The organism is Mesorhizobium sp. WSM4844, assembly GCF_055811775.1.
On sequence record NZ_JBVVQB010000003.1, the window covers coordinates 163,149 to 263,278 of the forward strand.

Sequence of the window (100,130 nt, forward strand, 5' to 3'; positions counted from 1 at the left end):
TCGAGCATGGTCGCGCCGCAGGCGGCCTGTTCCAGCGCGTCCCTGATGACGGTATCGAAATTGCCTGCGATCATCTCGGCCGCGAGCTTCTTGCGCCCGGTTGGATTGATGCGCTCACCGATCACGCAGAAGGGCTGGTCGAAGCCGATGATGATTTCTCGTGTCGCCGAGGCGACGATCGTCCGGGTCATGCAATCTCTCCCTCGTGATATAAAGACTTCTTTATATCGTTTCTGTTTTCGATCAAGTGAATGGTGGCGTCCGCGCCATCAATGCGCGGTCTTGACCATGTCGACCTGCGTTTCGGTGATCTCGTCGTGCAAAATGTGGTCGAGCCGGTCGGCGACGAGCTGATCGTCGCGGCGGATTTCGCGTTTCCAGGGCTGGCGCCCCTTCAGCACGCCCGATTCATCGACGATCTCGGCGACATATTCCTCCTGGCGATAGGCCATCACATGGACGCCGCAGACGCCGGGAATTTCTTTCACCTCGTTGATGATATCGATGCAGAGCTGCTTGCCTTCCTTCTTCTGGTCCTGGGCGCCTTCCAGCCGCTTGACGATCGAATCGGGGATATGAATGCCCGGCACGTTTGAGCGGATCCATTTGGCGGTCTTGGCCGAGGCCAGCGGTCCGACGCCGCACAGGATGAAGCATTTTTCCGTAAAACCGAGATCGCGGACCTGCTGCATGTAGGTGCGGAACATCGGCACGTCGAAGCAGTACTGGCTCTGCACGAATTGCGCGCCGGCGGCGATTTTCTTGCCCAGCCGGTAGGGGCGGAAATCGATCGGCGGCGCGAAAGGGTTGATCGCCGCGCCAAGGAAAAGCTGCGGCGGCGTCGTCAGCTTGCGGCCGGACAGGAACTTGCCGTTGTCGCGCATGATGCGGCAGGTTTCCAGCAGTGACATGCAGTCGAGATCGAACACCGGCTTGGCGCCTGGCTGGTCGCCGGCCTGCACGCCGTCGCCGGTCAGGCACAGCATGTTGGCGACGCCCATCGCCGCCCCGCCCAGCACGTCGCCCTGGATGGCGATGCGGTTCCTGTCGCGGCAGGCGATTTGCATGATCGGGGCATAACCCATGCGGGTCAGCAGCGCACAGATGCCGACCGACGACATGTGGCAGTTGGCGCCCGAGGCGTCGACGGCGTTGATGGCGTCGACCCAGCCGTCGAAGATTTTGGCGCGGTTGTAGACGTCTTCCGGATCGGCGCTGTCCGGCGGGTTGAGCTCGGTGGTCACGGCGAATTCGCCGCGCCTCAGGACGCGCTCCAGCCGGCCGCGCGAGGTGTGGCCGGGCAGGGGGTCGAGCGGCAGATGGATGCCGGCCGGGTTCTCGTCGGGCTGGCGGCCGATCATGCCGGTGCCCCAGGTTTTGGAACGTTGCGCGCGGCTTCGCGGGCGGCGGCGGCCTGTGCGGTCACCCGCAGCCATGCCGAGGTCTCGCGCAGCGACTGGTCGACCGGCTTCTGCACGTCGAGGATCTTGTCGCCATGCACCATATTGCGTGAACCTTCCCAGGCCTTGACCCAGACGCACGGCATATCAGGCTCGACCTCGCAATTGCCGTTGGCGCGCACACCGCCGCAAGGGCCGTTGCGCAATTGCTTGGGGCAATTCATCGGGCACGACATGCCGGTAGAAGAAAGGACGCACTGGCCGCACATGCGGCAGTCGAACATAAAACCCTTGACGCGTTTTTCGACGAATTTGATCGGACCTTCGACGCGGCCGTAACCGATGCGCTTCCACAGCGGATGGAGGAGCAAAAACATGTCGGAGAACCTGGCGTAGAACCATTCGAGCAGTCGCGAGTGGCGGACGGACCACAGCCTGACAGCGAAGGAGCGCTGCACGCGCCGCTGCGGCGACACGTCGGCCGGCTTGTAGTCGGATTTCGGCGCTGCCTTCTTGACCAGAGTGGCCTGGGTAATCGCCGGGGTCGTTTCAGACATCTTCTTTTCCGCCCGCCTTGACCAGAGCGACCAGCCGCTCGCGGTCGTATTTCGCGTCGATGTCCTGAAAGGCTTTTTCCGCCTCGCCTTCAAGATCGTCGCTGACCGACACGGGGTCGGCCTTGCGCCATTCGGCAAGGTAGTCGTCGGTGCCGCCGGCGCCGGTGCGCATCGCGCACATGTCGATCGCCTCGGTGAAACGCAGCGGCAGTTCGCGCTTGGCGTTCTGCCGGCCTTTCTTGACGATGACCTGGGCGGGGATGTCGCGCCAGTAGACGACGATCAGATCGGCCATGAATTTCTTGCTCCTCGCGCATGACCCCGAAAATCGGCATCGATTTTGGAAAGGATCATGCGCCGACTTAAAGTGCTACAGCGTCCTTTGCGCGTCCAATGGGACGCGCGGCGCTGTAGTGAGTGCGAGCATTGCCGGAAGCGCTGTCGGGCTGCTTGTTATGGGACGACGCGCGCGCATTCAAAAGCGACGCAATTGGCAGCCGCAACGGAAACGCGAAAATATTCGATGCTTGGCCTGGTTTGGGTCAGCCGGCGCGCCGATCGAAGCTGCCGACAAGCTTCCTGTGGAAGCGGACATAGCCTCGCTCGGTCGTGCGCAGATGTTCGGCGACAATTTGGTGGAAACGCGGCAGGCGGTGAAAGGGAACGGCCGGATAAGCATGGTGCTCGGAGTGGTAAGGCATGTTCCACGCCACGAAGCGTACCAGCCTTGTGGTAAAGGTGGTGCGTGTGTTTTCGAGCATGTTGGCGACATGCGGGCAGAGCGCGTGCTCGGCCAGCAGATAGGCCCGAAAAAACGGCTGACCGACGAGCACCGGCACAATCCAGACCCACAACAGCAGCGCCGACTGCACGGCCAGGGAGGCTGCCAGCAGCACCGCATAGGCGATCAGAAACCAACGCGCTTGCGAAATCACCTTGTCGCGGCCCTTGTCCGGCACGAAGCCGTCGCGGTTGCGGCCAGCGGCGTTGACGACGATCACGCGCGCCATGCCGCTCCAATAGGGGATTCCGGAGAGATAGCGCACATACTGGCCGATGGTCTCCGGTTTCGGAGCCATCAGTTCGGGGTCATTGTCCGGATCGTGCGTGTGACGGTGGTGCGCGAAATGGAAATAACGGAACCATGCCGGCGGCAGCAGGATCAGGAAGCCGGTGACAGTGGCGATGGCGCGATTGAGCCACGGCGTCCTGAAGGCCGTTTCGTGAATCGTCTCGTGCAACAGCGTGAAGAAAAAGACGACCAGGATTCCCTGCGGCAGCACGAGAACCGGCCAGAACGGAATGCGGGCGGCGATCAGCGCACCCAGCACGACAACCAGCCCGCCGTGAACGGCCAGCCGGACAATCCCGGGCCTGTCCAGTTTGGCGGTGAGGTCGCGACGATCCACGACCGAAAGGCTGGCGATGATGGTGCGGTGATCGATTTCGCTCATAAGTGCCAAGCTTATCGCCAGGGCGCTGTCCGGTAAATCGGTGCTCGTTGCCAGACGCCGGTTTTTGCGAGCGATCATCGGGGCGTTTCCTGGTCGAAAGCTGGAACAGCCTGTTTTCTCGTTTGGCATACAACTTACCCGTTCGCGGCGGCCTGTCATCCGTGCTTAACAGCGGTCAGCTTAAAACTCTTGGGTTTCACCGATGCGGATCTTGCTTACGGGGTCGTCAGGCTGGCTGGGCAGCGCGCTCGCGCTGCGCCTGCGGGCGCTTGGCCATGACGTCATCGGGCTGGATCCGGTCCCGTCGGCGCCAACGCAGGTGATCGGCTCGGTCGCCGACCGTGATCTGGTGATGCGGACGGTCGGGGAAAACCGCATCGAGGCGATCGTCCACAGCGGCGCACTGCACAAGCCTGATATCGAACACCACCGCAATGAGGATTTCATCGAGACGAATGTGCGCGGCACGCTCAACCTGCTCGACGCGGCGGTGTTGTCAGGCGTTCAGCGCTTCGTCTTCACGTCGACGACCTCGCTGATGATCTCGAAAGCCATACGCGCCGGCCTCACCGGCGGTGCGCGCAAGGCCGCCTGGCTGACGGAAGACATGTCGCCCGAGCCGCGCAACATCTACGGCGTAACCAAGCTCTCGGCCGAACATCTTTGCCGCCTCTATCACATCCAGTCCGGACTGCCGGCGATCGTGCTGCGCACCGCCCGGTTCTTTCCCGAAGCAGACGACATGGCGCATGCGATCGACCAGTCGGACGCCAACACCAAGGCGAATGAGCTGTTGTTCCGTCGTCTGACCGTGGAAGATGCCGCCGAGGCCCATGTCGCGGCGCTGGAGAAGGCTCCACAGCTAGGCTTCGACGTCTTCATCATCTCGGCGCCAACGCCGTTCCGGCCTGATGATTGCGAGGCATTGATCGCTGACGCGCCGCCAGTCGTGGCGCGTTATTTTCCGGAGTTTCCGGCGCTTTATGCGCGAAAAGGCTGGACGATGTTTTCCTCGATCGACCGTGTCTACGACGCGTCGCGGGCGCGGGACAGGCTGGGCTTCGTCTGCAAGACGCGCTTTGCCGCTGTGCTTGCCGGGCTTGCAGTGGAAGAAGACCGCGCCTGCTCGAACGTCAGCCGTGTGCCGCGGCGCTGGCCAGCTCCGTCGTCAGGTCGCCATAGCCAGTGGAACGGCGCTCATAGGCGAGGCCGAGCATTTTCGCGGCTTTCTCGGCGACCTTGTCGAGTTCCGGATCGTCGGTCTGGGCGATATAGACTAGCTTCTCGTAATTGCCGAAATAGTCCTTGATCAGCTCCGGATGCCTGTCGAGGCCGAGCGGCTTCATGAAGAAGGCATCGAACTGCCGGCACAGGAAATCGGTCATGTAGAACGACATCATGTCGTCGTCGGCGATTTTCGCATAGGCTTCCATGCCCTGGTAGAAGGCAAAGCAATGCGGACCGGCCATGCGCTCGACCCCATGCTTCTCGCAGACGCGGTCGAGCAGGCCGCCGGTGCCGCAATCGGCATAGCCGACGAAAATATTGGTGTAGCCGTCCGCCTTGGCCTTCTCGATTGCCTTGTCCATGGCCGGCGCGATGCGGTCCGGGTAGAAATGGAACTCCGCCGGCAGGCAGGTCAGGTCGAGATGGTCGAGCCCCAGCTGCTCCGTAACGGCCAGAACTTCGCGCGCAATCATCCCGCAGGCGATGACAAGCAGCCTGTCACCTTGATCGGGTTGTAGTTTTCGCGCAATGCTCATGGAACCAGTCTAACCGATTTTCGTTGCTGTCCCACGAATCTATCTGTTGAGGGAGATACCATTCATGAAACCGCTACGCATTGCGCCGATCGCCATCCTGGCTTGCGCCCTGGCTCTTTCGGCCTGCGCCAACACCGTCCGCGGTGTCGGCAGGGATGTCAAATCGACAGCCAACGCGGTCGAGGATACGGTCCAAAATCCCTGATCCCGCGGATATCAACAAGGCGCACCGCTGTCGAGGAAGTTCAAGCGATGCGCGTTAAGCCCTTGTAATATATGGGAGCAACAAAGCCGCGCCGCAAGGCGTGGTTCGTTCTGTTGTCCATGCGAGTTCGCGGAGATGGGCCGAAGCGCAGGCTTGGTGTCCACCTCTCCGCAATTCCCTATCGTCACGGCAGGCACAAAAAGTTGACGTTTCGAATGCGGGACATGCCGGTAGTCTTTCCCTGTACCTCAACAACGAAGCTAGGAGCATAGAATGAAGACCGCTCTCTTGGTTGTCGCCGCTCTGGGCCTTTCGGTATCCGGCGCCGCAGCGGAATGTGTCGGCCACAACAAAACGACGGCTTCCGTAGATCAGCAGACCAAAGCTGCAAGCGTAGATCAGCAAACCACAGTCGCAAGCGTCGCGAATACAACCGCCGACACGCCGATCCTGAAAAAGGAAGAGGCGAAAGAGTCTGAATAGGCGATTCGATCCGCTGCGCGGATCGCTGTTGCTTGTTGAAGTCTTGACATGCCGGCGCTACGCGGCGCCTCGTCTGCAAGAGCATAAGTACGGGCTCCGTACTTATGGTCTTGTGTTCTCCTCGTCAGCTCAGGCCGAAGCGCGGACGTTGTGCTTGCGCTTCATAAAATCCTTGGCGGTTTCGACTGCCACGGCCGCGTCGCGGCAATAGGCGTCGGCGCCGACGGCCTTGCCGAATTCCTCGTTGAGCGGGGCACCGCCGACCAGCACGACGTAGTCGTCGCGGATGCCCTTTTCCTTCATCGTGTCGATGACGACCTTCATGTAGGGCATGGTCGTCGTCAGCAGCGCCGACATGCCGATGATGTCAGGCTGGTGCTGTTCGATGGCGTCGAGATATTTTTCCACCGCATTGTTGATGCCGAGGTCGATGACGTCGAAGCCGGCGCCCTCCATCATCATGCCGACAAGGTTCTTGCCGATGTCGTGGATGTCGCCCTTGACGGTGCCGATCACCATCTTGCCCTGCTTCGGCGCGCCGGTGGCGACGAGCAGCGGACGCAGGATGAACATGCCCGCCTTCATCGCGTTGGCCGACAACAGCACTTCCGGCACGAACAGGATGCCGTCGCGAAAATCCTCGCCGACGATGCGCATGCCTTCGACCAGTGCCTCGGTCAGCACCTTGTAAGGCGCCCAGCCGCGCTCGAGCAGGATGTTGGTGCCTTCCTCGATCTCTTCCTTCAGCCCGTCATAAAGGTCATCGTGCATCTGCTGCACCAGTTCGTCGTCGGAAAGCTCGGAAAGGATGATCTCGTCGTCGGCCATTTTTAATCCAGCTCCTTGCCGCACAGATGTAATTGCGGGGCCTCAAATATCACGTCAATACCTAACCCGCTACAGGCTTGCGTCCATAGCTGATTTGCGACTTCCCGCAAAAGGAAAGCGACTGCAAATCTATTGGAATTCTTGTCGATTTTGCGACAGGCGTTGGCGCTGGCGGGCCGTTTCGAATAGGGTGCATGACTACGATCCGGCCAGAAGCCGGGATATGCGGCCGTAATAATTGTGCCAGAACAAAAGTCAGGGAAGAACGATCATGAGTGAGAACGCGCCGGTCGACCAGGAAGCGTCAAACGCGCGGCGCGGACGCGCCGCCAGCGGTGGTGCCGCTGCCCGGCGGGCGGCGCGGTCGGGTGGCGGCCCCGGCACCCAGCTCACCTACATCAAGCGCAAGATCAACGTCTATGAGGTGCTGGACGAGGAAGGGCTGGCGCTGATCGAGAAGAACACCGACACGGTGCTTGAAGAGATCGGCATCATCTTTCGCGACGACGCCGAGGCGCTGCAGCTGTGGAAAGAGGCCGGCGCCGACGTCAAGGGCGAGCGCGTGCATTTTCCGAAGGGGCTCTGCCGCTCACTTTTGAAAACCGCGCCGTCCGTCTATACCCAGCACGCCCGCAAAGCCGAACGTTCGGTGCAGATCGGCGGCAACGCCACGGTGTTCGCACCGGTCTACGGCCCGCCCTTCGTGCGCGACCTCGACGGCGTCAGGCGCTATGCGACGATCGAGGATTTCCGGAATTTCGTGAAGCTCGCCTATATGGCGCCGTCGATCCACCATTCGGGCGGCACGGTGTGCGAGCCGGTCGACGTGCCGGTCAACAAGCGCCATCTCGACATGATCTACAGCCACATCAAATATTCGGACAAGCCGTTCATGGGCTCGGTCACCGCGCCGGAGCGCGCCGAAGATACGGTTGCGATGGCCAAGATCGTGTTCGGCGACGATTTCGTCGAGAACAACACGGTGCTGACCAGCCTGATCAACGCCAACTCGCCGATGGTGTTCGACGAGACCATGCTGGGGGCGCTGAAAGTCTATTCGCGCCACAACCAGGCCTGTATCGTCACGCCGTTCATCCTCGCCGGCGCAATGAGCCCGGTGACGGTCGCTGGCACGCTGACCCAGGTCCTGGCCGAAGTGCTGGCTGGCGCGTCGTTCACGCAGCTGATCCGGCCGGGCGCACCGGTGCTGTTCGGCACCTTCGCCTCGTCGATCTCGATGCAGTCTGGCGCGCCGACCTTCGGCACGCCGGAGCCGTCACTGGTTTCCTATGGCGCGGCGCAGCTCGCGCGCCGGCTTGGCCTGCCGTTCCGCACCGGCGGTTCGCTCTGCGCCTCCAAAATCCCGGACGCGCAGGCGGCCTATGAGAGCGCCAACACGCTGAACTCGACGATCCTCGCCGGCACCAATTTCGTGCTGCACTCGGCCGGCTGGCTCGAGGGCGGGCTCGCTTCCTGCTACGAAAAGTTCATGATGGACATCGACCAGCTCGGCATGACCCAGAAGTTCTCCGAAGGCGTCGACCTGTCGGAGAACGGCCAGGCGATGGATGCCATCCGCCAGGTCGGCCCGGGCAGCCACTATCTCGGCTGTGACCACACCCAGGCCAATTTCCAGACCGCCTTCTACCGTTCCAGCATCGCCGACAACAATTCCTACGAGCAGTGGCTGGCCGAAGGCGAAAAGTCGGCACCGCAGCGCGCCAACGAACTCGCCCGCCGCTGGCTGGAAAGCTACGAGGCGCCGCATCTCGATCAGGGCATCGACGATGGGCTGAAGGACTTCATCGCCAGCAAGAAGGCGTCGATGGCCGACGCCTTCACTTGAAAGGAGCCCGAGTCAGGCGGGGCTAAAGTCGCCAACATCATCCACAAGGAAGTCTGGCGGAGCGCCTTCTCCGAGCCGGACAGGAAGGGATGATCCTTGAGCGCAGCATGGTCGAAGATATAGCGGCGGCGCTTTCCGCCCACGGCCTCATCCTGCGCGGCGGCTTCAATTTTGCAGGCAGTGAGGAAACACCCTCCGGTCTCTCCGGCGCTGCCGCCAGATCCGTCCTGCTGGTGGGGCAGGCGGGCGCCGCGCCGTGGCCGCATTTTCTGCGCTGGCGGGAAGGCCAATCGCAAACTGTTGCCGATCCGCTCGATGCATGGTCGCGCGAAGTGATCGGCGCAGTGGCGAAGACATTCGGCGCGCGCGCCGTTTCGCCGTCCGACAGACCGTATCTGCCGTTCCAGCAATGGGCGATGCAGGCGGAGGGTCTGAAACCGTCGCCGCTCGGCATCCTCATGCATCCGCAATACGGGCTCTGGCACGCCTATCGCGGCGCGCTGCTGTTCGAGGACGAGATTGCGTTTGGGGAAACTCGCGAAGTGGTTCACCTTTGCGATGCATGTGTCGACAAACCGTGCCTGAAATCGTGTCCGGTCGACGCTTATTCTGCGGATGGTTTCGCGCATGGAACATGTCTGGCGCATGTGCGTGGGCACAACGGCGCGGCTTGCCGAACCGGCGGTTGTCTCGACCGCAACGCCTGTCCCTACGGCGCGGCCTATCGCTATCCGCCACAGGTTCAAGCCTTCCACATGGTCGCGTTCGCGGGCCTGTAGCGTCGCCGAATGCCGCACGAAACTTGAACACCGCATTGCGACCCCGATAGCCCGGTGGTCATCTGACCGCCCTGCAAAAAAATCCTTCCATCATCCCAAGGAATCGCCATTAGCCTTCGTCCAACAGGCAAATGATGGCGATGATGCTGGATGAAAGCGAAGCCTCCGACGCCGAGCTGATCGGTCGTGCGAAGGGCGGTGACAGGGGGGCTTTCGGCAAATTGCTCGAAAGGCATTATGATTTCGTCTATCGCGCCGCCTATCGCTGGTGCGGGAAAAAGGCCGATGCCGAGGATATCGCCCAGGAAGTCTGCGTCCGGCTCGGCCGGGCGATCCGCGACTATCATGGCAGCGGCGCCTTCACCACCTGGCTCTATACCATGACGCTGAATGCAGCACGCGACATGATGCGCAAGACCGTCCGCGAGGCGATCAAGACCGAAGCCTACGGGGCTTACGAGCTGATCTCGGGAGAGGCCCCGGCCGAGCCCGAAGATCCAGCCGAGGCGCTTTGGGCGGCGGTGCGGATGCTGCCGGACAAGCAGCGCGACGCGGTGCTGCTCGTCTATGGCGAAGGGCTGAGCCACGCACTCGCTTCCGAGGCGATGGGCATCTCGGAGACGACGGTTTCCTGGCACATCCATGAAGCGAAGAAACGGTTGAAGGCGCTCATGCTTTCAGCCGGGGAAGTGTGATCATGGTCGACGACAACCAACTCAACAGGCTGCGCGACATCGCAGCACCGGCACCCGGCAACGACGCGAAGGCGCGTGCCTTAGGGGCGGCCATGCGTGCCTACGACGTGGGCGAAAAAACTTCACCTGCCGCCCAAGGATCGGCGAAAGGGCTTCGTCTCACAGAGCGAGCACAAAAGCTCTGGAGCGAAATCATGCAAAAGAAACTCTTCGCCACCCCGGCCATTGCCGGGCTCGTCGCCCTGCCGATCGCCGGATACGCCACGATCTATATGCTGCAGGAGCAGCCGTTCTATTCCGGTGGGGACGAGAAGATCACCGAAACGCTGGCCGATAAACCAGCGGCTAAAGCGCCGGCAACGGTAAGGCCGCTCACCGTAGCCGAGGCCGACAAGCGGAAGAAAGCCGATGCCGACGCCGAAAACCGCGTCGTAGCCGAGGCGCTTGTCGCGCCGGCATCGCCGCCGAAGCCACAATCGGCTGCCGGCCTGGCGCAGCAGGACGCTCTGGCCCGCAATGCGGCGCCCGAGCCGGCACCTGCGCCGAAAGGTGAGTTCGCAAGGGATGGTGGAGCTGCGCCGTCTGGCAGAGTGATGATGTCTATATCTCCTCCGGAAGCCGACGGAGCCACGCGGGCTGGCCGCATGCCAGGCGCCGAATCCAAGCTGATGGTACAGCCGCAGGCCATGCCGGCCGACCAGATGCTGCCGGAGCAAAACCGCGACCGCGTCGGGGATTTCAAGAGCAATCCGGTACGTGCCGCGCTCGAAGACCGGGTCTCGACCTTCTCGATCGATGTCGACACGGCCTCCTATTCCTTCGTGCGGCGCTCGCTCAGGGAAGGTGCTTTGCCGCAGGCCGACACGGTCCGCGTCGAGGAGATGATCAACTACTTCCCCTATGACTGGAAAGGTCCGGACGTTGCCTCGACGCCGTTCAACTCGACCGTCAGCGTCATGCCGACGCCGTGGAACGAGCACACCAGGCTGATGCATGTCGCCATCAAGGGTTTCGACGCCAAGCCGGCCGAGCAGCCCAAGGCCAACCTGGTCTTCCTGATCGACGTGTCGGGCTCGATGAACGAGCAGGACAAGCTGCCGCTCCTGCAGTCGGCCTTCCGGCTTCTGGTCAACAAATTGAAGCCCGACGACACGGTTTCGATCGTCACCTATGCGGGCAATGCCGGCACTGTACTGGAGCCGACGAAGGTTTCGGAGAAGGACAAGATCCTCGATGCCATCGACACGTTGGCGCCCGGCGGCAGCACGGCCGGCGAGGCAGGTATCAAGGAAGCTTATCGGCTGGCGCAGAAATCCTTCGTCAACGACGGCATCAATCGCGTGATGCTGGCGACGGACGGCGACTTCAATGTCGGCCAGACCGACGACGACGATCTGAAGCGGTTGATCGAAAAGGAGCGCAAGACCGGGGTGTTCCTGTCGGTGTTCGGTTTCGGCCGCGGCAACCTGAACGATCAGATGATGCAGGCCATCGCCCAGAACGGCAACGGCACCGCCGCCTATATCGACACTTTGGCCGAGGCGGAGAAGGTGCTGGTCGAGGATGCGTCCTCGACATTGTTCACCATCGCCAAGGACGTGAAGATCCAGGTCGAGTTCAACCCGCAAAAAGTCTCGGAATACCGGCTGATCGGCTACGAGACCCGCGCCTTGAACCGCGAGGATTTCAACAACGACCGCGTCGATGCCGGCGAGATCGGCTCTGGCCATTCGGTCACTGCGATCTACGAGATCACGCCGAATGGCAGCGGCGGCCAGAAGATCGATCCGCTGCGCTACGGCCAGGCTGCGGTGAACAATGGCGGCGTCGCCAATGCCGACGAATATGCCTTCGTCAAGATCCGCTACAAGTTGCCGAACGGGGATGCCTCGAAGCTGATCACCACGCCGGTGACATCGGCCAACGAAGTTGCTGATTTCGACCAGGCCAGCATCGACCAGCGCTTCTCCGTTGCCGTCGCAGCTTTTGGCCAGAAGCTCCGCGACGAGGATGCGACCGCGAAGTTCGGCTACGACAAGATCATGGAGATTGCCACTGCCGCCCGGGGAGCCGACCCGTTCGGCTACCGGTCCGAGTTTCTCTCGCTGGTGCGCCTCGCCTCGGCACTCGGCGGTAACCGGTAATGGTGATGACGGCCGGTTTTCCTCAGATGGGATCGTTCTGATACGGAAAACCGCCGATGGGCGGTGAGGCAGGCCGGCAGGGAAACCTTGCCGGCCTTTTCAATTGCGTCAGGCGCGGCTGCGCCGGCGCTCGCGGCGGGCTTCGCTGCTCTCGACGGTGTTGACCGTCGCCTGCTTGTTGCGCATCGGGCCGATGCGCTCGACGATTTTTTCGACGGTCGGGCGATCCGACCTTGTGTGGGCATCGAGCGCCTTGCGCATGGCGGCGAGGTGGGCGAACGAGGTGCCGCAGCAACCGCCGACGATCTTTGCGCCGGCATCGACGGCGAGCCTGACATAGTCGGCCATCAATTCGGGCGTGCCGGAATAGTGGATTTCGGCGCCGCGAAATTCCGGAATGCCGCAATTGCCCTTGACGATCACCGTCGCCTCCGGCTTCGCCTCGGTCATGTCGAGCAGTGAGGCGAGGATGTCGGAGGCGCCGACGCCGCAATTGGCGCCGACACCGAGCGGCGCCTGCGACAAGCCATCGGCGACGCCGTGGATGTCCTTCGGCAACAGCCCCATCATGGTGCGGCCGGCGGTGTCGAAGGAACCGGTGTAGGTATAGGGCAGGCCGACGCGGATTGCGGCTTCGGCTGCGGCGCGGATTTCGTCCGGCGCCGACATGGTCTCGATCCAGGCGACTTCGGCGCCGCCGGCCTTCAGGCCCTCGATCTGTTCGGCAAAGGCCTCGACCGCCTCCTCATAGGTCATGGCGCCGAGCGGCACCAGCAACTCGCCGGTCGGGCCTACCGAGCCGGCGACGATGACCTTGCGGCCGGCCTTATCGGCGACGGCGCGGGCGATCTCGGCGGCGCGCTTGTTCAGCGCGTAAACCCGGTCCTGCGCATGGTGCAGCTTCAGCCGGTGGCGGGTGCCGCCGAAGGAATTGGTCAGGATGATGTCGGCGCCGGCCTCGACGAAGTTCTGGTGCAGACTGGTGATGGTGTCCGGCGCCGTTTCGTTCAGCAACTCTGGAGCCTCGCCGGCCTCGAGCCCCATGGCGAACAGATTGGTGCCGGTGGCGCCATCGGCGAGCAGGACGCCCTTTTCGGCAAGCAAAGCGTCGATTGGATTGGTCATTGGAAATCACGCCTTCCGGATTGTTTGTCGAGATAAGGATATAAAGAAATCTTTATATGACGTCAATGTCGGTGCAGGAAGCAAGCCGTCAAAATCGCATTTCCGCCAGCCTTTGGGTGAAGCTGGCGGCTTCGTGCGCATTGATGTCGGCGGCGCGGATCAGATTGTCGAAATGGCTGGTCAGCTTGCGGACCGGCTGGGTCGCGTTCAGCACCAGATACATGTCGCCGACATAGATGGCGGCGCGATAAGGCCCGAAGATGGTGTAGGGGATCGAATAGCGCATCCGCCCGTCATAGAGAAACAGGCGGAAGGTGGGATAAAGGTCGTCGAGCAGCGTCGCCATGTGAAGAAGCTGCTGGTGGCGGGCGGCCTCAGGGAAACGGTCCCAGACGCCCAGGCCGCGCGCAAAGATCTCCAGCGTGTGGCGCGGCATGCAGACTTCCATGTCGGTTTCCGGCCGCCGGTTGTAGTCGATGCGGTACTGCGTCTCGCCGGCCTGGGCCTCACGGCTCTTGTTGGCGATACCGGCCTCGTAATCGACGAGCGCTTCGGTGCGCAGAAGATCGGGAATGCCAGCCGGCACGTAACGGATTTTCGTGCCCGCGGCCTCGGCATGCCATCTGGCCAGCAGCGTGCGGTCGAAGCCGTCAGGCGCTTCCTCGATCTCCAGGCTCTCGCGGATTTCACCGGTGAGGCCTTCGTCCTGGCTGAGGCCGAGCAGCCAGTCGAGCGACACTTTGAATTCGGCGGCGATGTTGAGCAGCGTTTCGGCGCGGGGCAGGCGTGTCGAGGCACCGGATAGCAGCTGCGAAAGCGCCGAGCGGTCGATGCCCACCGCAGTCGCGAAGGCGGACTGGTTCAGATCCGATCGTGTCAGGAGCATTTTCAGGCGCTCCCGAAAGACCGTCGACAGGTCGCGTTTGTCCATATCGTCATTCCGGCCATTGGGAGAAAAAAAATTCGCCGAACCCGCCAACGTAGCACTTTGGGCGTAAATGAATCCTCAAGTCCGTTTACAATAGATAACACATGCGGCTGAAAATGCGCAATCGCAACATTTTGTGCGCTTTGTCGCGTTGCAGCATCACGAGGCTCCTGACACAATGCTGTCAGGAATCAAAACGGTTCCGGCGACTGGAAGGGCAGTGGTCGATCCATGACAAGCAACAGACGACGCAATGCACCGGCCATCGAATGGCCGACCGTCTTCCTCGCGTTTTTCTGCTACGGCACCTGGCTCGCAGCCGGCCTGTTCCTGTGGCCGTCCTATCCGCTGCTGGCGCTCGTCGTTCTGGCCCTGATGGCGGCGCTGCAATCCTCGCTGGCGCACGAAGTCCTGCACGGCCATCCAACCCGCAATACGCAGCTCAACGAAGCTTTCGTCTTCCTGCCGATTGGTCTTGTCTGGCCGTTCCGGCGGTTCAAGACCATTCATCTGCGCCATCATGCCGACGAACGGCTGACCGATCCGCTTGACGATCCTGAAAGCTACTACAAGGCGCTGTGGCACCATGACGAATTGCCGCCGGCGATGAAGTTCCTGCTGAAGATCAACAACACCATGATCGGCCGGCTCATTCTCGGCCCGTGGCTGTCGTGCACCGGCTTCTTCATCGACGATGCCAGGCAGATGCTTGCCGGCGACAAGGTGATCCGCAAGGCATGGCTGCTGCACGCCATCGGCCTCGCCGTGGTGCTGCCGGTCGTGCAGTTCGGCTTCGGCATCCCGCTATGGCTCTACATCCTGGTGCCGGTGTGGCTGGGCCAGTCGCTGATCTCGATCCGCACCTTCGCCGAGCATCAGTGGTCGGAGCATCCGGAAGGCCGTACGGTGATCGTCGAACGTTCGCCGCTGTCGTTCCTGTTCCTCAACAACAATCTGCATTTCGTTCATCACAAGAGCCCGACGGTGGCCTGGTACCGGCTGCCGAAGCTGTTTCGCGAGCGCCGTGACGAGTGGCTGCGGATGAACAATGGCTATGCCTATCCGAACTATTTCGCGCTGCTCAAGGCATATGCCTTCAAGGCCAAGGAGCCGATCGTCCACCCGGTGCTGCGGCGCACGCCGGAACCGGGCCGGGCGTTCAAGCCGCGCGTCAGGGCGCGCAGCCTCAATGGGCTTGGCAGTGCGCCGGTACCGGCCGAGCCGCCGAAAGAATGAATTTTTGGGTATTGCCGGCAGCGATGCCCAGGTGCGCGTCAATGGCCTCGTCAATTTTTCTCAGCGTAACGATCAAAGTCCCGGCATGAGCGATTTCGTTGCCGGCTTGCCGATGTACGACTGGTCTGAAATGCGGAGCGAGGTCGACGCCCAATGGGCGCGGCTGCGTGATGCCTTCCGGCAAAAAGGCATCGACGCGCCGCAGACCATCGCTCGCGTCAATGCCGATCTGCGGCCTGTGGAAGGCGGCATCCGCGACGCCGCCGGAAAGGTCATGGCGCCCGATCCGGCGACGCTGCCGCCGGACGAGTTGGATTTTTTCGGCCTCTGGCTGCATCCGGCGCTGCTGTTCGCACAGACCTGCTGGGGTCCGATGGAACTCGGGCTGGCGACGCATGTTCAACTGGTCGGCCAGCCGCGTTACGACGCGTTCGAGGGCGGGCAGGGTGAACTCTATTCGAGTGCGCTGGTGATGCGTGCAGGTGAAGCGCCAACGGTTGGCTCACCGTCCGACGGCAGCCCGCTCATCCCGCTCGATGTCCTGCGTGGCAAGCATTTTACCTTCAACAGCCTCGATTCCATGTCGGGCATTATCGCGCCGGCGCGTGACCTGGAGGCGCTGGGCGAAAGCTTGGACATTTTCTCCGAGCGCAGCGAAAGCGGTGGCCACCGCGCCTCGATCGTCGCCATTGCCGAGGGCAAGGCCGATGTCGCGGCCATCGACTGCCAGAGCTGGGCCAATGCGCGGCGCTTCGAGCCGGCAGCGGAAGCGGTCACAGTCGTCGGCTGGACAACGCGGCGCAAGGGCCTGCCGTTCATCACTGCCAGAACGACACCGGAAAAGATCGTGGAGGCGCTGCGCGAGGTGGTCGCGGCGACCGCATAAAAAATCAGTCGCCGAGCAGCCGCTCGTCGAGCGGATAGGTCGAAAGCTGCTCGTTGCCGGTTTCGGTGATCAGGATCTGCTCTTCGATCTTGACGCCCTCGCGTCCGCCAAGCCGGCCGATATAGCTCTCGACGCAAAGCACCATGCCCGACACAAGCACGCCGTCGGGCGTGTCTTCGGTCCAGTCGATGGCATGCGGCAGCGTCGGGTATTCGTCTGCCAGGCCGACGCCGTGATAGAGCACGCCGTAACGCGCCGGGAAACAATCTGCGGGCGGCACCGCCGAGCGTTCGACAAGATCGCGGAACGATGTGCCCGGCTGCATCAGGCCGATGTTGTGGGCGATCTGATCGGCGGCGATGCGAAACAGCTCGCGTTGCTCGTTGGATGGCTCGGTGTCGCCGCAGAGCCAGGTGCGCGACAGGTCGGCGCAGAAACCGTAAGGGCCGATCAAGTCGGTATCGAAAGCGACGAGATCGCCGGCTGCGATCGTTCGCGACGAGCATTCCTGGAACCAGGGATTGGTGCGCGGGCCGGACGTCAACAGCCGGGTTTCGACCCATTCGCCGCCACGCGCGATGTTGCCGCGGTGGAGTTCGGCCCACAGTTCGTTTTCGGAAATTCCTGGCCTCAATGCTGCTTCCATCTCACCCACCGCCGCCTCGCAGGCGACGATCGACCGGCGCATGGCCAGGATTTCGTCGGGCGATTTGATCAGGCGTGCATTTTCCATCAGCGCTTCGCCATTGCCGATCGAGATGCCGAGGCGGGCGAGCGCTTCGACGCCCTCGGGATTGATGTGATCGACGGCGATGCGGCCGATACCGCCGCCATGCTGCTTGACCAGATCGGCGATCCCGGCGGCCCAGCGGCGGACTTTTTGCTCGGTGAGTTCGCCGCTGTAGAGATACATCCACGACACTGCCGGCCGAACCTCGTCGACGACGCCGGAGTGGTCGGAAAGGTGCTCGCAGGAAAAATAGTCGAACAGCACCACCGGACCTTCGGTGGCAACGAAACAATGTCTTGTCGGATTGTGTGCGACCCAGAGCTGCATGTTGGTCGAGTCGGTCGCATAGCGGATGTTGATCGGATCGTAGAGCAAGGCTCCCGCATAGCCGCGGCGCTTCAGCTCGGCGCGGATGCGATCGAGCCGGTATTGGCGCATGGCGGGCAGGTCGGGAGCAGCAATGCCGGCGGCGTGCCACTCGGCTTCCGCCAGTGCGCCGTAGCCAAGCACATGCTGGTTGAGTTCAGCGGCCTTCTGCCGCGACTTCAGGCGCAACGCATCGATTGAGCCTGCTTCGTCTGGCTCGAACGGCGCGATCCTGCGATGACGACCGAACCGTCGCTCGACGCCCGGATCGCTCATTTTCCTATCCTCCCGATATCAATCGGCCGCGCGGGTCAGGCCCGAGGGCGGGCCTTTGGGTCCAATGCTTTCAGGCCCGCATCTTTTCGCCGCTCGGGTCGAAAGGCGGCTCGACATTGATGCGGGCTGGTCGTCGGCTTCCGAGGATCTCGATCTCGAACAGTCCGGCGCTCTCGTCCGCGGCCAAGGCCGCCGGCACATAGCCTTGCGCCATCGATTTCTTGATATAATGGGCATAGCCGCCGGAGGTCACCCAGCCGACCACGCGCCAGTCGCCGTCGACGATGCCGCGCACGGCCGAAGCGCCTTCCGCGGCGCTCGAGCCGCGCACTTCCTTGCCGTCCGTGTCGAAACGCGGCGCGCCATAGCCGTGCGGCTTCTCCACTGTGCCGTAGTCCTTGCCGACCTTGGCCCAGATTGGTTCGTCGCCCATGACGTCGGCGTCCGCGGCATCGACGATGAAGGAGACACGGCGCAGTTTTGGCCCTTCTGCCTGCTCCCCGGCTGCCGCGCCGCGTCCGATGAAGTCGTTCTTCTCCAGCTTGACGAAGCGGTCCATCGCCCCCTCGAACGGCCCGTAGATCGGGCGCAGTTCGCGGAACCAGGTCGGAAAATTCTTTTCCAGGCGCATCGAGAGCAGGGCGCGCATGCCGAAATCGACCAGGCCAAACTCTTCGCCGGCATCCTTGATCGCCTTGTAGACGAGACGCTGGTAGGCCGGCGCCATCCAGATCTCGTAGCCGAGGTCACCGGTATAGGTGATGCGATTGACCATGCAGGGCGCGCCGCCGACCGCCATCTCGCGGAAGTCCATGAAGCGGAAGGCCTTGGTCGAGATGTCGGCGTCAACCAGTTTCTGCAGCAGGTCGCGTGATTTCGGCCCGGCGATCGACAAGCCGACCAGCGTCTGGTCAAAGCGGTGAATGCGGACCTGTGACGCCCCTGGACCATCCTTCGGCAGGTGCTTCTCGAACCAGCGCATGTGATACTTCTGCGCCGCCGACGAACTCCAGATCATGAAGCGCTCTTCGCCCGCCTTGGCGATGGTGAAATCGCCGATCAGCCTGCCGAACTCGTTCAGCATCGGGGTCAGCACAATGCGGCCGGTCTTCGGCATGCGGTTGGTCATCAGCCGGTTGAGGAAATCTTCCGATCCCGGCCCGGAGACTTCGTATTTGGCGAAGTTGGCGATCTCGGTGACGCCGACCTTCTCGCGGGTGGCGCGCACTTCCTCGCCGATCGGCCCGAAATCGTTGGAGCGGTGGAAGGAAACGATGTCCTTCGGCTCGGTGCCTTTCGGGGCAAACCAGAGCGGGGTTTCGAGGCCCCAGCTGTCGCCCATGACGGCGTTGTTGGCCAGCATCGTGTCGTAAAGCGGGGTGGTCTGGGCCGGGCGTGCCGCCGGCAGTTCCTCGTTGGGAAAGCGGATGGAAAAACGGCGCGAATAGTTTTCGCGGACCTTGGCATTGGTGTAGCGCAGCGTCGCCCATTCGCCGAAGCGCGCGACGTCCATGCCCCAGACGTCGAAGCCGGGATCGCCATGGACCATCCAGTTCGACAATGCCAGCCCGACGCCGCCGCCCTGCGAGAAACCGGCCATGACGGCGCAGGCGCACCAGAAATTGGTCAGGCCCTGCACCGGGCCGACGAGCGGATTGCCGTCGAGCGCGAAGGTGAAGGGACCGTTGATGATCTGCTTTATGCCGGCCTTCTCGATGCCGGGAAAATGCTTGAAGCCGATTTCCAGCGACGGCGCGATGCGGTCGATGTCGGGCTGCAGCAATTCATGGCCGAAATCCCACGGCGTGTTGACCGGAGACCATGGCTTGCAGGCTTTTTCATAGGTGCCGAGCAGGATGCCGTTGCGTTCCTGGCGGGTGTAGATCTCGCCCTTGAAGTCCATAACGCCGATCATCTCGCGGCCGGTCGACTTGTTGAATTCCTCGACCTCCGGCATCGGCTCGGTCAACAGGTACATATGCTCCATGGCCAGCAGCGGCAGCTCGACGCCGACCATGCGGCCGATCTCGCGCGCCCACAGGCCGCCGCAGTTGACGACATGCTCGGCCTTGACCGTGCCTTGCTCGGTAACGACGTTCCAGGTGCCGTCGACCTCCTGCGTCAGCTCGACGACGCGGTTGCGCAGCACGATTTCGGCGCCGAGCTTCCTGGCCGCCTTGGCGTAGGCGTGGGTGGTGCCGGAAGGATCGAGATGGCCTTCGACCGGATCCCACATGGCGCCGACGAAATTGGTCTCGTCCATCAGCGGGAACATCGCCTTGGCCTCTGACGGCGTGATCAGCTCGGTGTCCATGCCGAGATAGCGGCCTTTGGCGTGAGCAAGGCGCAGGAAGTCCATGCGCTCCGGCGTGTCGGCCATCATCACGCCGCCGGTCAGGTGCAGCGAGCAGGACTGGCCGGAAAGCTCTTCGATCTCCCTGTAAAGCTGCACAGTATAGGCCTGCAGCTTGGCGACATTGGGATCGCCATTGAGCGTATGGAAGCCGCCCGCCGCATGCCAGGACGAACCGGAGGTGAGCTCCGAACGCTCGATCAGCATGATGTCGGTCCAGCCGGCCTTGGCCAGATGGTAAAGCACCGAGCAGCCGACGACACCGCCACCGATGACAACCGCTTTTGTATGAGATTTCATGAAGATAGTTCCGTTTTTGAAGAGATTGAATCGGGTGAGCGGGGCGTGAAAACAAAATGGAGAAGCGCTCCGGCTGGAATAATCTCACGCCCTTCCTCTACCCCGTCGATCGGGGGAGAGGTGTCGAGCGAAGCTCGACGGAGTGGGAGTCGCCTGTTCATCAAATCAATACAGATGATCAAAAATCAGTCGGCGCGCCGCCTTCGGACCGACGTTTGTCGACGAAGGCGTCGAGCTCCTCGCGGATAGCCGGGTCCATGTAGGGCTCTTCATAGGAGGCCAGCCGCTCCTTCCACACCCGATTGGCTTTTTCGATAGCTGTCGGCGATCCGGCTTCCGCCCAGGTCTCGAAATTGCGCCAGTCGGAGATGATAGGCGAATAGAATGCGGTCTTGTAGCGGTCCTGGGTATGCTGGGTGCCGAAGAAATGGCCGCCCGGACCGACGGACTGGATGGCGTCGAAGCCGAGGGCCTCCTCGGAGAGGTCGAGCGGTGTCAGGAACTCCGCCACCATCTGCAGCAGATCGATGTCCAGGATGGTCTTCTCGTAGGAGCAGCGCAGGCCGCCTTCCAGCCAGCCGGCCGCATGCATCATCAGATTGCCGCCGCCCTGGATGGCGCCCCACAGCGAGAACACGCTTTCATAGGCGGCCTGTGCGTCGACCGTGTTGGCGGCGCAGGTGTTGGAGGTGCGGTAGGGGATGTTGTAGCGGCGAGCGAGCTGGCCGCCGACCAATTGCGCCTTCATGTATTCCGGCGTGCCGAAGGCCGGCGCGCCGGACTTCATGTCGACGTTGGAGGTGAAACCGCCATAGCCGACGGGCGCGCCCTTGCGCACCATCTGGGCGAAGGCAATGCCGGACAGTGCCTCGGCATTCTGCTGCACCAGCGCACCGGCGATGGTCACCGGCGCCATGGCGCCCGACAGGGTGAACGGCGTCACGATGACGACCTGGCCCTTGCTCGACATCTGGATGATGCCTTCCATCATCGGCACGTCGAGCTTGAGCGGCGAATTGGTGTTGATGATGGTGAACACCGACGGCTGTTCGAGAAGCTGTTCGTCGCTGATGCCGCGCGCGATCCTGGTGATCTCGATGCCGTCGACATTGCGCTCCTGGCCGAGCGAGTAGATGTGGAACACCTTGTCGGTGAGCACGCTCAGATCGCGGATGCATTCGAGGTGGCGGACGGACGGATGGATATCGATCGGCTCGACCGGATAGCCGCCGGTGCAGTTGAGGATGTTGTGCATCTGCGCAAGTTTGAGGAAGTTGCGGTAGTCCTGCTGGTTGCCCGGCCGGCGGCCGCGATCGATGTCGGAACAATTGGGCGCCGATGCCATCATCGAGATGATCAGGTTGTCGCCGCCGAAGCGGACATTGTGCGCCGGATTGCGGGCATGGATGGTGAATTCCGACGGGCAGTGCGAAACCAGCTCGAGGATCATGTCGCTGTCGAAGCGCACCCGCTCGCTGCCTTCGCGGACATCCGCGCCATGCGCCTTCATGATGCGCCTTGCCTCGTCGTGCAGCACGTCGACGCCGATTTCCCTGAGAACGCGCAGCGAGGCGAGGTGGATCGATTCCAGCTCGTCGTCGGAGACCAGCCTGGTCGGCGTCAGCGGGATTTTCAGCTGACGGAAAGGCGGCTGCTCGAATGCCGCCGCTGCGCCGGCGCGCTTGCCCGCGCGGCCGCCGCGACGGGCGCGGTCGTTTGCCAATGCCGGTTCGGCGGGATGAAGGGCGGCGGTCATGATAGTCCTCGTGCGCTGCGACGGTGCGGCGGCATAATGGACCGACCGCCGTCCCGCCATTGCGGAGGCGGCGACCACTAGGACGAGGGAAGCGACATGGACGTTCGCCAGCCGGACGCACCAGGGCGAATCCAGATCTGCTGCCCGAACTGCGAAACATGTCACGTTGCGATCACGTCATATTGAGTAAGTACATTGAATACAAACCGTCCTGAGGGAGACTATTTCCGTGTCGGATGTTGTCAGCGTGCGTGCAGCGACCAACAACGAAGTCGCTTTCATTGCCTGGGATATTGACGGAATGATCGACGGCTGTCTCGGCTTCGAGATCGTCCGCATCTATCCCGGGACCGGCGAGGAACGCTGTCTGGCGTCCTGGGTGCCTTTCCGGGGGCAACGCAACAAGGACTGGATTCCGCAGGATACCGGCGTCTGGCCGGTGCAGAAGACATTCTGGCGCGATCTTACGGTGCGGCGGCGCCGCGACAGCGTCGAAATCAGGCCGGATGGCGAATTGGTCGCCTACCGGGTGCGTCCGGTCGGCGACATGCGGCCCGGCCTCGATCCGGTGCCGGTGCGGCCCGAGAAAGCCTATACCGGAGCGGCTCGGCCGCTCGGCTATCTCGGACAAGGCGCCGTCAGCCCGACCATCTTCCTGGGATCGATGTTTGGCAAGGCGCGGCTCGCCTTCACCAACGGCGTGCTCTCGACGCAATGGCTGTCGCGCGCCCTCGAAGATGCCGGCATCAAGGTCGGGCAGCGCGACAAGATCAGGGCCGAGCTTCAGCGTCCCGGCAGCAAGATACGCGCCTATCTTCACGGCGAGGTTCCGGATGTGCTCACCAGCCTGATGAAACGGGCCAAGGCCGAGGGCGGCACTGTCAGGCTTGCCCTCTACGAGCTTGGCGATGACGAGTTGTGCGACGCGATCATCGACGCCAAGGATGTCGTCGACGTCATTCTTTCGAATTCGGGCAGGGATGAACAAACCAAGGCGTGGGACGCGGGCAACGCGCCCTTCAGAAAGCGGCTGCGCGACGCCGGCGTCGTGCTGACGAACCGTCTGTTCAACAACAATCATATCGGCCACAACAAGTTTGCCGTCTACCGCGACGCCCAGGGCAATCCGCAAGCGGTCATGACCGGCAGCACCAATTGGACGTCGACGGGCATTTGCGGACAGTCCAACAACGCCTTCATCCGCGACGACCCTGCCATGGCCGAAGTGTTCGATGCCTATTGGGAAAGGATGAAGGCCGACGTGTTCCCGCCGCCGGCGAGCGATAGCGCCGCCGGACGTGTGGCGCAGAAGCAAGGCAGGCCGTTTCGCCTGAAGAATCGCACACCGAACCATGTCGATGGGACCACCATCTGGTTCTCGCCAAACGATCCCGACCGCAGCAAAAAGGACATCTCGGTGCGGCCTGTCGATCTCGAAGATGTTTTCGCACGGATCAAGGCGGCGAAGGAGGCGGTGCTCTTTCTCGTGTTCAATCCGTCGCGGCTTGGCAACAATTCGGTCATCGATCAGGCGGTCGCGGCGGCGACGGCGAATCCAAAGCTGATCGTGCAGGGCGCAATCAGCGATCACACCGCCATGCCCAACTATATTGCTCCGACCCGGGATTCAGTCACCAACAAATCGAACAAGGACGGCAAGTCGCCATTCGTCTTTCCGGAGAAGGTCTGGGAGGCGCCGAACGTCTCCATCGTCAGGGCGGCCAACCTGACGGGGGCCTCCGTTGCGCGGGATTTCCAGGCGGAAGTGCTGACCGTCGGCCATGCGATCGTGCACGACAAGATCGTCATCATCGATCCGATGGCCGACAACGCGACCGTCATCGCCGGCAGCCACAACCTTGGCTACAAGGCGTCCTATGAAAACGACGAGAACATGGTGATCGTCGAAGGCGACAAGACGTTCGCTGCGGCCTTTGCGGTGCATATGCTCGACGTGTTCGACCACTACAAGTTCCGCGCCTGGCGCAGAACGATTGGAGAAGGACCGTCGGACAATGACGGGCTCTCCATCGACGACAAGTGGCTGAAGCCTTACGCGGAGGGCAGGAAGGGGGCGATTGCCCGGTATTTTCCGTAGTGGCCTGAATGGCGCCGCGGAGTCCTTAACAAGGCATGCTCTGGCTGGCGCAAGCGGTTCCTGCCGCCGGTGCTTCCCGGCACGCCGCCGAAACGCTAATCGTGCAGGCTTCGTGGTGCGGATCATGGACCGGGCGGAACAGAACAGCGACCAGACAGTGCAGTGGGCGGCGATCACCGGCGTGATCGCCACCGTTTCGGTGTTCGCCATCGCGCAAGGGCTGAGCTACCCGCTGCTGAGCTTCATCCTGCAGCGCCAGGGCGTCTCGCCGGCCATGATCGGCCTGTCGGCGGCAATGACTCCGGTCGGCTTTATCGTCTCGTCGCCGCTCATCCCGGCGCTGGCGCGCCGGTTCGGGGCAGGGCGCACGGCGCTGACCTGCGCGGCCCTTTCCGCGATCATGCTGGCGCTGATCGGCTGGACGCAAAATGTCTATCTCTGGTTTCCACTGCGCTTCCTGATCGGCGTGGTGACCAATCCGCTCTATGTGCTGAGCGAGATCTGGGTGATCGCGCTAGCGCCTCCGGCGCGCCGCGGTCGCGTGATGGGCATCTATTCTACAGTCATTTCGGCAGGTTTCGCGGCCGGCCCGCTGTGCCTGCTTGCGGTCGGCACCGAAGGATGGCCGCCGTTTCTCGTCGGCATCGCCGCATTCGTCTTTTGCGGCGCCTGCCTGGCGCTGGTGCTGGGACGGCTGCCAAAGGTCGATGAAGCCGGGCACCAGGTTTCGGTGATGGGGTTCATGCCGATGGCATGGCTGCTGCTGTCGGCGGTGGTGGTGGCCGCCGGTTTCGAACAGGGGGTGCTGGCACTGCTGCCGGTCTACGGAGCGCATTATGGCATCGCGGAGGCGCGCATGTCGGCGCTGCTGTCTGTCATGATCGCCGGCAACATCGCCATGCAGGTGCCGCTCGGCCTGCTGGCGGAACGGCTGACGGCGCGTCTGGTGCGATTTATCTGTGTATCGCTAACGGTGCTTGGATGCGTGCTGTTGCCGGTTCTCATCGAGACGCCGCTGATCTGGCCGTGCGTGTTTGTCTGGGGTGCGGTTTCCTACGGCATCTACACGATGTCGATCATCGAGCTTGGCGAGCGGTTCACCGGCTCGGCACTGGTCGCCGGCAACGCTGCCTTCTCGCTAATGTGGGGCGTCGGCGGCATCGCCGTGCCGCCGCTGGCGGGCGGCGCCATGGATATTCTCGGTGCGGACGGTCTGCCGATCACGCTTGGCGCCATTTGTCTGGCGTTGGCGGTCACAACAGTATTGCGGGGGCGAGCGGTCTAAAGCGCGTGGCGTCTGATGCGACGCGCTTTAGGTTGTTGTTTTTGCATGTCGTTATCGCAAAACCGCTGCACACTTTTGCGCGACATGCATTAATACAATTGCGGGGTGCCTTCATTTCCTTGCCATCTGGAAATGGCCCATAAATCACATTCGGCATGGTGTTCAGAGGGATGCATCCTGCGTAGAAGGTCTCGAATTTCAACGGCGCGATCAAAATCGGGTATCAATCCAACATCGGACAGTTCCGTGTTCGCAAACACGTCAGGAAATCCTCCGCAGTTGGTCAGAGCGCTTATGGAGACGTCTTGATCCAACAAGTCGTAGCCCAGGAAGGTAAATCCGTTCCAGTCGAGTGAACGCACGTCAATCGATGGTCTTCGGATCACATTAAGGACATTCAAGTCGCCCGGATCGGCCAACTCCGAAAGGAGGAAGTCCAGGTCCACAAAGAAATCGAGCATGTAGTCCTCGTTAACAATATGGGGCCAGTAGCTGTCCTTTACCTCTCCCAGCGCGACCGGCCCGAGCATTCCATCGAGTGAGACGACCTCGCTTAATTGGGTGAGGCCGGACCAGTTGATGTACATGGTCCACGCAGTGCCGGTGAAAGGACCGAACTTCTCTTTGGCAATGTACAGATGTTGCATGGAGTTCCCTCGTGGCCTGCGGGTGGCAGGCGGCCCCACCTTAGGAGGCCAACAGCGCAATGGCTCCTTTTGCGTTCCAAGTTGAATACCGATAGTGGCAAGACGACGTTGCCGAGCCTTGACGAATTTATCGGAGACCACATGACCAGTTCGAACACAAAGACGCGTCCCAATTCGGCGACTGAGGATCCCTTTCTCTGGCTGGAGGACAGAACGGGCAAGGAAACGCTCGACTGGGTTCACCGTCAGAACGAGATCACGGTCGCCGAGTTGCAGGGCGATCCATCCTACCAGACCTGCTTCCAAACCGCACTGGACCTGATGACGGCAGAAGACAACATTGCGGTCGGGTCAGCCCTCAACGGCCACGTCTATAATTTCTGGCAGGACAAGACCAACGTGCTCGGCCTCTGGCGGCGCACTCCGGTCGCTTCCTACAAGACCGAGAAGCCGGAATGGGAGACGATCATCGACTTCGACAGTCTGTCAGCCAAGGAGGGTGTGAAATGGGTGTTCAGCGGCGCCAGCCGGCTTTACCCCGATTTCAGCCGCTGCCTGCTCAGCCTGTCGCCGGATGGCGGCGACGCCAGCGAAATGCGCGAATTCGACATCGACAGCAAGTCCTTTGTCGAGGGCGGCTTTCGTGCTCCTGCCTCGAAGTCGGGCTTCAACTGGCTGGACAAGGACACGGTCATCGTCTCGGCTGCCTTCGAAGAGGACGAAAAAACCCAGTCCGGTTATCCGCGCGTGGTCAAGCTTTGGCAGCGCGGCACCAGGCTGGAGGATGCGACGCCGATTTTCGAGGCGCAGAAGCAGGATCTCGCCGCCGGCGGTTCCCTCGAATTCGACGGTGACAAGCGGCATCTGTTGCTGACCCGGACGCTCGATTTCTTTGCCTCGCACAGTTTTCTGCGTCTGCCTTCCGGCGAAAACAGGCGTATCCCGTTGCCGGACGACGTTACCGACACGGTGCTGTTCAGGGATCAGTTCGTCTTTGGGGTGCGCAGCCCGTGGACGGCGCCGGACGGCACGCTGTGCAAGCCTGATGGCCTCTATTCACTGGACTTTGCGCGCTGGATCGAAACCAAAGCGCTCGGACCTGTCGAAACCGTGCTCGAACCGGCGGATCGTGTCTCGATTGCCGGCATTGCCCGCACGCGGGACCGGTTGTTCATCAATCTGATGGACAACGTGCGCGGCAAGGTCGTCGCCTGCGATCGCAGCGGCAGCGGCTGGTCGCTGCAGCCGGTGGCGCTGCCCGAAAACGGCAGTGTCGGCATCAGCCACGCCGAGCGTTTCGGCTCCAGCGTGTCCTTCTCCTTCACCGATTTCCTGACGCCGAGCTCGATCATCTGGTCGGACGACAATGCAGCGATGCTGACAACCGTGAAATCGCAGCCGGCGCGTTTCGATGCGTCGTCGCTGGTTTCGGAACAGTTCGAGGCACGCTCGAAGGACGGCACCAAAATCCCTTATTTCGTCGTCAGGCGGCGCGACCAGAACGGGCCGGTGCCGACGCTGCTTTACGGCTATGGCGGCTTCGAAGTGCCGCTGCTGCCCGGCTATGCCGGCGTGCGCGGCCGGCTGTGGCTGGAAAAGGGCAATGCCTATGTGCAGGCCAATATCCGCGGCGGCGGCGAGTTCGGTCCGAACTGGCATCAGGCCGCGCTCAAGGCTAATCGCCAGAACGCCTTCGACGATTTCGCCGCGGTCGCGCAAGACCTGGTGGAACGAGGCATCGCCATGCCGGCGACGCTCGGCATCCAGGGCGGCTCGAATGGCGGCTTGCTGACCGGCGTTTCGCTGACCCAGCATCCGGAGCTTTTCGGTGCGGTGATCATCGACGTGCCGCTGCTCGACATGCTGCGCTACACCGAGCTGCCGCCCGGCGCATCCTGGATGGCCGAGTATGGCGATCCGGCGAAGCCGGAAGAGGCCGCGTCGCTGGCGGCTTACTCGCCTTATCAGCATGTCGAGCCCGATGCCGCCTATCCGCCGGTGCTGCTGACCACATCGACGGCCGACGACCGCGTCCATCCCGGCCATGCGCGCAAGATGGCGGCGCGGCTGCAGGCTGCCGGCCACGCGAAGACGCTGTTTTTCGAGGAGACCGAGGGCGGCCATGGCGGGCGCGGCGATCGCCGGCCGCAAGCGGCACAGGCGGCGATGAAGTATGTCTTCCTGCAACGGGCGCTGACCGGAACGGCTTGACGGAACGGCTTGAACTGATCGCATCAGACCGCCTAAGATGCTGCATGGCTTGGATGAAGGCATCATGCGCGTTTGGGGTGGCGGTGACGCCGTCGCCGCGCACGCTTCGCGCCGAGCTTTTGCGGCTTTGCGCCCGCATCGGCTATTCGCCGCCCGCCTTCCTCTGACGGATCCGCCCCCGCTGCAATTGCCGGATTGTCTGCAATTGCCGGATTGGTTCAAGAGGAAGATCAGACATGACCTATCAGAATTATTCGCTGAAGCAGCTTCAGCAGATCGATGCTGCGCATCACCTTCATCCGTTCACCGACCACAAGGAGATGCGCGAGGCCGGCTCACGCATCATCACCCACGCCAACGGGCCGTTCATCTACGATTCCGAAGGCACGGAAATCCTCGACGGCATGGCCGGACTGTGGTGCGTCAACATTGGTTACGGCCGCGATGAGCTGGCCGACGCCGCTTACGCCCAGATGAAGGAACTGCCTTATTACAATTCCTTCTTCAAATGCTCGACCCCGACACCGGTGCTGCTGGCCAAAAAGCTGGCGGAACTGGCGCCGAAGCATGTCAACCAGGTGTTCTTCGGCTCGTCCGGTTCGGAGGCGAACGACACGGCGCTGCGCCTCGTGCGCCACTATTGGGCATTGGAAGGCAAGCCGGAGAAGAACCGCATCATCTCGCGCAAGAGCGCCTATCACGGCTCGACCATCGCCGGCACGTCGCTGGGCGGCATGGAGCCGATGCACAAGCAGCTCAACGGCGCGGTTCCCAACATCGTCCATGTGATGATGCCTTATGCCTATGAGCTGGCTCTGCCCGGCGAAAGCGACCATGATTTCGGCCTGCGCGCGGCCAAGGCCGTCGAGGATGCCATCCTCGAAGCCGGCGCCGACAAGGTCGCCGCCTTCATCGGCGAACCGGTGATGGGAGCAGGGGGCGTGAAGATACCGCCGATGAGCTATTGGCCGGAAGTGCAGCGCATCTGCCGCAAATACGATATCCTGCTGATGCTGGACGAGGTCATCACCGGCTATGGCCGCACCGGCGAGTGGTTCGCAGCTCAGACCTTCGACATCGAGCCCGATACCATCACCACCGCCAAGGCGCTGACCTCCGGTTATCAGCCGCTGTCGGCGCTGCTGGTCGGTGACCGCATCGCCGCGACGCTGGTCGAGAAGGGCGGCGAGTTCAATCACGGCTATACCTATGCCGGCCACCCCGTGGCCTGCGCCGTGGCGCTGAAGAACCTCGAGATCATCGAGCGGGAGGGTTTGGTCGATCGGGTCAAGAACGACACCGGACCCTATTTCGCCAAGGCGCTGCAGGAGCACGTCGGCGGTCACGATCTGGTCGGCGAGGTGCGCTCGATCGGCCTGATGGCGGCGATCGAGATCGTCAGCGACAAGGCGACCAAGGCGCGCTTCCTGCCGGCCGGGAGCGCGGCCGTGACCGTTCGCGAGCACGCAGTTGCCCAGGGCATGATGCTGCGCGCCACCGGCGATACGATGATCCTGTCGCCGCCGCTGATCTGGACGCGCGAGACGATCGACATGGCCTGCGGCCGCATCGCCAAGGCGCTTGATCTGGCGCAGGCCGATTTGCGCAAGCAATAAGATAGATCGATCGCCGGGCGTCCTGCGGCCGGACGCCCGGCGTTTGAATGCCGGATTCTGCCAGCCGGAGGAGCCGCTCACCAAGAACCGAGGCCCGATCGGCGGATTTCACTTTTTTGTCTCGGGCAGCGCCGCTTTGCTCGAGGTCGTGCTGCGCTTCGGTGCGGCGCGCCGGCGCCGCATAAATCGCTCAAGCAAGTTCCGTCTTCTCTTGCGCTGGACAAGATCGATATCGCTGACAAGCTTTGCGCCGCCCTCGCGCCGCTCCAAGGTGATCTTGCGGCTATGAAAGGCTTCCAGCTCGGCGCGATGCGCCACGCTTATGATGGTGACCTTCGGCAATTCGTGAACGATCATCTCCATCATCTTGTCCTGGCTCTTTTCATCGAGTGCTGACGTTGCTTCATCCAGCACGATGATATCGGGGCTGTGCAGCAGAAGACGCGCGAAGGCGAGCCGCTGCTTTTCGCCACCCGAGAGGGTCTGGTCCCATGGCGCGTCGTCCTCGATCTTGTCGTTCAGATAATCGAGCCCGACCTTGTCGAGGGCAGCCTTGATCTCGTCCAGCGTCCAGCGATCGGCGGCGCCTGGATAGGCGACTGCGCGGCGAAGCGTCCCTGTGGGGACATAGGGCCGTTGCGGCAACATGAACAGTCGTCTGTCGGCGTGGATGTTGACGCTGCCGCCACCCCACGGCCACAGACCTGCGACGGCCCGCACCAGCGTACTCTTGCCTGAGCCGGATTCGCCGGCGACGAGCACCCGCTCGCCTGATTCGATCACGACCTTGGTTTCCTTGACCACGGCGGTGCCGTCGTCGAGCGACACGGAGAGATTGTTCAGGCTGAGCATCGCATCGCCTGCAGCTTCGCCGCGCTTTATGCGTCCGAGCGTGTTGCTCTGCTCCGCGCGCTCGAGCCCGTCGAGCGACATCATCAGCGAGGCGATGCGCCGTGCACAGGCGTTCCAATTGGCGAGACGGGGGTAGTTGTCGACCAGCCATCCGAACGCGCCCTGCACAATGGCAAAGGCAGAGGCAGCCTGCATGACCTGTCCAAGTGTCATGCCGCCTTCGAGAAACTTTGGAGCGCAAAGCAAAACCGGCACGACAGGCGCAAACAGACTCGCCCCCTGCGATACCAGCGCTGTGCGCATGTGCTGACCTGTAAGGAGCGCCCATTGCCTGAGCACATAGGCGAACGTCTTGTCGATGCCGCTACGCTCTTCTTCCTCGCCGCCGAGCAATGCGATACTCTCGCCGTTTTCCCGCACGCGCGTCAGCGTGTAGCGGAATTCGGCTTCCGCCTGATTTTTTTCCTCGGAGAGGTGGACGAAATGGCGGCCAATGACCGCCATCGAGGTGGATGTGATCGCCGCATAGAGCACCGCGGTGATGACGAGAAAGCCGGGAATGGTCACCGTCGAACCTGCGATCGTCAGGGTCAAGGCCCCGCCGATCGTCCAGAGCACCACGATGAAGGTCGAGGCCGACAGAAACGCGTTGATGACACCGGCGATGAAATCGACCGGGGATTCGGTGGCGATCCGCAAATCCTCCGTGACGCGGGCTTCGGGGTTCTGGTGATCGCCGCCGACGAGGTTCAACTGAAAGTAGCGGCCGCTTGCAAGCCACCGCGCGATGACCGCGTTGGTGAGCCAGGAACGCCAGCGGCGCTGCATCGTCATGCGAAGGAAGACCTGTGCAACGACAAGGCTTCCGCTGCCGAGCACGAGCGGCACGAAAACGGCGCTCAGGACATAGACGGTGCGCGCATTGCGTTGCTCAAGGGCGTCGAAAATTGCGCGATTCCAGACATTGATCCCATACTGGAAGCCGACATTGATGACGATCAGGAGCAATAACCCGATCGTGTACGGCCAAGCCCGCCTATCGCCTCCGCGGCCCCAGTAACCGCGCGCGCTGATCCAGAAACGCCTCAGCAAATATCTCTTGCGCGCCTGCTCGGCCTCCTGAGGGGTCAGCTCCGGATCGGGTTCGACGAAATCCAGCGGCGGCGGAGCCGCGCTGGCGATCTCAGACGCGACTTCGACAGTCGATTGCTTCTCCTGGCGCGACTTCTCGGCATCGCGCGATTTGGAGACCGATTTCGGCTTGGATTTAGCCCCGGACATACCGGCGATAACGGCTTGGAAATCAGAAGGTTTCAATGATGTCCGCTCAAGCCGCTTGATCTCCACGTCAGCGCGGATGCGGTCGGCTTCGTTTCCTGGCGTCTTCCTTGATCTGCTGCCACTTCGTGAGCCTGTCGACAAGCATGCCGACAGGACCGATGAGCTTCAGGAGATCTCAGATCGCGCTCACCGAACCCCCGCGCTGGGGAGCGTTGCAGCGACCATCTGTGGATCGACGTCGGTCAGGACCGCCGCCACCAGGCCGACGACCGTCTGGAGACGCGCCAGGGCGATCATCTCACTGTCGTTGAAGAATGCGAAATGCAAAAACCGCGCTCCATCGGGAACGCGGCTTTGCCAGATACGCATGGCGCTTCGCTGACTGAACACTTGGCGAAACTTACGGGCTCCGGTACGCGAGACCTGATCCGGAGCGCCGGGCGGTTGCGATAGGCCGCCTCGCACTCCGTTCTACAGGGACATCGTTACCGGGTGGTTATCGATAGTTTAAGCAAATCTAAATTTCCGCGTTTCTTGCCGGAAACCGAAAGCCGGTCGAGTTCGAGGCTGAAAGCGCGTCGCGTCTGCTGCGCACGCTTTGCGCACCCTTGGGGGGGGTAAGCCCAAGCTTTTGGGCGACATGCATTTACGCCGGGGTGCCGCGCAGGAAATTTATGATGCCGGAGAAGTCGGCAGCGGCATGCCCCTGGGCGTTGAACAGCGCATAAAGCTGGGCGGCCTCGGCGCCCAGCGGCGTCACCGCACCGGCGCTGTGCGCGGCTTCCTGCGACAGTTTCAGGTCTTTCAGCATCAGTGCCGCGGCAAACCCCGGCCTGTAGCCATTGTTGGCCGGCGATGTCGGCACCGGACCGGGCACCGGGCAGTAGGTGGTCAGCGACCAGCATTGGCCCGACGAGTTCGAGGCGACGTCGAACAGCGCCTGGTCCGACAGGCCGAGCTTTTCCGCCAGAACGAAGGCTTCGGCGACGCCGATCATCGAAATGCCCAAGATCATGTTGTTGCAGATCTTTGCCGCCTGTCCGGCGCCGTCATCGCCGCAATGGACGATGCGGCCGGCCATCGGCTTGAGGATTGGTTCGGCCTTGGCAAAAGCTTCCTTCGCGCCGCCGGCCATGAAGGTCAGCGTGCCGGCGGCGGCGCCGCCGGTGCCGCCGGAAACCGGCGCGTCGATCGACAGCAGCTTGTGTCTGGCGGCAATGGCGTGGGCTTTTCGTGCCGATTCGACGTCGATGGTCGACGAATCGATGAACAGCGCGCCTTTTTTCGCCTTTGGCACGATGTCTTCATAGACCGACAGAACGTGTTTGCCGGCCGGCAGCATGGTGATGACCACATCGGCCTCCTTCACCGCGGCAACGGCATTGGCCATGACGACGACCCCATGCTCCTTGGCGTTGGCGAGATTTTCCGGGATCAGGTCGAAGCCGTGAACGGCATATCCAGCCTTGACCAGATTGGCTGCCATCGGATTGCCCATATTGCCGAGGCCGATGAAGGCGATGGTGGTCATGATGGCACTCCGTGGGTTGGGTTAAGTAGGGGAGTAGGGGAGTAGGCAACTATTCGGGCGCAAGTTTGCTGATAAGCTGGCGAAGCATTTTTCAGATCTCCTAGGTCGATAACAGCATCTGATAAGCTTGATCACACGCCAGATCCATCGCTTGCTGCCAGACGATAAGATCCTTGTGCGAATTGATCCTGCCGGTCATTTTTCTCCCCTACTCCCCTACTGCCTACTGCCTTACCGCCCAATCAGGGCGCGTGCGATGATGACGCGCATGATCTCGTTGGTGCCTTCGAGAATCTGGTGAACGCGCAAATCCCGCACCAGCTTCTCGATGCCGTAATCGTGCAGATAGCCATAGCCGCCATGCAGTTGCAGCGCGTCGTTGGCAACGTTGAAGCCGACGTCGGTGACGAAGCGCTTCGCCATCGCCGACCATTTCGAGGCGTCCGGGGCCTTGCGGTCGAGCTTCGAGGCAGCGGCGTAAAGGAATATCCGTGCTGCCTGCAACTCGGTCTCCATGTCGGCCAGCTTGAATTGCAGCGCCTGGAACTGGTTGATCTTGGCTCCGAAGGCCTTGCGTTCGGCGGTGTAGGACAGCGCCTTGTCGAGCGCCGATTGCGCCCCGCCCAGCGAACAGGCGGCGATGTTGAGCCGGCCGCCGTCGAGCCCGGCCATGGCGATGCCGAAGCCGGCGCCTTCGTTCGAGAGCAGGTTTTCAACCGGCACCTTGCAGTCCTCGAAGACGACCTGGCGGGTCGACTGCATGTGCCAGCCCATCTTGTGCTCGTTGGCGCCGAAAGACAGGCCGGGCGCATCCTTCGGCACGACGAAGGTCGAAATGCCCTTCGGACCGTCGGCGCCGGTGCGCGCCATGACGATGTAAAGGTCGCTGTCGCCGGCGCCCGAAATGAACTGCTTGACGCCGTTCAGCAGATAGTCGCCGCCGCTCCTCACCGCACGCGTCTTCAGCGCCGCAGCATCCGATCCCGAACCCGGCTCGGTCAGGCAATAGCTCGCCAGCCATTCCATCGAGGTCAGCTTCGGCAGGAAGTGCCGGCGCTGCTCGTCGCTGCCGAAGCGGTCGATCATCGAAGCCACCATATTGTGGATCGAGATGAAGGAGGAGAAGGCCGGATCGGCGCGCGAAAGCGCCTCGAAGATCAGCACCGCGTCGAGCCGGCCGAGCCCTGAGCCGCCGACATCGTCGCTGACATAGATGCCGCCAAGCCCGAGCGGGCCAGTCTCGCGGATCACGTCTGCCGGAAAATGCTTGTTGCGGTCCCAGTCGAGCGCGTTCGGCGCAACGCGGTCGGCGGCGAAGGCCTCGGCCATCTCCTGGATGGCGCGCTGGTCCTCGTTGAGTTCGAACTGGCTGGTGCCCGCATCGACAGCGGCGTCCATGGCGTGCTCCGTGATGTCTTCGGCCTCCTGGCCTGTCGTTTTTGGCTTTGCGCGCGGTTCAATCTAGACCAATGATGCCGCCGCGCAAGCCGACTAGCTCCATCCAACGATCTGGGGGCGGCTGTGTGATAATGCGTGTCTGGGGCAAGGCGTGACGACAAATTTCGATGAGCTGCTTGAACGGTTCCACGGCACGCTCGAAACATTCGATGATGCGCTGGTGCGCGATGCGGTGGCCCGGATCGGCTGGGCCATGCCGGCGCGTCCGCTCGAGCCGCGTCCGCTTGCCTGCCTGCGCCAGCTCGACCGCATCGTCGAGCTCGCTCCGGCCAACGCCCAGCCGCTGGCGCGGCTGCTTGCGGAGCGTCGCGGCGAGCTGCGCTGGGGGCAGACCTACAGCGTGGCGGATCTCGGCAAGACATTCATCGACAAGTACGGCTGGGTGGAGGTCTTCGGCACACGCGGCCATTTCGTCAACGACGAGGTCGCGGCCGGCTTGCTGATCCTCGGACCTGAAATCGTCTATCCCGACCATCATCATGTCGCCGAGGAGATCTACATTCCGCTGACCGGCGGCACCGAATGGCGCATGGGCGAAGGCGACTTTTGCAGGCGTGAGGCGGGTGAGGTGATCCACCATGCCTCTGATGTCAGCCATGCCATGCGCACCGGCAAGGAGCCTCTGCTGGCGCTCTACATCTGGCGCGGCGGACCACTGGCCGCGAAATCCACGATCACCGGCAGCGTTTCACAGGGCAGGAATTAATGGCGGCCAAGGCGATCATGCTGCAGGGCACAGGCTCCGATGTCGGCAAGACGGTGCTGGTCGCGGGCCTCTGCCGCGTGGCGAAAAAGCGTGGGCTGAAGGTGCGGCCGTTCAAGCCGCAGAACATGTCGAACAACGCCGCCGTCGCCAATATACCGGGCGACAGACGCGGCGGCGAGATCGGCCGCGCCCAATGGCTGCAGGCGATCGCCTGTGGCGTTGCGCCCACCGTCCATATGAACCCGGTGCTGCTCAAGCCGCAGACCGATATCGGCGCCCAAGTGGTGGTGCAGGGCAAGGTGTTCGGCGAGGCGCGGGCGCGCGACTACCAGGCGCTGAAAGCCCGGCTGATGGATGCCGTGCTCGAATCCTGGGCCAAGGTCGGCGAGGGTGCCGACCTCGTCATCGTCGAAGGCGCCGGCTCGCCGGCCGAGATCAATCTCAGGAGCCGCGACATTGCCAATATGGGCTTTGCGACGCGCGCCAACGTGCCGGTGATCCTGGTCGGCGACATCGACCGCGGCGGCGTCATCGCCTCGGTCGCCGGCACCCATCTGATCCTGCCGGAAGAGGACCGGCGCATGATCGTCGGCTATCTCATCAACAAGTTCCGCGGCGATGTCTCGCTGTTCGATGACGGCATCAAGGCGATCGAGAGCTTCACCGGCTGGCGCAGTTTTGGCGTCGTGCCGTGGCTGAAGGCGGCGGCGCGGCTGCCCTCGGAAGATTCGGTTGTGCTCGAACGCCTGGCGTCCGGCGAGAAGCGCGCGCTGAAGGTGGCCGTGCCGATGCTTTCGCGCATCGCCAATTTCGACGACCTCGACCCGCTCAAGGCCGAGCCGCAGGTCGAGGTCGTCTTCGTGCCGCCCGGCCAGCATTTGCCGGACGACGCTGGGCTGGTGATCATTCCCGGCTCGAAGTCGACGATCGGCGATCTGCTAAGATTCCGCGAGAATGGCTGGGACCGCGACCTTGTCGCCCACCGCAAGCGCGGCGGCCACGTCGTCGGCATCTGCGGCGGCTTCCAGATGCTCGGCCGTGTCGTGCGCGATCCCGACGGCATCGAGGGCAGCGCCACCGAGACCGAGGGGCTCGGCCTGCTCGACGTCGAAACGGTGATGCAACCGGAAAAGACGGTGCGCAATGTCAGCGCGCGCTCGGTCCAGTTCGACCTGCCGCTCGAGGGCTACGAGATCCATCTCGGCCGCACCACCGGTCCCGACACGCTGCGGCCGTCCGCCGTCATCAACGGCGCCGATGACGGCGCCGTCTCCGCCGACGGCAAGGTGTCGGGGACCTATCTGCACGGGCTGTTTTCCGCCGACGCTTTTCGGGCGAAATTCCTGGAAAATCTCGGCGTCAAAGGCGGCGGCATCGATTATCGCGCCGAGGTCGAACGGGCATTGGACGAGGTCGCAGCCGAACTGGAAACCCACCTCGACTGCGACGCCATCTTTGGTCTGGCGCGTTAGCTGGCGGGCTCACCGGCCTTTGGCCAATAGGTGCCGAACGACCAGACATTGCCTTCCGGATCGCGGCAGATGAACTCGCGGCTGCCATAGTCGCGGTCGGTGAGCTCTTCCAGTATTTCGGCGCCGGCCTTTTTTGCTCTGGCATAAGCGGCATCGGCATCGTCGACGGCAACATAGATCGATCTGCCGCCACCCGGGCCAGGCGCACCGACCATCTGGCCAAACTTGTCGTCGCGTGCGGTGCCCAGCATGATCATCGAAGAGCCGAAAGTCAGTTCGGCGTGTTGGACGATGTCGCCTTCGCCGTAGCTGGCATGAACGGCAAAGCCGAAGGCTTCACCCAGCCAGTCGATCATTTTCGCGGCATTGCGGTAGCGCAAGGTCGGATAGAGCCTGGGCGGTTCGACTGACATGGTCATGACGATCTCCTTCAATTGGATTGGACGATAATCCAGTCTGGGCGAAGGCTTTTCCCACGTCTTGAAGAAATGTTACCTGCGCCTCTATGCCTGGGCGGCGAGCGCCGTCGGCGTTTCGCCGGCAAGGTCGCGGAATTCGCGCACCAGATGCGCCTGGTCGGCATAGCCGCAATCGGCGGCGATATCAGCCCAATCGGATTTGCCCTGCCCGGATTTGTCCTGCCTTGACAGGCCGAGCGCCCGGTTGAAGCGGACGATGCGCGACAGCGTCTTGGGGCCGACGCCGATCGCGTTGGAGAATTTTCCCGCGAGATGCTTGCGGCTCCAGCCCAGCCTGTCGGCGAGCGATGCGACGCGAATGCGGCCACCCGAGACGATGATCCGGTCATAGGCCCAGGCGATTTCGGCCTGCATTTCGCGGGCGTCAGTCAGCCGCGCGGCGACGAACGTCTCGACGATGGCAAAACGTGCGCTCCAGCCGTGCGCATTGCCAAGTCTTTCGCGCAGCGCGATGCCTTCGATCCCGAGCACATCGTCGAGGCCGACCATGCGGTCGGTCAGTTCGCTCATCGCAAGGCCGAAGAAGCGTCGGGCGCCGAGCGGGGTGAAATTGACCTGGATGCAGCAGGCGCCGCCGCGGGATTCGATCACCACCGGACCGGCATAGAGGCCGGCGGCGAAACTGGCGAAGCGGTCGTTGTCGCCCGGCTCCTTGCCGAGCCCGATGGCGAAGGGTTCGGCAAAGCTGATGACCAGCGGCACGGTCAGCGATGCGTATTCGACGTTGCGGAAACGGCCGGGCATGGTTTCGCGGTAGCCGCAGATGTCAGTGACTGAACCCTGGAGCCAAGGGCCAGGCGCACGCCGAACCATCTCGAACCGGTCGAGGCCAGGACTGTGCTGGTTGCTGCCGTCTTCGCTCTGGGCAGACATGAGCTTTCCTCCGCCCGCGGATGGTAGCAGACCAACCCTCAGAATCAAAAGTGCCCGGCTTGTGGCCGGGCGCTCCGAGTTGCCTGAGAGATCTGAGGGCTTAAGCGCCGCGAACCAGGCAGCCGCCGGCAAGCACGACATAAGCGATGAGGACGATCCACACCGCAGCCAGGGGAATGAACGCAAAAACGCCGAGAGCGGCGAGAAGACCGATGATGGCGATAACAAGGGATATGATGAAAATAAGCTGCGTAGGCGCACTGAGATTCATGTGTGGCTCCTCCGACATGATTCGTACAGCCGCATCCTATCAGGCGCCCCGTTCACCACCAATCAGCGTGCGCAGCGGGTTCGCCCGGTCAGCCGGTAGCTTGATGGGAGTGGCCCGGAGGATGCGGCGCGTTGCTGTGGGCGCCTTCTCCCTTCTCCCCTTGTGGGAGAAGGTGGCCGAGCGAAGCTCGGTCGGATGAGGGGTGTTCCAGCTTGGCACCGACAGCGCTCCGGCCAGCACCCCTCATCCGTCTCGGCGCTACGCGCCGATCCACCTTCTCCCACAAGGGGAGAAGGGAAGAGCAGCCGACCATTTGCGCAAGCCCGATTCCGCGCTACCTATTTGCAACGAATCGGAAAGGGGTCGCTGATGGCATTCGCATTGCTGGAGCAGATACGCTCGATCTTCGACGGCGACCCCGGCGTGCGCAAGGTCGCGGACGATCCGGTGCTTTCGGCGGAACTGCTGATGCTGTTTCGCATGATTTTGGCCGACGGCACGGTCAACGAGAGTGAAATGGCCGCCTTCAGGCGCATATGCCGGGAAGCCTTCGGCATTCCGGAAGCCAGCATCGACAGCGTCATCGAGTATCTCAACGAGTTCGGCTACGAGACCAACGGCTCGCAAGCCATCGCGCAGTTCCGTGACCTCGACGTCGAGAGGCGCAGCCTGCTTGCCCGCCATATGGCCGAGATCGCCAAGGCCGATTCGCAACTTGCCGGGACAGAGATGCAGCTCTTGCGCCGCACCCTCGACTTGCTCGACATCAGCCCCGCCGATGTGGTGAAGGCCGAAGAGTAAGCCTCTCCCGACGGTCGGCTGTTTACCCCTGTTCCTGTAACCGCCGGGCAATCGCGCGGTGCAGGTCCGGGGCCGCAGCGACCAGCGCCTTGGCGGCTTCGGACTGCGGATGGTCGAGAACCGCGCTCGTCCTGCCGCGCTCGACGATCTTGCCGGCATGCATGATCATCACCTGGTCGGTAATGGCGCGGGCAACGGTCAGATCGTGGGTGATGAACAGATAGGCAACGCCGAGCTTCTGGTTGAGCTCGGCGAACAGATCGAGAATCTGGGCGCGGATCGAGACGTCGAGCGCCGAGACCGGCTCGTCGGCGACGACCAGCTTGGGGCGGGTGATGATGGCGCGGGCGATCGACAGGCGCTGGCGCTGGCCGCCTGAAAATTCGTGCGGATATTTGTCCATGTCGCGTGGACCAAGGCCGACCTCGTGCAAGGCCTTTGCCACCATCTCGCGCCGCTCTGCATTCGTCGGCCTTTTCTCCAGGACATGCAGTGGCTCGGCGATCAGTTTTTCCACCTTCTGGCGCGGATCGAAGGAGCCGTATGGGTCCTGGAACACCACCTGCATGTCGCGGCGCGCCGGCTTGAGCTCCGCCTCGCTCTTGCCGGTGATGACTTCGCCGCGAAACCGGATCGTTCCCGATGTCGGCCCGTCCAGCGCCAGGACCATGCGGGCAAGCGTGGACTTGCCGCAACCGGAACGCCCGACCAGCGCCACAGACTGCCCGGGATCGATCGAGAACGAGACATCGTCGACGGCGCGGGTCGGAACCGCGCGCTTCAGCAGCGATTTGCGCCGTCCCGGATAGTCCCGCGTCACGCTTTCTACCTGAAGAAGAGGTTTGGCCTGGAGCATGGGGTTGTCTTGGCCGACCTCGTTTGTCCTGGCACGCGCCGGCACATGCATCGAGGCCTGCGCCAGTTGTCTTGTGTAGGGATGTAGCTGCTCGGACAGGGTGCGGGCCGTGTCGCCGGCCTCCATCACTTCGCCGTTGCGCAGGATGGTGATGCGCTCCGCCATTTCGGTCACCACCGCGAGGTCATGCGAGATCAACAGCAGACCCATGCGGTTTTCTGAAACCAGGTCACGCAACAGGTCGAGGATCTGCGCCTGCAGCACGACGTCGAGCGCCGTCGTCGGCTCGTCGGCGATCAGCAGTTTTGGTTTCAGCGCGCAGGCAATGGCGATGACGACGCGCTGGCGCTGGCCGCCAGAAAGCTCGTGCGGATAGCGCGACAGCGGAAATTGCGCTGCGGGCAAGCCGACCCGGTCGAGCATTTTTCGAGCGCGGTCCTCGGCGTCGGCGCGGCTTGCCCTGGTGTGCCAGCGGATGCCTTCGGCGACCTGCTCGCCAATGGTCTTGACCGGATTTAGCGCCGTCATCGGTTCCTGGAAAACCATGCCGATATCATCGCCGCGCAGCGCGCACATCTGGTCTTCGCTGGCAGCGAGGATGTCGATGCCGTCGAAGACGACGCGCCCGCTGGCGCGCGCCGCCCAGGGCAGAAGCCGCATCACCGTCAATGCCGTGATCGACTTGCCCGAGCCGGATTCGCCGACCAGCCCCATCACCTCGCCGGGCGCGACGGCGAGCTCGACATCCCTCAGGATCGGCGTGTCGCCGATCGTCAGCGACAATTTCTCGATTTCGAGCAGGCTCATCGCTGCCGCCGCGATTTTGGGTCGAGGATGTCGGCAATACCGTCACCAAGCAGGTTCAGTCCAAGCACGGTGACGACGATCGCCATGCCTGGAAAGATCGCCATCCACGGCGCCATCCCCATGCGCGTCTGGGCATCGAACAGCATCCGCCCCCAGCTCGGCATCGGCGGCTGTGTGCCGAGCCCGACATAGGAAAGCCCGGCTTCGGCCAGGATGCCGAGCGCGAACTGGATGGTGCCTTGCACCAGGAGCAAAGTAACGATGTTGGGCAGCACGTGTTCAATGGTGATCAGTGCTTTGCCTTTTCCGGCGGCACGCGCGGCGAGGATGAATTCGCGCGGCCAGATCGCCAGCGCGCCGGCCCGGGCGACGCGGGCGAAGACCGGGATGTTGAAAATGCCGATGGCGACGATGGCGTTGAGCGCGCCCGGGCCGAAGATGGCGGTGATCATGATCGCCGACAGCAGGGCAGGGAAGGCGAAGACGAGATCGTTCAGCCGCATCACCGCCTCGTCGACGACGCCGCCGCGCGCCGCGGCAAGGGCGCCGAGCGGCACGCCAACGCCCATGCCGATACCGACCGCCACCAGCGCCACCGCGATCGAATTGCGGGCGCCGACCATGATCATGGAAAAAATGTCGCGGCCGAAATGATCGGTGCCGAACCAGTGCGCCGGCGAGGGTGCCTGGGTCTTGTCGGCGATGATCAGCCTGGTGACGTCAAAAGGCGTCCAGAAGAACGAGACGATGGCGACCGCCGCCACAAGTGCAGTGATGACGAAGCCGGTGAGGAACGAGCGGTTGGTGAAAGCCTTGACGAGGATGTCGGCAAAATTTTCCTCCGGGATGTCGAAGCGCAGCGTCATTGGCGGCTTCTCAGCCGCGGATCGACGACCGCATAGGAGAGATCGACAAGCAGGTTGACGGCGATGACGGCGGCGACCAGCAGCATGACGACGCTTTCGACGACGATCAGGTCGCGCTGGGTGATCGCCTGGAACACCAGCCGGCCGAGGCCGGGGAGATAAAAGACGTTCTCGATGATGATGGTGCCGGCGAGCAGGAAGGCGAACTGCAGGCCGAGAATGGTCAGCACCGGGATCATTGCGTTGCGCAGCGCGTGCCGCCACAGCACCGCGCGATAGGGCAGACCCTTGGCGCGGGCAGTGCGGATATAGTCCTCGTTCAGCACTTCGATCAGCGCCGAGCGGGTGACTCGGGCGAGGATCGCCGCTTGCGGCAGAGCGAGCGCGATCGCCGGCAGGACCAGCGATTTCAGCGCCGGCCAGACGCCGGCGCTCCATCCCGGAAAGCCGCCGGCCGGCACCAGCCGCAGCCAGACGGCAAACAGGTAGATCAGCATCAGCGCAAACCAGAAGTTCGGCACGGCAACACCAAGCTGGGCGGCGCCCATCGCGATCGTGTCGCCGGCCCGTCCGTGCCGGCCGGCGGAAAACAGCCCGACCGGAATGGCGATGATGGTCGACAGCGCCAGCGCGATCAGGGCCAGCGGCAGCGAGACCACGATGCGCTCGCGGACCAGGTCGATGACCGGCACCGAATAGGTGTAGGAACGGCCGAAATCGAGGCTCAGCAAGCCGCCGGCCCAGTGCAGATAGCGCGCGGCGAGCGGCACGTTGAGGCCCATCTGGTTGCGCAGCAACTCGACCTGGTCGGCGCTGGCATTCATGCCCAGCATCAGCCGCGCCGGGTCGCCGGGAATGATCTCCAGCACGGCGAAGACCACCATCGAGGCCAGGACCAGCGTGATGAGCGCGATGGCAAGACGCTTGAGGAGATAGGCGGTCATGGGGGGAGGACCGCAGGTCCGTTCAGCACGGCAACTGGATGAAGGTTGCGTTCCCGCCAACCCCCCTCTGTCCTGCCGGACATCTCCCCCTCAAGGGGGGAGATTAAGCCCTCATTGATGCTTTCGCTAATCATCAGCGTTGCAGGGCTAGCACCGGCATGGCAACTGCCAATCTCCCCCCTTGAGGGGGAGATGTCCGGCAGGACAGAGGGGGGTGCCACCGGCTGCAAGCTTCGCCCCTTTGGCCAGCAGCCCCTCACTCCGTCCACTTCACCTTGGTCAAATCATTGGCCTGGATCGGCGCATTTGCCCAAAAACCCTCGAGCTTGGCGTCCCAGACGCCGACTTTCGGCAGTTCGTAGAGGAAGCCGACCACGGCATCGTCGGCCAGTATCTTCTGCGCCTCGCCGAGCAGCGTCATGCGCTTGGCCTCATCGGAGGTGAGGTTCAGATCGGCGATGATCTTGTCGAAGGTCGGGTTGTCGTAGTTGAAGTAATAATCCTTGCGCGAATAGATATCGATGTCGTTGGGTTCGGTATGTGAAACGATGGTCAGGTCGTAGTCCTTCCTGGTGAAGACCTGGTCCAGCCACTGCGCCCATTCCACCGGCACGATCTGCAGATCGATGCCGACATCGCGAAGCTGCGACGCGATGATCTCGCCGCCAAGTCGCGCATAGGGGGGTGGTGGCAGTTTCAGCGTCGCCTTGAAGCCGTTCTCCAGGCCGGCTTCCTTCAAGAGTTCCCTGGCCTTCTCGACATTGTGCGGATAGAGACCGGTGAGGTCGACATAGGCCTTGTTGGCGGGCGACATGTGCGAGCCGATCGGCACGCCAAGGCCGGCCGAGGCGCCGTCGATGATCGCTTTGCGGTCGAGCGCAAACGAAATCGCCTGCCTGACCTGCAGCCGGTCGAAAGGCGGCTTCTTGTTGTTCATCGAAAGGATGGTCTCACCCTCGGTCGCGCCGATCACCATCTTGAAGCGCGGGTCGCTCTGGATCTGGGCGACGCTGTCGGGATCGAAGAACGGGAAGGCCTGAACATCGCCGGAAAGCAGCGCCGGAACGGCGGCTGCGGCATCCGTGACGATGCGGAACTCGGCCTTGTCGAGGGAGACCGGGGCACCCCAGTAAGCGTCGGACCTGATCAGCGTGATCGACGAGCCCTTGGCCCAGTTCTGGAACTTGAACGGGCCGGTGCCGACAGGGGTTTCCTTGTTGGTGTCGGCTGTCTCCGGCGCGACGATGACCGCGTCGCCCCAGCCCATATTGTAGAGGAACGAACTTTGCGGGTTCTTCAGCGTGATCCTGACCGTCGCCGGATCGACCATTTCGACCGTATCGATGGCGGCGAACAGGCCCTTTTGTGCGTTCACGGAGTTGTCGGCACGGGCGCGATCGAGCGAGAATTTGACGTCGTCGGCATTGAAGTCGGTGCCGTCATGGAATTTCACACCGCTATGCAGCTTGAAGGTGTAGACCTTGCCGTCGTCGGAAACGGTCCAGCTTTCGGCGAGAGCCGGCAGCACCTCGCCGTTCGGGCCAATGCGGGTCAGCCCCTCGAACACATTGGCGTAAAGCACCTCGTCGATCGCCGCCGCAGCACCTGCGGTCGGATCGAGATGCGGAGGTTCGAGCGTGATGCCGATGACCAGATCGCGCGCGGCAAATGCCGATGTTTCGGCAGACAGCACCAGGGCCGCAGCGGTGAGAATGGTTTTCCACAATTTCATCGTGCAACTCCCGATATGCTCAAAAACATGCTCGAAACCCGGTGGATAGAAGCGTGATTTCACCAAGGAGTAAATTGCGTTTCGTGCTTTCCGGCGGCGCCGGCAGGAATGTTTTTCCGCCCATCACCGGCTACCGAGCGCCCGCGCCGCTCAGCAGCACGTTGAGCCCGATCGCCATCACCTTGGCCGATTCGACCATGTCTGATATCCCCACCCATTCGTCGGGCCTGTGGGCGAGGTCGAGAATGCCCGGGCCATAGGCGATGCAGTCGTAGATGTGGCCGATGCGGGCAATGTGCTTCTGGTCGTAGGTGCCGGGCGAGATCACGTAGTCGGGCTCGCGGTCGAATACCTCCATGATGCCCCGCGCCACCGCCTTGACCACCGGCGCATCGCGCTCGGTCATCAGCGGCAGCACCTCCATGAGATCGCGGATCTCGTAGTCGAATTTCTTGCGCTCGCGCTTCAGCCGGTCGAGGATATCGGTCACCTCGCGCTTGACCGTGCCAAGATCCTCTTCGAGCAGGAAGCGGCGGTCGATGGTCAGCCGGCAGGAATCGGGGACACTGGGCGAGGGCAGGCCAGGCCGGAAATCCTCGGTCTGGCCGCCATGGATCGAGTTGATGTTCATGGTCGAGCGCTTGGCCCCGTCGGGCACGACCGGCATGCGCGTCACCTTGCGGTCGAGCGCCGGGAACAGATCGTCCTCGAAAGCCCTTAGCAGGGCGCCCATATGGCGCACCGCATTGTCGCCGAGGAACGGCATCGAGCCGTGCGCGATCTCGCCCTTGGTCTCGATCTCCGCCCACCAGACGCCGCGATGGCCAAGGCAGATGCGATCCTTGTTCAACGGCTCGGGGATGATGACGTGGTCGACCTTCGGCTTGGAGAAATAGCCGAGCTTTGCCAGATGGGCGACGCCGCCGAAGCCGCCGGACTCCTCGTCGACCGTGCCCGAAATCTCGATGGCGCCCGGGAAGTCGGGGAAAACCTCCATGAAGGCCTCGGCGGCGATGATCGAGGAGGCCAGGCCGCCCTTCATGTCGCAGGCGCCGCGGCCATGGACCTTGCCATCCCTGACGATGCCGGCGAAGGGATCGAGGCTCCAGCCGTCGCCGGCTTCGACCACGTCGATATGCGAGTTGAAATGCACGCAGGCGCCGGGCGAGCGGCCATCGAAGCGGGCGACGACGTTGACGCGCGGGTAGCGGTCGGTGTCGCCGGGCGTGCCTTCGGCGCGGATGAATTCGACTTCGAAACCGCGCTTTTTCAGCCGCGCTCCGACGTATTCGGCGCATGGCCGATAGGCCTCGCCGGGCGGGTTGATGGTCGGAAAGCGGATCAGGTCCGCGGTCAGCGCGACCAGGTCGTCGACCCGATCATCGACCGCTTTCAGCAGGAGTTCGTTCATTCGACGATTGAGCAGCCAACGGTGCGTTTTGGCAAGCCTGTTGGCGGGTTGCGCCCTAGTTATGTGGTTACATGTCGCCACGGCAACTATCGCGGGAAATCGTTCAAATTCGCTGCTTTGGATTGGTGAATTCGTCAGAGGTGTGTGGTTACCTCATTCACTTGCGATTAAAGGATGAAGAATAGCGTGAAGGCAGGCAGGCAAGGGCAATCAAAGGGGTTTGATCGCATGAAAAAGACCGTTCTCATGGCAGCGGCACTGGCAACGATGCTGTTCGGTTCTTCGGTCGAGGGCTGGGCAGCCAAGCTGGTTGCAAGGATCGACGTGTCATCGCAGACGATGACTGTAAGGTACGGCCGGGCGGTCTACCGATGGCGCGTATCCACGGCGCGCAAAGGCTATATCACGCCGCGCGGCAGCTACCGGCCGCAACGAACGGCACGGATGTGGTATTCGCGCAAATACGACATGTCGCCGATGCCTCATTCGGTGTTCTACCGCGGCGGCTATGCCATCCATGGCACAGGCGCAGTAAAATCTCTCGGGCGCCCAGCGTCGCATGGCTGCGTGCGACTGCACCCGTCCAATGCCGCCGCCTTCTATTCGATGGTGCGGCAGGCCGGCTTTCGCAACACGCGGATCGTCGTGACCAACTAGAGCGCGGAAAACACGCCGATCGCCCCGACCAGAACCAGGCTTAGCGCCCAGATCACATCCAGATCAAACCAGCTTTTCGAAAGAAACCTTAATCCCAGCCACCGATAGACGCCGAAGGCCAAAGCGCCGCCCGCAGTGATCATCGCGCCGGTGTGGACCGCTGCCACGCCGATCGAGAGCGCTGCAGTTCGTGCAATGAGGGCGGTCGCGGCACGGTGCCCGGCATCCGTTTCAACGACGCCGCACAGGCCGAGGTAGATCGGCACCAGCATCAGGCCGGCGCCATGCGCGACGGCGACGAGAAAGGACCAGAGCGCCAGTCGCGACGGCGGCACGCGCGCCAGAAATCTAGGATGCCGCCGGTTGAAGAGCAGCCAGACTCCGAGCGCGACGACAATTAGACCTGCGCCAACGCGGATCTCGGTTTGCCAATCAACCAGCATGGTCATCAGCGCGAAGGGCAAGAGGACCACCGTCATGGCCACAAGATGCCCGAACGCCAGCGCCAGAAGTGCGCCCGGCAGCGCATAGGCTCGCCGTTCCATCAGGGCGGCCGAAACAGCAAGCGGCCAGCCCATACCCGGGTTTACGCCATGGTAAATCCCGCTGGCGACCACAGCAAACCAGAGGCCGGCTGTGGTCGAAAGGAGTTCGGGCGACACCTAGGCCGATGGGTAGCAGAAACTGTCGGTAGAGCAGTCGCCGCCTTCAAGTCGGATCTGGTGCGTTCGATAGCCTTTGGGGAACTCGACGAAGAAGTTGGTGTCGAGCGTCAGGCCACCATTGGCGCCAACATCGGCCTTCACCATCGCCCCGCCGCGCTCACCGGGATAGAACTGATCGTCCCAGGTCGAATAGAGCGAATTGGTCCAATAGACACGCTTGCCGTCGCGGCTAATCTCGACCATCTGTGGCCCATAGCCGAAGACCTTGCCACAGGGGTGCTTGGTCTTCTTGACGATCCCACCCAGTTCGACCTTGCCCGCCAGAACCGGCTTCATCGGGTCGCTGACATCGTATTGATGCATTTCACCCGTACCCCAACAAGCCACATAGAGATATTTGTCGTCGAGGCTGAGGTCGATGTCGGTGACCAGCGGGGGCACCGCCGAGAAACCCTTCAAAAGATCCGGCAGATCGTCGGCATTGGCCGGTTGAGGTGGGATGACCGCCGTCTTCTTGGCCTGGAACTTGCCATCCGCGTCGCGCCACCAAGTCCAGATCGAGCCTTCGAGATTGGTGGTATCGACCACAACGCCGCAGAAGCCGTATTGCTGGACTGGATCATGCGCCGGGCGGATTTCGAGCGCCATTTGGTGATTGGCGCCCAGATCGATCGTCTGAATGTTCTTACGCGCACGCAGATCCCAGAAATGCATGCGGTGGCCGTACTTGTTGGACAGTAGATCCTCAGGGACGATGCCGTTTTCGAACTGCGGCGGCAGGGCCCATTCGGAACTGACCATGTAGTCGCGCGGCAGGTTCCACCAGAAATCGTAGTGCTTGTCCTGGGCGCCACGATCTATCTCATAGCGGCCAATGACATCGAAGGTCTGGCAATCCATGATGAAAATGCCCGGAGGACCGTCGGTACCGTCTTTGCCACCGCCGCCGAGGGTCGAGACATAGATGCCCTCGGGTCCGCAGTGGATCGTATGCGGGCGGGAATAGCCCGTCTTGGCAAAGACTTCTGCGGGTTCGATGATCTTGTGAATCTTGGCGGCTGTCGGCCCGCCCTTCACATCAATTATGTAGATGCGCGACGAACGAATGCCCGGAATGATCAGATAACGACGCTCCAAAAAGGCGTGGCCAGTCAGTGGTGATAGCGCCGAAGAACACGCATTCCAGCCGAAGTGATGAAACTCATCGCCCTTGTTTGGCATGATCACAGTGTGGACGATCTTGCCGAAATCCGGCGAATTTGGATCGACATTCACCACAGCCAAACCGTCGGGTTGCGAGAAGTCCGGGCTAAGCATCAACGTGTAGGCCAGAGTTTCCGGCGGCCCTTCCATAGCCAGCCTAGGTGACGGATAGAATGTGGGGTCTGGTCGCAGATTCATCGCGGTATCCTCCCTACGCGTTTGTGAAACTTTTTTTGGTGCTCTCCGTGTCGCTCCCTTTTGAAATGCGGCCCAGGTAGGGATCACAATACACCAAGTCTCCTCGTCTGTCTGACACCGCGTCGCGCTGGCACTATTTACGTGGGCAGACTTTGGGCAGAATATACGGGGTGGGAGGGAGCATTCGGAATCCTGAATAAATGCGCCCGAACGGCTTCCGACCGTTGGTTGCAAGGGAGGATAATCATGAAACGTATTTTCTCGCTCGCGGCATGTGCCGCGGCGTTATCGCTCGGCGTATCGAACGCCTACGCACAATCGGGCGGCGTCGACAAGGCGGTCGGCGGCTACAGCTTCGAAGAAGCCGCAAAGGAGGCCCCCGGTACCAAGGACTTCCATTCGGCCGATGGTCACCTCACATTCGCTATCGTGACACACACTGCCGGCAATGGCTTCTTCGATCCGGTCTACGTCGGCGCGACCGTCGCCGGCAACCTGATCGGCGCCAAGGTCCTGCTGCTCGGCTCGGAATCGCCGACTGACGACCCTGCCCGCGAGATCGAAATCCTGAACCAGATCGTGCAGGATCCGACGATCGACGGGCTGATCATGACAACGCCGCAGGTCGGCGCCTATAACGACATCGTCAAGGCCGCCGAGGCGAAGGGCATACCGGTCGCTACGACCAATTCCTTTGACGGCACGATCCTCAACCGCAGCGGCATCGGCCACACCGGCCAGGACGCCTCCGCTGCCGCAATCGCCGGCGAGGCGCTCGTCAAGTGCCTCGCGGACAAGGGTATAGAGAAGGGTTCGATCGTCCTGCCGTCGTCGACCGCAATGGGCAACATCGAGGTGAACAACCGCGTCACTTCGGCTTTCAACGCCATCGTCAAGGGCTTGAAGGATGCCGGCAAGCTTGATGCCTTCAAGGTCGACGCGGGTCCGGAGAACACCGGTATAGACACCAATCCGAATGACCCGGTGAACGGCATCGTGACGCTGTTCGAATCGCGCGGCGATGTCGTAGGCGCGTTCGCCGGCAACAACGTGTTCACGCCGGCGCTTGCGAAGGCCGTCGCTCAGACCGGAATGACCGGCAAGATCTGCGCCTACGGTTTCGACCTCGGCCCGGCCCAGCAGGACGCGATGAAGAGCGGCGATCTGACCGGCGCGCTCGGGCAGCAGCCCTTCTTGCAGGGCTTCTGGCCGGTCATGCAGCTCTATCTGGAGATCGACCGCGGCATCGCGGCGGCCAACCTCGACACACGCGCCCAACTGGTGACGAAGGAGACTGTCGAGGATGTCGGCAAGCGCTTCGAGAACTGAGTCCACTCGGAACGTCTGAAATCTTTGCGGGAGAGCGCAGGCTCTCCCGCAATGCGGCAGCAGGAAATCGACCAGAAGAGACCATGGCGCTTACCGCGACCACATCGCTCGGCCGTGCGCCGTCCCAGATTGTCGGCGGCTGGGAGGTGGGGCTCGTTGCCTTGCTTTTGCTGCTCTATCTCGGCGGCGCTCTCGTCAATCCCGCGTTCTTCGGGTCAACAGGAGCGTTTCACTCGCTGCTCCGCGACACCTCGCGGGTTGCCATCATCGCGGTCGGAGTGACCTTCGTCATCGTCAACAAGGACCTCGATCTTTCGGTCGGTTCAACTTACGGCCTGGTCGCCGTCGTCTTTGCCAGGCTGTTCGCGCCGAACTTCCTTGACCTCGGCGTCGTCACGTCGGCGATCCTCTGCCTGCTGCTCGGCACGCTGATCGGGCTGATCAACGGCGTGCTCGTCACCATCCTGAAGGTGCCGGCGTTCATCGCCACGCTGACCGTCCTCTTCATCGGCCGCGGCTTCGTGCTGGCGCTCACTCACGGCCAGGCGATCTACTACCCTGCCAAGGCGACCGGCTATCCGGGTTTTTTTCACCTCGGCGAGACCAACCTCCTCGGCTTCAACAACCAGATCGTGATCTTCCTCGTTGTCGCCGTGATCGGCGCCTATGTGCTTGCCAAGACGCGCTGGGGCTACGAGACCTTCGCCACCGGCGGCAACGAGCAGGCGGCGTCCTATGCCGGCATCCCGACCAACTGGGTGCGCATCCGAGCCTTCCTGATCTCCTCGCTCTGCGCCGCGCTGGCCGGCTTGATGTCAGCTGCGCAGGACAAGGGCGTGACGCCGCTCTACGGCGTCAGCGGTGAGCTGACCGTCATTGCCGCCGTGATCATCGGCGGCGCCTCGATCCTCGGCGGCCGCGGCCGGGTCGCCGGATCCTGCCTTGGCGCCCTTCTGGTGGTGCTGCTCGACAAGGTATTGCGCGAGGGCTGGCCGATCACGCGCATCATCAAGATCGGCGACGAGGAGATCACGGTCAACGCCGTTTTCTCGCTACCGGTCGGCGCGGTGCCGGTGTTCCTCGGGCTGCTACTCGTCGTCGCTGTGCTCATCGAGCCCTATCTCATCCGCCGCCAGGTGGCAGGGCGCCTCTGGGCCTGGCTCCGCGGCCGGCCGCCGCCACCGGCCTACGAGATCGGCGGCATCGCGATCGAGGGGGTGCAGACCAAGGGCGCGATGGCGACCGACATGGCGTTGTCGGCCACCGGGTTCGGCAAGTTCCTCGCCCGGCGCGACGCGCTCGCCATCATCCTGACCGCGCTCCTGTGGCTGACCGGCCTCGCGCTCCGGCCGGACTACTGGTGGAACCTGTCCAACAGCTTCGCTATCTTGCTCAACTACACCGAGCTTGCGCTGATCACCATCGGGCTCACCTACGTCATCGCCGCCGGCGATATCGACCTCTCCGTCGGGGCGGTGCTTGCCCTCGCCGGTAGCACAGCCGCCTATTTCCTCAAGGTCCTCGGCGCCGACCCCGTGACCGCCGTGGCGATGGGCCTGCTGGCGGGCATGTGCGCCGGCCTCGTCAACGCGATCGTCACCGTCGGCTTCAAGCTGCCGGCCTTCATCGCCACGCTCGGCATGTTCTACATCGCCCGCGGCCTCGCCGCCTGGTTCGTCGCCGGGCAGCAGCTCACCGGCTGGCCCGAGGGCTACAACCTGCTTGGCCGCAAGGTGAACGACATCCTGCTGCACTACCGCATCTCGCTGCCGGACGGGCTGCTGCGCTCGATCGCCGAGGTGGTGAGCGTCCAGACCATCTGGATGCTGTTGGTCGCCCTCATTGCCGGCGTCGTGCTCGCCTACATGCCGTTCGGGCAGAAGGTCTATGCGACCGGCGGCAACATTCGCGCCGCCGCTTATGCCGGGATCAACACCAACCGGGTGCGGTTCTTCGCGCTCATGCTGGCGGCGCTCTGCGCGACAATGGCCGGGATCATCAACGTCGCCTACTTCCGCAGCTTCAACCCGGTAGCCGGCCAGTTCCGCGAGCTCGACGCCATCGCTTCGGTGATCATCGGCGGCGGTTCGATCTTCGGCGGCTACGGCACCGTGATCGGGGCGCTCGCCGGGGCGGCGGTGATCACCCTGATCCGGGCGCTGCTGCAGCTCAACGTCCAAGGCTTTACCATGCCGCAGCACTGGATCAACGTCTTCATCGGTGGCATCCTGATCGTGGCGGTGCTGATCGACATCTGGGTGCGCCAGGCCAACATCTTCGGCCGCCTGCGGGCGCGCCTCGCGCGGCGCACAAGAACGGCGGAAACGACCCATGCGTGACGCGACCAGGCCCGCACCGATCGTAGAAATGCGGGGCATCGAAAAAGCCTTTGGTGCGGTGCAGGCGCTCCGCAACGTCGACCTCGTGCTCTATCCCGGCGAGATCCTGGGCCTCGTCGGCGACAACTCGGCCGGCAAGTCGACGCTGATGAAGATCCTGACCGGCGCCTACCAGCGCGACGCGGGCGGCGAGATCTTCGTCGCCGGGCAGCCGGTGCACTTCAAGAGCCCGCACGAAAGCCGCGACGCCGGCATCGAGATGATCTACCAGGATTTCGCGCTTTGCGGGAATATGGATGTCGGTCAGAATATCTTTCTTGGCCGTTGGCCGCGCAGGGGCCTTTTCGTCAATCGGCGGAAAATGTACGCGGAAGCCGACAGTGTGCTGAAGCGGCTCAAGGTCGACGTGAACTCCGTCTATCAAAAGGTCGAGAGCCTTTCGGGCGGCCGCCAGCAATCGGTGGCGATTGCCCGCGCTATCTCCTTTCAGCCGCGCGTGGTGATACTCGACGAGCCGACCGCCAATCTCTCGGTGATGGCGACCGAGCGGCTGCTCGAAACCATGCTGGAACTGAAAAAACAGGGCGTTGCCCAGATCATCATCTCCCACCGCCTCGTTGACATCTTCGCTGTGGGCGACCGCGTGATGGTGCTTAAGCGCGGCGAGAACGTCGGCGATCGCTACATCAAAAACACCGACGAGCATGAGGTCCTGGAGATCATCGTGTCCGGCACGCGAGAGCATGCACTTACGGCCGATGAGGCAATGCTTTGACCGATCAGGATCACTTTTCTCCTGGCGTCGCAGAAATGCGGCTAAAACCACCCGTTCTAAGTCCATCGAGATTGTGCCCGAGATGGCGAAGGGACCGGTGTTGGCTGCGCTTTCTCGCCGTTGCGCCGCGATCACCACCCGAAGGTCGCAATGATTGCGCTCAACGGGCGCCGAACCATTCGATGAGGATGTCAATCAGCGCACGCACCTTTCTGGGCGCAATCCCGCCAGGTGGCCGCACCACATAGATCCCCGCCTCTGGCGAGGGATAATCCGCCATCACTTGTCTCAATGTACCCTCCGCGATCGGCACGTCGGTAAGGAAGTCGGGCAGCGCAGCAATGCCCAGCCCAGCCAAGAATGCGGCGGTTCAGAATAAAAGCGCTCTGTAGTGATCCATCGCGCCCCCCTCTGTCCTGCCGGACAGAGGGGGGCGCTGTCCGGGCGCTGTCCCTCCGCGATCAAAGGTTCTGCACCGCAGCAGCGCGAGGGCTGGCGGCAGCGGCGAGCAGGGCTGAGCCCGCCAGCAGGGCGGCGGCGAGCAGGAAGGCGCTCCACCAGCCGGCAGTGTCGAACAGCATGCCGCCCGCGGAAGCGCCGCCGGCGATGGCGAACTGGATCAAAGCGACCTGCAGCCCGCCTCCAGCTTCAAGATCGTCGGGAATGATCTGAGCCATCCATGTACCCCACGCCGCCGGAATCGGGGTGTTGAACAGCCCCCAAAGAACCAGAAGCGAAGCCGTGGCCCAAAGCACCGGTCCCACTGCGATCAGGAGCGGGGCGAGGAGCGCAAGCGCGCTCGGCAGCCCGATCAGCACGGCAGTGAGGTTTCGCCGGAGAACAAAGCCGGCGATGGACAGTCCCGCCAGGCCTCCTAGGCCGAGGCCCAGGAGCACCAGCGACAGGACGTTCACGTCGAGGCCGGTGACGCTTTCAAGGAATGGGCGCAGATAGATCGACAGCGAATTCATCCCCATGAATGCGAGTCCAGTTGCGGCCATGCCGATGGTGAATGTCCGATTGCGCAGCAGACGGAACATGCTGGATACCGAAACGGCCTCCATTGGCGGCATCTTCGGCAGAACGGCGAACTGCCAGATGAGCGCCGCGAGACCGACCGGGACTGTGACGAGGAAGGTGCCCCGCCACCCGATCAATTCGCCGAGGAAGCTTCCGAGCGGTGCGGCGATGACGATCGCCAATGCAGTTCCGCCCTGCAGCAGGGCGATCGCCTTGGGCAGGTCGGAGCCTGAGGCCAGACGCGCCAAAATGGCCGTGGAGAGCGACCAGAAGCCGCCGATCGCAATCCCGACCAGGGCCCGTCCGGCCAGAAACACCAGGAAGTTGGGGGCGAGGACAACAGCCAAACTCGATGCGACCAGCACTGCCGTGTACAGCAGGACGACCGTTCTCCGGTCGAACCTGGCCAGGAGTGCGTTGCCGAACAGGCTGGTGATCACGGCAAAGAGCCCCGACACGGCGATTGCCTGTCCGGCCTGGCCTTCCGAGATGGCCAGGTCCTGCGCAATCGGAGTCAACAGGCTCACCGGCATGAACTCCAGGCCGACGAGGAGAAAGGTCAAAAGCGAGAGGCAGGTGACGGCGGCCCATGGCGTTACCGCCCCTTCAACCGCCAGCGTGTCATCCAGTGTCAGTTCGATAGCCATTCGTGCGCTCCTGTCCGTCGACAGACTAGGTAGCCGGGCTGGTCTTGTCAGACTAGCGGCTATAATCTGCATGTCGTAGTGAACGGAGCTCACCAATGCCGCGTGACGAGTTCAGTGAGATGCGAGCCTTCCTTGAAGTCGCTCGGCAGCGCAGTTTTACACGAGCGGCGACCAAATTGGGTGTTACCCGATCGGCCCTCAGCCATACGATCAGGGCAATGGAGGAACGGCTTGGCGTCCGTCTGCTCTCTCGCACGACCCGCGATGTGGCGCCCACGGCGACCGGAGAACGCCTCGTCGAAAGCATCGAGCCGCATTTCGAAAGCATTGCCGCCGGGATCAGCGCGATCAGCGCCCTGCGCGGCCAGCCCTCGGGCCAGATCCGTATCGTGTGCCCCGATGATGCCGTCAATCTGGTCTTTCGCCCCAGGCTGCCAGCGTTCCTGCGAGACTACCCGGACATCAACGTGGAGCTCATTGTCGACAACGGCTTCACCAACATCGTCGAGAGTCAGTTCGATGCCGGTGTTCGACTTGGCGAGGCAATCGCCCGCGACATGGTGGCCGTTCGCATTGGTCCCGATGTCGGCTATTGCGTCGCCGGCTCACCCGATTATTTCGCTCGTCGGGCTGCGCCGAAAAGCCCTCAGGACTTGACCGACCACAACTGCATCAACCTGCGGCTTCCCAGCTCAGGCGTGTTATATGCCTGGGAATTCGGGAAGAACGGACGCGAGTTCAGCGTCCGTGTGGACGGCCAGCTGACCCTGAACAATATCGCGCCGGCGCTTGACGCGGCCCTCGACGGCATTGGTTTGGCCTATGCACCGAAGGATCTTGTTCAACCCTATGTTGAGAATGGTCGGCTCGAGGAAGTCCTTGCCGACTGGTGCCCGACCTTCCAGGGCTATCATCTTTACTACCCCAGCCGACGCAATCAATCGCCCGCCTTTGCAGCCTTTGTCGCGGCTTTCCGGTACCAATCTCGATAGACCTCTCGACCCGCCCCAAGATCGCAGATCAGGGTGCTGGCTCGATCGGCACCGGAGCCAGGGTGCGCCGCCACTCTCCCGGCGCTTTGGCCCTTGAATGCGGTCAGTGCGCTGCCGGGTCAATCTTCACGCAATCGGGACGAGACCGCCGCGGGAACGGCCCGTCCTGGCTCGGGAACGTGCCCATCGGACCGTTCGCGTCGAGGAGCGTGGGACGAAGGGCTCACGCGGCCCGTTCGGCCGTGCCCTCGAATTTGTTGAGGTTCGTCGAAGTGAAGCCGGGGCAGGCAGCGTCGGCGCCGGCGTCCTCAAATTCGATGGCGAAGGCGAGCGTCGGCGCATCGAGGGCAGTCTCCGAGGGGCTGTAAACAGGGCCGAACAATGCGCGCTGTGGACTGGACGGGTCGACGCTGGCGATGCGTGCCGCCGGCGCTTCACCAAGCAGCCGCAACATCGCCTGCGTGACGGCGACGACGCCGAACACGTTGGTCTCGAACACTGCGCGTCCCTCGTCGAGGGACGCCGCATGCGAGATGCCCTGCTTTCCCGCATCGGAAGTGCCTGCATTGTTCACCAGGACGTCGAGGCGACCGAACTCGTTACGGATGCGCTTTGCCGCGGCGGCGATCGAGGCCTGGTTCGTGACATCGAGTTGGAGGGCGCGGGCATCCGCTCCGACGCTCTTTGCAGCCGTCTCCGCGTGCTCGAGCATACGCGACCCCACGAGCACGGTGAGGCCGTGCGTGGCCAGGTCCCTGGCGATCTGGAGGCCGATCCCCTTGTTGGCCGCAGTGACCAGGGCAATAGGTTTGACCCGCATGGTGATCTCCTCTTTTTGCATTGACGTGTAGGCAACGGCGCCATGCTGTGCTAATTTTCCCAATCGGAACCGCATTCCGTTTTATACGGAACATTGTTCCGTTTATCAAGTGGAAAAATCATGGACGACAAATCGGAGCAGCGGGGCGGTGGCTTGGAGCCGGTAAACTCGACGGATCGGCGCGTGCGTGCGGACGCGCAACGCAACTCCAAGGCGCTGCTCGAAGCAGCAATGGCAGTGTTTGCGGCTTCGGGGGTCGATGCTCCGGTGCGAGAGATCGCCGATAAGGCCGGCGTTGGCGTGGGTACGCTCTATCGGCATTTTCCGCAGCGTTCTGACCTGATCGTGGCGGTCTTCCGTAACGAAGTGGATGCCTGCGCAAATGCTGCACCTGCCATTGCCGCCGAATATGAACCCGGCGAAGCGCTCGCCCGATGGATGCAGCGTTACGTGGACTTTATCGCTGCCAAGCGTGGACTCGCCGCGGCCTTTTCCTCAGGTGATCCGGCATATGAGTCCTTGCCGCTGTATTTTCTTGAGAAACTTCGGCCCGCGCTGCAGACCTTGCTGGATGCCGCGACCGAAGCGGGCGATGTTCGCTCGGGCGTTGATGCCAAAGAATTATTGTTCGCTGTTGCCAGGCTCTGCTCACCAGATCGCTATGGTGGCGGCCCCGACCAGGCACGACGCATGGTTGGCTTGCTGGTGGATGGGCTTCGCTATGGCGCCCCTTCGGTTGGCTGATTGGTCTTGCCAGGACAGGCCACCGAGTGATCGGTGACCAAACAAAAACCCGCCTCGGCAACCGGGCGGGGTCGGTGGCGCAATTAGAACATTGCCAACAATAATTGCTGTCACTCACTTCTACTCAGGCGGCTTCGCCGCGGTTCCTCGCCCGCTTGTGCTTCCCGCGCGGGCCGCTGATTTCCCATCTTTTGTGGAACCACATCCATTGGCCGGGATCCTCGCGCACCCAGCGCTCGACCACGTCGTTGAGCAGCTGGGTGGTGCCATGGACGTCGACACTGCCGCCGGCGGTGCGCGGCAAGATCAGTTTGTCCTCGATCTCGAGCCGGAAGCGGTTGCCCGGCAGGCGCACGCAGCGCGCCGGATAGACATCGCAGTCATAGTGCCGCGCCAGGGTGCCCAGGACCCGGTTGCTTTCGCATGGGCGGCCGAAAAAAGTCGTTTCGAGCCCGCTCGAGAATTTCTGGTCGACGAGCACGCCGATATTGCCGCTTTTCTCCAGGATGGCCGCCAGCGCGAACGAAGCGCCGGTCGCGGAGGGCAGCAGCGAGCCCATGGTCGAGCGGCGAGTCGAGAGGATGTAGTCGGCAAGGTAGGGGTTGTTGGGCGGACGAAACAGCGCCGTGATGTTCATGCCGAAAGTGGCTGCCGCCACCGGAAGCAGCTCGAAATTGCCGAGATGCCCGGTGAAGATGATATGCGGTTTTTGCTCGCCGGCGATTTGCACGAAGTGCTCGACCCCCTTGACCTCGATGCGGCCCGGTTTTGTCGCGGCGGGATCGTAGTCGAACAGGGCATCGAGAAAGACGTATTCCGCGGCAAGGCGAGCCATGTTGCCCCACATGTCGGAGGCGATGGCCTGGATCTCCTTGTCGCTCTTTTCCGGATAAGCCTTGCGCAGATTGGCGATGGCGACGTTGTGGCGCCCCACCCACGGACCAATGCGGCGGGCGGCGCGGTCGGCGAAATTGAGCGCGCTGTCGACCGGCAGCAGACGCAGCAGCCAAATCATCGTCATAGCGAGGCGCGCCAGCAGCCAGTAATTGAACTGGCGCAGCCGCCTGCCGTGGCGGAACGCCAGGTCCCGGCGGAGCTTCTTGAAGGCGTTGCCGACCATTCCTAGACCATGATGTTTTCAGACAGCAGCATCATGGTCTAGCCGACGCGCAGGATGATCTTGCCGAACACGTCGCGGCCTTCCATGCGCTTCAGTGCGGTCTCGATGCCGTCGAAGCCGACTTCGGTGTCGATAACCGGAGAAACCAGCCCCGCCGCCATTTTCTGCATGGCGTCGGCCATGTTTTGCATGCGACAGCCGAACGAGCCGAGCAGCTTCAGCTGCTGCTGGAACAATTGCATCAGGTTGATCTGCGTCGACACGCCCGAGGTCGAGCCGCAGGTCACCAGGCGGCCGCCGCGTTTCAGGCACAGCATCGAGGCGGCAAAGGTGTCGGCGCCGACATGCTCGAAGACGATGTCGACGCCCTTCTTCTTCGTCAGCTTGCGCACGACGCCTTCGAAACGGTCGTCGCGATAGTTGATGACGTGATCGGCGCCAAGCGCCTTCGCCTTGTCGATCTTGTCGTTCGAGCCGACCGTGGTGATCACGGTGCAGCCCATTTTCTTCGCCAGCTGGATCGCGGCGGAGCCGATGCCCGAGCCGCCGGCATGGATCAGGATGGTTTCGCCGGGCTGCAGCCTGGCGTTGTCGAACAGCATGTGCTCGACCGTGCCGAAGGTGACGGGCGCGACGGCGGCGCCGACGTCGGTCACGCCGGGCGGGGCAGGGACCAGCAGGCGCGCTGGCAGGTTTATCTTCTCTTGCGCAAAGCCGTCGAGATGGAAGCCGTGCACGCCCGAAACATGCTCGCAGAGATTGTCGCGGCCTTCGCGGCAGGCGCGGCAAAGCCCGCAGGTGCGCGCACCGTAGATCGATACAAGCTGCCCGGGGACAAGCATGGAGACGCCGGCGCCGACCGCCTCGACCTCGCCCGAGGCTTCGGCGCCGACGACCAGCGGCAGCTTGCGCTTGGCGAAGGCCATGCCGCGCCAGCCCCAGACGTCGATATGGTTGAGCGCCACGGCCTTGATGCGCAGCGTCACTTCGCCCAGCGCAGGCTGCGGCGGAAGCGGCAGGTCCACCGTTTCAAGGCGGCGGTCCTCGATAAGTTGCAAAGCGCGCATTGGGCCTGTCGGTTCTGTTGGCGAAGAACGGTCGCTTAGACTGGTTCCCGCGCCATGACAAGGCAGGTGTTCTGGCCGCCGAAGCCGAAGGAGTTCGACAGCACCGTGCCGACCTCGGCGTTGCGCTTCTGGTTCGGCACCACGTCGAGCACGATCGCCGGATCGGGATTGTCGTAATTGATGGTCGGCGGGATGACGCTTTCGCGCATGGTCATCAGCGAAAACGCCGCCTCGACGGCGCCGGCCGCCGACAGCGTGTGGCCGATCATCGACTTGTTCGACGAGATCGGCATCGAGCCGATCCGCTCGCCGAACACGGTCGACAGCGACAAATGCTCCATCTTGTCGTTTTCCGGCGTCGAGGTGCCATGGGCGTTGACATAATCGATCTCGTCTTCGCCCAAGCCGGCATCGGCCAGCGCCGCGCGAACCGCCGCGATCGCCGGCGAGCCGTCCGGCTTCGAGCGGGTGCGGTGGAAATCGTCGGCCTTCTCGCCGCAGCCGCGCAGGATGCCGAGAATCGTCGCGCCGCGGGCGAGTGCCGCCTCCAGCGATTCCAGCACAAGCGCGCCGGAACCCTCGGCAAGGACAAAACCGTCGCGATCCCTGGAAAACGGTTTTGACGCCTTTTCGGGGATGTCGTTGTGCGTGGAGAGCGCCGAAAGCAGCGAGAAACGGATCAGCGCCTCGGCGGTCGCCGAGCCGTCGGCGCCGATCGACAGCGCCCGGTCGCATTCGCCGCGGCGGATCGCCTCGACGCCGAGCTGGATCGAGGTGGCGCCCGAGGCGCAGGCTGTCGACAGCGTGATCGGCAGGCCGCGCGTGCCAAAACGGTCGGCGAGCCGGTCGGCGATCGAACCGAACTGGGTGGTCTCGAAAACATCGAGCCCCTTCAAGCCGCGCGCCACCCGAAGCAGCCGTTCGGCGCCGATGTCGTGCTTGTCGGAATTGTACAGCGAAAAGCGCTCGCTCCAGTCGAGCTCGACCGGCGGCGAGGCGAGGAAAAGCGGTCCGCCGAAATCGCCCCAATCAAGGCCGGCTTCGGCCACGGCTTCCTGCGCGGCGATCTCGGCGAGGTCGTAGGTAAGAAGGGAAGCGCCCTTGGAGCTCGACGGCAGGAAATCGACCGTGCCGGAGATGCGGGTGTTCAGATGGTCGACCGGAAAGCGGGTGATCGGATGGATGCCGGACGTGCCCGCGGTGAGCGCTGCCCAATTGTCGGCCTTGCCGACGCCCAGCGACGTCACCACGCCGATGCCGGTGACGGCAACGATCGGCCTGCCCATGTGGTCGTTCAGATTGGCCATGTTTTTGTCCCAAAACCCTCTAGGCGGCGTTGACCAACGCCATGCCCTCGAATTGGTGATAGCCGATCGCCGTTGCAAGCACGGTCCTGGGAATGCCGTTGAACGGCTTCTCGCTGGCGGCGTCAAAAGCCGGGTAGGCGGCCTTGCGTTCGACAGCCAATGCAGCCAGCGCCACGGCGAAGGGAAACTGCGCTTCCTTCATGTGGCCGGTCAGCGTCGAAAAACCGCGTGCGGCAATCGCCGGATTGGCGTCGAGCGCCGATTTCTCGGCAGCAGTCGCGGCATGGGCACCCGAAGCGCCTGAAATCGTCAGCAGCTCGCCGTTCGGCAGTGCCGCCTGGCTGAGCAGCGCGGCAATCTCGGCATCGAGCTCGCCCTGCCGGCGTATGGCGCGTCCGGATACGACCGGGCCGAGTTCGGCATAGATCTTTCGCCCGCGGCTGATCGCGTGCTCGCGCTGTTCCAGGACGAGAAACGCACCGCCCGATCCAGTCACCACGCCGCCGCCGTCCAGGCCCTGTCTCTGCCAGACCGGTCTCCAGGGGCCGCGATGCAGGTAGCCGGCCAGCTCATAGCCAAGCAGCATGTCGGAATGTTCGGTCTGGAATGCGCCGCCGACCAGGATATGCGTCGATTGGCCGGAGCGGATGCGCGCGGCGGCTGTCTCGACAGCGGCGACGCCGGCACCTTCCTCGCCCATGAAAGTGCGCGACGAGCCGGTCACCTTGTGGACGATTGAGATGTTGCCGGCGAGCAGGTTGGAAAGCTGTGCCAGAAACAGCGTCGGCCGCAATTCGGTGGTCAGTTTCTCGTTGAGCAGCACGTCGCGGTCGTTGCGGCTTTCCGAAGCGGCGAGAATGTCGGCGTCGACCGCCTCGTCGCGCTCGCCGCCGCCGGCAGCCACCACCATGTCCATCGTCGTGCAGAGATCGTCATTGCCCTTGATGCCGGCGTCGTCCAGCGCCATGCCGGCGGCATAGGTGCCGAGCCGCTGCCAGGTTTCCATCTGCCGCTGGTCGCCGCGCTTGGCGATCTGCAGGTTCCAGTCGATCTCCGGCAGCGGGTGGACGGTGTAGGGCGAGAAGCGCACGGCTTCGAGCACCGGCTCCAGGCCGGGCTGGACGAGCTTGCGCCAATGCGCATCCGGACCTTCTCCCAGCGAAGAGACAAGGCCGATGCCTGATATGACGACGTCGTGGGGGCTCATGGGCGAGGGTTCATGGGGCGGCTGTTGTGGGTCAGGCTAGAAGACAAGCCATTTCAGGCGTTCTTTGCCATGACAAGCGCGTCAATCTTGGCGCACAGGTTCTTCATGACGAAGTAATCGTCGGTCGAGGCCTTGCCGTCATTGACCTCCTGCGTCCACTTTTCCAGCGGCACCTTGATGCCGAATTCCTTGTCGATGGCAAAGACGATGTCGAGGAAGTCGAGGCTGTCGATGCCGAGATCGTCGATGGTGTGGCTTTCAGGGGTGATCGTGTCGATATCGATCTCACTGGTGTCGGCGATGATCTTGGCGACTTTGTCGAACGTGGTGGACAAGGGCTTTTCCTTCGGTTGCGGGCGGAATCTGTCCGCTGGTGTTTGCGCGCTGTCTAATCGGTTTTTCCGGGCAGGAAAAGGCCTGAACGCCGGGCGCAGATGGGATACCCACTCCGTAAACGCAAGAAGAGCCGTTGGCGACCCTCCAGGCGATATGCCGCAACCATCCCATCTCTGGTCATTGCATGTACCAGTGTACCATGGTACGGAAATCCTATGACCACCGTCGAACGCGTGCAGACCGGGGTTCGCCTGGAAAAACGATTGGTGAAGGTGCTCAAGGCCTTGGCCGAGCATCGCGACATGAGCCTGGGTGAACTCATCGAGGGCATCGTGCTGCATGCCTTCGAAGGCCAGACGCCGTTTTCCCCGACGACCCTGGAAACAATCGGCCAATTGAAGCGCATCTACGGAATGGAGCTTGGCGCAGCGGACAGCCACCGTCTGGTGGAAATCGCCGGGGAGGGGGATGACCAACCATCTTGAGCGCAGCCACAGCATCGTGCTTTCGGGGCCGATCGACCGCGTCTTTCCGCTGTTCACGCCGACTGGGGAGACCCTGTGGGTGGACGGCTGGGATCCGGAGTTTCTGCATCCACAAGACGGGGAGACGCGCCAGGGCATGGTCTTCAGGACCGCTCACGGTGATGAGACCACGCTCTGGGCCTGCACGGACTGGGACCCCGTGGCGCATCGCATCCGCTATGTCCGGGTGACGCCGGATACGCGTTTCGGATTTGTCGAGGTGGCCTGCCGTCCGACCGCTGACGGAGGCACGGAGGCGTCGATTGCCTACACGTTCACTGCCCTGAACGCGGCAGGAATATCGTATCTGTCCGAACTGACGGAGGAGGCATTCGCGCACATGATCGAGGGATGGAAGCTCCGTATTGATGCGCGGCTGCAAGTGTGAAATCTAACGCCAGGTGCCTTAAACTAACTGCCGCTAAGGGTGGAACTTTACCCTTCGCTTCGTCTCCCGGAACAGCGCCGCGCCACCATAACGGCAATGTCGAAACCTGCGTCGTCAAAAGGCAATGCCTCCACCCCACCTTCAACGAAGCTCGCCTGCGGAACCGCCGCCGCCGCTTCCCTAATGGCATCTGCCGCCGGATCGATGCCGCTCAGGTCAGCGCCCTCGGCAACAAGCTGCCCTGCAAAGCCGCCGGTACCGCAGCCGATGTCAAGAAGCCTAAGCCCGGCGATCGACGATCGCACCGATCTGACAACTGCCAACGGATTGTTTACGAGCTGCATAGCGTGTTTCCTTTCGGGTCCGACGATAAGGAAGAGCCTCTGGCAGGAAGCACATTCACCCACCTATTGCAGCAAGCTCGGGGCGCATTTCCTCTAGGGTCATTCCCATCCCCAACAACACGGAAACCAGGATCCGCAGCTTGGGTCCGGTGAGATCGCCGGCAAAGACTGCCCCGGCTTTCTCCAGATCCTTGCCACCGCCATTGCCATAAATCGGCGAGACGCGACCTTCGCCACATCGCGACGCCACGAATACCGGAACGCCGTCGGCGATGATGTCTCCAACGGCCGCTGCGACGGCGGGCGTCGCGTTTCCCCTGCCGAAGCCTTCGAGCACGATCGCCCGCGAGCCGCTTGCCGCCGCATGGCGGATCACGCGGTCATCGGAGCCAAGCACCATGCGTATGAGATCCACCCTCGGTTCGATCGCGCTCGCCGCAAAAGTTTTCCGAAGGATAGGTCGGCGCGATACGCTTACAGCGGCGCCGTCGATTTCGCCGAGCTTGCCGTGGTTTCGCGAGACAAATGCGTCGACCCGGGACGTATGTGCCTTTGTGACGTCACGCGCGGCGTGGAAGTGTTGTTCCAGAAGCACAACCGCACCGAGAGCCCTCGCCAACGGCGATGCCGCAAGCCGGACGGCGTCGGTGACATTGCGCGGTCCGTCGCTGGCTGAATCATCGGCGCTGCGCTGTGCGCCAGTAAACACCACTGGCTTTTCATTCGCTAAAAGCAAATCCGCGAGGTAGGCGCTTTCCTCCATCGTATCGGTACCGTGGGTGACCACCACGCCGATGCAATCGTCTTCAACAAGGTGCAAGTTGATCCGCTGAGCCAGACCAAACGCCATTGGCAGCGTCATTGCGCAACTGACGATATTCATGAAGTCGTCAAGTCTAATGTCGACGCCGGGAGGAATGTCTTGAATCGTGCCCCGAAGTTTTTCGCCGTCGATGGTCGATACGACATGATCTTCAGCATCAACATGCCGCGAAGCTATGGTACCTCCGGTGGTAATCAGCCAGATACACGCCATGCGGCCTGCTTTCGGACGGAGGGGTTGATGGTCGGCTAGAACGTAGCGGATTGAATTTCAAATGAACACAGAAGTTCAGGGATATCCTGTTCCCTATTGGGAACATCTCATTGGGTCAGACTTGCCGAAGGTCATCTCAATGGGAAGCGCAAAGAAGGGTCGACCTGAGCTCTTGCGCAAAGGGCAGCTTTTGAGAAGCGCCACAGATGTCAGCAAATGGCGCGTCCCGTGGTTCAAATACCTGAGCCGCAGAACGCCCGAGATGAGCGTCGAACGACTGGCTGGGGTGGTGAGCCGACTTTCAGTCGCACGGCTGAACGGCTCAATGCCAGAACGCGACGCCGGCAGGGAATGGCTCGTCAATGGAGTTGCGCACGCGCGATTCTTTGCGTCATACTGCGTAGGCACGCGGAGAAGGGGCCGGCATCATGCAAGACGACGAGAGCAGTCCTCGGCGCCGTTTCCGCGATGTCATCACGAGCGAAGAGCAATTGCGAGCGGTTTTGGGGGCCCCCACAGACCGAGCAGTTGCCAAGGTCGTTCGAGTAATTGACGAACATGCTCGCCGCTTCATTGCTCATGCGCCTTTTGTGTTCGTAGCGTCCGCCGGCGCCGATGGCATGCTCGACGTCTCGCCAAAGGGTGATCCCGCCGGCTTCGTCAAGGTGCTGGACGAGAGAACTCTCGCCATTCCAGACCGCCCCGGCAATCGTCGACTCGATACTTTCCGTAACGTCCTGAGCAACCCGAATGTCGGCCTGATTTTCGTAATCCCCGGTGTGACCTACACGCTTCGCGTGGCCGGCAAGGCGCTCATCGTCCGCGATGCTGAGCTGCGTGAGGCCATGGCTGTCAACCGTAAGCTCCCTGAGCACATACTCGTCATCGAGATCTCGCACGTACTTTCTCATTGCCCGAAGTGCATGGTCCGCTCGGGCTTGTGGCAGCCGGATGCGTGGCCTGATACCAGCAACCTTCCCTCGTTTGCGGAGATGTTGGTCGCCCACGGCAAACTCGCGGAGACGGTTGAGGAGATGCAAACGATCATCGACACGGGTAATCACGACCGGCTCTACTAACTTGATGAACCACCGGTTGCCGGCTTCATGCTGACGCGGCGTGCTACTCTGCCAACAGAGGGGATCATGCAGATTATCGATCATAACCTTCAGCCGACAGAAGAGTGGCGTCCCGGCGTGTCGACCAGAATGCGCGTTTCTGCGGTCACCGAGGCAGCCACGCTCTGCATATTCGAACAGTGGGTCGCACCAGGAAGTGGCACACGTACTCACACCCATCCCGTCGAGGAAGTCTTGACCGTGCTGGAAGGCCAAGCCGAGCTGTGGTTGGATGATGAACGAGAAACAGTATCGACGGGACAATCAGTCATCGTGCCGGCCGGCCGCTGGCATGGCTTTCGCAATACCGGAAGCGCGACATTGCACATGCAGGCCATACTGGCCGCGCCAACCTTCGAGGCCTCTTTCGAGGGGCAGCCGGAAGTGACGAGGCATTGGGCTACCGCAAAAGCGTAACACCCGCCATCTTGACGACGGGACCCGCGCCTGGCTCCAATCTGATCCGTGGATCGTGTACTGCGACGAGACGTCGGGATCGGGGATCAGCGGACATGGGCGAGGAGGGCTTGGCAGAGATCTCAGCCCGGTATCTTCGCTTCGCCGACACGGAAGCTCGCAGTCGCTCACCGCTCTACGAGGATCTGGCTCGTGCGGTCGCTGGCGACCGCGAAATACTCGGCTTCCTGTCGACCCTCCCGGACATCAAGCGGCAACCGAATCTTCTGCTTGCCGTGGTGCGTCACCTGTTCGGCACACCGACAGGGTGGACCGAGTTTCGCCAGGCGCTTCTGGCGCATCCCGAGCTTGTCCGCTCGCTCATGCTCGAGCGCTCGACGCAAACCAACGAGCCGGCAAGGTGCGCCACACTGCTGCCCGTCCTGGCGCGCCTGCCGCAGCCGCTGGCCCTCCTGGAGGTCGGGACTTCCGCAGGGCTCTGCCTTATGCCCGACCTCTATAGCTACGACTACGGGCGCACGGTGCTCCGCGCACCCGTCATGGCCTGGGAACCGCCTGTCTTCCGATGCTCGGCCAGCGAGACAACGCCATTCCCGACGGCCCCGCCGCATGTCGTCTGGCGAGCGGGATTGGACCTGAGCCCGATCGATGTTTCAAACCCCTCGCAAGTCGCATGGCTTGAGACGCTGGTCTGGCCGGAGCAGACGGCGCGGCTTGCCAATCTGCGGGCGGCCCTAATGATCGCTGCCACAGTCAAGCCTCGGATGGTGAAGGGCGACCTGCGCGGGAGCGACCTCGTGCGGCTCTGCAGCGAAGCGCCAAAGGACGCTACCCTCGTTGTCTTTCACACAGCCGTCCTCGACTATGTCTCCGATCCGGCAGACAGAGAGGCCTTCGCAGAACAGGTGATGCGTCTTTCTCCGTATTGGGTATCGAACGAATTCCCTCGCGTATTCCCGTCCATCGCCACACGCGCCGGAAAAAGCTGGCCGCCAGGCCGCTTCCTCCTATCTGTGAACGGCTCCCCTGTCGCTTGGACCGACCCGCATGGCGCCTCGCTCGAATGGATCGCGGACGAGCCGTAGGCGGTATTCCGTTTAGGGACCCAAGCGTTAGATTTCACCACTGGCGAACGCTTCAACTGGCTCCAGCCCAGATTAGAAAGTGACGCGGCCGAGCACGCGCAGGCCGTCGCCTTGCGGCTCGACGATCACGGCTTCGCCTTCGCGCGGCGAGATGCCGGTGAGCGCCATGATGTTCTCCAGATGGGTGACCATGACCACATTGTCGGAGCCGGAATAGGCGCTGATCTCGTTCATGATCGCCTCGAGCTGGGCGGCTTTCTCGCTCGCGTCGGTCTTCAGCAGGTCAAGCGGAGCGAAGGGTTCGGGCTCTTCCCTGAAAGCGGTGCGAGCCGTGTCGAGGGCGCGGCAATAGCGGCTGGACAGCACGCGCTCGACCGGCGCCGCGCGGGCGTCGAAAAGCGCGCCGATCTTGCGTGCCTGCTGCTTGCCGCGCACCGAGAGATTGACCTGGGTGGCGCATTTCTCGATGTCGAAATTCGCCGGATCGGTGGTGCCGGTGACCATGGCATGGCGAAGCAGCACGACATGTCCGCCGTCGCGCAACAGCGCCCAGCCGGCTTCGGTCGCGTGGGCCGCGGCGGGAATGACGAGCAGCAATAGAGCCAGCACAGATCGAAGCATCAGGCGTCCTTTTCCGGTCACCGGAGGTGGGTTCCGGTGACCGCATATAGGGACGGCAAAGCCGGCTGAAAAACAAGGCATCACCTATCCCGGCTGTTTGCAAGAACCGACCGCTTTGCCAGGCGGGGCGGTTGCGCTCAAATCCCGGCTCGCCTATCAGGGGAAAAATGTCCCCACTCATCGAAACCGTCCTTTTTGTCTTCGGCCTTGTCGCGCTCGGCTATCTGGCCGGGCTCACCGGCTATCTGAAGGCCGAGGCGGGTGGGGCCATCGCCGAATTCGCCGTCGGGGTGGCGATGCCGCTGCTTCTGTTCCGCACCATGGTCAACGCCGATTTCCATGGCACCGCGCCCTGGTTGTTCTGGGGAGCCTATTTTACGGCTGCCGCAGTGACGTGGGCCGCAGGCCACCTGGTCATCACCCGGGTGTTCGGGCGCGACTCGCGTGCCGGGGTCGTCGGCGGCGTGTCGTCGGCTTTTTCCAACCTCGTCCTGCTCGGCATCCCGTTCTTCCTCGGCACATTCGGGCCAAGTGGATTCGAAGTGCTGTCGCTGCTGATTTCCGTGCATCTGCCGACGATGATCATGGCATCGATCATCCTGTTTGAGATCTTTGGCCGCGGCGACGAGCATGTGCATCCGCTGCGCATCATCCGGCGCTTCTTTCGAAAGTTGCTCTCCAATCCGCTGATCATCGGCATCCTGGCCGGATGGGTGTGGCGCATCACCGGCCTGCCATTGCCGGCGCTGGCGGTCCGGCTGGTCGACGCGCTGGCCAACATCGCCGGACCGGTCGCGCTGTTTGCCATGGGGCTGGGCCTATGCCGTTTCGGCATCTCCGGCAATGTGCGGCCGGCGCTGGCGCTGTCGGCGCTGAAGCTGATGCTGATGCCGGCCGTCGCGCTCGGCCTGGTCTGGCTGCTTGGCCTGCCGCCGCTGTCGGCGAAAGTCGCGGTCGTGGCGGCCGCGCTGCCATCCGGGGTGAATTCCTACCTGATTGCGACGCAGTTCAACACCGGCCAGGCGCTGGCATCGAACCAGATGACCATCGCCACCGCCTGCGCGGTCGTCACCACGGCCTTTTGGCTGACGGTGGTGGTCCACGTGTTTGGATAGGTATGATCGATATTGATGCCTGCGAAGGGCGGGTTCCTGGCGCTTCAGGTGCTCATACACCCAAACGTTACGCTCCGTTCCGGTTCTCGGGAGCCGCCGGTCCGGTCGTTTCCTCACACACCCTCAAGCAACAACGGGAGCGCAAATCGGCCTCGCCATGTGCTGGCCCAAACCCTATATGCCATCTTGCGATTGATTGCGGGGCTTGCCCTAGGTAAAGAGCAGTGGCTCCAGGCGTGCCGGCATCGATGCCAGTGCGCACGCCCGTCAAGGAAATCCAGATAGCGGCCCGTCAGCGCGCCGAACGGAGGCTAGACCATGCTTCAGAAAACCAGCCATTTCATGCGCCAGGCCAATCTCATCAACGGCGAGTGGGTGCAGGCCGACAGCGGCCAGACGGTCGACGTCAACAATCCGGCCACCGGCCTCAAGATCGGCACCGTGCCGAAGTCGGGCAAGGTCGAGACGCGCCGCGCCATCGAAGCTGCCGACGCCGCCTTCCAGACATGGCGCAAGACCACCGCGCTCGAGCGCTCGAAGCTGTTGCGCAAGCTGCATGACGCCATGATGGACAACCAGGATGTGCTGGCCGAGCTGCTGACCATCGAGCAGGGCAAGTCGCTGTTCGAATCGAAGGGCGAGATCGGTTCGGCAGCCTCCTACATATTGTGGTTCGCCGAAGAAGGCCGCCGCACCTATGGCGATGTCGTGCCGTCGCCCTGGGCGGATCGCCGCATCCTGGTGACCAAGGAGCCGGTCGGCGTCATCGCCGCCATCACGCCGTGGAATTTCCCGTCCTCGATGCTGGCCCGCAAGCTCGGCCCAGCACTTGCCGCTGGCTGCACCGCGGTCGTCAAACCGGCGTCGCAGACGCCTTATTCCGGCCTTGCCTGGGGCGCGCTCGCCGAGGAAGTCGGCTTCCCCAAGGGCGTCATCAACATCCTGACCGGCGCCGCCGGCGAGATCGGCGACGAGATCTGCGCCAACCCGCTGGTCAAGAAGATCACCTTCACCGGCTCGACCGAGGTCGGCAAGATCCTGATCCAGAAGTCGTCCGTCACCGTCAAGAAGGTGTCGATGGAACTCGGCGGCAACGCGCCGTTCCTGGTCTTCGACGACGCCGATATCGAGCGCGCCGTCGCCGGCGCGATCACCGCCAAATACCGCAATTCCGGCCAGACCTGCGTCTGCACCAACCGCTTCCTGGTCCAGGCTGGTGTCTACGACAAGTTCGTCGAAAAGCTCGCCGCCGCCAGCGACGGGCTGAAGGTCGGTTCCGGCCTCGATGACGGCGTGCAGCAGGGGCCGCTGATCGACGAGAAGGCGGTCGAGAAGGTCGAGGAACTGATCGCCGACGCCACCGCCAAGGGCGGCAAGATCGTCGCCGGCGGCAAGCGCCATGCGCTCGGCGGTTCGTTCTTCCAGCCGACGGTGATCGCCAATGCCACACCGAAGATGCGCTTCATGAAGGAAGAGATCTTTGGCCCGGTAGCGCCCGTGTTCAAGTTCGAAACCGAAGAGGAGGCGATCGCGCTCGCCAACGATACCGAGTTCGGCCTCGCCTGCTATTTCTACACCGGCGATCTCGGCCGCGCCTTCCGGGTCATGGAAGGGCTGAAATACGGCATGGTCGGCGTCAATGAAGGGCTGATCACCACGCCCGAGGCGCCGTTCGGCGGCGTCAAGGAATCGGGCCTCGGCAAGGAAGGCGGACATCAGGGCATCGAGGATTATCTCGACACCAAATATGTCTGCATCGGCGGCCTCGGCCTCTGATTGGGCAGGGGTCAATTGACTGCCAATGGATCCAAACCGGCCCGAGAGGCCGGGCGGGGATCGATCAACCAACTGGCGTTTCGGGCATGGCGATGAAGGACGGCGAGGTTTTTGGTACGACGCCAGCGGGCGAGGCCATCCGCCGCTTCAGCATCCGCGGCGGCGGCCTCACCGCCAACATCATCGGGCTTGGCGCCATCATTCAGGATCTGCGCCTGGCCGGCCACGATGCGCCGCTGGTGCTCGGCTATGACAGTTTTGAGCCCTATGAAACGGATACGGCCTTCTTCGGCGCCGTCGTCGGACGCTATGCCAACCGTATCCGCGATGGCCGCTTCACCATCGCCGGCCAGCGCTACCAGACCGAGCGCAACTTCCTCGACAAGCACACGCTGCATGGCGGCTCGCAAGGTTTTTCGCACCGGCCATGGGAGGTTTCGCTGCATGGCAGGGATTTTGTCACCCTGACGCTGCATGATCCCGACGGCACGATGGGCTTTTCCGGCGCGCTCGACGTGACCTGCACCTACAGGTTGAAGATCCCAGGCACGCTCAGCGTCGAGCTGACCGCCACCTGCGAGGAGCCGACGCTGTGCAATCTCACCCAGCATTCCTATTTCAACCTGGATGACGGCGGCGCCGGCGATGTCCTCGATCACCGGCTGATGCTGAACGCCGGCGCGTATCTTCCGGTCGATGGCGACCTGATCCCGACCGGCGTCGTGAAGCCGGTCGACGGCACGCCGTTCGATTTCCGTCAGGCGCGGCCGCTGCGCATGGAGAGCGAGGGCAGGCAGCTCCCCTACGACCAGAATTTCTGCCTTGCCTCGACGCGCGGGTCGCTCAAGCTGGCATCATGGGCGCAAGGCGCGAATTCCGGCGTCGAGATGGAGCTGTGGACCACGGAACCGGGCGTCCAGCTCTATACCGGCCAGTATCTGGCGCCAGCTTCGCCGGGGCTCGGGGGAGTTCATTACAAGGCTTATTCGGGCTTTTGCCTGGAGCCGCAGGTCTGGCCGGATGCGCCGAACCGGCCGTATTTCCCACAGGCCACGCTATGGCCGGGCCAGATCTACCATCATGTGACGGAATACCGGTTCCGACTGCCTGGCGCTTGACGCCGGAAGCCGGTACCGGCTTTTGCTGCGCTTACCTTCGGTCCGGACAGGACCGTGCACAAAGTTCAAAGAACGTCCTTTGCGGCGCGGGACTGGATGGCCGCCGGTGCCGAAGACCTGCTGCCCGTGGAGTATTTCCACGTGGTTTTCACCCTGCCTGCCGAGATCGCGCAGATCACTTATTGGAACAAGAAGGCTGTCTATGACCTGCTGTTTCGGGCGTCGGCCGAGACGCTGACCACGATCGCGGCCGATCACAAGCGCCTCGGCGCACGCATCGGCATGACCAGCGTGCTGCACACCTGGGGATCGGCGCTGACGCATCACCCGCAGGTTCACATTATCGTGCCTGGCGGGGGACTGTCGCCGGATAGCACCCGCTGGATCGGCTGCCGCCCCGGGGTGCCGGGTCGCCATCCATCACAACCAGTCCCAAGAGAAGATATGACGCTTCTCTACGTTCCTTCGCGGCCGCCCGACGGCAGGCCGTGACCTGAGGCGGGCGTGGCGATCGAAACAGAATGAGAGCCCACCGCATCGGTGCACACAGCACGACGGTTAGGTGGTATGGTGCCCGTCTGGTCAGCCTTTCCAGGGATAAGCATGGAACGCCGTTTGGCCGCGATTCTGGCAGTGGATGTAGTCGGTTTTAGCCGCCTGATGGAGGTCGACGAAGCCGGCACGCTGGCTGCCCTCAAGATCCGCCGCAAGGAGGTGCTGAGGCCCCTGGTTGCCAAGCATCGCGGACGCATCTTCAAGGTCGCCGGCGATGGCGTGCTGGTGGAGTTCGCCAGCGCTGTTAACGCCGTGCAATGCGCGGTCGAGCTCCAGGAGGGCATGGCCGCCGCAAACAGCGATCAGCCTGAGGAGCGGCGGATCGTGCTGCGCATCGGCGTCAATCTGGGTGACGTCATTGTCGAAGGCAGTGATCTCTATGGCGACGGCGTCAACATCGCCGCGAGGCTCGAAAGCATCGCCGAACCGGGTTCCATCCTGGTCTCCGGGACCGCGCATGACCACATCAGGAACAAAGTCCAAGTAGGCTTCGACGATCTCGGTACGCAGAACCTGAAGAACATCGCCGAGCCGGTTCGGATCTATCGGGTCGCCGGAACACCGGCTGTTGCGGTCGTGACGCCCAGAGTCACAGCCGAGAAGCCTGCCATCGCCGTCTTGCCGTTTGTGAACATGAGCAGTGATCCCGAGCAGGAGTACTTCGCGGACGGCATGACCGAAGACATCATCACGGAACTCTCGCGCTTCAAGAGCCTCTTGGTCATCGCGCGCAATTCCTCATTTTACTACAAAGGGCGGTCGCCGAGGATCCAGGACGTCGGGCGCGAACTCGGCGTGCGCTGGATCGTCGAAGGCAGCGTGCGCAAGGCCGGGAACTGGGTACGCATAACAGCCCAGCTAATCGACGCAACGACTGGGGCGCACGTGTGGGCGGAACGCTATGACCGCACGCTCGACTCCATTTTCGAGGTCCAGGACGAGGTCGTGCAAGCAATCGTCGGTACAATACCGGGGCATCTTGGTCGAATCGCAGTCGAGCACGCGCGCCGGAGGCCGCCGGCGAACCTCACAGCCTTCGACCATTTGCTGCGGGGACGTTGGGCTCTGTTTCACTCCACTGATGGTCTGCAAAGTGCCTTGGTTCATCTGGAGAAAGCGATCGAGGCCGATCCGAACTATGCGGCCGCGCACGCGCAGATCGCCACCGCCTTTGCCTATGGCATCTATGCGTTGGGCCTTGAACCGGAGATTGCGATCGAACGCGCGTGCCATCATGCGGCGCGCGCAGTGGCGCTCGACGGCGGCGATACCGAAGTCAATGCGGCTGCCGCTTCCGCCTATATCACGAGCGGCATGCATGAGCTTGCCGATCTTCACTCCGCGCGTGCAACGGCGAGCAATCCGAATGATGCATCGGCTCTCTTCAGCCGCGGATTTGTTCTCGCCCATCTGGGTCGACCATCCGAGGCGATCGAAATCTTCTCCCAAATGCAGAGGATCGACCCTTTGGCGCCGGATGATGCCAGATCAGAGGTGCTGTGCGACTGCCACTTCATGTTGGGAGAATACGAGACAGTAATTGGGATCCTCAGGCACAGGCACGATGTGCCGGCCTATATGCACCTGATCGAAGCTGCAGCGCACGCACAGCTGGGTCGCATCGAGGAGTCGAAAGCGGCTGTCGCGGCTTTCCATCGAAGTCCAGCCCCCAAGCCGGACCCAAAGACCATGATTGCTTCGCAGATGCGCATGATCGCTCATCAAGAAGACCGCGAACGCTGGCTTGAGGGCTACCGCAAGGCAGGCCTGCCCGTATGACGTCGTCTCGTAGCCCTGACCCCGACGTGGCCCGACTACCTAGTCTGGAGGCGTGCGTCATCCTGAGCGTGATTGCCTTCCACTGAAGGCTCCTTCTGGCGCGCATCCGAGTCCTTGCCGAACGCGAAGGATTGACTCCGGTCCGGACCGATTTCCTTCCCCGATAGCTATCATTGGGCGCAACCAACGATGATGACCCATTGCCGTCTTCCCTGCGTTCGCGTTGGATGTCCGCTTCGCGCCGCATGGCAGAATCTTGTCAGCGCCGGTCGACCGCTCGCTTCGAACCCGTGTGTTTGGCGATCGCCTCGATGATCCGGTCCCAATGGCCGGGGTGCAGCTCGTGCCCACCGCCTTCGAGCTTCAGGAGCCGTGCGCCCGCGACCGCCTCGGCCAGTACTGCGCCGTGCTCAACCGGAAAGACTGGATCGGCGGTGCCGTGAATGACGAGCAGCGGTACCTTGATCTCGGCGAGCCTGCCCTGCCAGGCCTTGCCGATCTCGAAGAGAACACTGTGGTTGGTGGCGCTGAGATAGCCGCCAGAACGGTCGAAGTCCCGCTCGATGAAGGCTCTGGTCTCGGCTTCGTCGAACGGGTGTGCTGTTCCTGCGATCAGGCGCGCGTCCTCGACGCAATATGCGACGGTTTCCGCCCGGTTCGACCAGTCCACGTCCACAGCCATATGTTCCAACCAGGCCTTACCGCTCTTGGGGAGGCTGGGCCGGTTCACCCCGATCGGCGAGGTGCTGATCGCCGTCAGTGAACGCACCCGCTCTGGATGTTTGAGCGCCGCACCTTGGCCGACCATTCCGCCTTGGGAGAAGCCCGCGACGTGCGCCGCCGTGATCCGGTAGCCGTCGAGCACGCGAAGGACGTCTTCGACCGCATCGTCAAAGCCATAGCCCGGCCGACCGGGCGGATATTTGGTCGAAAGACCGGAGTCTCGCTGGTCGTAGCGGATGACGAAGCGGCCCCGTGCGGCGAGTCGGCGGCAGAATTCCTCCGGCCACCAGAGCATCGAGGCCATCCCGCCCATGATGAGAAGTATCGGCGGCTGGGCCGGATTGCCGAAGCTCTGCGTTGCGAGCTCGACCCCATCGGCACGGATCACCAGCTCGTTCATGCCAGTCCTTCGCGGCGCAGAGCCGCTTGTACGGCAGGCCGCTCTTCGATGCGCGCGATGTAATCGCGAAGCGGCTCGGGCAGTTGAAATCCGAGCTCCGCCGCGCCGCGCGCCAGCTGGAAGAGATAGGGATCCGCGACGGTGAAAGTCTTTCCGAACAAATACCCCCGCTCCAGCCGGCCTGCGGCGAAGCGGAACCATCGCAGTATTTCCTGGGCGATCGGCTCCCTGACGTCTTCAGGAAGCATTAGGTAGGTGGGAAAGCGCTTGTGAATCTCGGTCGCGATGAAGCTCAGCATCTCAAGCAGGCGATAGCGGCCCAGATGACCCTGCGGCGCGAGCTCCGGCGCGCGATCCGCGACCCAAGCCAGGATCGCGACATTCTCAGTCAGCACCTCACCGTCGTCGAACACGAGAGCGGGCACATAGCCCTTCGGATTGATATCGATATAGCGGCCACCCCATTCGGTCTGCTTGGTCTCGATATCGACCTTGACCACGTCGAACTGAATTCCAGCCTCCAGCATCGCGATATGGTCGGCCAGGCTGGTGAACCCGGGTGCAGAATAAAGCTTCATCGATCCGACTCCTTCTGCTGCTGCTTGGTTTCACAACCAGTTGAATCCTGGGTCATCTGCTCAACAACGTGCCGACAATTGGATACTCCCACCTCGGTTTGACCAAGAAACGAGCGGCGGCGAACGCGGTTCCACGATCCCCCTCAGCTGCTCGCTGATTGCTCGCACACGCAGAGGCACAGGACGGGACGCGAGTATCTTCCTCGACTCTGGTTGTCGGGGCGCATGCGACGCTCGCGGAAAAGGACTGTCGGCGCTGACGGGATTGGCGTAAGCTACGGCCTTTGGGGTGCATCCATGCACCGTATCACCACCGTAGCTATTGTCGCGCTCGCGGCCGCCGCGCTTAGCTGTCCTGCGCGGGCGGAGGTGCTGATCGGGGTCGCAGGCCCGATGACCGGAAAGCTCGAATGGACTGGCACGCAATTGAAGCGCGGCGCAGAGGTGGCTGTGGCCGACATCAATACGGCGGGCGGCGTCCTCGGCGAGCCGGTGCGGCTCATCACGGTCGACGACTTCTGCGATCCCAAGCAAGCGGTGGCTGCTGCCCAAAAGCTGGTGGCTGACGGTGTAGTCTTCGTCGTCGGGCACTACTGCTCTGGAGCCTCGATTCCGGCATCGGAGGTGTACGAGGCGGCGGGAATTCTGCAGATTTCGCCGTCCTCGACCAATCCGATGTTGACCGAACAAGGCCGCGCCAACGTTTTCCGCGTCTGCAGTCGCGACGATGCGCAGGGCTTCGAGGCCGGCAACTACTTGGCCGATCATTGGAGCGACAAGAAGATCGCGATCCTTCACGACAATACGACCTATGGGAAGGGTCTCGCCGATGAGACAAGAAAGCAGTTGAACAAGCGGGGCGTGACCGAATCAATCTATGAAGGCTACACTCCCGGGAAAGACGACTACTCGGCCGAGATCAGCACGTTACAGGGGGCGGATATCGCCGTGCTGTACATGGGCGGGTATCATACCGAGGCTGCGCTTATGGTCCGTGCGGCGCGCGACCGGGGCTACTCGGTTCAGCTGATCTCGGGTGACGATACAGCGACCGAGGCATTTGGGCTGATTGCCGGCCCTGCCGCCGAGGGCACGCTCTTCACCTTTGTCCCCGACCCGCGTCGAAATGCCGAAGCGGCCAAAGTCGTCGAACGATTCCGAGCCGAGAACTTCGAACCCGATTCCTGGACGCTGCACAGTTACGGCGCCGCCCAGACCTGGGCGCAGGCGGTCGAGAAGGCAGGCTCACTAGAACTCCAAGCCGTGATTGCATCACTGCGCGGCAATCAATTTGACACTGTGTTGGGCCGTATGGACTTTGATAATAAGGGCGACCTCACTGTTCAGAGTTGGGTATGGTATGTCTGGAAGGGTGGCGAATACGTGCCGTTGGAGTAATGGACCACCGATCCGGCGAATCGCCTTGAGCCAATCTGTGCAGACCCTATCGGCCGCGCCAGCTGAATCAATGCGTCGCCGCGATGCTTAAGCGTCTCGGCATACGCGGCCGCCTGTTGCTCGCTTTTTTCGGTATCAGCACCTTCGCGGTGCTCGCGACAACAGCCGCTCTTTATGCCTTCCTCGAGGTGGGGGAGGTCGTCGACCACATCACCAAGGAGCGTGTGCCGTCGGCGCTCGCGTCCCTCCAGTTGTCGCGCCAGGCCGAGCGGGTCGCCGCCACTGCGCCCGCCGCACTTGCTTCGACCAGCAAGGCTCAGCATAACGAGGTCTCGACTGCGATCGCGGCAGAGATGACGCGCCTCGAGGAACTGCTTGCCGCTCTCAAAGGCGCCAAGCCTAGCACGGCGGTAGTGGCTGAGATCGAGGCTGCGGTGCTTGGTCTGCGGCGCAATCTCAACGCCCTCGACGACCTTGTCGCCGCCCGCCTCACCGTGGTGGCGCGCAAAGAGGAACTGTTACGTCGCCTGTCGGCTACGACAAATGCAAGCCAGCGCCTTGTGGCGCCCGGCATGCTCGTGATGAATTCCAAACTCCAGCAATGGCGGGCGGTCACGGCCGACACGCCGCTCGCGTCCGATCGAGGCGCGGAGGCGACGGCCGACCTGGTCCAGTCGATAGCGGCCTACATCCCGCAGCAGAAGGCGCAGCAGGAAATCTCGGCGGTCAATGACGCGCTGGTCAACACGGCGGACGCGCCGACGCCAGGCGATCTGGCGTTGATCCTGTTTCCGCTGCGCCGGTCACTCGCCGTTCTGGACACGATTTCCAACGAGATCGACGATAGGCTGCGAACCCGTTTCCAGCAGCGGGTCAACGAGTTCAAGGCACTGATCGACGGTGGAAACAGCATCCCGAAGGCGCGGCAGGACGAGTTCGCCGTCCTGGCGCAGGGCGAAGAGCTTCTGGCCGAAAACAATCAGCTGTCGCGCAGTCTTACCGTTGCCGTCGATCGCCTGGTCGCTGCGGCAGACCGCGAGATCACCGCATCTGGTCTCGAAGCCGCGGTCGTCCAGCGCTACGGGACCGGAGTTGTCCTTGGCTCCGCCTTTCTCAGCCTCTTGAGTTCCGTTCTGGTTGTTTGGCTCTATGTCGACCGCAGCCTCCTCGCCCGCCTGGGAGGGGTGAGCCAAAGCATGCTCGCAATCGCCGGCGGCAATCTTCGTGCGCCATTGCCTGCCGCGGGCCACGACGAAATCGGCCGCATGGCCGAGGCGCTCAGGCTCTTCCGGGACACTGCAGTCGAGGTCGAGGAAAAGAACCTGCGCGAGGTCGCCGAAGCGCGCCAGCGGCTCATCGATGCCATCGAGAGCATCTCCGAGGGATTCGCTCTCTACGACGGCGAGGACCGGCTCATCCTTAGCAATAGCCGCTACCGCGAACTGCTCTACAGCGACCTTGCGATCGAATTGACGCCCGGTACGACATTCGAGCACATCATCCGCCGATCCGCTGAGCGCGGCTACATCAGGGATGCCGAGGGACGATTCGAGGAATGGGTCGCCGAGCGGCTCTCCCGGCACCGCAACCCTGGCGAACCGTGGGAGCAGCGGCGAGGCGACGGAAGATGGATCATGATAAGCGAGCGGCGGATCACCGGCGGCGGCACGGTCGCGGTCTACTCGGACATCACCGAGCTGAAGCTACGGGAGGAGAACCTCGCCGAGAAATCCGCGGCTCTCGAGGCGCTTTCCAGCAAGCTGGCGAAATACCTGGCGCCCCAGGTGTACAACTCGATATTCACCGGCCGTCAGGAGGTCAGGATCGCCAGCCAGCGGAAGAAGCTGACAATATGCTTCTCGGATATCGCCGGCTTTACCGAGACCACCGACAAGATGGAGTCGGAGGACCTCACCCAAATCCTCAATCACTATCTGACGGAAATGTCGAAAATTGCTTCGGATCATGGCGCGACGATCGACAAGTATGTCGGCGACGCGATTCTGATGTTTTTCGGCGATCCGGAAACTCGCGGCGTCAAGGAGGACGCGCTCGCCGGCGTGCAGATGGCTCTCGCCATGCAGAAGCGGATGAGCGAACTTGCCGAAGTCTGGCGCGACATTGGAATTGAAACACCACTGCGCTGCCGCATCGGCATCCACACCGACTACTGCACTGTCGGCAACTTCGGCAGCGAGGACCGGATGGACTACACGATAATCGGCGGCGCCGTGAATCTCGCCTCACGTCTTGAGCAGGAGGCGCAGCCAGGGACCGTGCTCATTTCTTATGAGACGTTTGCGCAAGTGAAGGACACGATTGACTGCGACGAGCTGGGGCGCATCCACGTCAAAGGGATCGCCTATCCGGTCGCCACTTATCGCGTCATCGATTTGAAGGCCAATCTTGTCGCTGCCCGTCGCGCCGTTCGAACCGAACTGCCGCATCTCAGACTGGAAGCTGAGCCCGAGCTGATGTCTGCTGACGAGCGTGACCAAGCCGCGACTGCGCTTCGAGACGTGCTCGATCGACTTTGTCACAAGCCTGGGTAGGAGGGATCGTCGCCTCCTACAGCGCTCACCTCGTCGACCAACCGCAGCTAGGCATGTGCCTCGGCCAGCGTCTCGAGCCTCGACCTTCCGACGGCGCTGGCAAGGTCCGGACTTGTGATGGGTTTTCCGACAACTGGAGACACTCACAATCGAGAGCAAGGGTCATCAGGACCTGGTCTACGAGGCCGACCGGAATGTCGAGACGTTCATCCGCCGGGAGCTTGCGGCGCAATATCCTGAAGACGGTGTTATCGGAGAGGAACACGCCGCACTCGCCGGCGGATCGGGTTACACATGGGTGATAGATCCAAGCTTAAACTATCCACGCCCGCTGCCGATCGGCCCCGACCTGTCAAATCTACTGTGCTAGTTCGCGTTTCCGGAAATGACCGTCAGGGGCTGGCCCTTCAACATCGCCGCCCGGTATTCAGGCGCGCGCAGGTCCAGTCGCGCGATCATGTCGTCGACGTCGTTAATTGCGTCTGTCGGCCACCCGAAGAGCCGCAGCGCGACGATCTCACTTGAGCTTGAAACACTGTCCGACAGCAGCTGCCTGTAGGTCGTCATCATGTCGCGTCTGGCGTTGTTCTGTTCGTCGTCCGTGGGTCCGTCAGCGAGGAACCTGCTTATGGACTGCTCGATCAACTGAATGGTTTTGCCTGCGCCATTGGCGTCAATCAGCCCGAAGACGACAAAAAGGCTTGCCGGGGCAAAGAAATCGAACCGATGCCGCAGACCGTAGGTCTTCCCCGTGCTGTCGCGTATCTCGCGAAAAAGCCGTGAGTTTTGGTCTCCGGCAAGGACATGAGCCAGGGCGCGCGCGGCGAGCCAGGTCTTCGGTTCATCCGTGGACACGGATCTACCGCCGATACCAACCACGACCTGCTCGTCGCAGCTGGCCTGGACCAGAACCGGCTCGGCCGGAACCGGCAGGAATTCCGGCGCTTCCACGACTGCCGCGGCCGCTCCCTCCTGGAGCCGCAGGAAGAGAGCGTCGATCAAATCCGCGGCTGTCGCCTCATCCAAATCGCCGATGACGCAGGCAATGAGCCGGCTCCGCACGAAATTGCGCTGGCGCCACTCCGCCACGTCCTCCAGACGGACTGAACTGATCCTTTCGACGTCCGGGACGAGATGCTGGAAGAGCCGATGCGGCCGGACCAGTCGGGACAGGAACGCTTTGTGCGCGATGGCGTGTGGATTGTCGCTTTGTTCGTCGAGAGTTCGCAGCGACGAGCGCTTCGTGTTCTCCAATGCGGTTTCGTCGAGCGGCGAGTCCGCCAAGAGGGAGGCGCATATGCTTGCCGCTTCCCGGATGGCTGCCTTTGGTGCGGTGAGCATGCCGACCGTGGCCTCAGGCGCCGGATCGAGACGAAGCCCGCCACCTAAATCGGCAAGCCTTTCACCCAGTTCGCCGCCGCTGTTGCGCATTCCGCTTTCTCCGATCACGCCCGCGGCGAGCATCGCGGTCAGAGGCGATCCGAGACCAGACTCCGCGGTGCCGCCCTTGAACGCGAACGCTATCGAGACGTTGCCCTTGTTCGACGACTGGTACAAAAAACGGATGCCGCCAGGAGATATGACCTCGGTGAGCGACAATCCCTCGGGCCGGGTTTCGTCACTGACAAACATAGCCTTGAGGCGCGACGTAAGTGACTTCATGGGCTTGCGTCCTTCGATTTCAGTATCAGTGCGCCGTCTCTTAGCGGCGCGGCGAATGACGCCAAGCCAGCGTCAAAATCACTTTTCTCGAATATTGCGGTGGCAGCATTGCGTGCCAGGGCAGCTTTGAGGCCGTTGAACACGGCGTCCTCTCCCAGCCTTGCCGCCCTCTGGGAAGGCCGCAACTGCTCATCCTCAACAGCCAGCCGATGCTTCAGCCGCACGAGATCAGCCGGCGCAATGCCGCTCGCTGACAGTCTTTCGAAGTATGAGACGACCGTATCGTCAATTCGATCCGCGTCGGCGCCGTCGGCGATCGGGGCTGCGATGCTCACGACGGTCAGCCCCGCCGGGGTAAGTTGGCACGCCGCCGCAACGGCTGCAGGGTCGGTACCAACGTTTTCCAGCGCCGCGAGCAAGCTGGCCCGGCCGCGGCTGGCAAGGAATGCTCCCAGCAGGGCCGTGAACGGCAACGCCAAGGCGCCGATGGCCGGAGCCAGCACGTATCTGCGGAAGAGCCGCTGGCGGCGGACGGCATCCGAGACGATCGTTTGTTTCACCGGAGGCCTGTTTGTCAAAAGAGGCTTGGCTGTCAAAGCAGGCTTTGCCGTCGAAGCAGTTTGCGACGGCGAGTTGTCCTCCACGTGCGTTTCCAGGAAGTCGGCCGGTCCTGCTTCATCGACGGCTAGCAAGCTGGAGCCGGGCAGTGCTTGTGATGCCACATGCTTGGCCTCGTTGGCAGTCGGCCCCCCGACGATGAGGGTGAGTGCGCTGCTTCGGCCGTAGTGAAGCCGATGGAAGGTCGCAACATCGCCTGCCGAAATCTGCCCCACGGTGTCGACGCTGCCGGTCGGGAAGGTTTCCAGCCCCGTGCCCTGCAGCAATTCGGCGTCGAATTCGGCGAGGCACTGCAGTTCCGGCAGCAGCGCGAAGCGCTCGCGAATCTCCTGCACGATGATTTCGCGCTGCCGCTCGAGCAGGCCGGGCGGGACGTCGAGGGGGTCATGCACCGACGACGCGCCGTCGAGCAGCGGCTTTATGTCCCCGGGCGCCGATCGCCAGTCAAACCGCGTCCAAAAATTGGAGGTGACGGCGTTGACCAGGCCGCCGGGGCTCATCGACCGGCCCGCGCGGCAGCGTTCGAAAATGATGTGCTCAAGCATGTGCGCCGTGCCCGGTACCGCGTCCGTAGCACCTCCGGAGGGAATCCAGTGGGAGACGAGAAGGTTCTCGGCTGCATCCGCCGGGATCAAAACGACCTGGCCACCAACGTCCGCCGGTTCGATCTGCCCGCGCCATTTCCGCCAAAGTGACGGCATTGTCCTCGCTTTCGGTCACAATCTATGGAGATCCTGACTACATCAATAGGCCGCCCATCCGGCGTCTAGAATGCCTCTCCCGTTCACGTCTTGTGTTCCGGCGTTGAAGTTCGTGGGTTTGCAGCCCTGCCCAAATGCTGCAATCTGGGGATGCACTGACCTGCAACCAAGCGTTTCAACGCTTGCTAATTGACCTCCAGGGAGAAGCGGCATGCTGAACACTACAACTGCGGCGGATTGTGAAATCGTTGAACTGACCGACGAAGAGATTGATGCGGTCGCTGGCGGCTTTGACGTGGCCAGCGCTGCGGCCGGCTACGGGGTCGGTGCGGCGGCTGGCTATAGCGCGGGAAGGGCGATGGGCTTGGGTGAGCGCGGCTCGCATGGCTTATCGATGGGCGCTGGTGTGGCTGGAGCCGCGGCCGGCGGCTTCGGCAGCGGCGGTGGTGGTGGAAAATAAACCCCTGGTCCCTCTCTCCGAACGGCCCGATTCGAGGAGAGGGCCGTGTTGGGGCGAGGCGGGGAGGGGATGGTAGGCCATATGCTACCCTTCACATTGCCTGAGATTTTCTTCGCGATCATCGGTGCGTTCGCCATCGTTGGAGCGGCCTTTGTCACGATGCCGACCACGCATCTGACATTCCCGCGGATGGTGGAACGCAGGCGGCGAGGCTTCCTGGTCGGCGCGGTAGCGCTCTACCTCGGCCTGCTGGCCTTTCCTTATGCGCGGGACGCGATAGACACGCTCATAAGCAGCTATGGATAGCGGGGAGCGTTTCGCGGACTATCTCTCGTCGCTCCTGCCACGGCGGATCGGTATCCGTGAGTTCCGCCGCGACATGGCGCGGCAGCTGCGCGCCAACGACCGCTTCATCAAGCGCATGGTCAATGGCAGGCTGCCGCCGCCGCGTGGCCGGCCTGACGAGACTTTGCAGCAGGCGCTTCAGCCCCTGGTACACGGCCGCAGGTCGGCTGCATTTGTCTGTCCGCACTGGGGAGACTACATCTCCACCTTCCGCGCGGTTGCCCATGCCCTTCCGGAGACTTCGCGGTTCATCACCCTCAGAGGCAACCGCTGGAACGAACAGGAGGACCTGCTCTGGGCCGCCCTTTGCCGAGAGCGGACCATAGTCGTTCACAGGACGTTCGAGAAAAGCAGCCTTGCGCCTGTCCTCAGGGAAATGCGGGCCGGGTCTCATCTTTTTGTGCTGTTCGACCTTTTCAGCGATTTCGGCGAAACCGAGCCGCTGGAGTTTTTCGGGGCCGGCCTTCGGATGACCCATGGATGGGCCAAGCTCTGTCATTTGGGCCAGGCGGTCGTCGTTCAGCTTGCTCCGGTGTCGCTTCAGCGGGAAAGTGTTCAGATTTTCGACGTGCTGGATTCCCGGATGTTTGACGGCCGCGACGATTTCGTCCGGAGTTGCATGCGTTCCGCCGGCCGCAGCCTGAGGGAATTGGTGGCGGAAAATCCGGCCTACTGGTTCATGTGGGAGCATTGGGACAAGTACACCGCGCATGGATAGACCACTTTTCCGCAGCGAGGCTGCGGTTGCGCTTCAAAGCACGATCTCCTCGGCCGTCCCGGATGCGCGGCTCCATAGGTCGCGCGGCGTGACGGCAGTCGTTGTGGCCTGCGCCATGGCTTTTGTCGGCATGACTTTCATAAAGGTTTCACTGGGGGTGACCGCGGAAGGCGTGATGCGCATGGATAGCGGACTGCCGCCGGTTATCGCCGAACGCAGCGGACTGCTGACCTATGTGGTTTCGGAACGCACGCCAATCGACCTGCGGGAAGGGGATACGGTCGCCCGGATCCGGAACCTTGACCTGGTGACACTCCGGAACGCTCCGAACATCGACGTCAGCAAGGCTGAACTCGAACGGAAGCGGCAGCGCCTGCTGAAGCGCGAGGACGAGCTGCGGAAAAATCACGAGATCCGCCTGAAGGAAAACGCGCGGATGGAGGCTGCGACGATTTCGCTCTCGAAACAGACGCAGGACCTGCTGCAAGTCCACGAGAGAGAAGTTCGGCGGCAGCAAGACGAACTGGAGCGCAACCTCTCTTCGCTCTCGAAGGGCCTGATTACGCGTGAACAGCTCGACAGGATCAGGAACTTGCTGGCCGACAGGGAAGTCGAGGTTCGCGAAAGCCGCATCCGGCTCGACGACCTCAACGGCAAGCTGTCGCAGGTGCGGCAGGACCGCGCCGAACTCATGCACGACCACGACCAAGAGATGCTGACGCTGGACAACGGCGTCGCAGACATCGCGATCGCGATGCAGGCCGAGACGGAGCTGCTGTCGATCGAGATCAGGATGCCTCATAACGGCACGCTGGTCCCTCGCGGCTTTTCCGCGGGAGAAGTGGTCAAAGCCGGCGACGCGCTGTTCGGAACAGCTGCGGAAGGTGGAGGCCAGCTGTTTGAAGCGGACATCCCGGCAGACAGGATCGGTGAACTGCGAGAGGGCCTGCCCGTCAAGATCGCGATCCACGCCTACCCCTACTTCGAATACGGGTTCATCGATGGCAGCATCGAGCTGTTTTCGAGAGTTCCAAATGAGCAGATCGAGTTCAGCGGCGACCTGCCGCAGGACACGAATTTCCGCGCCGTCATCAGGCCCGACAAAGCATCGCTTGACGCGTTCCGGGCCGGAAAAACCTTGACACCCGGGATGAGCGCGACGGTGCATATCCGAAGAGAGAAGGTTGCCTTCTGGCGGCTGCTGCTCGCGCCGCTGCTTCGCCTCGAGGCCCGGGTTTCGGCTTGATGATGTGGGCGAGGCGCATCGTCCACGTTCGGCAGGGGGAAAGCCCCGAATGCATCCTTGCTTGCCTCGCGATGATTGTCCGGTTCCACGGAGGTGGCGCAAGGCTGGCCGACTTGCGTGCCAGGTTCCCCGCGCTGGGCCGCGGGGGAACCCTGAGGGACATGATTGAAATTGCCCGCGGGCTGGAACTTGGTTCACGCGCTGTCAAGGCCGAGATGTCGGCGCTTGAAGGCCTGCGGCTTCCCTGTGTCATCCACTGGAACTTCAACCACTTCGTCGTGCTGGAGAAGGTCGGACCGAAATTCGTCCACATCGTCGACCCGGCCGCCGGCGCAAGAAAGCTCATGCGCGACAGCTTTTCGCGCCAGTTCACCGGCATCGCCCTGGAACTCATCCCGCTTCCTGCTTTCCACCAGTCCCGTTTCGAGGGGCAGGGCAAGACGCCGGCAATCATCCTGCCGATCAGCGACTACCGGAGGCCGATCGCGCAGTTCATTGCGCTGTCGGTCCTGGTACTCACCTTCGCACTGGTTTCGCCGCTTGCGGTCCAGATCGTCATCGACGAAGTGATCCTAAAGGACGACCGCGACCTTCTGCTTGTCGTCGTCGGCGCTTTCCTGTTTGCCAACCTCATCGGCGCTCTCGCTTCCTACGCACAGGGCTACCATGTCATCCGGCAGACAGCGCTCACGCGCATGACCGTTACCCACAAGTACCTGGACAGCCTCCTGTCGCGGTCATGGGCTTACTTCGCGCGAAGGAACCTTGGCAGCATTGTCGCGCAATACAATTCGCTGAACTTCCTGGTCAGCTTCATCGTCAAGAACGTGGGGGCGTTCATCTCCGACCTTCTCTTCGTGACGGTGGTTTCGGTGATCCTGTTCCTGATCGAGCCCCGCGTCGCGCTGATCGTGCTGGTCCTGAACGGCCTCGTCGTGTGCGTTCGCCTTGTGCTGCTGAACCGGGCCAGGAAGCTTCAGGATCGGGACGTGATCGACCGCGCGCATGAGGAAGCGTTTTTTGTTGAGAGCATGCGCGGCATCACTTCGGTCAAGGCCAATACGATCGAGCTGAGCCGAGTTGCCGGAAACCTTGATAGGACGGTTAAGTCGGTCAATACCTCGTTCGACCTTGCCTATTTCGGCCTGAAATACAGCCTCTTCATGCAGGTCACCAAGGCTGTTGAAGTCATAGCTGTCCTCTATCTTCTGGCGCTTGACGTCATGCAGGCGAGACTGACGATCGGAGTCATGTATGCCTTCTACGCCTATCGCCAATTCCTCGACCAGCGCCTGACGAGCCTTGTCGACTCCATGGGCGAAATCCTTAATCTCAAGGTCCACCGGGACCGTGTCGTCGAAGCCTTCGATGCGGACGGACGCGTTACCCGCAACCTGGATATCGGCCGCTTCATGCGCCTGGAGGGCGAGATAGAACTCAAGGAGGTCGTCTATCGTATCGACAACGACCGGAAGACGGTGCTCGGCGGGTTCTCCGCCAAGGCGCCGAAGGGTTCGTTCGTTCATGTCACCGGGCCGACAGGTTCCGGCAAGACGACCATGCTCAAGATCATCCTCAACATCATCACCCCACATTCAGGACAGGTACTGATCGACGGCATCCCGATCACCTCCGGAAACGTGTCGATCCTACGCAACAGCGTTGGGGTGGTGCTGCAGGAGGACCTGCTGTTCAGAGGCACCATACTTGAGAACATCGCGCTCTTCGACGAGCGTCTCGACATCGCGCGCGCCGAGGAGTGTTGCAGGCTGTGCCTCATCCACGACGACATCGTTGAGCTGCCGCTCGGCTACCAGAGCGAGGTCGGCGACATGGGGTCGAACCTGTCGACAGGACAACAGCAACGGTTGCTGCTGGCCCGGGCGCTATACAAGAACTCGGCCATCCTGGTGCTGGATGAAGCCACCGCCAACCTCAATGAACCGGTCGAGCGGCAGATACTGGAAAACTTGAAGTCGTTGGGCAAAACCGTCATCTTCGCGTCCCACTCGGCGAACGTCGGCCGCCATGCCGACAGCGTGTGGTCATTGGCGACAGAGCAAGGCCAGCGGCGCGACGAGAAGCAAGGCGTGCGCTAAGGATGCGGCGCAATAGTCCAGCAGCGCGCCCACTTCGCCGCTCCGGTTGAAGTGATTGATCAGCGGCTGAGGGGGGGCTCCTGCACCCGCGGTATTGATCGGCGGGAATAGCGTCACACTTGTTACTCCCACTGGTCGTTTTCCGGTGCCAAACTATTTTAGGCCCAACAACCAGCGATGAGCAGCGAATGAGCCGTGCTTCAGCGACGCGGGAATTCGCCCAGATCAGGAGGAAGCCATGACTTCAGCAGCCAAGAGCGAACGGAAAAGCGGACAGACTGCCATGCGCACACCACCGGTGGTGGCGCCGCAGGAGTGGGAAGCGGCCCACAAGCAGCTGCTCGTGAAGGAAAAGGCCCAGACCCGCGCCCGTGACGCGCTGGCCGCCGATCGGCGGCGGATGCCGTGGATGGCGGTGGAGAAGAATTATGCGTTCGAGGGGCCCGACGGGAAGGTGAGCCTGCTCGACCTGTTCGACGGTCGGCGTCAGCTGATCGTCTACCGCGCCTTCTTCGAGCCGGGAGTGTTCGGCTGGCCGGACCATGCCTGCCGCGGCTGCTCCATGGTGGCCGACCAGGTCGCCCACCTCGCCCATCTGAACGCCCGTGACACCACTCTCGTCTTTGTCTCGCGTGCGCCGCAGGCGGATATCGCGCGGTTGAAGGCGCGGATGGGCTGGGAGATACCATGGTTCACCCTCACCGACAGCTTCGACGCCGATTTCGGTGTCGACGAGTGGCACGGCCACAACGTGTTCATCCGCGACGGCGACCGCGTGTTCCGCACCTACTTCATCAACAACCGCGGCGACGAGCAGATGGGCGGCACCTGGAACTATCTCGACATCACGCCGCTGGGCCGGCAGGAGGTCTGGGAGGACTCGCCCGAGGGCTATCCCCAGACCCCAGCCTACAAATGGTGGAACTGGCACGACAGCTACGCCGCGGACCCGGCAGCCGACAAGAAGTGGGCCGAGGTGTCGGAGGCCGGAGAGGCGGCGTTCCGGGAGGCGAGCGCGAAGCAATGAGCCAGGCCTGATCCGCTGAGATCGACGGCGGCGGCGTCGAAACGCAGGAATCCTGTTCCCAGCGGCGCTGGCGCGGCGGCTCATGAGCGATCCGTGCGCTGTTGCCGTGTTGTTCCCCCAACCGGACAACCTCGGAGGGCGTCCGGCGGTAGTGCTGGATCAAGTCAATTGATCACGGCCGATTCACCCTGTTCGTCAGCCCATTGACGTACATGACCAGGTTCAGCGGATCGAACCTGAGGCCGTGGAACTTGGCCGCGAAGCGCCCGCCTCGGTCGATCACGTGCGTCACCAAGCCATGCATCTGCTGGCCGCCTTCGAGCGGATCGAAACGGACGTTGTATTGCTCGGACAGCTTGCGCGTCGCATCCTCCGCCTGCCCTTCGAGAGTGGTCAGCAAGGTCCAGTTGCGCGGGTCGAGCCCGTGCGCTTCGCCGTATCCATTCATGAGCTCGGGCGTGTCTGACTTCGGGTCTGTCGTCACCGTCAGGAACTGCACCAGGTCCTTCATGGGCGTTTCGTTGACCATCGCCTGGACGCGGGCGATCAGGTCGGAGTGCAGCGGGCAGACGTCGGTGCAACTCGCGAACACGAAATTGAGTATAACGACCTTGTCGGCGAAGTCCGAGAGGCGGACCGGATTGCCTTCGTCGTCGGCCAGATCGAATCCCGGCGCTGCGGGAGCGTCGATCGCCTGGAAATACTTCTCCTCGCTGCCCATAAGCCTGTCGAGATCGGCGCCCGGATGATGGGCAAATGCGGGAAGCGCGAGGACAGACGTGACGGCCATCGCGGCGAGAAGTGTTTTTCTGTTCATCTCCGTTCTCCGGTTTGGTCGAGTTCTCGTACGATGATCCCTTCGAAGAAGGAAACCATCTCGGGGGTGTCCCATTCGGCGGGTCCGGCGAGCCGCGCGAGCTCGTTTCCGTCCGGGCCGATCAGAAGCGTGGCTGGCAGGCCGAACAGTCCCAACGCGCGGATCGCAGTCCCGTCCTGGTCGATGAAGACGGGGAGTTTGACCCCGATCTCGTCGAAGAACTTCCGGACTGCGCCGGCACCAGCCCGGTCCACCGAAAGGGCGACGACATCGAATCCGTCGCCGCCGAGCCGCTCCTGAAGGCGGTCGAGCGTGGGCATTTCGGCCCGGCAGGGCGCACACCAGGTCGCCCAGACGTTGAGCAGCACCATCTTGCCGCCCCAATCTTCGAGAGATTGCGGCTCTCCCGCCTCGTCGGCGAAAATGAGCTCGGGCAAGGGCTGCGGCTCCTCGTGCAGCGGCATCACTGTCGGTTCCTGCGCGTGCGCGTTGCCCACGGCCACAAGGACGACAAGTATCAGCGCCGACAGGATCGTCTTCACTGCGTCTTCTCCTGCTCGCGGCGGCTCATCTCCGACTGGTAGGAGCGCTCCCGCTCAGGCCATGTGCTCTTGATGAAGGCGAGAACGGCGCGGATTTCCTCGTCGTTCAAAATGTCCTCGAATCCCGGCATGTCGCTATCGTACCCGTTGCCCACCACGGCGGCTGGACCCTCTTTGGTGATCCGGAACAGCACCCCGTCCGGGTGGTGCCAGGTGTGACCGGACGCATCGTGCGGCGGGGCGGGCATGCTTCCCGAGGGAAGCTGCCTCTTCCAGTCAGGCTGGCCTTCGAGGCTGGCCCCGTGGCAGGAGGCGCAGTTCGCGGAATAGAGCTGCCGTCCCCGCGCAATTGCCGCGGCCTCGCTTGCTCCGAACGACCAGATCAAGGCGAGGGCGGCAACTCCCAAGAGCGCCGCGAAGCCGAGGATAACAGCCTGCCTGCTCATTTGCGGCCGCTGAAGAACAGGTACTTCACCAAGGTCGCGACCGCGAGAACGAGCGCAACTGCGAGCAGGAGCCAGCCCACACCCATGCCCAGCATCATGCCGCCCATGCCTTCCATCATTCCGCCGTCCATCGTTGTCGGCTCCTTTTCCGCGTCTCGTTGCAGGCCTATTCCCGCGCGTATACGCCGCCCACGCTGCCAGACTTGGTGATCTCCAGCATCTCGAACGGCGCTTCCTTGGTGCCGCTCATTCCCGGCGAGCCCATTGGCATGCCGGGCAGCGTCACGCCCTTGATGTCGGGCCGCTCCGTGAGCAGCTTCTTGACCGTGCCGACGGGGACGTGGCCGCTGACGACGTAGCCGTCCACGAATGACAGGTGGCAGCCCTGGAATTCGTCCGCGATGCCTGCCTCGCGGCTCATCTCGGCGAGGTCGTGGGTGGCCTTGCTGGTGACGGTGAAGCCGTTCCCCCGCAGGTACTGGGCATAGCCTTCGCAGCAGCCGCACTGCGGGTTCTTGTAGAGGGTGACGTCCTTCTCGCCCGCGAGCGCCGGGACGGCAGCCCAGACGAAGGAAGCGAGGGCGACGGCATTCAGGATAGTACGCATTTTCGGTTCTCCTTTTGAGGGATTGGTCAGGCGACGCGGAAGACGCCCATCATCCCGGCGGCCTGGTGTTCGAGTATGTGGCAATGGAGCATCCAGTCGCCCGGATTGTCGGCAACGAGGGCGATCTCCACCCGCTCGCGCGGAGACATGAGCACCGTGTCCTGCCACTCGCGGTGCTTGCTCGGCTTGCCGTTCCGGGAGATCACCCGGAAGGAATGGCCGTGCAGGTGGATCGGATGATGCCAGGCCGTCGCGTTGGTCATCGCGATGGCATGGCTCTTGTCCCGCGCAAGCGTCAGCATCGGGTCCATGACGTGCCCTTCCGCCGCGATGCCGTTGATGAACCAGATGCCGCCGGAGTGCATCATGTTCATCATGCCGCCCATGCTGCCCATCATGCCGCCAACGGCGCCGGGGGAATGCTTGCGCGTGTCGCCCATGCTGCCGCCCATCTCCTGCATGACCATGGCTCCCATCATGCCGCCGTTGAAGGTGACCTCGTGCCGGACGGCCGATGCAAGGTCCGGCTCCGGCACCGGGTTGGGCGGGAGGGTGACAGGCCAGTCGGGAGCCGCCTGCCTGAGCGGATTACCGGCATAGGCTAGGTCGACCAGGCGGTATTCGAGGCCCTCGTAGAAGCGGTCGACCACGGAAACCCGGCTTCCGGCGTCAGCCGTCATGTCGAGGATGAGGTCGGCGCGCATCGCGGGCCCCAGCACGACCAGTCCGCCTTCCGGCGCATGCGGCTCCACTGGCTGCCCGTCCAGCGCAATGACGGCAGGCTGATGGTTCCCGAAGTCGAGGCCGAAAATGCGGGCGTTGGCGGCGTTGATCAGCCGCAGCCGGATGCGTTCTCCCTTTCGCACCTGAAAGACATCCGGCACGCGGCCATTGATCGTGACCGTGTTTCCGACCCGGCCGTTGTGCATCATGTCATGGCGGTTGCCGAAGTCTTCCCGCATCTCGGCGGTTTTGGTCAGCCGCCAGTCGGACAGCACCCATGTGACTTCGCGGTCGACCCGGATGGGATCGGCTTCCTCCACGATCAGTGGGCCGTAGAGGCCTCTGCCGACCTGCTCGAAACTGCGATGATGCGGATGGTACCAGAAGGTGCCTGCGTCGACGGCATCGAACTCGTAGGCAAAGGTCTCGCCGGGCCAGATCGGCGCCTGCGTGAGGTGCGGCACGCCGTCCATCGCGTTCGGGACTCGCAAACCGTGCCAGTGTACCGTCGTCTCTTCGTTGAGTTTGTTCTCGACCGCCACCCGCAGGCGTTCTCCCTGGCGGATGCGAATTTCCGGACCGGGCAGGCTGCCGTCATAGCACCAGATGGGGGTATCGCCATGCGGCTCTGGCGCGATCTGGGCGCGTCCCGGTCCGGCGCGGATCCGGAACTCGCGAAGGCCTGCGGCGTCGGATCGCGGTGGAAGCACCACGCCCGCCGAAACGGCGGCGGCCGATGCGAGGAAGGTTCGACGCGTCAGCGCCGGCACACGTGGATAGGGCATTGGATCAACCATTCCGGAATAGGCTTTTTTGACGCGCGGACGTAGCCGGGCGCGTCGACGGGTCGGTCGCGAGCGGATGCCGCGGCCGTGTCAGCTCAGGAAGGTGGTTCGGGGAGGATAGGGCTCAGGCGGACCGGTGCGGCCGTCGGACGGTTCTCCGGGAGGCAAGGATACGATACCGGCGAAATGCGGCAGCTCGGCCGCGGCAGGCGTGCAGATCGCGACAAGCGAGGTAACGCAGAACTGGTCGCATGCCGACGTCTGGCCGTCATCGCCGGGACAGTCCTGGCAGTCGGGCATGTCGCCGTCCATCTCAGCCATCGACATCTTCAGGGACATGTCCGTCAAAGCCGCGGCATGCGCCGCCGTGCCGAGGGCGAAGGCCGCGAGGAGGACGACTGCGAGGATGCGGACGAACCTGCTCATTGGGTAGACAGTAGTCCTGGCTCTGCGCCGTGTCCAGATTCGGTCGCAGGTGAACCATGACCGCCGCAAACGGATGCCGACGGGAGGCGATTTGTTGCAGGCTGCCTTGGAATGTCTGACTAGGTTCCGGAAATGGTCTGGCGTGAGAAGACGCGAAGTCCGCTAGTTATGATTCTAGAGTGGCCGGCCGGCGCGGATCATGGAGCGTGCAATTGCGAGCTGCGCCTCGACCTCGGCGTTTCCTTTTGCGGGAGCCGCGCCGCCTTCACTGAGTTGGAAGCGGCTGTGGAAGGGCCTCCAGCATGCCGGCGAGGCGCCCAAGGAGATGAAGAAGCGGCCGACGATGCAGTGGGTTGCAGGGCTCAGATCGCTCCGCCGCCATTCATGCCGACTTGACGATCGACAATGTGCGTTTGTAGGTGGCCGGTTTCGTGCGGAAATTCGCGGCGGGAGCAGGTCGGCCGACGTGAAAGCCCTGGATCTTATCGATGTCGAATTCGCGGATAAGGGCCAGCTGCTCGTCGGTTTCCACCCCCTCGATCAGGATTTTATGGCCGCGATTTCGCACCAGGGCAATAATGTCCTGCAGCATCGCCTTGCCCCTTGGGGTGCCGCAGTCATGCAGGAACGAGCGGTCGATCTTCACCGTATCGAAATCGATGAGACGAAGCCATGAGAGGCCCGCGAAGCCCGTCCCGAAGTCGTCAAGCCATACCCTGACCCCCAGCAGCTTCAGGTCGCTGATGCAGCGCAGAATGTCGGAGTGCATCTCCATCTCCAGCCCTTCGGTGATTTCGAGGGCCAGCCTGCTGCCGGCGACGCCGGTCTCGCTCAAAATCGTCGCAACCGAAGCTGCGAAGCCGGGCGTCTTGAGCTGAATTGGAGAGACGTTGACGCTGACGACACGGACGTGATCGTCCGCCAGGAGTTCAGTGCACACTGTCCTTATGGCCCAGCGCCCGAGTTCCAGGACCGCGCCGGTTCGTTCCGCAACAGGAATGAACAGACTCGGCGGAACCGATGTGCCGTCCAGCATTTTGAGGCGCATCAGAGCCTCGACGGCTTCAACCCGGCCAGACGCCACATTCTGGATCGGCTGATAGACGAGTGAAACGAGATCCTGGCCGATCGCGATCTTCAGCAAAGCCGCAATATTCTCGCTCTCGTCGCTGCTCTGGGGATCGTTTGGATCGAACAGCCAGGTACAATTGCGACCGCCTGCTTTTGCCAGATAGAGCGCACGATCGGCCTCGTGGATGATCTTCTCCAGCTTGGCGCCGGTCTGCGGCCTGGTGAAGGCAGCGCCAACGCTCACCGTCACCACCGAGGTGCCGTCCCTGCGCTGCTGGTGGGGAAGCGCGAGGTTCTCCACCGTGCTTCGAATGGCTTCCGCGAGACCTGCAACCTGTTCCCTTTTCTCCATGCGAGCCAGGACGATGAATTCTTCCCCGCCGTAGCGGCCGATTGAGCCATTGTGCTGCTTGATCATCTCGGCAAGGGCATTGGCGACAAGTATCAGGCAGCGGTCGCCTTCCTGATGTCCGTAGTAGTCGTTGAACCTTTTGAAGAAGTCCACGTCGATGAGGATCGCCACAAAGACGCTGCCATGCCTTTGCCAGTCGCTCCAGTAGTCGCGCAGCTTCTCGTCGATAGCCCGCCGGTTCTCCAGACCGGTAAGCGGATCGGTTCTCGACAGACTCAACAGCGCCTGGCCGCGCTCGGTGGCTTCCTTGTGCTGGATTTTGGCTTCGAGGGCGTTCAGGAAGACGTTGTAACGTTCCTCGTTCAGCTTCCAGTTTACGTAGGATGTGAATGTGAAGCATGAGATGTAGAAAGTTCCAAATACCATTTTGTACGTCAATGTGGAAGGCACGAAGTAGTTTACAATATACAATATTACCAGAATTATACTTGAAGTCACAATAGACAGGCTGAATTTAAACGTGAAAAATAGATTGGCGCTCATCATAAAGATGGTGCCGAAGACCATATAGTAAGAGACGCTTTCCTTGTCCGTGCCCAACACCGCTGGGGACAACCAACCGATATAGCCAAAGATGATGGCCGCAGCGCAAGTCACGTCAATCCATTCCGTGGCGACCCCGCGGCGAAGTTGTGCTTCCAGGGTCAACAGCGCCGTCACTCCGACCGCGAAGCGGGCCATGATCGTATAGAGCGCGACATCCGGTATCAGCAGCAGATCCGTTGCCGAAAACAGCAGATAGATGGCCACGGCGATCCAAAGCCCAGGCCTGGCGTCCATTCTTCGCTTCGCCTGGCCTTCCTCCCGGTAGAGTTTGCGGAGCTCGTCGGAGCGCGGCTCGTAGCGCCGCTCAAGCGGTTCCGCATGGGCCATATCGGCCAATGCGGATGACGCGTATTCGTTCGTCACCCTAAGCCCCATTTGAACGGGGCTTTGTATGCCGAACTCATTTCTAGCTTCTACCCCCACGCCGGCCGACTCCTCAGGCGCGACAGCGAATTGCGGCGCCTCGCAATCAATATGCAGTCGCGCAGATAGGTTTGCGTTAACTCGTATCGGGAATCCGACCCGCAAGGCGTCCAAAAAACCAGCATGGTTGGCGGGAATTTAACGACACCGCTAAAATGCCGGAGATGTGTCTTGGCAAAGATAAAATTTTAGGCAATATCTAACTATATCTAGTTAAATGTGATTATGGAGTTCTGCGGTGGCAACAATCCTCGATGGCAAAAGTCTGATTACTGCCGAGATGATCGCCGCCAGTCTCCCTCGAAGAAAGCTCGAGCCTCATAGCGAAGCGTTCGAAACCGCTCGCGTCGAGCTTGCACTCATTCTCCACATCACGCACCAGCAGATCGAGCAGCAGAAGGACCCCGCGGAGGTCATTCGCCGTCTGATGTCGCATCTCGAAGCAATGCGTACCAAGGTCCATCCGGACGTTTGGCAAGCATTGATACCGGTGGTGCGGAACCACCCGGTCCTGGAGTACTTTCTTGAGGATCCGCTCACGCGGTGGTCCCACGACAAGCCCAGAGGTTATTCCGGCGACGCGCAGTTGCTCGACTACATCTATTGTGATCCGCACGTGGCGGAGAGCGTGGCAAACGCCTCGGACATCGGCAAGGCGCTCTACAGGCATACCAAGGATGTGCCGTCGTGCGTCGCGGCACGCGAGCGACGCGATCTTTTGACCCGATATGTCGATGAGATTGCGACCAGGAATGGACCTCAAACCGAGGTCCTGGCGATTGCGGCCGGCCATTTAAGGGAGGCCAATCGCTCGGCCGCCTTACAGGAGGGCCGTCTCAAGCGCTGGGTTGCGCTCGATCAGGATCCTCAGAGCGTTGGATTGATCACGCGCGACTTTCAGGGCACTGCGGTAGAGGCCATCGACGGCTCGGTGAGAACCATGCTCACGAGGGGCCACAAGCTTGGCAAGTTCGACTTCATCTATGCCTCCGGCCTTTACGACTACCTTGCGCACAACGTCGCCGTGAAGCTCACGAAAACCTGCCTGCAGATGTTGAAGCCGAACGGGACATTCCTCTTCGCGAACTACGCAGAGGGCAACCCTGACGCCGGCTACCGGGAGACGTTCATGAACTGGGTGTTGCTGCTGCGGTCGGAGGCCGATATGTGGAACATCGTCAATGCCAGCGTCGACCGAAACACCGTCGAGGCGCAGGTGTTCTTTGGCGAGAACCGCAACGTCCTCTACGGTGTCATCGAAAAGCGCGGATAGCGACCGCCCGGGCTGCAAGCTTGTCGGCGGTTGGCGGAAGCCAGTCCGATTGCGTTTAATCTTCGAACGCTGCCCTTAACGTCTCGAATGGCGCCAGCGCGCCGCGCACCTGGACGACTGCCGCGGCGACGCGATGCGCGCGCAGCACCGCCGCGGTCGGGACATGGCCGGCAAGCCGGGCGGCGAGATAGGTGCCATTGAAGGAATCGCCGGCGCCGGTGGTGTCGACCGGGGCGGCGACATGCACGGCCGGAACGGGTTGCAGGGTCCCGCTTGTGGCGATCAGCGCCGGCTCCTCGCCGTTCTTGACGACGACTTCGCCGACCAGCTTTCCCAGCCGTTCCGCGGTTTTCTGCGGCGCTGCGTCGCCGAACAGCATCTGCTCGTCGGGAAAGGTCGGCAGCGCGATGTCAGTGACTGCCAGCGCATCGAGGATCGCGGTCTGTGCTTCCTCGCGCTGGCGCCACAGCCGCGGCCGATAATTGGGATCGAAGGCGACAAGCGAGCCGGCGGCGCGCGCCTTGGCCACCGCCGCCAAAAGTGTCTTGCGCGCGGCGTCGTCCAGAATTGCCAAAGTGATTCCGGAAAAGTAAACAAGCGCCTGATTTTCAAGGCTTTTCGCCAAAGCGGCCGCGTCGGAGGCAAGCTGCCTCGCGGCGGCGTCGCCGCGCCAGTAGGTGAAGGAGCGTTCGGCGCCGGTCAGCGTGATTGCATAGAGGCCGGGCCGTGCGCCTGCTATGATCGGGCTGGCGCCGATGCCGATGCCGTTTTGCGCGAAGAAATCGATCTGGTCGCGCGAAAACGGGTCGTCGCCGAAGGCCGACACATAGGTTGCCCGCCGGTCGCCGCTCAGCGCATGCAACGCCCACAGCGTGTTGAACGTGTCGCCGGCAAAGCCCATGCGCCAGTTCGGCCCGGCCTGGCCTGAAAGCTCGAGCATGCATTCACCGATCGAGGCGACGCCGTTTCCTGCCATGTATCTCTCTCCCGGTGCATGTCGCCCACAGCTTGCGCAGCGGTTTTGGGATAAACACATGCACAAACCAAGATCCGGTGCTGTAGCTTTTTGCGGGCGCCAGCGCCATGCTTGGCGGCAGCGGATTTTTGCGCCGGCGGCGTTTTCTCAGCTGCGCGGCGGGACGCGATCCGCTCAGTGAGACGTTATTTCTGGAAGAGGAACCGGTTTGGCATCGTTATGGCGCTACGTTCTGGCAGGTGTTGGTCTGGCTGCCTTGCTGGCCGGCATTCTCGCCGCCGTCTCTCTGACCGCGCCGCAAGCGCCTCGGCTCGCCGGCTCCGAGATTGCCCGTTCGAAAGAGACGGCGAACGGCCTGTTTGTGGCCAGTTTCGAGCCGGAGCGGGGCGTTGTCAGGCAGGGCGAACTGCAATCCTGGCTGCTGACCCTGAAGACAAATGCGGGAACCCCGGTGGAGGGCGCTGCGATCTCGATATCCGGCGGCATGCCGCAGCACAGGCACGGTCTGCCGACCAGCCCGCATGCGACCGATTATCTGGGCGATGGCCGCTATCGCATCGGCGGGGTAAAGTTCACAATGAGCGGATTGTGGCAATTGCATTTCGCCATTTCCGCGGCGGCCGGATCCGACACGGTGGTCTTCAATGTGTTGCTCTGAGCGTTGGAGCAAGATGAACCGCTTTCCGCGACTTTTCGCGCTGCTGGCGATGGCTGTGCTTGCCGGCTGCGGCAAGCCTGAGTTTTCCGATGCCGAAAAGAAGACCATCGCCTCGCTGGCGCTGTCAGCCCTGCCGCCGCTGAAAACCGACACCACCAACCGCTTCGCCGACGTGCCGGCTGCCGCCGCGCTCGGCGCGACGCTGTTTTTCGACGCCGGGATGAGCGGCGACGGCAAGGTTTCCTGCTCGACCTGCCACAAGATCGACCGGCAGTTCCAGGACGATCTGCCGCGAGCGGTCGGTGTCGGCCGCACCAACCGGCGCACCATGCCGCTGGCCGGCGTTGCGCATGACGCATGGTTCTTCTGGGACGGGCGGCGCGACAGTCTCTGGGCGCAGGCGCTGGCGCCGCTGGAAAATCCGCTGGAGCAGGCCGGCAACCGCGCCGCCTACGCGCATTACATCAAGGCGCGATTCGGCGAGCGCTACGAGCGCATCTTCGGGCCGCTGCCCGACCTTTCAAATGTGCCGGCCAATGCCAGTCCGCTCGGCGGCGATGCCGAGAAGGCTGCCTGGAATGCCATGTCCGGTGCACAAGCCGAGGACGTCAACCGCGTCTTCGCCAATATCGGCAAGGCGATCGCCGCCTTCGAGCGATCGATCGCGCCACCGCAGACACGCTTCGACCGGTTCGCCGCCGCTTTGGATACCGGTATACAGGCGCCGCAAGGCGACGATGCCTTGTCGCCCGAAGAAATCCTCGGGCTAAAACTGTTCATCGGCAAGGCCAATTGCGTGACCTGCCATAACGGGCCGCGTTTTACGGACGGCGGTTTTCACAATACCGGCGTGCCGTCGGTGGCGAATCTGCCGCCGGATCGCGGCCGCATAGACGCGGTACGCCAAGTCGAGGCCGATCCGTTCAACTGTTTCGGCGCGTTTCGCGATGGTGGCGCCAGCGCCTGCGGCGAGCTGCGCTTCATGGTCAAGGCTGGGCCGGAACTCGTCCGCGCCTACAAGACGCCGTCGCTGCGCGGCGCCGCCACCCGTCCGCCCTACATGCATGCCGGGCAGTTTTCCTCGCTCGAGGAGGTTGTGGCGCATTATTCGAAGGCGCCTGCCAGTGTCGAGGGTTTATCCGAGATCCACCCGCTGCAGCTTTCGGACCGCGAGCGCGCGGCGCTGGTGGCGTTCTTGAAGACGCTGGCGGAGTGAAGGGACTCAGCTGCTCGGTAGCGATCCTTCGCGCCCCCCTCTGTCCTGCCGGACATCTCCCCCACTTGGGGGG

94 protein-coding genes and 2 pseudogenes (1 of these 96 only partly in view) are annotated in these 100,130 nt (G+C 62.6%); 45 read left to right on the forward strand and 51 right to left on the reverse strand.

Annotated elements, in window-relative coordinates; all coding sequences use genetic code 11:
* The 5 genes from AC0L2A_RS04465 to AC0L2A_RS04485 all read right to left on the reverse strand — a co-directional run.
* Positions 1-191: the start of a methyltetrahydrofolate cobalamin methyltransferase gene (locus AC0L2A_RS04465; protein WP_023798928.1), read on the reverse strand. 784 nt of this gene lie to the left of the window's left edge; 191 of the gene's 975 nt are visible here — the first part of the coding sequence; its start codon is at positions 189-191; its stop codon lies beyond the left edge, outside the window.
* Between the two features lie 78 nt (positions 192-269).
* The gene (locus tag AC0L2A_RS04470; RefSeq protein WP_027154501.1) at positions 270-1,361 is read right to left on the reverse strand and encodes a methylenetetrahydrofolate reductase; all 1,092 of its coding nucleotides are present in this window, start codon (positions 1,359-1,361) and stop codon (positions 270-272) included.
* Complete coding sequence (locus tag AC0L2A_RS04475; RefSeq protein WP_027154500.1) at positions 1,358-1,957, reverse strand: methylenetetrahydrofolate reductase C-terminal domain-containing protein; 600 nt, start codon at positions 1,955-1,957, stop codon at positions 1,358-1,360. Before AC0L2A_RS04475 ends, AC0L2A_RS04470 begins: the two co-directional genes overlap by 4 nt.
* Complete coding sequence (locus AC0L2A_RS04480) at positions 1,950-2,252, reverse strand: virulence factor (RefSeq protein ID WP_091594457.1); 303 nt, start codon at positions 2,250-2,252, stop codon at positions 1,950-1,952. The genes AC0L2A_RS04475 and AC0L2A_RS04480 overlap by 8 nt, the downstream gene beginning before the upstream one ends.
* Before the next feature lie 247 nt (positions 2,253-2,499).
* On the reverse strand, positions 2,500-3,489 hold the full coding sequence (locus tag AC0L2A_RS04485) for a fatty acid desaturase (protein ID WP_473607733.1): 990 nt from the start codon (positions 3,487-3,489) through the stop codon (positions 2,500-2,502).
* A gap of 124 nt (positions 3,490-3,613) precedes the next feature.
* On the opposite strand from AC0L2A_RS04485, the pseudogene AC0L2A_RS04490 reads away from it, so the two are divergent.
* Positions 3,614-4,252 (forward strand): annotated as a pseudogene (locus tag AC0L2A_RS04490) (NAD-dependent epimerase/dehydratase family protein); the annotation flags it as partial.
* A gap of 292 nt (positions 4,253-4,544) precedes the next feature.
* Here the strand turns inward: AC0L2A_RS04490 and AC0L2A_RS04495 are convergent.
* Positions 4,545-5,174: a DUF1638 domain-containing protein gene (locus AC0L2A_RS04495; protein ID WP_473607734.1), complete on the reverse strand. Its 630-nt coding sequence runs from the start codon at positions 5,172-5,174 to the stop codon at positions 4,545-4,547.
* Between the two features lie 64 nt (positions 5,175-5,238).
* On the opposite strand from AC0L2A_RS04495, the gene AC0L2A_RS04500 reads away from it, so the two are divergent.
* Positions 5,239-5,379, forward strand: a complete 141-nt coding sequence (locus tag AC0L2A_RS04500; protein WP_036263015.1) for an entericidin A/B family lipoprotein — start codon at positions 5,239-5,241, stop codon at positions 5,377-5,379.
* A 273-nt stretch (positions 5,380-5,652) separates the two neighbouring features.
* On the forward strand, positions 5,653-5,862 hold the full coding sequence (locus AC0L2A_RS04505) for a hypothetical protein (protein WP_287285310.1): 210 nt from the start codon (positions 5,653-5,655) through the stop codon (positions 5,860-5,862).
* A gap of 129 nt (positions 5,863-5,991) precedes the next feature.
* Here AC0L2A_RS04505 and AC0L2A_RS04510 read toward each other — a convergent pair whose 3' ends face one another.
* On the reverse strand, positions 5,992-6,690 hold the full coding sequence (locus tag AC0L2A_RS04510; RefSeq protein ID WP_095494578.1) for a corrinoid protein: 699 nt from the start codon (positions 6,688-6,690) through the stop codon (positions 5,992-5,994).
* Positions 6,691-6,961: 271 nt separating this feature from the next.
* Between AC0L2A_RS04510 and AC0L2A_RS04515 the strand changes: the two genes are divergently transcribed.
* The 4 genes from AC0L2A_RS04515 (at position 6,962) to AC0L2A_RS04530 (ending at position 12,154) form a co-directional block, all read left to right on the forward strand.
* The gene (locus AC0L2A_RS04515; protein ID WP_473607735.1) at positions 6,962-8,536 is read left to right on the forward strand and encodes a trimethylamine methyltransferase family protein; all 1,575 of its coding nucleotides are present in this window, start codon (positions 6,962-6,964) and stop codon (positions 8,534-8,536) included.
* A gap of 107 nt (positions 8,537-8,643) precedes the next feature.
* On the forward strand, positions 8,644-9,315 hold the full coding sequence (locus AC0L2A_RS04520) for a hypothetical protein (protein ID WP_473607737.1): 672 nt from the start codon (positions 8,644-8,646) through the stop codon (positions 9,313-9,315).
* A 134-nt stretch (positions 9,316-9,449) separates the two neighbouring features.
* The gene (locus tag AC0L2A_RS04525; RefSeq protein ID WP_128246520.1) at positions 9,450-10,010 is read left to right on the forward strand and encodes an RNA polymerase sigma factor; all 561 of its coding nucleotides are present in this window, start codon (positions 9,450-9,452) and stop codon (positions 10,008-10,010) included.
* A 2-nt stretch (positions 10,011-10,012) separates the two neighbouring features.
* Positions 10,013-12,154, forward strand: a complete 2,142-nt coding sequence (locus AC0L2A_RS04530) for a vWA domain-containing protein (RefSeq protein WP_473607738.1) — start codon at positions 10,013-10,015, stop codon at positions 12,152-12,154.
* A 108-nt stretch (positions 12,155-12,262) separates the two neighbouring features.
* On the opposite strand, the gene bmt is transcribed toward AC0L2A_RS04530, so the two are convergent.
* Positions 12,263-13,279, reverse strand: a complete 1,017-nt coding sequence (gene bmt / locus AC0L2A_RS04535; protein WP_091599807.1) for a betaine--homocysteine S-methyltransferase — start codon at positions 13,277-13,279, stop codon at positions 12,263-12,265.
* Positions 13,280-13,367: 88 nt separating this feature from the next.
* Positions 13,368-14,210, reverse strand: a complete 843-nt coding sequence (locus AC0L2A_RS04540; protein ID WP_027154489.1) for a helix-turn-helix domain-containing protein — start codon at positions 14,208-14,210, stop codon at positions 13,368-13,370.
* A gap of 228 nt (positions 14,211-14,438) precedes the next feature.
* Here AC0L2A_RS04540 and AC0L2A_RS04545 point away from each other — a divergent pair, with 228 nt between their 5' ends.
* Positions 14,439-15,443, forward strand: coding sequence for a fatty acid desaturase (locus AC0L2A_RS04545; protein WP_473607740.1), 1,005 nt, complete (start codon positions 14,439-14,441; stop codon positions 15,441-15,443).
* Between the two features lie 85 nt (positions 15,444-15,528).
* On the forward strand, positions 15,529-16,329 hold the full coding sequence (locus AC0L2A_RS04550; protein ID WP_128167258.1) for a phosphate/phosphite/phosphonate ABC transporter substrate-binding protein: 801 nt from the start codon (positions 15,529-15,531) through the stop codon (positions 16,327-16,329).
* A 4-nt stretch (positions 16,330-16,333) separates the two neighbouring features.
* Here AC0L2A_RS04550 and AC0L2A_RS04555 read toward each other — a convergent pair whose 3' ends face one another.
* The 3 genes from AC0L2A_RS04555 to AC0L2A_RS04565 all read right to left on the reverse strand — a co-directional run bounded on the left by AC0L2A_RS04555 (position 16,334) and on the right by AC0L2A_RS04565 (position 22,110).
* Positions 16,334-17,701 (reverse strand): M24 family metallopeptidase, encoded by a 1,368-nt coding sequence (locus AC0L2A_RS04555; RefSeq protein WP_473607741.1) that lies wholly within the window; start codon positions 17,699-17,701, stop codon positions 16,334-16,336.
* Positions 17,702-17,771: 70 nt separating this feature from the next.
* On the reverse strand, positions 17,772-20,354 hold the full coding sequence (locus tag AC0L2A_RS04560) for a GcvT family protein (RefSeq protein ID WP_473607743.1): 2,583 nt from the start codon (positions 20,352-20,354) through the stop codon (positions 17,772-17,774).
* Positions 20,355-20,532: 178 nt separating this feature from the next.
* Positions 20,533-22,110, reverse strand: coding sequence for a trimethylamine methyltransferase family protein (locus AC0L2A_RS04565; protein ID WP_473607744.1), 1,578 nt, complete (start codon positions 22,108-22,110; stop codon positions 20,533-20,535).
* Positions 22,111-22,339: 229 nt separating this feature from the next.
* Here AC0L2A_RS04565 and AC0L2A_RS04570 point away from each other — a divergent pair, with 229 nt between their 5' ends.
* Entirely contained in the window at positions 22,340-24,208 is a 1,869-nt protein-coding gene (locus tag AC0L2A_RS04570) for a phospholipase D-like domain-containing protein (protein WP_473607745.1), read from the forward strand.
* Between the two features lie 124 nt (positions 24,209-24,332).
* On the forward strand, positions 24,333-25,493 hold the full coding sequence (locus AC0L2A_RS04575; RefSeq protein WP_473607747.1) for an MFS transporter: 1,161 nt from the start codon (positions 24,333-24,335) through the stop codon (positions 25,491-25,493).
* Between the two features lie 89 nt (positions 25,494-25,582).
* Here AC0L2A_RS04575 and AC0L2A_RS04580 read toward each other — a convergent pair whose 3' ends face one another.
* Positions 25,583-26,140 (reverse strand): hypothetical protein, encoded by a 558-nt coding sequence (locus AC0L2A_RS04580; protein ID WP_473607748.1) that lies wholly within the window; start codon positions 26,138-26,140, stop codon positions 25,583-25,585.
* Positions 26,141-26,281: 141 nt separating this feature from the next.
* Here AC0L2A_RS04580 and AC0L2A_RS04585 point away from each other — a divergent pair, with 141 nt between their 5' ends.
* From AC0L2A_RS04585 to AC0L2A_RS04595, 3 genes are all read left to right on the forward strand, one after another.
* Positions 26,282-28,351 (forward strand): prolyl oligopeptidase family serine peptidase, encoded by a 2,070-nt coding sequence (locus AC0L2A_RS04585; RefSeq protein WP_473607749.1) that lies wholly within the window; start codon positions 26,282-26,284, stop codon positions 28,349-28,351.
* 44 nt (positions 28,352-28,395) lie between these two features.
* Positions 28,396-28,518: a capsid protein gene (locus AC0L2A_RS04590; protein WP_091599613.1), complete on the forward strand. Its 123-nt coding sequence runs from the start codon at positions 28,396-28,398 to the stop codon at positions 28,516-28,518.
* 69 nt (positions 28,519-28,587) lie between these two features.
* Positions 28,588-29,967, forward strand: a complete 1,380-nt coding sequence (locus tag AC0L2A_RS04595) for an aspartate aminotransferase family protein (protein WP_473607751.1) — start codon at positions 28,588-28,590, stop codon at positions 29,965-29,967.
* 108 nt (positions 29,968-30,075) lie between these two features.
* On the opposite strand, the gene AC0L2A_RS04600 is transcribed toward AC0L2A_RS04595, so the two are convergent.
* The 4 genes from AC0L2A_RS04600 to AC0L2A_RS04615 form a co-directional block, all read right to left on the reverse strand.
* Positions 30,076-32,100, reverse strand: coding sequence for an ABC transporter ATP-binding protein/permease (locus AC0L2A_RS04600; protein ID WP_473607752.1), 2,025 nt, complete (start codon positions 32,098-32,100; stop codon positions 30,076-30,078).
* Between the two features lie 186 nt (positions 32,101-32,286).
* Entirely contained in the window at positions 32,287-32,427 is a 141-nt protein-coding gene (locus AC0L2A_RS04605; protein WP_473607753.1) for a hypothetical protein, read from the reverse strand.
* A 319-nt stretch (positions 32,428-32,746) separates the two neighbouring features.
* Complete coding sequence (gene mmsB / locus AC0L2A_RS04610) at positions 32,747-33,631, reverse strand: 3-hydroxyisobutyrate dehydrogenase (RefSeq protein WP_473607755.1); 885 nt, start codon at positions 33,629-33,631, stop codon at positions 32,747-32,749.
* A gap of 231 nt (positions 33,632-33,862) precedes the next feature.
* Positions 33,863-35,029, reverse strand: a complete 1,167-nt coding sequence (locus AC0L2A_RS04615; protein WP_473607756.1) for an isobutyryl-CoA dehydrogenase — start codon at positions 35,027-35,029, stop codon at positions 33,863-33,865.
* Between the two features lie 151 nt (positions 35,030-35,180).
* On the opposite strand from AC0L2A_RS04615, the gene AC0L2A_RS04620 reads away from it, so the two are divergent.
* Together AC0L2A_RS04620 and AC0L2A_RS04625 are read left to right on the forward strand one after the other, a co-directional pair.
* On the forward strand, positions 35,181-35,795 hold the full coding sequence (locus AC0L2A_RS04620; RefSeq protein WP_473607757.1) for a dimethylsulfonioproprionate lyase family protein: 615 nt from the start codon (positions 35,181-35,183) through the stop codon (positions 35,793-35,795).
* Positions 35,795-37,267 (forward strand): cobyric acid synthase, encoded by a 1,473-nt coding sequence (locus AC0L2A_RS04625; RefSeq protein ID WP_473607759.1) that lies wholly within the window; start codon positions 35,795-35,797, stop codon positions 37,265-37,267. The genes AC0L2A_RS04620 and AC0L2A_RS04625 overlap by 1 nt, the downstream gene beginning before the upstream one ends.
* On the opposite strand, the gene AC0L2A_RS04630 is transcribed toward AC0L2A_RS04625, so the two are convergent.
* From AC0L2A_RS04630 to AC0L2A_RS04640, 3 genes are all read right to left on the reverse strand, one after another.
* Positions 37,264-37,686: a VOC family protein gene (locus AC0L2A_RS04630; protein ID WP_473607760.1), complete on the reverse strand. Its 423-nt coding sequence runs from the start codon at positions 37,684-37,686 to the stop codon at positions 37,264-37,266. The genes AC0L2A_RS04625 and AC0L2A_RS04630 overlap by 4 nt on opposite strands.
* 84 nt (positions 37,687-37,770) lie before the next feature.
* Positions 37,771-38,619 (reverse strand): helix-turn-helix domain-containing protein, encoded by an 849-nt coding sequence (locus tag AC0L2A_RS04635; protein WP_473607761.1) that lies wholly within the window; start codon positions 38,617-38,619, stop codon positions 37,771-37,773.
* A gap of 100 nt (positions 38,620-38,719) precedes the next feature.
* Entirely contained in the window at positions 38,720-38,890 is a 171-nt protein-coding gene (locus tag AC0L2A_RS04640; protein ID WP_023798964.1) for a hypothetical protein, read from the reverse strand.
* A 369-nt stretch (positions 38,891-39,259) separates the two neighbouring features.
* Here AC0L2A_RS04640 and AC0L2A_RS04645 point away from each other — a divergent pair, with 369 nt between their 5' ends.
* The gene (locus AC0L2A_RS04645) at positions 39,260-39,691 is read left to right on the forward strand and encodes a TerB family tellurite resistance protein (RefSeq protein WP_023802995.1); all 432 of its coding nucleotides are present in this window, start codon (positions 39,260-39,262) and stop codon (positions 39,689-39,691) included.
* A 22-nt stretch (positions 39,692-39,713) separates the two neighbouring features.
* Here AC0L2A_RS04645 and AC0L2A_RS04650 read toward each other — a convergent pair whose 3' ends face one another.
* The 5 genes from AC0L2A_RS04650 to AC0L2A_RS04670 form a co-directional block, all read right to left on the reverse strand.
* Positions 39,714-41,354 carry an ABC transporter ATP-binding protein gene (locus tag AC0L2A_RS04650; RefSeq protein WP_473607763.1) on the reverse strand — a complete coding sequence of 547 codons (1,641 nt, stop codon included), beginning with the start codon at positions 41,352-41,354 and terminating at the stop codon, positions 39,714-39,716.
* The gene (locus AC0L2A_RS04655; RefSeq protein ID WP_091598282.1) at positions 41,351-42,220 is read right to left on the reverse strand and encodes an ABC transporter permease; all 870 of its coding nucleotides are present in this window, start codon (positions 42,218-42,220) and stop codon (positions 41,351-41,353) included. The genes AC0L2A_RS04650 and AC0L2A_RS04655 overlap by 4 nt, the downstream gene beginning before the upstream one ends.
* Positions 42,217-43,164 (reverse strand): ABC transporter permease, encoded by a 948-nt coding sequence (locus tag AC0L2A_RS04660; RefSeq protein WP_473607764.1) that lies wholly within the window; start codon positions 43,162-43,164, stop codon positions 42,217-42,219. Before AC0L2A_RS04660 ends, AC0L2A_RS04655 begins: the two co-directional genes overlap by 4 nt.
* A gap of 256 nt (positions 43,165-43,420) precedes the next feature.
* Positions 43,421-44,896, reverse strand: a complete 1,476-nt coding sequence (locus AC0L2A_RS04665; RefSeq protein ID WP_473607766.1) for an ABC transporter substrate-binding protein — start codon at positions 44,894-44,896, stop codon at positions 43,421-43,423.
* A gap of 130 nt (positions 44,897-45,026) precedes the next feature.
* Positions 45,027-46,307, reverse strand: a complete 1,281-nt coding sequence (locus AC0L2A_RS04670; RefSeq protein ID WP_473607767.1) for an acetylornithine deacetylase/succinyl-diaminopimelate desuccinylase family protein — start codon at positions 46,305-46,307, stop codon at positions 45,027-45,029.
* A gap of 228 nt (positions 46,308-46,535) precedes the next feature.
* On the opposite strand from AC0L2A_RS04670, the gene AC0L2A_RS04675 reads away from it, so the two are divergent.
* The gene (locus AC0L2A_RS04675) at positions 46,536-46,964 is read left to right on the forward strand and encodes a L,D-transpeptidase (RefSeq protein WP_023802989.1); all 429 of its coding nucleotides are present in this window, start codon (positions 46,536-46,538) and stop codon (positions 46,962-46,964) included.
* On the opposite strand, the gene AC0L2A_RS04680 is transcribed toward AC0L2A_RS04675, so the two are convergent.
* Both AC0L2A_RS04680 and AC0L2A_RS04685 read right to left on the reverse strand, forming a co-directional pair.
* Positions 46,961-47,542 (reverse strand): hypothetical protein, encoded by a 582-nt coding sequence (locus AC0L2A_RS04680; protein WP_023802988.1) that lies wholly within the window; start codon positions 47,540-47,542, stop codon positions 46,961-46,963. The genes AC0L2A_RS04675 and AC0L2A_RS04680 overlap by 4 nt on opposite strands.
* Before the next feature lie 84 nt (positions 47,543-47,626).
* Positions 47,627-49,030 (reverse strand): selenium-binding protein SBP56-related protein, encoded by a 1,404-nt coding sequence (locus tag AC0L2A_RS04685; protein WP_128176814.1) that lies wholly within the window; start codon positions 49,028-49,030, stop codon positions 47,627-47,629.
* A gap of 246 nt (positions 49,031-49,276) precedes the next feature.
* Between AC0L2A_RS04685 and AC0L2A_RS04690 the strand changes: the two genes are divergently transcribed.
* From AC0L2A_RS04690 to AC0L2A_RS04700, 3 genes are all read left to right on the forward strand, one after another.
* Positions 49,277-50,359: a substrate-binding domain-containing protein gene (locus AC0L2A_RS04690; protein ID WP_128182840.1), complete on the forward strand. Its 1,083-nt coding sequence runs from the start codon at positions 49,277-49,279 to the stop codon at positions 50,357-50,359.
* An 83-nt stretch (positions 50,360-50,442) separates the two neighbouring features.
* Positions 50,443-52,698, forward strand: a complete 2,256-nt coding sequence (locus AC0L2A_RS04695; protein ID WP_236377147.1) for an ABC transporter permease — start codon at positions 50,443-50,445, stop codon at positions 52,696-52,698.
* Positions 52,691-53,473: an ATP-binding cassette domain-containing protein gene (locus tag AC0L2A_RS04700; RefSeq protein WP_091598255.1), complete on the forward strand. Its 783-nt coding sequence runs from the start codon at positions 52,691-52,693 to the stop codon at positions 53,471-53,473. The genes AC0L2A_RS04695 and AC0L2A_RS04700 overlap by 8 nt, the downstream gene beginning before the upstream one ends.
* A 160-nt stretch (positions 53,474-53,633) precedes the next feature.
* On the opposite strand, the gene AC0L2A_RS04705 is transcribed toward AC0L2A_RS04700, so the two are convergent.
* Complete coding sequence (locus AC0L2A_RS04705) at positions 53,634-53,831, reverse strand: LysR substrate-binding domain-containing protein (protein ID WP_287257832.1); 198 nt, start codon at positions 53,829-53,831, stop codon at positions 53,634-53,636.
* 103 nt (positions 53,832-53,934) lie between these two features.
* The gene (locus tag AC0L2A_RS04710; protein WP_473607769.1) at positions 53,935-55,140 is read right to left on the reverse strand and encodes an MFS transporter; all 1,206 of its coding nucleotides are present in this window, start codon (positions 55,138-55,140) and stop codon (positions 53,935-53,937) included.
* A gap of 95 nt (positions 55,141-55,235) precedes the next feature.
* On the opposite strand from AC0L2A_RS04710, the gene AC0L2A_RS04715 reads away from it, so the two are divergent.
* Positions 55,236-56,132, forward strand: a complete 897-nt coding sequence (locus AC0L2A_RS04715) for a LysR family transcriptional regulator (RefSeq protein ID WP_473607770.1) — start codon at positions 55,236-55,238, stop codon at positions 56,130-56,132.
* A 223-nt stretch (positions 56,133-56,355) separates the two neighbouring features.
* Here AC0L2A_RS04715 and AC0L2A_RS04720 read toward each other — a convergent pair whose 3' ends face one another.
* The gene (locus tag AC0L2A_RS04720) at positions 56,356-56,973 is read right to left on the reverse strand and encodes an SDR family NAD(P)-dependent oxidoreductase (RefSeq protein ID WP_473607771.1); all 618 of its coding nucleotides are present in this window, start codon (positions 56,971-56,973) and stop codon (positions 56,356-56,358) included.
* Positions 56,974-57,069: 96 nt separating this feature from the next.
* Here AC0L2A_RS04720 and AC0L2A_RS04725 point away from each other — a divergent pair, with 96 nt between their 5' ends.
* Positions 57,070-57,696, forward strand: a complete 627-nt coding sequence (locus AC0L2A_RS04725) for a TetR/AcrR family transcriptional regulator (protein WP_473607824.1) — start codon at positions 57,070-57,072, stop codon at positions 57,694-57,696.
* A 124-nt stretch (positions 57,697-57,820) separates the two neighbouring features.
* Here AC0L2A_RS04725 and AC0L2A_RS04730 read toward each other — a convergent pair whose 3' ends face one another.
* From AC0L2A_RS04730 to AC0L2A_RS04750, 5 genes are read right to left on the reverse strand one after another with little or no spacing between them, the layout of a single operon-like run.
* A complete protein-coding gene (locus tag AC0L2A_RS04730) occupies positions 57,821-58,816 on the reverse strand; it encodes a lipid A biosynthesis lauroyl acyltransferase (RefSeq protein ID WP_473607773.1) in 996 nt (331 codons plus the stop codon).
* Between the two features lie 38 nt (positions 58,817-58,854).
* Complete coding sequence (locus AC0L2A_RS04735; RefSeq protein WP_473607774.1) at positions 58,855-59,883, reverse strand: zinc-binding dehydrogenase; 1,029 nt, start codon at positions 59,881-59,883, stop codon at positions 58,855-58,857.
* Positions 59,884-59,918: 35 nt separating this feature from the next.
* Complete coding sequence (locus tag AC0L2A_RS04740) at positions 59,919-61,190, reverse strand: beta-ketoacyl-ACP synthase (protein WP_473607775.1); 1,272 nt, start codon at positions 61,188-61,190, stop codon at positions 59,919-59,921.
* Between the two features lie 19 nt (positions 61,191-61,209).
* On the reverse strand, positions 61,210-62,397 hold the full coding sequence (locus AC0L2A_RS04745) for a beta-ketoacyl-ACP synthase (RefSeq protein ID WP_473607777.1): 1,188 nt from the start codon (positions 62,395-62,397) through the stop codon (positions 61,210-61,212).
* 53 nt (positions 62,398-62,450) lie between these two features.
* Positions 62,451-62,732: an acyl carrier protein gene (locus tag AC0L2A_RS04750; protein WP_023802974.1), complete on the reverse strand. Its 282-nt coding sequence runs from the start codon at positions 62,730-62,732 to the stop codon at positions 62,451-62,453.
* A gap of 216 nt (positions 62,733-62,948) precedes the next feature.
* On the opposite strand from AC0L2A_RS04750, the gene AC0L2A_RS04755 reads away from it, so the two are divergent.
* Both AC0L2A_RS04755 and AC0L2A_RS04760 read left to right on the forward strand, forming a co-directional pair.
* The gene (locus AC0L2A_RS04755; RefSeq protein ID WP_473607778.1) at positions 62,949-63,218 is read left to right on the forward strand and encodes a hypothetical protein; all 270 of its coding nucleotides are present in this window, start codon (positions 62,949-62,951) and stop codon (positions 63,216-63,218) included.
* Positions 63,202-63,645: a hypothetical protein gene (locus AC0L2A_RS04760; RefSeq protein ID WP_473607779.1), complete on the forward strand. Its 444-nt coding sequence runs from the start codon at positions 63,202-63,204 to the stop codon at positions 63,643-63,645. Before AC0L2A_RS04755 ends, AC0L2A_RS04760 begins: the two co-directional genes overlap by 17 nt.
* Before the next feature lie 47 nt (positions 63,646-63,692).
* On the opposite strand, the gene AC0L2A_RS04765 is transcribed toward AC0L2A_RS04760, so the two are convergent.
* Both AC0L2A_RS04765 and AC0L2A_RS04770 read right to left on the reverse strand, forming a co-directional pair.
* Positions 63,693-63,989, reverse strand: a complete 297-nt coding sequence (locus AC0L2A_RS04765; protein WP_473607781.1) for a class I SAM-dependent methyltransferase — start codon at positions 63,987-63,989, stop codon at positions 63,693-63,695.
* A gap of 55 nt (positions 63,990-64,044) precedes the next feature.
* Entirely contained in the window at positions 64,045-65,025 is a 981-nt protein-coding gene (locus tag AC0L2A_RS04770) for an asparaginase (RefSeq protein WP_473607782.1), read from the reverse strand.
* Between the two features lie 428 nt (positions 65,026-65,453).
* On the opposite strand from AC0L2A_RS04770, the gene AC0L2A_RS04775 reads away from it, so the two are divergent.
* The 3 genes from AC0L2A_RS04775 (at position 65,454) to AC0L2A_RS04785 (ending at position 67,645) form a co-directional block, all read left to right on the forward strand.
* A complete protein-coding gene (locus AC0L2A_RS04775; protein ID WP_473607783.1) occupies positions 65,454-66,104 on the forward strand; it encodes an MSMEG_1061 family FMN-dependent PPOX-type flavoprotein in 651 nt (216 codons plus the stop codon).
* A gap of 66 nt (positions 66,105-66,170) precedes the next feature.
* Positions 66,171-66,560 (forward strand): cupin domain-containing protein, encoded by a 390-nt coding sequence (locus tag AC0L2A_RS04780; protein WP_287257850.1) that lies wholly within the window; start codon positions 66,171-66,173, stop codon positions 66,558-66,560.
* 110 nt (positions 66,561-66,670) lie between these two features.
* Positions 66,671-67,645 carry a DUF2332 domain-containing protein gene (locus tag AC0L2A_RS04785; protein ID WP_473607785.1) on the forward strand — a complete coding sequence of 325 codons (975 nt, stop codon included), beginning with the start codon at positions 66,671-66,673 and terminating at the stop codon, positions 67,643-67,645.
* Positions 67,646-67,717: 72 nt separating this feature from the next.
* On the opposite strand, the gene AC0L2A_RS04790 is transcribed toward AC0L2A_RS04785, so the two are convergent.
* Positions 67,718-68,266, reverse strand: coding sequence for a histidine phosphatase family protein (locus tag AC0L2A_RS04790; protein WP_023802971.1), 549 nt, complete (start codon positions 68,264-68,266; stop codon positions 67,718-67,720).
* A gap of 167 nt (positions 68,267-68,433) precedes the next feature.
* Here AC0L2A_RS04790 and AC0L2A_RS04795 point away from each other — a divergent pair, with 167 nt between their 5' ends.
* The 5 genes and pseudogenes from AC0L2A_RS04795 (at position 68,434) to AC0L2A_RS04815 (ending at position 74,609) form a co-directional block, all read left to right on the forward strand.
* On the forward strand, positions 68,434-69,381 hold the full coding sequence (locus tag AC0L2A_RS04795; protein WP_287219327.1) for an AEC family transporter: 948 nt from the start codon (positions 68,434-68,436) through the stop codon (positions 69,379-69,381).
* Positions 69,382-69,699: 318 nt separating this feature from the next.
* Positions 69,700-71,157: an NAD-dependent succinate-semialdehyde dehydrogenase gene (locus AC0L2A_RS04800; protein ID WP_287360620.1), complete on the forward strand. Its 1,458-nt coding sequence runs from the start codon at positions 69,700-69,702 to the stop codon at positions 71,155-71,157.
* Between the two features lie 86 nt (positions 71,158-71,243).
* Positions 71,244-72,275: an aldose epimerase family protein gene (locus AC0L2A_RS04805; RefSeq protein ID WP_473607787.1), complete on the forward strand. Its 1,032-nt coding sequence runs from the start codon at positions 71,244-71,246 to the stop codon at positions 72,273-72,275.
* 84 nt (positions 72,276-72,359) lie between these two features.
* Positions 72,360-72,677: pseudogene (locus AC0L2A_RS04810) on the forward strand (IS91 family transposase); the annotation flags it as partial.
* A gap of 201 nt (positions 72,678-72,878) precedes the next feature.
* Positions 72,879-74,609 carry an adenylate/guanylate cyclase domain-containing protein gene (locus AC0L2A_RS04815; RefSeq protein ID WP_473607788.1) on the forward strand — a complete coding sequence of 577 codons (1,731 nt, stop codon included), beginning with the start codon at positions 72,879-72,881 and terminating at the stop codon, positions 74,607-74,609.
* A 259-nt stretch (positions 74,610-74,868) separates the two neighbouring features.
* Here AC0L2A_RS04815 and AC0L2A_RS04820 read toward each other — a convergent pair whose 3' ends face one another.
* Complete coding sequence (locus tag AC0L2A_RS04820) at positions 74,869-75,732, reverse strand: alpha/beta fold hydrolase (protein WP_473607789.1); 864 nt, start codon at positions 75,730-75,732, stop codon at positions 74,869-74,871.
* Positions 75,729-76,310 carry a glutathione S-transferase N-terminal domain-containing protein gene (locus tag AC0L2A_RS04825; protein WP_473607791.1) on the reverse strand — a complete coding sequence of 194 codons (582 nt, stop codon included), beginning with the start codon at positions 76,308-76,310 and terminating at the stop codon, positions 75,729-75,731. The genes AC0L2A_RS04820 and AC0L2A_RS04825 overlap by 4 nt, the downstream gene beginning before the upstream one ends.
* 297 nt (positions 76,311-76,607) lie before the next feature.
* On the opposite strand from AC0L2A_RS04825, the gene AC0L2A_RS04830 reads away from it, so the two are divergent.
* From AC0L2A_RS04830 to AC0L2A_RS04840, 3 genes are all read left to right on the forward strand, one after another.
* On the forward strand, positions 76,608-77,708 hold the full coding sequence (locus tag AC0L2A_RS04830) for a branched-chain amino acid ABC transporter substrate-binding protein (RefSeq protein ID WP_287121552.1): 1,101 nt from the start codon (positions 76,608-76,610) through the stop codon (positions 77,706-77,708).
* An 83-nt stretch (positions 77,709-77,791) separates the two neighbouring features.
* Positions 77,792-80,260 (forward strand): adenylate/guanylate cyclase domain-containing protein, encoded by a 2,469-nt coding sequence (locus AC0L2A_RS04835; protein WP_473607792.1) that lies wholly within the window; start codon positions 77,792-77,794, stop codon positions 80,258-80,260.
* Positions 80,261-80,408: 148 nt separating this feature from the next.
* Positions 80,409-80,630, forward strand: coding sequence for an inositol monophosphatase family protein (locus AC0L2A_RS04840; RefSeq protein WP_473607826.1), 222 nt, complete (start codon positions 80,409-80,411; stop codon positions 80,628-80,630).
* Here AC0L2A_RS04840 and AC0L2A_RS04845 read toward each other — a convergent pair.
* Entirely contained in the window at positions 80,627-81,922 is a 1,296-nt protein-coding gene (locus AC0L2A_RS04845) for a M16 family metallopeptidase (protein WP_473607794.1), read from the reverse strand. The genes AC0L2A_RS04840 and AC0L2A_RS04845 overlap by 4 nt on opposite strands.
* Positions 81,919-83,175, reverse strand: coding sequence for a peptidase M16 family protein (locus tag AC0L2A_RS04850; RefSeq protein WP_473607795.1), 1,257 nt, complete (start codon positions 83,173-83,175; stop codon positions 81,919-81,921). The genes AC0L2A_RS04845 and AC0L2A_RS04850 overlap by 4 nt, the downstream gene beginning before the upstream one ends.
* A gap of 277 nt (positions 83,176-83,452) precedes the next feature.
* On the opposite strand from AC0L2A_RS04850, the gene AC0L2A_RS04855 reads away from it, so the two are divergent.
* From AC0L2A_RS04855 to AC0L2A_RS04880, 6 genes are all read left to right on the forward strand, one after another.
* Positions 83,453-83,701 (forward strand): hypothetical protein, encoded by a 249-nt coding sequence (locus tag AC0L2A_RS04855; RefSeq protein WP_473607796.1) that lies wholly within the window; start codon positions 83,453-83,455, stop codon positions 83,699-83,701.
* 81 nt (positions 83,702-83,782) lie between these two features.
* Positions 83,783-84,007, forward strand: a complete 225-nt coding sequence (locus AC0L2A_RS04860) for a hypothetical protein (protein ID WP_473607798.1) — start codon at positions 83,783-83,785, stop codon at positions 84,005-84,007.
* The gene (locus tag AC0L2A_RS04865) at positions 84,000-84,764 is read left to right on the forward strand and encodes a lysophospholipid acyltransferase family protein (RefSeq protein ID WP_473607799.1); all 765 of its coding nucleotides are present in this window, start codon (positions 84,000-84,002) and stop codon (positions 84,762-84,764) included. The genes AC0L2A_RS04860 and AC0L2A_RS04865 overlap by 8 nt, the downstream gene beginning before the upstream one ends.
* A gap of 115 nt (positions 84,765-84,879) precedes the next feature.
* A complete protein-coding gene (locus AC0L2A_RS04870; protein WP_473607801.1) occupies positions 84,880-86,010 on the forward strand; it encodes an HlyD family secretion protein in 1,131 nt (376 codons plus the stop codon).
* Between the two features lie 2 nt (positions 86,011-86,012).
* A complete protein-coding gene (locus AC0L2A_RS04875) occupies positions 86,013-88,109 on the forward strand; it encodes a peptidase domain-containing ABC transporter (protein ID WP_473607827.1) in 2,097 nt (698 codons plus the stop codon).
* 238 nt (positions 88,110-88,347) lie between these two features.
* A complete protein-coding gene (locus AC0L2A_RS04880; protein WP_473607802.1) occupies positions 88,348-89,136 on the forward strand; it encodes a DUF899 domain-containing protein in 789 nt (262 codons plus the stop codon).
* A gap of 172 nt (positions 89,137-89,308) precedes the next feature.
* Here the strand turns inward: AC0L2A_RS04880 and AC0L2A_RS04885 are convergent, their stop codons facing one another.
* The 8 genes from AC0L2A_RS04885 to AC0L2A_RS04920 form a co-directional block, all read right to left on the reverse strand.
* Complete coding sequence (locus AC0L2A_RS04885) at positions 89,309-89,953, reverse strand: SCO family protein (protein WP_473607803.1); 645 nt, start codon at positions 89,951-89,953, stop codon at positions 89,309-89,311.
* The gene (locus AC0L2A_RS04890; RefSeq protein ID WP_473607805.1) at positions 89,950-90,495 is read right to left on the reverse strand and encodes a TlpA family protein disulfide reductase; all 546 of its coding nucleotides are present in this window, start codon (positions 90,493-90,495) and stop codon (positions 89,950-89,952) included. Before AC0L2A_RS04890 ends, AC0L2A_RS04885 begins: the two co-directional genes overlap by 4 nt.
* Positions 90,492-90,941 carry a c-type cytochrome gene (locus tag AC0L2A_RS04895; RefSeq protein ID WP_473607806.1) on the reverse strand — a complete coding sequence of 150 codons (450 nt, stop codon included), beginning with the start codon at positions 90,939-90,941 and terminating at the stop codon, positions 90,492-90,494. Before AC0L2A_RS04895 ends, AC0L2A_RS04890 begins: the two co-directional genes overlap by 4 nt.
* On the reverse strand, positions 90,938-91,072 hold the full coding sequence (locus tag AC0L2A_RS04900) for a hypothetical protein (RefSeq protein ID WP_023803571.1): 135 nt from the start codon (positions 91,070-91,072) through the stop codon (positions 90,938-90,940). Before AC0L2A_RS04900 ends, AC0L2A_RS04895 begins: the two co-directional genes overlap by 4 nt.
* Positions 91,073-91,107: 35 nt before the next feature.
* A complete protein-coding gene (locus tag AC0L2A_RS04905) occupies positions 91,108-91,548 on the reverse strand; it encodes a DUF411 domain-containing protein (protein WP_473607808.1) in 441 nt (146 codons plus the stop codon).
* Positions 91,549-91,574: 26 nt separating this feature from the next.
* On the reverse strand, positions 91,575-93,056 hold the full coding sequence (locus AC0L2A_RS04910) for a multicopper oxidase family protein (RefSeq protein WP_473607810.1): 1,482 nt from the start codon (positions 93,054-93,056) through the stop codon (positions 91,575-91,577).
* A 90-nt stretch (positions 93,057-93,146) separates the two neighbouring features.
* Positions 93,147-93,482: a hypothetical protein gene (locus AC0L2A_RS04915; RefSeq protein ID WP_473607811.1), complete on the reverse strand. Its 336-nt coding sequence runs from the start codon at positions 93,480-93,482 to the stop codon at positions 93,147-93,149.
* Between the two features lie 382 nt (positions 93,483-93,864).
* Positions 93,865-95,838, reverse strand: a complete 1,974-nt coding sequence (locus tag AC0L2A_RS04920) for a putative bifunctional diguanylate cyclase/phosphodiesterase (protein WP_473607828.1) — start codon at positions 95,836-95,838, stop codon at positions 93,865-93,867.
* 334 nt (positions 95,839-96,172) lie between these two features.
* Here AC0L2A_RS04920 and AC0L2A_RS04925 point away from each other — a divergent pair, with 334 nt between their 5' ends.
* Entirely contained in the window at positions 96,173-97,207 is a 1,035-nt protein-coding gene (locus AC0L2A_RS04925; protein WP_473607812.1) for a class I SAM-dependent methyltransferase, read from the forward strand.
* 55 nt (positions 97,208-97,262) lie between these two features.
* Here AC0L2A_RS04925 and AC0L2A_RS04930 read toward each other — a convergent pair whose 3' ends face one another.
* Complete coding sequence (locus tag AC0L2A_RS04930) at positions 97,263-98,183, reverse strand: sugar kinase (RefSeq protein ID WP_473607814.1); 921 nt, start codon at positions 98,181-98,183, stop codon at positions 97,263-97,265.
* Positions 98,184-98,391: 208 nt separating this feature from the next.
* Here AC0L2A_RS04930 and AC0L2A_RS04935 point away from each other — a divergent pair, with 208 nt between their 5' ends.
* Both AC0L2A_RS04935 and AC0L2A_RS04940 read left to right on the forward strand, forming a co-directional pair.
* Positions 98,392-98,841, forward strand: coding sequence for a FixH family protein (locus AC0L2A_RS04935; protein ID WP_027156142.1), 450 nt, complete (start codon positions 98,392-98,394; stop codon positions 98,839-98,841).
* A gap of 13 nt (positions 98,842-98,854) precedes the next feature.
* The gene (locus AC0L2A_RS04940; protein ID WP_473607815.1) at positions 98,855-100,057 is read left to right on the forward strand and encodes a cytochrome-c peroxidase; all 1,203 of its coding nucleotides are present in this window, start codon (positions 98,855-98,857) and stop codon (positions 100,055-100,057) included.
* Positions 100,058-100,130: the final 73 nt, after the last annotated feature.

Bases quoted from the DNA above. Each gene is read 5' to 3' on its own strand.
- AC0L2A_RS04470 (WP_027154501.1), bottom strand. From the start codon at position 1,361: ATGATCGGCCGCCAGCCCGACGAGAACCCGGCCGGCATCCATCTGCCG.
- AC0L2A_RS04475 (WP_027154500.1), bottom strand. From the start codon at position 1,957: ATGTCTGAAACGACCCCGGCGATTACCCAGGCCACTCTGGTCAAGAAG.
- AC0L2A_RS04480 (WP_091594457.1), bottom strand. From the start codon at position 2,252: ATGGCCGATCTGATCGTCGTCTACTGGCGCGACATCCCCGCCCAGGTC.
- AC0L2A_RS04485 (WP_473607733.1), bottom strand. From the start codon at position 3,489: ATGATCGCTCGCAAAAACCGGCGTCTGGCAACGAGCACCGATTTACCG.
- AC0L2A_RS04495 (WP_473607734.1), bottom strand. From the start codon at position 5,174: ATGAGCATTGCGCGAAAACTACAACCCGATCAAGGTGACAGGCTGCTT.
- AC0L2A_RS04500 (WP_036263015.1), top strand. From the start codon at position 5,239: ATGAAACCGCTACGCATTGCGCCGATCGCCATCCTGGCTTGCGCCCTG.
- AC0L2A_RS04505 (WP_287285310.1), top strand. From the start codon at position 5,653: ATGAAGACCGCTCTCTTGGTTGTCGCCGCTCTGGGCCTTTCGGTATCC.
- AC0L2A_RS04510 (WP_095494578.1), bottom strand. From the start codon at position 6,690: ATGGCCGACGACGAGATCATCCTTTCCGAGCTTTCCGACGACGAACTG.
- AC0L2A_RS04515 (WP_473607735.1), top strand. From the start codon at position 6,962: ATGAGTGAGAACGCGCCGGTCGACCAGGAAGCGTCAAACGCGCGGCGC.
- AC0L2A_RS04520 (WP_473607737.1), top strand. From the start codon at position 8,644: ATGGTCGAAGATATAGCGGCGGCGCTTTCCGCCCACGGCCTCATCCTG.
- AC0L2A_RS04525 (WP_128246520.1), top strand. From the start codon at position 9,450: ATGGCGATGATGCTGGATGAAAGCGAAGCCTCCGACGCCGAGCTGATC.
- AC0L2A_RS04530 (WP_473607738.1), top strand. From the start codon at position 10,013: ATGGTCGACGACAACCAACTCAACAGGCTGCGCGACATCGCAGCACCG.
- bmt (WP_091599807.1), bottom strand. From the start codon at position 13,279: ATGACCAATCCAATCGACGCTTTGCTTGCCGAAAAGGGCGTCCTGCTC.
- AC0L2A_RS04540 (WP_027154489.1), bottom strand. From the start codon at position 14,210: ATGGACAAACGCGACCTGTCGACGGTCTTTCGGGAGCGCCTGAAAATG.
- AC0L2A_RS04545 (WP_473607740.1), top strand. From the start codon at position 14,439: ATGACAAGCAACAGACGACGCAATGCACCGGCCATCGAATGGCCGACC.
- AC0L2A_RS04550 (WP_128167258.1), top strand. From the start codon at position 15,529: ATGAGCGATTTCGTTGCCGGCTTGCCGATGTACGACTGGTCTGAAATG.
- AC0L2A_RS04555 (WP_473607741.1), bottom strand. From the start codon at position 17,701: ATGAGCGATCCGGGCGTCGAGCGACGGTTCGGTCGTCATCGCAGGATC.
- AC0L2A_RS04560 (WP_473607743.1), bottom strand. From the start codon at position 20,354: ATGAAATCTCATACAAAAGCGGTTGTCATCGGTGGCGGTGTCGTCGGC.
- AC0L2A_RS04565 (WP_473607744.1), bottom strand. From the start codon at position 22,110: ATGACCGCCGCCCTTCATCCCGCCGAACCGGCATTGGCAAACGACCGC.
- AC0L2A_RS04575 (WP_473607747.1), top strand. From the start codon at position 24,333: ATGGACCGGGCGGAACAGAACAGCGACCAGACAGTGCAGTGGGCGGCG.
- AC0L2A_RS04580 (WP_473607748.1), bottom strand. From the start codon at position 26,140: ATGCAACATCTGTACATTGCCAAAGAGAAGTTCGGTCCTTTCACCGGC.
- AC0L2A_RS04585 (WP_473607749.1), top strand. From the start codon at position 26,282: ATGACCAGTTCGAACACAAAGACGCGTCCCAATTCGGCGACTGAGGAT.
- AC0L2A_RS04590 (WP_091599613.1), top strand. From the start codon at position 28,396: ATGGCTTGGATGAAGGCATCATGCGCGTTTGGGGTGGCGGTGACGCCG.
- AC0L2A_RS04595 (WP_473607751.1), top strand. From the start codon at position 28,588: ATGACCTATCAGAATTATTCGCTGAAGCAGCTTCAGCAGATCGATGCT.
- AC0L2A_RS04600 (WP_473607752.1), bottom strand. From the start codon at position 32,100: ATGTCCGGGGCTAAATCCAAGCCGAAATCGGTCTCCAAATCGCGCGAT.
- mmsB (WP_473607755.1), bottom strand. From the start codon at position 33,631: ATGACCACCATCGCCTTCATCGGCCTCGGCAATATGGGCAATCCGATG.
- AC0L2A_RS04615 (WP_473607756.1), bottom strand. From the start codon at position 35,029: ATGGACGCCGCTGTCGATGCGGGCACCAGCCAGTTCGAACTCAACGAG.
- AC0L2A_RS04625 (WP_473607759.1), top strand. From the start codon at position 35,795: ATGGCGGCCAAGGCGATCATGCTGCAGGGCACAGGCTCCGATGTCGGC.
- AC0L2A_RS04630 (WP_473607760.1), bottom strand. From the start codon at position 37,686: ATGACCATGTCAGTCGAACCGCCCAGGCTCTATCCGACCTTGCGCTAC.
- AC0L2A_RS04635 (WP_473607761.1), bottom strand. From the start codon at position 38,619: ATGTCTGCCCAGAGCGAAGACGGCAGCAACCAGCACAGTCCTGGCCTC.
- AC0L2A_RS04640 (WP_023798964.1), bottom strand. From the start codon at position 38,890: ATGAATCTCAGTGCGCCTACGCAGCTTATTTTCATCATATCCCTTGTT.
- AC0L2A_RS04645 (WP_023802995.1), top strand. From the start codon at position 39,260: ATGGCATTCGCATTGCTGGAGCAGATACGCTCGATCTTCGACGGCGAC.
- AC0L2A_RS04650 (WP_473607763.1), bottom strand. From the start codon at position 41,354: ATGAGCCTGCTCGAAATCGAGAAATTGTCGCTGACGATCGGCGACACG.
- AC0L2A_RS04655 (WP_091598282.1), bottom strand. From the start codon at position 42,220: ATGACGCTGCGCTTCGACATCCCGGAGGAAAATTTTGCCGACATCCTC.
- AC0L2A_RS04660 (WP_473607764.1), bottom strand. From the start codon at position 43,164: ATGACCGCCTATCTCCTCAAGCGTCTTGCCATCGCGCTCATCACGCTG.
- AC0L2A_RS04665 (WP_473607766.1), bottom strand. From the start codon at position 44,896: ATGAAATTGTGGAAAACCATTCTCACCGCTGCGGCCCTGGTGCTGTCT.
- AC0L2A_RS04670 (WP_473607767.1), bottom strand. From the start codon at position 46,307: ATGAACGAACTCCTGCTGAAAGCGGTCGATGATCGGGTCGACGACCTG.
- AC0L2A_RS04675 (WP_023802989.1), top strand. From the start codon at position 46,536: ATGAAAAAGACCGTTCTCATGGCAGCGGCACTGGCAACGATGCTGTTC.
- AC0L2A_RS04680 (WP_023802988.1), bottom strand. From the start codon at position 47,542: ATGGGCTGGCCGCTTGCTGTTTCGGCCGCCCTGATGGAACGGCGAGCC.
- AC0L2A_RS04685 (WP_128176814.1), bottom strand. From the start codon at position 49,030: ATGAATCTGCGACCAGACCCCACATTCTATCCGTCACCTAGGCTGGCT.
- AC0L2A_RS04690 (WP_128182840.1), top strand. From the start codon at position 49,277: ATGAAACGTATTTTCTCGCTCGCGGCATGTGCCGCGGCGTTATCGCTC.
- AC0L2A_RS04695 (WP_236377147.1), top strand. From the start codon at position 50,443: ATGGCGCTTACCGCGACCACATCGCTCGGCCGTGCGCCGTCCCAGATT.
- AC0L2A_RS04700 (WP_091598255.1), top strand. From the start codon at position 52,691: ATGCGTGACGCGACCAGGCCCGCACCGATCGTAGAAATGCGGGGCATC.
- AC0L2A_RS04710 (WP_473607769.1), bottom strand. From the start codon at position 55,140: ATGGCTATCGAACTGACACTGGATGACACGCTGGCGGTTGAAGGGGCG.
- AC0L2A_RS04715 (WP_473607770.1), top strand. From the start codon at position 55,236: ATGCCGCGTGACGAGTTCAGTGAGATGCGAGCCTTCCTTGAAGTCGCT.
- AC0L2A_RS04720 (WP_473607771.1), bottom strand. From the start codon at position 56,973: ATGCAAAAAGAGGAGATCACCATGCGGGTCAAACCTATTGCCCTGGTC.
- AC0L2A_RS04730 (WP_473607773.1), bottom strand. From the start codon at position 58,816: ATGGTCGGCAACGCCTTCAAGAAGCTCCGCCGGGACCTGGCGTTCCGC.
- AC0L2A_RS04735 (WP_473607774.1), bottom strand. From the start codon at position 59,883: ATGCGCGCTTTGCAACTTATCGAGGACCGCCGCCTTGAAACGGTGGAC.
- AC0L2A_RS04740 (WP_473607775.1), bottom strand. From the start codon at position 61,190: ATGGCCAATCTGAACGACCACATGGGCAGGCCGATCGTTGCCGTCACC.
- AC0L2A_RS04745 (WP_473607777.1), bottom strand. From the start codon at position 62,397: ATGAGCCCCCACGACGTCGTCATATCAGGCATCGGCCTTGTCTCTTCG.
- AC0L2A_RS04755 (WP_473607778.1), top strand. From the start codon at position 62,949: ATGACCACCGTCGAACGCGTGCAGACCGGGGTTCGCCTGGAAAAACGA.
- AC0L2A_RS04760 (WP_473607779.1), top strand. From the start codon at position 63,202: ATGACCAACCATCTTGAGCGCAGCCACAGCATCGTGCTTTCGGGGCCG.
- AC0L2A_RS04765 (WP_473607781.1), bottom strand. From the start codon at position 63,989: ATGCAGCTCGTAAACAATCCGTTGGCAGTTGTCAGATCGGTGCGATCG.
- AC0L2A_RS04770 (WP_473607782.1), bottom strand. From the start codon at position 65,025: ATGGCGTGTATCTGGCTGATTACCACCGGAGGTACCATAGCTTCGCGG.
- AC0L2A_RS04775 (WP_473607783.1), top strand. From the start codon at position 65,454: ATGCAAGACGACGAGAGCAGTCCTCGGCGCCGTTTCCGCGATGTCATC.
- AC0L2A_RS04780 (WP_287257850.1), top strand. From the start codon at position 66,171: ATGCAGATTATCGATCATAACCTTCAGCCGACAGAAGAGTGGCGTCCC.
- AC0L2A_RS04790 (WP_023802971.1), bottom strand. From the start codon at position 68,266: ATGCTTCGATCTGTGCTGGCTCTATTGCTGCTCGTCATTCCCGCCGCG.
- AC0L2A_RS04795 (WP_287219327.1), top strand. From the start codon at position 68,434: ATGTCCCCACTCATCGAAACCGTCCTTTTTGTCTTCGGCCTTGTCGCG.
- AC0L2A_RS04800 (WP_287360620.1), top strand. From the start codon at position 69,700: ATGCTTCAGAAAACCAGCCATTTCATGCGCCAGGCCAATCTCATCAAC.
- AC0L2A_RS04805 (WP_473607787.1), top strand. From the start codon at position 71,244: ATGGCGATGAAGGACGGCGAGGTTTTTGGTACGACGCCAGCGGGCGAG.
- AC0L2A_RS04815 (WP_473607788.1), top strand. From the start codon at position 72,879: ATGGAACGCCGTTTGGCCGCGATTCTGGCAGTGGATGTAGTCGGTTTT.
- AC0L2A_RS04820 (WP_473607789.1), bottom strand. From the start codon at position 75,732: ATGAACGAGCTGGTGATCCGTGCCGATGGGGTCGAGCTCGCAACGCAG.
- AC0L2A_RS04825 (WP_473607791.1), bottom strand. From the start codon at position 76,310: ATGAAGCTTTATTCTGCACCCGGGTTCACCAGCCTGGCCGACCATATC.
- AC0L2A_RS04830 (WP_287121552.1), top strand. From the start codon at position 76,608: ATGCACCGTATCACCACCGTAGCTATTGTCGCGCTCGCGGCCGCCGCG.
- AC0L2A_RS04835 (WP_473607792.1), top strand. From the start codon at position 77,792: ATGCTTAAGCGTCTCGGCATACGCGGCCGCCTGTTGCTCGCTTTTTTC.
- AC0L2A_RS04845 (WP_473607794.1), bottom strand. From the start codon at position 81,922: ATGAAGTCACTTACGTCGCGCCTCAAGGCTATGTTTGTCAGTGACGAA.
- AC0L2A_RS04855 (WP_473607796.1), top strand. From the start codon at position 83,453: ATGCTGAACACTACAACTGCGGCGGATTGTGAAATCGTTGAACTGACC.
- AC0L2A_RS04860 (WP_473607798.1), top strand. From the start codon at position 83,783: ATGCTACCCTTCACATTGCCTGAGATTTTCTTCGCGATCATCGGTGCG.
- AC0L2A_RS04865 (WP_473607799.1), top strand. From the start codon at position 84,000: ATGGATAGCGGGGAGCGTTTCGCGGACTATCTCTCGTCGCTCCTGCCA.
- AC0L2A_RS04870 (WP_473607801.1), top strand. From the start codon at position 84,880: ATGGCTTTTGTCGGCATGACTTTCATAAAGGTTTCACTGGGGGTGACC.
- AC0L2A_RS04875 (WP_473607827.1), top strand. From the start codon at position 86,013: ATGTGGGCGAGGCGCATCGTCCACGTTCGGCAGGGGGAAAGCCCCGAA.
- AC0L2A_RS04880 (WP_473607802.1), top strand. From the start codon at position 88,348: ATGACTTCAGCAGCCAAGAGCGAACGGAAAAGCGGACAGACTGCCATG.
- AC0L2A_RS04885 (WP_473607803.1), bottom strand. From the start codon at position 89,953: ATGAACAGAAAAACACTTCTCGCCGCGATGGCCGTCACGTCTGTCCTC.
- AC0L2A_RS04895 (WP_473607806.1), bottom strand. From the start codon at position 90,941: ATGAGCAGGCAGGCTGTTATCCTCGGCTTCGCGGCGCTCTTGGGAGTT.
- AC0L2A_RS04900 (WP_023803571.1), bottom strand. From the start codon at position 91,072: ATGGACGGCGGAATGATGGAAGGCATGGGCGGCATGATGCTGGGCATG.
- AC0L2A_RS04905 (WP_473607808.1), bottom strand. From the start codon at position 91,548: ATGCGTACTATCCTGAATGCCGTCGCCCTCGCTTCCTTCGTCTGGGCT.
- AC0L2A_RS04910 (WP_473607810.1), bottom strand. From the start codon at position 93,056: ATGCCCTATCCACGTGTGCCGGCGCTGACGCGTCGAACCTTCCTCGCA.
- AC0L2A_RS04915 (WP_473607811.1), bottom strand. From the start codon at position 93,482: ATGAGCAGGTTCGTCCGCATCCTCGCAGTCGTCCTCCTCGCGGCCTTC.
- AC0L2A_RS04920 (WP_473607828.1), bottom strand. From the start codon at position 95,838: ATGGCCCATGCGGAACCGCTTGAGCGGCGCTACGAGCCGCGCTCCGAC.
- AC0L2A_RS04930 (WP_473607814.1), bottom strand. From the start codon at position 98,183: ATGGCAGGAAACGGCGTCGCCTCGATCGGTGAATGCATGCTCGAGCTT.
- AC0L2A_RS04940 (WP_473607815.1), top strand. From the start codon at position 98,855: ATGAACCGCTTTCCGCGACTTTTCGCGCTGCTGGCGATGGCTGTGCTT.